The 83,383-nt window shown below is 44.1% G+C and carries 79 protein-coding genes and 1 pseudogene; 16 read left to right on the top strand and 64 right to left on the bottom strand.

Annotated features, from left to right (window positions below; translation table 11 throughout):
• The first annotated feature begins 138 nt into the window (after positions 1–138).
• Positions 139–300, top strand: a complete 162-nt coding sequence (locus EJA10_RS23170; RefSeq protein WP_170169020.1) for a hypothetical protein — start codon at positions 139–141, stop codon at positions 298–300.
• 52 nt (positions 301–352) lie between these two features.
• On the opposite strand, the gene EJA10_RS00005 is transcribed toward EJA10_RS23170, so the two are convergent.
• From EJA10_RS00005 to EJA10_RS00020, 4 genes are all read right to left on the bottom strand, one after another.
• Entirely contained in the window at positions 353–694 is a 342-nt protein-coding gene (locus tag EJA10_RS00005; protein ID WP_125477962.1) for a hypothetical protein, read from the bottom strand.
• A gap of 548 nt (positions 695–1,242) precedes the next feature.
• On the bottom strand, positions 1,243–1,863 hold the full coding sequence (locus EJA10_RS00010) for a DUF4328 domain-containing protein (RefSeq protein WP_125477963.1): 621 nt from the start codon (positions 1,861–1,863) through the stop codon (positions 1,243–1,245).
• 12 nt (positions 1,864–1,875) lie between these two features.
• Complete coding sequence (locus EJA10_RS00015) at positions 1,876–2,640, bottom strand: S16 family serine protease (protein ID WP_125477964.1); 765 nt, start codon at positions 2,638–2,640, stop codon at positions 1,876–1,878.
• 398 nt (positions 2,641–3,038) lie between these two features.
• On the bottom strand, positions 3,039–4,016 hold the full coding sequence (locus EJA10_RS00020) for a PstS family phosphate ABC transporter substrate-binding protein (RefSeq protein ID WP_125477965.1): 978 nt from the start codon (positions 4,014–4,016) through the stop codon (positions 3,039–3,041).
• Between the two features lie 334 nt (positions 4,017–4,350).
• Here EJA10_RS00020 and EJA10_RS00025 point away from each other — a divergent pair.
• Positions 4,351–4,773, top strand: a pseudogene (locus tag EJA10_RS00025) (AhpC/TSA family protein); the annotation flags it as partial.
• 418 nt (positions 4,774–5,191) lie between these two features.
• Here the strand turns inward: EJA10_RS00025 and abc-f are convergent.
• Positions 5,192–7,093 (bottom strand): ribosomal protection-like ABC-F family protein, encoded by a 1,902-nt coding sequence (abc-f, locus tag EJA10_RS00030; protein ID WP_125477967.1) that lies wholly within the window; start codon positions 7,091–7,093, stop codon positions 5,192–5,194.
• Between the two features lie 661 nt (positions 7,094–7,754).
• On the opposite strand from abc-f, the gene EJA10_RS00035 reads away from it, so the two are divergent.
• Together EJA10_RS00035 and EJA10_RS00040 are read left to right on the top strand one after the other, a co-directional pair.
• Complete coding sequence (locus tag EJA10_RS00035; protein WP_125477968.1) at positions 7,755–8,681, top strand: DMT family transporter; 927 nt, start codon at positions 7,755–7,757, stop codon at positions 8,679–8,681.
• A 17-nt stretch (positions 8,682–8,698) separates the two neighbouring features.
• Entirely contained in the window at positions 8,699–9,277 is a 579-nt protein-coding gene (locus EJA10_RS00040) for a cysteine dioxygenase (RefSeq protein ID WP_125477969.1), read from the top strand.
• Positions 9,278–9,296: 19 nt separating this feature from the next.
• Here the strand turns inward: EJA10_RS00040 and EJA10_RS00045 are convergent, their stop codons facing one another.
• Entirely contained in the window at positions 9,297–9,788 is a 492-nt protein-coding gene (locus tag EJA10_RS00045) for a YehS family protein (protein ID WP_125477970.1), read from the bottom strand.
• Between the two features lie 410 nt (positions 9,789–10,198).
• Here EJA10_RS00045 and EJA10_RS00050 point away from each other — a divergent pair, with 410 nt between their 5' ends.
• On the top strand, positions 10,199–11,506 hold the full coding sequence (locus tag EJA10_RS00050) for an MFS transporter (RefSeq protein WP_125477971.1): 1,308 nt from the start codon (positions 10,199–10,201) through the stop codon (positions 11,504–11,506).
• Between the two features lie 172 nt (positions 11,507–11,678).
• Here the strand turns inward: EJA10_RS00050 and EJA10_RS23855 are convergent, their stop codons facing one another.
• From EJA10_RS23855 to EJA10_RS00080, 6 genes are all read right to left on the bottom strand, one after another.
• Complete coding sequence (locus EJA10_RS23855; protein ID WP_281274448.1) at positions 11,679–12,083, bottom strand: YecA family protein; 405 nt, start codon at positions 12,081–12,083, stop codon at positions 11,679–11,681.
• Entirely contained in the window at positions 12,080–12,505 is a 426-nt protein-coding gene (locus tag EJA10_RS00060) for an ASCH domain-containing protein (RefSeq protein ID WP_125477972.1), read from the bottom strand. Before EJA10_RS00060 ends, EJA10_RS23855 begins: the two co-directional genes overlap by 4 nt.
• Positions 12,506–12,591: 86 nt before the next feature.
• The gene (locus tag EJA10_RS00065; protein WP_125477973.1) at positions 12,592–13,083 is read right to left on the bottom strand and encodes a carbonic anhydrase; all 492 of its coding nucleotides are present in this window, start codon (positions 13,081–13,083) and stop codon (positions 12,592–12,594) included.
• A 12-nt stretch (positions 13,084–13,095) separates the two neighbouring features.
• On the bottom strand, positions 13,096–14,103 hold the full coding sequence (locus EJA10_RS00070) for a sodium-dependent bicarbonate transport family permease (protein WP_125477974.1): 1,008 nt from the start codon (positions 14,101–14,103) through the stop codon (positions 13,096–13,098).
• Between the two features lie 115 nt (positions 14,104–14,218).
• Positions 14,219–14,593, bottom strand: coding sequence for a Na-translocating system protein MpsC family protein (locus tag EJA10_RS00075; RefSeq protein WP_125477975.1), 375 nt, complete (start codon positions 14,591–14,593; stop codon positions 14,219–14,221).
• Between the two features lie 376 nt (positions 14,594–14,969).
• On the bottom strand, positions 14,970–15,770 hold the full coding sequence (locus EJA10_RS00080; protein WP_125477976.1) for a DUF2935 domain-containing protein: 801 nt from the start codon (positions 15,768–15,770) through the stop codon (positions 14,970–14,972).
• 283 nt (positions 15,771–16,053) lie between these two features.
• On the opposite strand from EJA10_RS00080, the gene EJA10_RS00085 reads away from it, so the two are divergent.
• The 6 genes from EJA10_RS00085 (at position 16,054) to EJA10_RS00110 (ending at position 20,874) form a co-directional block, all read left to right on the top strand.
• Positions 16,054–16,746 (top strand): response regulator transcription factor, encoded by a 693-nt coding sequence (locus EJA10_RS00085; protein ID WP_125477977.1) that lies wholly within the window; start codon positions 16,054–16,056, stop codon positions 16,744–16,746.
• Complete coding sequence (locus tag EJA10_RS00090) at positions 16,736–18,064, top strand: sensor histidine kinase (RefSeq protein ID WP_170169021.1); 1,329 nt, start codon at positions 16,736–16,738, stop codon at positions 18,062–18,064. The genes EJA10_RS00085 and EJA10_RS00090 overlap by 11 nt, the downstream gene beginning before the upstream one ends.
• A 67-nt stretch (positions 18,065–18,131) precedes the next feature.
• Positions 18,132–18,749: a PepSY domain-containing protein gene (locus EJA10_RS00095; RefSeq protein ID WP_125477979.1), complete on the top strand. Its 618-nt coding sequence runs from the start codon at positions 18,132–18,134 to the stop codon at positions 18,747–18,749.
• A 147-nt stretch (positions 18,750–18,896) separates the two neighbouring features.
• Positions 18,897–19,514 (top strand): PepSY domain-containing protein, encoded by a 618-nt coding sequence (locus EJA10_RS00100; protein ID WP_125477980.1) that lies wholly within the window; start codon positions 18,897–18,899, stop codon positions 19,512–19,514.
• A 247-nt stretch (positions 19,515–19,761) separates the two neighbouring features.
• Positions 19,762–20,292, top strand: coding sequence for a DUF6143 family protein (locus tag EJA10_RS00105; protein WP_125477981.1), 531 nt, complete (start codon positions 19,762–19,764; stop codon positions 20,290–20,292).
• Between the two features lie 51 nt (positions 20,293–20,343).
• Positions 20,344–20,874 (top strand): DUF6143 family protein, encoded by a 531-nt coding sequence (locus EJA10_RS00110; protein ID WP_246017627.1) that lies wholly within the window; start codon positions 20,344–20,346, stop codon positions 20,872–20,874.
• 209 nt (positions 20,875–21,083) lie between these two features.
• On the opposite strand, the gene EJA10_RS00115 is transcribed toward EJA10_RS00110, so the two are convergent.
• From EJA10_RS00115 to EJA10_RS00315, 41 genes are all read right to left on the bottom strand, one after another.
• A complete protein-coding gene (locus EJA10_RS00115) occupies positions 21,084–21,785 on the bottom strand; it encodes a LutC/YkgG family protein (RefSeq protein WP_125477983.1) in 702 nt (233 codons plus the stop codon).
• Positions 21,782–23,206, bottom strand: coding sequence for a LutB/LldF family L-lactate oxidation iron-sulfur protein (locus EJA10_RS00120; protein ID WP_125477984.1), 1,425 nt, complete (start codon positions 23,204–23,206; stop codon positions 21,782–21,784). The genes EJA10_RS00115 and EJA10_RS00120 overlap by 4 nt, the downstream gene beginning before the upstream one ends.
• An 18-nt stretch (positions 23,207–23,224) precedes the next feature.
• Complete coding sequence (locus tag EJA10_RS00125; protein WP_125477985.1) at positions 23,225–23,941, bottom strand: (Fe-S)-binding protein; 717 nt, start codon at positions 23,939–23,941, stop codon at positions 23,225–23,227.
• A 42-nt stretch (positions 23,942–23,983) separates the two neighbouring features.
• Positions 23,984–24,691: a FadR/GntR family transcriptional regulator gene (locus EJA10_RS00130; protein ID WP_125477986.1), complete on the bottom strand. Its 708-nt coding sequence runs from the start codon at positions 24,689–24,691 to the stop codon at positions 23,984–23,986.
• A gap of 73 nt (positions 24,692–24,764) precedes the next feature.
• Complete coding sequence (locus EJA10_RS00135) at positions 24,765–26,345, bottom strand: L-lactate permease (RefSeq protein WP_125477987.1); 1,581 nt, start codon at positions 26,343–26,345, stop codon at positions 24,765–24,767.
• Between the two features lie 268 nt (positions 26,346–26,613).
• The gene (katG, locus tag EJA10_RS00140) at positions 26,614–28,836 is read right to left on the bottom strand and encodes a catalase/peroxidase HPI (RefSeq protein ID WP_125477988.1); all 2,223 of its coding nucleotides are present in this window, start codon (positions 28,834–28,836) and stop codon (positions 26,614–26,616) included.
• Between the two features lie 196 nt (positions 28,837–29,032).
• Positions 29,033–29,362, bottom strand: a complete 330-nt coding sequence (locus EJA10_RS00145) for a hypothetical protein (protein WP_125477989.1) — start codon at positions 29,360–29,362, stop codon at positions 29,033–29,035.
• 481 nt (positions 29,363–29,843) lie between these two features.
• Positions 29,844–30,863, bottom strand: coding sequence for a Gfo/Idh/MocA family oxidoreductase (locus EJA10_RS00150; protein ID WP_125477990.1), 1,020 nt, complete (start codon positions 30,861–30,863; stop codon positions 29,844–29,846).
• Between the two features lie 69 nt (positions 30,864–30,932).
• Positions 30,933–32,003: a D-xylose ABC transporter substrate-binding protein gene (gene xylF / locus EJA10_RS00155; protein WP_125477991.1), complete on the bottom strand. Its 1,071-nt coding sequence runs from the start codon at positions 32,001–32,003 to the stop codon at positions 30,933–30,935.
• Between the two features lie 338 nt (positions 32,004–32,341).
• A complete protein-coding gene (locus tag EJA10_RS00160) occupies positions 32,342–33,880 on the bottom strand; it encodes a response regulator (RefSeq protein ID WP_125477992.1) in 1,539 nt (512 codons plus the stop codon).
• The gene (locus EJA10_RS00165) at positions 33,873–35,312 is read right to left on the bottom strand and encodes a sensor histidine kinase (RefSeq protein WP_125477993.1); all 1,440 of its coding nucleotides are present in this window, start codon (positions 35,310–35,312) and stop codon (positions 33,873–33,875) included. Before EJA10_RS00165 ends, EJA10_RS00160 begins: the two co-directional genes overlap by 8 nt.
• Positions 35,305–36,282 carry a sugar ABC transporter substrate-binding protein gene (locus tag EJA10_RS00170; protein WP_125477994.1) on the bottom strand — a complete coding sequence of 326 codons (978 nt, stop codon included), beginning with the start codon at positions 36,280–36,282 and terminating at the stop codon, positions 35,305–35,307. The genes EJA10_RS00165 and EJA10_RS00170 overlap by 8 nt, the downstream gene beginning before the upstream one ends.
• Before the next feature lie 302 nt (positions 36,283–36,584).
• Entirely contained in the window at positions 36,585–37,760 is a 1,176-nt protein-coding gene (locus tag EJA10_RS00175) for a sugar ABC transporter permease (RefSeq protein WP_125477995.1), read from the bottom strand.
• A 12-nt stretch (positions 37,761–37,772) separates the two neighbouring features.
• Entirely contained in the window at positions 37,773–39,293 is a 1,521-nt protein-coding gene (locus EJA10_RS00180; protein WP_125477996.1) for an ATP-binding cassette domain-containing protein, read from the bottom strand.
• Between the two features lie 78 nt (positions 39,294–39,371).
• Positions 39,372–40,481 (bottom strand): sugar ABC transporter substrate-binding protein, encoded by a 1,110-nt coding sequence (locus EJA10_RS00185; RefSeq protein WP_125477997.1) that lies wholly within the window; start codon positions 40,479–40,481, stop codon positions 39,372–39,374.
• A 378-nt stretch (positions 40,482–40,859) separates the two neighbouring features.
• On the bottom strand, positions 40,860–42,098 hold the full coding sequence (sstT, locus tag EJA10_RS00190) for a serine/threonine transporter SstT (protein WP_125477998.1): 1,239 nt from the start codon (positions 42,096–42,098) through the stop codon (positions 40,860–40,862).
• 433 nt (positions 42,099–42,531) lie between these two features.
• A complete protein-coding gene (locus EJA10_RS00195; RefSeq protein ID WP_125477999.1) occupies positions 42,532–43,515 on the bottom strand; it encodes a tRNA dihydrouridine synthase in 984 nt (327 codons plus the stop codon).
• Between the two features lie 269 nt (positions 43,516–43,784).
• Positions 43,785–44,261, bottom strand: coding sequence for a DUF2975 domain-containing protein (locus tag EJA10_RS00200; RefSeq protein ID WP_125478000.1), 477 nt, complete (start codon positions 44,259–44,261; stop codon positions 43,785–43,787).
• Positions 44,262–44,540: 279 nt separating this feature from the next.
• A complete protein-coding gene (locus EJA10_RS00205; RefSeq protein ID WP_125478001.1) occupies positions 44,541–45,194 on the bottom strand; it encodes an acetate uptake transporter in 654 nt (217 codons plus the stop codon).
• Between the two features lie 302 nt (positions 45,195–45,496).
• A complete protein-coding gene (locus EJA10_RS00210) occupies positions 45,497–46,156 on the bottom strand; it encodes a DUF429 domain-containing protein (protein WP_125478002.1) in 660 nt (219 codons plus the stop codon).
• Positions 46,157–46,286: 130 nt separating this feature from the next.
• Positions 46,287–47,048, bottom strand: coding sequence for a Nif3-like dinuclear metal center hexameric protein (locus EJA10_RS00215; RefSeq protein ID WP_125478003.1), 762 nt, complete (start codon positions 47,046–47,048; stop codon positions 46,287–46,289).
• 191 nt (positions 47,049–47,239) lie between these two features.
• Positions 47,240–48,043, bottom strand: coding sequence for a bifunctional DNA-formamidopyrimidine glycosylase/DNA-(apurinic or apyrimidinic site) lyase (mutM, locus tag EJA10_RS00220; RefSeq protein ID WP_125478037.1), 804 nt, complete (start codon positions 48,041–48,043; stop codon positions 47,240–47,242).
• A gap of 212 nt (positions 48,044–48,255) precedes the next feature.
• Positions 48,256–48,762 (bottom strand): GNAT family N-acetyltransferase, encoded by a 507-nt coding sequence (locus EJA10_RS00225; protein WP_125478004.1) that lies wholly within the window; start codon positions 48,760–48,762, stop codon positions 48,256–48,258.
• 371 nt (positions 48,763–49,133) lie between these two features.
• The gene (locus EJA10_RS00230) at positions 49,134–49,607 is read right to left on the bottom strand and encodes a DUF1203 domain-containing protein (RefSeq protein ID WP_125478005.1); all 474 of its coding nucleotides are present in this window, start codon (positions 49,605–49,607) and stop codon (positions 49,134–49,136) included.
• Positions 49,608–49,673: 66 nt separating this feature from the next.
• Positions 49,674–50,225, bottom strand: a complete 552-nt coding sequence (locus EJA10_RS00235) for a bifunctional transcriptional activator/DNA repair enzyme AdaA (RefSeq protein ID WP_281274449.1) — start codon at positions 50,223–50,225, stop codon at positions 49,674–49,676.
• Positions 50,226–50,490: 265 nt separating this feature from the next.
• A complete protein-coding gene (rlmD, locus tag EJA10_RS00240) occupies positions 50,491–51,861 on the bottom strand; it encodes a 23S rRNA (uracil(1939)-C(5))-methyltransferase RlmD (protein WP_125478006.1) in 1,371 nt (456 codons plus the stop codon).
• 202 nt (positions 51,862–52,063) lie between these two features.
• Positions 52,064–52,486, bottom strand: coding sequence for a hypothetical protein (locus tag EJA10_RS00245; protein ID WP_125478007.1), 423 nt, complete (start codon positions 52,484–52,486; stop codon positions 52,064–52,066).
• A gap of 61 nt (positions 52,487–52,547) precedes the next feature.
• Positions 52,548–52,892 carry a DUF3221 domain-containing protein gene (locus EJA10_RS00250; protein ID WP_170169022.1) on the bottom strand — a complete coding sequence of 115 codons (345 nt, stop codon included), beginning with the start codon at positions 52,890–52,892 and terminating at the stop codon, positions 52,548–52,550.
• 94 nt (positions 52,893–52,986) lie between these two features.
• The gene (locus EJA10_RS00255; protein WP_125478009.1) at positions 52,987–53,436 is read right to left on the bottom strand and encodes a BsuPI-related putative proteinase inhibitor; all 450 of its coding nucleotides are present in this window, start codon (positions 53,434–53,436) and stop codon (positions 52,987–52,989) included.
• Between the two features lie 144 nt (positions 53,437–53,580).
• Complete coding sequence (locus tag EJA10_RS00260) at positions 53,581–54,339, bottom strand: DUF6612 family protein (RefSeq protein ID WP_125478010.1); 759 nt, start codon at positions 54,337–54,339, stop codon at positions 53,581–53,583.
• 27 nt (positions 54,340–54,366) lie between these two features.
• Positions 54,367–55,260 carry an ABC transporter permease subunit gene (locus tag EJA10_RS00265; RefSeq protein ID WP_125478011.1) on the bottom strand — a complete coding sequence of 298 codons (894 nt, stop codon included), beginning with the start codon at positions 55,258–55,260 and terminating at the stop codon, positions 54,367–54,369.
• Positions 55,253–56,206 carry an ABC transporter permease subunit gene (locus EJA10_RS00270; protein WP_125478012.1) on the bottom strand — a complete coding sequence of 318 codons (954 nt, stop codon included), beginning with the start codon at positions 56,204–56,206 and terminating at the stop codon, positions 55,253–55,255. The genes EJA10_RS00265 and EJA10_RS00270 overlap by 8 nt, the downstream gene beginning before the upstream one ends.
• A 76-nt stretch (positions 56,207–56,282) precedes the next feature.
• On the bottom strand, positions 56,283–56,699 hold the full coding sequence (locus tag EJA10_RS00275) for a hypothetical protein (RefSeq protein ID WP_125478013.1): 417 nt from the start codon (positions 56,697–56,699) through the stop codon (positions 56,283–56,285).
• 635 nt (positions 56,700–57,334) lie between these two features.
• The gene (gene recQ / locus EJA10_RS00280; RefSeq protein ID WP_125478014.1) at positions 57,335–59,470 is read right to left on the bottom strand and encodes a DNA helicase RecQ; all 2,136 of its coding nucleotides are present in this window, start codon (positions 59,468–59,470) and stop codon (positions 57,335–57,337) included.
• Positions 59,471–59,583: 113 nt separating this feature from the next.
• Positions 59,584–60,657 carry an ATP-binding protein gene (locus tag EJA10_RS00285; protein ID WP_125478015.1) on the bottom strand — a complete coding sequence of 358 codons (1,074 nt, stop codon included), beginning with the start codon at positions 60,655–60,657 and terminating at the stop codon, positions 59,584–59,586.
• Between the two features lie 131 nt (positions 60,658–60,788).
• A complete protein-coding gene (locus tag EJA10_RS00290; protein WP_170169023.1) occupies positions 60,789–61,619 on the bottom strand; it encodes an STAS domain-containing protein in 831 nt (276 codons plus the stop codon).
• A 55-nt stretch (positions 61,620–61,674) separates the two neighbouring features.
• The gene (locus EJA10_RS00295; protein ID WP_125478017.1) at positions 61,675–62,694 is read right to left on the bottom strand and encodes an STAS domain-containing protein; all 1,020 of its coding nucleotides are present in this window, start codon (positions 62,692–62,694) and stop codon (positions 61,675–61,677) included.
• Between the two features lie 117 nt (positions 62,695–62,811).
• Entirely contained in the window at positions 62,812–63,825 is a 1,014-nt protein-coding gene (locus EJA10_RS00300) for a S66 family peptidase (protein WP_125478018.1), read from the bottom strand.
• 105 nt (positions 63,826–63,930) lie between these two features.
• Complete coding sequence (locus EJA10_RS00305) at positions 63,931–65,403, bottom strand: nicotinate phosphoribosyltransferase (RefSeq protein ID WP_125478019.1); 1,473 nt, start codon at positions 65,401–65,403, stop codon at positions 63,931–63,933.
• A gap of 38 nt (positions 65,404–65,441) precedes the next feature.
• On the bottom strand, positions 65,442–65,993 hold the full coding sequence (locus tag EJA10_RS00310) for a cysteine hydrolase family protein (RefSeq protein ID WP_125478020.1): 552 nt from the start codon (positions 65,991–65,993) through the stop codon (positions 65,442–65,444).
• A gap of 245 nt (positions 65,994–66,238) precedes the next feature.
• Entirely contained in the window at positions 66,239–67,180 is a 942-nt protein-coding gene (locus tag EJA10_RS00315; protein ID WP_125478021.1) for a diacylglycerol kinase, read from the bottom strand.
• Between the two features lie 348 nt (positions 67,181–67,528).
• On the opposite strand from EJA10_RS00315, the gene plsY reads away from it, so the two are divergent.
• The 3 genes from plsY to EJA10_RS00330 all read left to right on the top strand — a co-directional run bounded on the left by plsY (position 67,529) and on the right by EJA10_RS00330 (position 70,855).
• Positions 67,529–68,152: a glycerol-3-phosphate 1-O-acyltransferase PlsY gene (plsY, locus tag EJA10_RS00320; protein ID WP_125478022.1), complete on the top strand. Its 624-nt coding sequence runs from the start codon at positions 67,529–67,531 to the stop codon at positions 68,150–68,152.
• A 193-nt stretch (positions 68,153–68,345) separates the two neighbouring features.
• Complete coding sequence (gene putP / locus EJA10_RS00325; protein ID WP_125478023.1) at positions 68,346–69,821, top strand: sodium/proline symporter PutP; 1,476 nt, start codon at positions 68,346–68,348, stop codon at positions 69,819–69,821.
• Positions 69,822–70,111: 290 nt separating this feature from the next.
• Positions 70,112–70,855, top strand: coding sequence for a hypothetical protein (locus EJA10_RS00330; protein WP_125478024.1), 744 nt, complete (start codon positions 70,112–70,114; stop codon positions 70,853–70,855).
• Between the two features lie 139 nt (positions 70,856–70,994).
• Here EJA10_RS00330 and EJA10_RS00335 read toward each other — a convergent pair whose 3' ends face one another.
• From EJA10_RS00335 to gatC, 7 genes are all read right to left on the bottom strand, one after another.
• Positions 70,995–71,342 (bottom strand): hypothetical protein, encoded by a 348-nt coding sequence (locus tag EJA10_RS00335; protein ID WP_125478025.1) that lies wholly within the window; start codon positions 71,340–71,342, stop codon positions 70,995–70,997.
• A 95-nt stretch (positions 71,343–71,437) separates the two neighbouring features.
• A complete protein-coding gene (locus tag EJA10_RS00340) occupies positions 71,438–72,097 on the bottom strand; it encodes a hypothetical protein (RefSeq protein WP_125478026.1) in 660 nt (219 codons plus the stop codon).
• Positions 72,098–72,116: 19 nt separating this feature from the next.
• The gene (locus EJA10_RS00345; protein WP_125478027.1) at positions 72,117–72,455 is read right to left on the bottom strand and encodes a hypothetical protein; all 339 of its coding nucleotides are present in this window, start codon (positions 72,453–72,455) and stop codon (positions 72,117–72,119) included.
• 149 nt (positions 72,456–72,604) lie between these two features.
• Complete coding sequence (locus EJA10_RS00350; RefSeq protein WP_125478028.1) at positions 72,605–73,300, bottom strand: hypothetical protein; 696 nt, start codon at positions 73,298–73,300, stop codon at positions 72,605–72,607.
• A gap of 161 nt (positions 73,301–73,461) precedes the next feature.
• Complete coding sequence (gene gatB / locus EJA10_RS00355; protein ID WP_125478029.1) at positions 73,462–74,889, bottom strand: Asp-tRNA(Asn)/Glu-tRNA(Gln) amidotransferase subunit GatB; 1,428 nt, start codon at positions 74,887–74,889, stop codon at positions 73,462–73,464.
• A gap of 13 nt (positions 74,890–74,902) precedes the next feature.
• Complete coding sequence (gene gatA / locus EJA10_RS00360; protein ID WP_125478030.1) at positions 74,903–76,360, bottom strand: Asp-tRNA(Asn)/Glu-tRNA(Gln) amidotransferase subunit GatA; 1,458 nt, start codon at positions 76,358–76,360, stop codon at positions 74,903–74,905.
• Between the two features lie 11 nt (positions 76,361–76,371).
• On the bottom strand, positions 76,372–76,662 hold the full coding sequence (gene gatC / locus EJA10_RS00365) for an Asp-tRNA(Asn)/Glu-tRNA(Gln) amidotransferase subunit GatC (protein WP_125478031.1): 291 nt from the start codon (positions 76,660–76,662) through the stop codon (positions 76,372–76,374).
• 190 nt (positions 76,663–76,852) lie between these two features.
• On the opposite strand from gatC, the gene EJA10_RS00370 reads away from it, so the two are divergent.
• On the top strand, positions 76,853–77,152 hold the full coding sequence (locus tag EJA10_RS00370; protein ID WP_125478032.1) for a hypothetical protein: 300 nt from the start codon (positions 76,853–76,855) through the stop codon (positions 77,150–77,152).
• A 12-nt stretch (positions 77,153–77,164) separates the two neighbouring features.
• Positions 77,165–77,557: a hypothetical protein gene (locus EJA10_RS00375; protein WP_125478033.1), complete on the top strand. Its 393-nt coding sequence runs from the start codon at positions 77,165–77,167 to the stop codon at positions 77,555–77,557.
• A gap of 44 nt (positions 77,558–77,601) precedes the next feature.
• Here EJA10_RS00375 and EJA10_RS00380 read toward each other — a convergent pair whose 3' ends face one another.
• The 4 genes from EJA10_RS00380 to pruA all read right to left on the bottom strand — a co-directional run bounded on the left by EJA10_RS00380 (position 77,602) and on the right by pruA (position 83,185).
• Positions 77,602–78,042, bottom strand: a complete 441-nt coding sequence (locus tag EJA10_RS00380) for a YueI family protein (RefSeq protein ID WP_425462057.1) — start codon at positions 78,040–78,042, stop codon at positions 77,602–77,604.
• Positions 78,043–78,391: 349 nt separating this feature from the next.
• Positions 78,392–79,672: an isocitrate lyase gene (gene aceA, locus EJA10_RS00385; protein WP_125478034.1), complete on the bottom strand. Its 1,281-nt coding sequence runs from the start codon at positions 79,670–79,672 to the stop codon at positions 78,392–78,394.
• A 45-nt stretch (positions 79,673–79,717) separates the two neighbouring features.
• Positions 79,718–81,313, bottom strand: a complete 1,596-nt coding sequence (gene aceB, locus EJA10_RS00390; RefSeq protein ID WP_125478035.1) for a malate synthase A — start codon at positions 81,311–81,313, stop codon at positions 79,718–79,720.
• 324 nt (positions 81,314–81,637) lie between these two features.
• On the bottom strand, positions 81,638–83,185 hold the full coding sequence (gene pruA, locus EJA10_RS00395; RefSeq protein ID WP_125478036.1) for an L-glutamate gamma-semialdehyde dehydrogenase: 1,548 nt from the start codon (positions 83,183–83,185) through the stop codon (positions 81,638–81,640).
• Positions 83,186–83,383: the final 198 nt, after the last annotated feature.

Here is an 83,383-nt window from a genome sequence, read left to right on the forward strand (position 1 = left end):
CTAGTGTTTTAAGAAAAACAGGGGGACGGTTCTACTGTTTCGACGCGAAACAGTAGAACCGTCCCTGCGTTTTTTTTACAAAACTCCTAAACTACATTCATATTCGTGGTCTACACTTGTGTTCTAAAGGAGGATGGTATGATGAGAAACAATCTTTCTACAGAAGACAAACTGAAACTGACCGAGCTAAAAAAGCAATTATTGAATGTCCCCACTCCCGACGAACGCCACACCGCCCTAAAAGAAATCGAACACATACTGAAGAAAGCCCGCCAGCGTCACAAATTCATGACCAAGTGAAACAGAGGGACGGTTCTGGTGTTTTTGAAACACCAGAACCGTCCCTGCGTTTTCAAAAGCTGTACACTACCACTTTTTCGGCTATATGTTCATTGTCCTCGTTCGGCTTATACCATACTCTTACCTTTTGGCCGAGTTTTAAATCATCAATATGGTTTACGAAAAGTGATTGAAATCCCATGCCTGTTATTCGTGTATCATCTGAAATTTTAACTTCTGATAATTTATATGAAGCATCTGGCTCGACCTGAATAACAGCTAACATTAAGGTATTACCATCCATTTCAGCGATTCTTTTCTTTTCGTCATAATCACTAAACCGAATAAAATCAATGGCGTACCAGGAAACAAGCATTATTGGGATTAACAGGACTGCCCATTTAATCACTTTCAATATAGCCCCCCCCCTATCCTTATCCCTATTTAAAGAAAATATTGTAAACAATTTACGTAACTCCCACTCCCAAGCAGGTTATCTAAATATTTTTGAACTTCTGCACCCTCAAGTTCAGAGACGACCATTGCTTTCTCCTGGTCACTTGTGAACTCAATCTTTGCCTCTGCCAACCCTTCCTTCTAATACCTGCCTGCTTTTTTAAACCTGTATTGCTGAATCAAGCTTTTCCCTCCAACTAAAGAGTCGAAATTGTCACCGCTTTTCCAGATCATACGAAAAAATTCTACAAAAGAGACGTTTATTCCTTCTAAATATCACAGGTACGGTTCTGTTGTTTCAACATGTTTTTCAAAACACAAGAACCGTCCCTCCTGTTTTGGTTAAAACAGATAAAAGGTCTAATTCATATGCGAATTAGACCTCTTGTACATTGGATGAATGACAACATTCTTTGAAATACTTCTGTTTATGAAACAATAGAACCGTTCCCGTGTTTTCCTTCCGTTTGAAACAGTAGAACCGTCCCCCTGTTTTCCCCGTGTCTTCTATATGACTTCCTCGCTCTGTTGTGTTTCTTCCATTTTTGCAAGAGTTTGGAGTGCGGGTGTTACTGCGCTTGCAATTAAGGTGAAAAAGATTACTAGGGCCAGGTCGACTGCGTATGATACTAACCAGACTTTGTCTAAATTAGCTACCCCTGAAACGGTTCCTCTAGAGATGTATTGGTTTAACCCGTTTGAGATAAAGAATAAGAAATAATAAAAAGGTATGTACCTGCTTAATTTATTGCCAAATTTCTCAGTTGCCTGCTTTTCTTCAAAGTAACCCGCCATCCTCGAATACACATTCCACATTCCATAAAGATTGTAAAAAGGAATGATGACACGCGCCAACGCACCCCCAGGTGTAGTTGGATATTCTGGATTTAACTTTCTTAAATCTTTATGAACTTTGAATAGCCAAACTAAATACAAGATGTATAAGATGATCAAGATCAATGTGAAAAACAGCGAAGTAAATTGTTCAAACGTAACAAAATACTGTACAAAAAACTCCGTATGAAATGCCAAGAAATAACTATTAAATAATCCAATTACATTCAAGCCAATCGCAATGAATAAGAAAATCCTTAACACTTTCCCTACGGATTTTGAAGAAAGATCCAAATTTAATTCCCCCTAATTCAAGTTGAATTCCTGTACATTTTTTAAAAAGGAAATGGCTTCGTCCAAATTCGAAACAGGCACGATCATCATCGAAAGATTCTCTTCATCGCCAACCTTATACGCTTCTTCCTGGTTGCTAAGATAGCCGTCATTCTCATCCACATTCTTAGGAACAAAGAAAAAATCGACCTCATTCTGTTCAGCAGCCAGAAGCTTATACCGAATGCCCCCAACCTCTCCAATGGTCCGGTCACTGTTGATTGTCCCGGTGCCCGCTATTGTGAAGGATTTTTCCTCGGAAAAATTCCATTGGTTGGCTTCCTCCACTAATCCAATTGCCACCATTAGTCCCAGAGAGTCACCATAATATTGAGACGCTTCCGCCATGATTTCATTTATCCGCTTTTCAAATGCATCTAAATCCGCTTCTTCTGGATCTGATTGTACAACGGCATTTGCAATGGTCATCTCTTTAAACACATTCATATCTTCTTGATAACTGGAGTAAGCTTCATACTCATCAGAAGATATCGGATAAAACTGAATGTCCTCTTCCGCAAGTAATAGCAATAGCTTATCAAGCAGTTTCTCCGTCACCCCAGTATTCACATAAGTAAAATGAACAGAGCCATCAATACCGAGCTCCTGCACCGGGACAATATTTCCTGTATATTCAAATTCCTCATGCAGCGGGTAAAATAAGACGACAACCGGCAGCAGCGCAATCAGAATCAACCCAATACTAAACTTAACCTCTGTTGAAATCTTTACTCTCACCCTCCCCCTTTCACATTAAACAGGAAGCAGCACATTCCCTTGCATCTAAATGCCAACCAGACATTGCCAGTTCAGTCATTACCATTACTATCGGCAGTAACTTACTAGTTTTTAGCACAGAGGGACGGTTCTGGTGTTTTTCGAGACACCAGAACCGTCCCATGTTTCTTTCTTTTTATCTATCTCAATGAGTAATCCTTTTTCATTTACAGTCAAAAGTAATGGTGGCCTTATCACCTGTTTGAACGAAAAAAATCATCAATCCTAATAAAAAGGGCCTAATTCAAATATGAATTAGACCTCTAAATATGATAACTTTCGTGTGATGACCTGACGTTCCGTGGTCATTCTTCTGTTTATGAAACAGTAGAACCGTCCCTCTGTTTTTACCTCTGTTTTTATTTCAATGCTTCTAATTCTGCTAGTGTTGCCTGGATGTCTTGGTCTGATAGTGGTGCGAAGCCTGTTTGTTCTGCGACATCTTGTGCGTTTTTCATGGTGAAGATGGCGTAGTCAAGCACTTGTGGCTTGGATTTTGCATTGTTTGCGTTCAGGTATGTGAATACTGGTCTAGTGAATGGGCCGTAATCGCCGTCTTCTTTGATTGTTGTAAGAGAAGGTTCAACTGGTCCCTTGCCGAAGTCGATACTTACTGCAGTCAATTTGTCTTTGTTGTTGGCATAATAGCCGTAGCCAAAGAAGCCGATTGCATTCTTATCTTTTGACACAAGGTCAACCAAAACCGAGTAGTCCTGCTGAAGATTGATGCCTTCTGCTAGATCTTTTTCATCCAGAATATTTTCAAACATGAATTCATATGTTCCGTGGTTCTCGTTCGGGCCGTATGTCTTGATTTCTTCGTCTGGGAATTCAGCGCGGACATCTGACCATTTCTTCTTGCCGCCTTCAGCAAGGAAAATGTCGATGATTTCTTCCTTCGTCAGTTCCTTCGCCCAGTCGTTTTCCTTATTGATCACGATCGTCAGGCCATCAAGTGCCACCTTCATCTCTTTTACATCAATGCCAAGTTCTTCAGCTGTCGCTTTTTCTTCATCTTTGATTTGGCGGGAAGCATCATTGTAGTCTGTTCCCTCTTCAACTAGGAATTTCTTGAAGCCCGCGGAAGTTCCTGAGCGACTGACTTCAACCGACACATCTTCCTGGTTTGCCATATAATCCTCGGCCATCTTTGCCATGAACGGGTAAACCGTGCCAGATCCGTCGATCACGACGCTTCCTTCAAGCTGAGTTTCAGTTTCAGTATCATTCGATCCATTCGCCGACTCCGCACTCTTCTCCCCGCCTGAGCAAGCAGATCCGAACGCCATCACAGAAGCAAGCATAGTAAACATCGCTAACCTTTTAAAACTCTTCATTCCTTAATTCCCCCTAAGAATATGTAAGTTTCCTACAAGAACAAGATTACTAGACAGTTATTAACTAGGTATAAAGGACTTGTAAAGGAATTGAAAAGGATTGTAAATGTTTGAAACAGAGGGACGGTTCTCCTGTTTTTGGAAAAACACGAGAACCGTCCCTCTGTTTTGCCATAGAAGGGAAATTTATATATAGTGAAAAAAAGGAGGAGTGGAGATGAACTATGTATTGGAAACAACCGATCCGGAAAAGAGCATCACACTTGGAGCAGCTATCCAGGGAATGCCGACGATGGTTGTATTTGTTCGCCACCTTGGCTGACCGGTCTGCAGAGCTTATCTTGCGCAGTTGCGCGAGCGAATAAATGAAGTGGAAGAAAAAGGATTTCAGGTGATTGCCATCGCCCCATCCAAGGGGACGTTTATCAAGCAGTTCACCGACCAGTTCGGGCCATTCCCATTCCCAATCCTAGGGGACCCGTCCAGGGCAGCGTATCGTGGCATGGGCCACAAGAAAATGCCGAAGTGGAAACTCCTTGCGAAAGCTGGTTTTGGCTTCATCACCGGCAAGGTTAAAAACTTCATTCCAAAAAATGAAAAACAAAAGCAATTCGTCCTGAAGTCCATGAAAACCCAGGACGTCTACATCCAGGGAGGCACATGGCTTTACTCCGCAGAGGGAAAGCTATTGTGGAAACATATCGATCATTCCCCCGAAGACCACGCAAAAATCGATGATGTCCTAAGACAGATGTAAATGAAACAGGGGGACGGTTCTCCTGTTTTTGGTAAAACACAAGAACCGTCCCCCTGTTTTTGCACAAAAAAAACGCTGATCAGCTTGGGTGTGATCAGCGTTTTTCTTTATCGTCTTTGTCGTTTACTTGTTCGAATAGTTGTGAGATATAGCCTTTCAGCTCGAAACCTTCTTCGTTCATGAATTCTTTGATTTGTTTCATCTTAATCTACCTCCGATTTAATAGGTTGTTGGTTATAGTATTCCCGCTCTAGCAGACTTTTATTCAACCAATTTCTAGAAAGATTGGTAGTCTATTAAATCAGACGTAAGATGATACTAGAAAGTTACAAATTTTTAAATTATTACTCAACTTCCACATGCTATTATTCTGGAGTGCATAAAAAAGGAAGCATGGTTCCCATGCTTCCCATCCACTCTATTCCCCGGCACTCAGCCACATCTCCATCGCCAGCTCCAGTTCGCCGGTCAATTGCTGCTTCCTGCTGTACATGATGTCCAATTCTTCATAATCCTGCTGGATTCCCATCACCAGGTCGAGTTCGTTGATTTCTTTTTCAAGGGCTTCGATTCTCTTTAACAGCTTTGCGGCAGGATCTGGCTGGGCAGGCTGCAACACCTTCTCCTTTTTCTCCCTCACCACCGCAGCCACCACCGGCTCGATTGCCTTCTCCCGCTTATAATCATCGTAATTCCCCGGGTAGCTCTTCAAGCCATGATCCTCAACGGCAATCACGCGCTCGCCGATTTTATTGATAAAATAACGGTCGTGCGAGATGAAGAATATCGTACCTTTGAAGTCCTCGAGCGCGGCTTCCAGGGTTTCAATTGAATCGATATCCAGGTGGTTCGTCGGTTCATCGAGAATCAGCAAATTGATGTCCTGGTACATCAGGATCGCAAGCTTCAGCCGGATTCGCTCCCCGCCTGACAGAAACTTCACCTTCTTGAAGACGCTTTTTTTATAAAACATGAACTTCGACAGGTATTCGCGCGCCTTCCCTTCGACGATGGAAATGTCCTCGCGGAAGCATTCCAGCACCGTCTGCTCCTCATTTGCAAAATCAATCTTCTGGGGCAGATATGCTGCCAACACGTTCGCGCCCAGCTCGATCACACCTGCATCAGGCTGTTCCTCACCCAGCAGCATCTTCAGGAATGTCGTCTTCCCGCTGCCATTCGGTCCGACCATCCCGACCCTTTCGCCGTAATGAATCATCAAATCGGCACCATCAAAAATCACCTTGCCATCATAGCCCTTTGACAAACCAACCGCTTTGATCGTCTCATTCCCCGACCTCACAGCATCGTTAAAATGAAGCCTCATATTCCTGCGCTCAAAAATCGGCTTATCAATCCGGTCGAGTTTATCTAGTTTCTTCTGAATGCTCGCCGCCCGCCTGAAGAACTTGTTATTGTCCGCACGCAGCGCCCAATCGCGCAGGCTCATCACCTGCTTCTCCATGCTGTTTATTTTTTTCTGCTGCTCGCGAAAATGCTCGTATTGTACGCGCATATTCTCTTCCTTTTGGCTGATAAAAGCGGAATAGTTCCCCTTGTAGCTGATCGTTTCCATATCCTCAATCTCGACAATCTTATTGACGACATGATCGAGGAAATAGCGGTCATGCGAGACAATCAGCACAATTCCTCTATAATTTTTCAAAAAGCCCTCAAGCCACTCAATCGAGTCCATATCAAGGTGGTTCGTCGGCTCATCCAGCAGCAGGATATCCGGCTGATGAATCAGGATTTTCCCGAGCCCCACCGTCGTCTTCTCACCGCCGCTCAGCAAATCAAAATCCCTCTGCAAAAAGTCTTCAGTAAACTTTAGCCCGGTGCAAACCTTGCTCAGCTTCTCTTCCTGTTCATATCCGCCCTTTGTTTCATACAAATTCACCAGGTCACTGTACTTATTGAGCGCTTTTTCCAAAGCCACATCCTCGAGGACCTGCATCTGCTCCTCCAGTTCTCGCATTTGTTTTTCAATGGCGTGAACCTCTTCAAATGCCAGATTCAGCACCTCGATCACTTTCAAGCCAGCAGGATACGACGGCATCTGCTCGAGATAGGCGAACGATGCTCCCCTCGGCCTGTGGACCAGCCCTTCATCATACCCAGGGCTTGAGGTCTGCGGGTAGCCCGGATAATAATGCATTGACTCAATCCCAGCGATTACCTTCAGGATCGTGCTCTTGCCGCTTCCGTTCGCGCCGACGATTCCGACCTTATCGCCCTCGAATGCCTCCAATGTAAAACTGTTCACGACCAGCGTCGCTTCCATATATTTTTTAATTCCATGAACTTTTAATTCAAGCATACTCATTCCTTCTTTCATCCATAATGAAGCTACGCTTTTTATGGACAGCACAAAGAAGAACCTATTTACTATTCATTTATTGTAAAAAGACTCTGTTAAACCTGGCTGTTAACCTTCGTTCCAGGCGCTTCGCTTTCCGCGGGCAGTCGGGGAGCCTCCTCGGCGCTTTATGCGCCTGCGGGGTCAACCCATGACTTGCTATCCCGCTGGAGTCTACGCGCCTTCCACTACAACCAACAGGGCTTTGAAACAACATTGGCCTTTAACAGTGCCTATAAAAAAAAGACCGTAAGAATCCCTACAGTCTTGAATCCGCATTTTTGGCAAGCATAAATAAGCCCATGCCAAAACATTTTAATCACGATTCAGTAAAGTAAGTTACCTTCTTCTAATTGCCGCAATTCCATAAAGAGCATAACAAATAAACCTACGTTAAATAGGTGTTTACACTCGTTACAAAATCCTTATTAATTTAAAAAATTAATGATTAGCAATTAGATGTTGGTTCCATAAACTTACTTTCCCTCCTCGGTCATTTGCTTTATTATCTCAGGTTTACATTATTTTGTAAATGAAATTGGATATTTTTTCATCCATTCTTCTTTCACGAGGACAGGCATAGACTAGTAGAAAACTTGTCCGGCAGAAAGGATTCCACGCGATGATTCCGTTTCGCTCGAAGCTTACCGCTTCTTTTTATGCGCTATTATCGATCAGCTTCTGGGGAGTTTCGTTTGTTTCGGCAAAAGCCGTACTTGAAAAACTCGATCCCTATTCAATATTGGTGTTCCGCTTTGGTTTAGGTGCTTTGTTTTTATTGGGGATTTTACTGCTCCATCGTGCGCGGATCTCGATTTCGATTGGCTACATCCCCCATTTGATTGTACTCGGCATACTCGGGATCTTCGTCCATCAAGTGCTGCAGGCAACGGCATTGCTAACGATCACTGCCTCGTCTGCCGGCTGGCTGATTTCGTTTTCCCCGATATTCACCGTCATCCTCTCCATCCTATTTTTGCATGAAAAGATGAATGTGAAAAAAGCCATCGGGATGCTGGTAGCCATAACCGGGGTCTTTATCGTCACCACAACCCGAAGCGGCCATTCTTTCGAGTTATCGATGAATATCGGCTTCATATTGATGATCCTCAGTACACTGAACTGGGCCGTCTATTCCATCCTGTTAAAAAAACTGCGCATACCCTATCCAGCGCTCGTCGTGACATTTTACATGAGTTTAACCGGGTTCGTGCTCACCCTCCCTTTCATCATCCGGAACAGGGGCTGGGAATCACTCTCCCTGCTGTCACAAACAGAGTGGGCACATCTTCTGTTCCTTGCGATCTTCGTGTCCGGGATGGGGTACTGGTATTGGGGAAAAGCACTGGAGGTACTGGATGCTTCAAAGGTCTCCGTTTTCCTCTATCTTGAGCCGCTGGTCACCTTGATTGCTGCCATTTTCCTTTTACATGAAAAATTCATCCTCATAAGTGCCATTGGCGGAATCATAATTATTATAGGAGTCATCATTGTCAACGGTGGTCTTGTTCACATGCTTTTGCGTTTTTTTCGAAAAAAATCACCATGAATCAGGAGGACGGTATAATGACCTTGAATCCTCAAGCCGAGAGAATATTAGATTCGTTAAAATCCCCATCGAAAGCTCAGATGAAGGAGGCACTGGCCAGTCTCAACATGAGCGTTGCAACATTGGAGCCAGTGCTCAAGCCCGCTTCAGGAAAGCCCTATTATCGAAAACTCCTTTACAAAAGCGAGGATGTTGAGCTTCTGGTGATGAACTGGTCGGACCTGGAATGCGCTCCCCATGACCATGGTGATTCCCATGGCTGGATCCAGGTTCTTAATGGGACTTCTGTTAATGCAGTGTACGAGGTCAATGGCAACAGCCTGCCAAAAGAGCTGTTCAAGGAGTACCACCATCAGGGGAAGTTCTTCTATGCTCCGCAGAAAGGGGTCCATAAAATGCAAGCGGACGGTGCTGAAGGACTTGTCACTCTCCACCTCTATTCCCCACCGATAAACGGAATGAAAGTTTATGACCTTGAAAAATGTGCCGCCTGTGTCGTCTCGGATGACTGCGGGGCATGGTGGCCCGTGGAATCACATCAAAAGCTCAAAGAAATTCAACTTTCCAAACAAGAAGACGGTTCTCATGCTTCATGAGAACCGTCTGTTTATCTTTCTAACCTCTGAATTTCAAAGCAAGCCCCTTCAGGAAATTCCGCGCGAATTTATCGCCGCACTCCCGATAGTTCTTGTGCCCTTCTTTTCGTAAAATTGCCCCAAGTTCACCCTTGCTGACGCGGACTCCCGCCAGGTCAAAGATCTCGAGCATATCCTCGCTTGTGAGCGACAGCGCGATCTTCACCTTTTTCAGGAGCTGGTTATTCACGCTCTCCCCCGTAAGCGGCGGATGGCCGGATTCACCCGGACGACTTCCCCTTTTAAAAGTAACAAGACCATTAAAAAACTGCTCCATCATCGCATTGTTGACTCTTACGTAGCCTTCGGGAACAATCTCTTCACCATATTCATCTTCATCTATCCTCTGCAGCATCATTCGGACGTCGTCCTTTGTCACGTTTACCCCGCCAAGGTTGAAGATCTCTACCATATCAGTATCTTTAATATCCAGTCCGTAACGCAGACGGATCATTATATCGTTGTTAAGCATCCATGAACCTCCTGTAGCTTGCTTTTTCGTTAGTATTCCCGTTTAACTATTGCAGTCTACCATTAAATATTGAAAAAGCCCATTCTTTTCACAATTTGGGACAAAGGTGGTTCTTCCTGGACATGAAGTTAGCACCTGAATAAAAATTAGCCAAACACAAGAACAGCCCACCTGTTTCATTGGAAAAAACAGGAGAACCGTCCCTCTGTTTTCAGCAAAACCGCCCTCTATTTTTAGGGTAAAACCCCTATGGGTACTGACTTTTATCACTCTCTGTCAAAAAGTGTTCAAGACTTTTTGACAGAATTGTGTGCACTACTCGAATTGTGAGGTACGTCACACCTGAAGCGTGATATAAATGGTTTATTAATCTTGTAAACACCCACTTAAAAATATTTGGAGGAATTAAAATGGCTCGTATCAATACATGGAATCCTGAAGACGATCGTTTTTGGCAATCCGAGGGTAAAAAACATGCCCAGCGGAATTTATGGATTTCTGTCCCTTCCTTGATGCTCGCGTTCATTGTCTGGCAGATCTGGTCTGTAGTTGCAATTCGCTTAAATGACATAGGCTTTAGTTTTACCGATCAACAGCTTTTCACTCTGGCAGCAATGCCTGGTCTTGTTGGTGCTACTTTACGATTTGCGTATACTTTTGGCGTAGGTATGATGGGCGGCCGTAACTGGACGGTCCTCACAACTGCTGTCCTTGCCATTCCGGCTGTCGGGATTGGCTTCGCTGTCCAGAATCCTGACACACCATATTCTGTAATGCTTCTACTCGCAGCACTTTGCGGCCTGGGTGGCGGTAACTTCTCAAGTTCTTCATCCAATATCAGTTTCTTTTTTCCGAAAAAAGCGCGCGGAACTGCACTTGGCATTAACGGCGGTTTAGGAAACATGGGGGTTTCGGTTGTACAATTCGTGACTCCGTTGATCATTACAACTGGCACTTTCGCTTTCATTGCTGGCAATGGCCAGACATTATCAAACGGCCAGGAAGTATTCCTGCAAAATGCAGCATTTATCTGGCTTGTACCAATTGTGATCGTTACGATCGCTGCCTGGTTCGGCATGGATAACCTGCCTGGAACGAAGCAATCCTTCTCTGATCAGTTCGTTATTGTAAAAAGAAAGCACACTTGGATCATGACATGGCTTTATGTAGCAACATTCGGTTCATTTATCGGCTATTCAGCGGCATTCCCGCTTCTGTTGAAGTCCCAGTTCCCGGAACATATTTCACTTGCGTTCCTTGGCGCATTCCTTGCTGCAGCATCCCGCCCTGTTGGCGGCTGGCTTGCAGATAAAATGGGCGGAGCGAAACTGACATCGATCGTTTTGGTAGTCATGATGGCTGGCGCAGGAAGTGTCATCTACTTCCTTGGCAAAATGCAATTCAGCGGCTTCCTGATCTCATTCCTAATCCTCTTCATTGCGGCAGGAATCGGATCCGGTTCAACCTTCCAGATGATCCCTGGAATCTTCGTACCAAAAGAAGCAGCACCAGTACTCGGATTCACAGCAGCCTTCGCAGCATACGGCTCCTTCCTGATCCCAAAACTATTCGGATGGTCCATCAACCTATCAGGAGGCTACCAACCAGCATTCTTCATCTTCATCGGCTTCTACGTCATCTCAATCGTATTAAACTGGTACTACTACCAGCGCAAAGAAACCGTAGCAGTCCTCGAACCAAAGAAAACAACAGCGTAACAGAAACACAGGCAGAAACACGGGGACGGTTCTCCTGTTTTTACCAATTACCACACTATGAAAAGAGCCTTATCCGCAAGTAGGATAAGGCTCTTTCATTTTGCAGAGGGAACGCACCCTTGCTTCTCATTTTAGATAGAGGCAATTCAAGAAGCCCATTTCCAAATTCCTGTTATTTCCCGCAGCATTTCTTATACTTTTTACCGCTTCCGCAAGGGCAAGGATCATTTCTTCCTGCTCTTTTCCGGGAATTGAGATCAATGACATTCGATACGTTCTGTGGTTGGTTCAAGGGAAAGGCCGGCTCCGAGTTATATTGATAAATCTCCTGAAATGGTGAATTTCCTGCGTTTTTTATCGAATTCCTATGAATTGACTGCTGAAGATAAGGACGAAATTGCTGATACCATCGTCTATCTAAATAATAGGGTTCCAGATCAAAGTACACTATATCAGGGTTGCATTTTTTTGAAGCTGTAAATACAAGAGCCTCATCCTTTTTATCTAAGGATAAGGCAATCAGTTGCAAAAACGTATAGATTTTCATTAAAACACTAGAACCGTCCCTCTGTTTCATATATCATACTCCCACAGCCCAAGCTTTCCTTTGGCGGGGATGAAGGTGTCCAGCATTTTCATGTCTTTTACTTCCCAGACATAGCCTCCGACTTTATAGTCACCGAGGAAATAGTCGTTGCCTGAAACTGTCCTGCCATCTTCCAGCACGGCCCAGGTTTCGTTGTTTTCCATCACCCTTAAACAATTTACAAGCTGGCATACTGCGATAATCTTTCCGGTGGGAAGATCCTCTGTTTTGTACCCATGCTTTAACAGCAGCGACTGAATCGCCACATGGCTGCAGACAGCTTTATCAACTTTTTTGCTGGTGTGGATCGCAAGCGGTCCCCGATACTTCGTACTCCATGACCTCGTTTCATATTGCGCCTCCCTGAGAACAAAAAGACTCGCCCAGGGCTGAATCATTGATAATACCTTCATTCTATAAATCCCCCGCCTTTGAACGTCTATTTCGTTTATAGCGTTTCCCGGCCAGCATTGATTATGAAAAATGAGGAAAGCTTGAATTAAACAGGGTAATATTCCCCTGTCTCTGAATCTGCAATATAAGCATAGACTGGTATGTTTTTTGGGATTAGTGGATTGCCCGTTATTAATTCTTTATTCCTCCTCAAGACATCCCTTATAGCTTCGGGCCCCACTAACCAATTGACTACATCATGTTCAACTACATCTGTATAATTGATGGCGTTGATTGTCGCTTCTGTAGCCCCTGACTCCTTTAGCCTGAGGAGCACTTCCTCTTGATTGAGCCTGGTTTCTTTTCTTTCGACTTCCCCAACCAGATAGATTTCTTCTACATTCTCAGATAATAACGCGAGAATGATATTTCTGATCAGACAACCATATGGTTGGGAAATAACGGCCCCGAAGCTGTTGAGAATCAATAAATCCTCTTCCTTTTTATTAGTAATCGACGGTAAAACATGATAAATCTCCCGATTGAAACCCGTAATGATCATTGTTTTCTTCGTACTTTTACTCATTAATTTTGACATATGATCTCTCCTTTACAGTATCCATTTTGCCATTTCATAATAGGCTGGAATTCCAATGATTAAATTAAATGGGAACGTAACTCCTAAAGATAAACCCAGATAGATCGAGGGATTCGCCTCTGGCACTGAACTTTTCAGCGCGGCTGGTGCAGCAATATATGAGGCACTTCCCGCTAATACCCCCATCAACGTCACTCCGCCTATGGACAAGCCGACAAAACTGCCCACTAGAACGCCTAATCCCCCAAATAAAAGTGGCGTAAATAAGCCAAACATTAGTAATTTAACCCCGTGCTTCTTCACCTCAGGCAAGCGTTGCCCCGCAATCAACCCCATATTCAACAGGAAAAGAATCAATACACTGCTGTATAAATCGATGAATAAAGGTTTTACCATGGGGACGGCATTTTCACCAAGTGCCCAGCCAATCAGCAAACTGCCCACCAGAAGCAAAATACTTTTTCCGAATAGGCTTTCTTTTAAAACATCTTTATCGATTAAGTTTGCGGATGGAGGAATGATGCCCATATTCTGTGAGGAATAAATCGGAAAGTCTTTCTTGCTTTCAACAATCTTAAATAAAAGTAAAGACACTAATATTGCAGGGCTTTCCATTAAAACTACCAGGGCATTCATAAATCCTTCATAGGATGTACCGCTCTCTTCAAGAAAGGCAATTGCTGCACCATACGTAACAATACTTATAGAACCATAAGTAGCAGCTAACCCTATAGAATTTTTCAGGTCCATTTTTATGACTCTCATAATCATCAGCGTAATCAGAGGGATGATGACTCCCAAAAATAATGCCCCCATGATTGGAGCCCATACCGATTCAATTGAATAATGGGATAGCTCAATGCCCCCTTTGATTCCAATTGCGATTAATAAATAAATACTTAACCCCTCACTCAGACCGTTTGGAAACTTTAAATCCGATTTAAATATTGCGGCAATGATGCCTAATACAAAAAACAACACAACTGGTGACAATAAGTTTTGTAGAATGATTTCGTTCATTCAGCACCCTCCTAGTTCCTTTTTCCCATAAAAAAAACCGACAATTACAGAATCCAGGCGGCTTTACCGCTGGCACTCTGAATTGTCGGTTTACCTTTAACTGGCACTTTGGCTATTAAAAATCTCCCGTTATTAATTTTTCAAGATCGTTATATAATTTGAATACCATCACACGTTCTCCCGTTCGGGAACTTATATCCGTATGAAAGCTCTTCACTTTTTCCCCACTGATCGTAAATATGATTTCTTTCAGATTTTCCAATCCTGATTCGACTAACTCTGAACGAGTTTTCTTTATCGTTAACATGCCCTCTTTTGTTTCGCAAACTGAATATTCAGCTGGTGTCAGGACGCCTTGAAGACTTACAATAATCATATCCCGCAATATATCGGACTTAACTGAAACCGATCCGCGTCCTAGATAGTCTTTTTCCCACTGGGTAATCGCTTTGCTAATATCAGACTCAAAAGCACCTTTTGTTTTTCTCATAAAAATCCCCCCTAAACAAAAAATCGATCTATTCCTTAGACTAATCCCTTAGCCCAGAAATACACCGATTTACTTATTTCTAACTTTATTACCATAAATAATGCTTTTTCATGCAGCCAAATCGTCTTTAACCGCATGCTAAAGCTTTCAAAGTAAATAAAGTTAAATAAAATCTCTCGATTAACTTATGAAATTAACGAAATATTACCATATACCATCATCAAAATCAATAGTTGAAAATATGAACAGCCTAACGTTATCTTCCGCAGGGATAAACGATGAACAGAACTGATTTATCCTCAAGTATAAAAAAACCTAATCCACAGAAGGAATAGGTTCTCAATGTGCAAATCAAGATATAATTATATAGCTAACCCTATCCCTGCATCTTTTGCCCTTTCAGGCTGGCTTCGAATAAATCAATGATTTCCAAAAATCTTTCCGCTTCCCTGAAAGTGTGATCAGCTAATAGTGGATGGATATTGCTCTTGATGCGGCAGGCTTCAATCAATTCTCTGGCTGTTTTCTTGAAATCCCTCAAGGAAGCAACGGATACTCTGTTTTGATCCAGGAATTGATCCAGGATCGGTACAGTTTCGGATTGCGGTCGCATTGAATCCAAATCAACTGCCTGAAAAACCAATTGATCAAAATCATGGCTGAATTCCTTCGCCTGTTCGACCAGCTTTCTTTCCGACGGATCTAATAGGTGTCCGATGAATTTAGCATGGTCGGCCATAATCCTCAGGAAGAAGACATTTTCCGCAATGATCGACTCCGGCGCAGGGGCAAGTTTCCCTTCATTCAATTCCTTTAACCGATTAGCGAAATAAGCTGCTTCCCTGCTTATATGATCGATTAACAAAGGGAAGTTATTTGACCTGATTTCGCACCGCAACGTTAAGCCTAATACCTTTCTCTTGTAGGCCCAAATTGATGCTGCGGCTTGATAAACCTCATTGTTAAAAGCTTGGACCTGACGTATATCAGAGTTAACCGAAAACCTTGCCAGCTTCTCTTCAATCCGTTCAAATACAGCAATGAACTGCTGCGCTTCTGCAATCAACTGCTGCTGCTCATAGGTAAAACCCAAGCTTAAGAATAAAGCATGCTCCTTCATAATCCTTGACCAAAATTGAATTTCGTCCAATGACCTCGCAACAATAGGATTTGCCATGTAATCATTCCTCCCCCATTATTCCACCACCAATTATATGATTGATTTTTTTACATATTCTTCTGTTCCCGAAATAAAACACAGGGACGGTTCTTGTGTTTCATCCTCTTTATTTACAAAGCCATATTCAGCGAGCATCTGCACTTCTTTTAGCATAATAAAAATCTAGGAAGCTCCCCATTATAAGAAAGTTTCTTTGATTAAGACCGACAATTGAAATATCCTAAAAGAAAACGAACGAAAAAACTGTAATTGAAAAAAATAGTCAGGATGGTGGCAGACAATGACTAATCGCATTTTAATCGTTGAAGATGAAGAAAAGATTGCGAGGGTTCTCCAGGTTGAGCTTGAGTTTGAGGGATATGAGGTGGCTACGGCTTTTACGGGGATGGATGGGTTGTTGTTATTCAGGCAGGAGCGGTTTGATTGCATTCTTCTTGATGTGATGCTGCCCGAGATGGATGGCTTTGAGGTGTTGAAGCGGATTCGGGCTTCTGACCCGGCTACCCCTGTGCTAATGCTCACTGCGCGTGACTCGGTAAAAGATAAAGTGGAAGGGCTGGATCTCGGTGCGAATGATTACATTACCAAGCCTTTTATGATGGAAGAGGTGTTTGCACGGATCCGAAACGCTTTGCGACACTCAGCTCCCCGTCCGGAAGAACCAGGCATCCGGATTGGCAAGCTGCATTTGAACCCGGATTCCCGTGAAGTAATGAGGAATGGCCAGTTGATCCAATTGACGCCGCGCGAATATGAACTGCTGGAAGTATTGATGAATCACCCTAACCAGGTGCTGTCTCGAGAACAGTTGCTTGATGGAGTCTGGGGATATGATTATTTTGGCGATACGAATGTGGTCGATGTTTATATCCGCTACCTTCGTAAAAAAATCGACCAGGGTCATTCCATCACCTATATCCAGACAGTCCGCGGGGCAGGTTATATGCTCAAGGAGAAGAAAGATGAAGCTTAAGACGAAGATTCATGTCTTCACCACCCTGCTTGCAGTTGTGATTTTTGCTGTCATGAACGGAATCACTTATTTCCTATTTGAGCAAATGTCGTATTCGGGAGCCGCCGCTCCTTTGCGCGCAGATGCACAGCAGGCCGTGGCGAAGCTTTCAACCACTGACAGCCTTCCTGAAATCAAAACCATCCTGCGGGCATACGTTCCTGCCAACGGAGCGATTCAGCTGATCCACCCGGACGGAAAGATGCTTGCCTCGGTCGAAACAACGGAAGGCTTACATAACATCCATGTGGAGATATCGCCTGACGAAAATTACACACTGACTCAACAAAATGGCCAACGGATCATGACGATCCATTCAACTGCCCTCCTGTCCGATGGCAGTGTGGCTGCGCTTCACATCCATCAGGAACTGAAGGAAATCGGCGTAACGCTCAATCTCCTGAAAAAAATCGTCCTCATTGCCACGCTTACCGGTGCAGGACTCATGTTCCTGTCCTCCTTCATACTGGGAAGGCAAGTGACCGCTCCAATCCACAGGCTCATTCAGCAGATGCGTGAAAACAGGATAGCTGGTGCATATGAACGAATCAAGCTTAACGAACATGAAAAAGATGAGACAGCGCAAATGGGTCGGGAATTCAACGAAATGATGAAAGAGCTTGAGGAGCACTTCGGGAAGCAAGAACAATTTGTCTCAAATGCATCCCATGAGCTAAAAACACCTCTTACAATCATTGAAAGCTATGCAAACCTGCTAAAGCGCCGTGGTGTGGAGAATAAAGAGCTGACGGATGAAGCCCTCACTTCCATCTTGAGTGAAACCGAACGGATGAAGGACATGATCCGCCAGTTCCTGGAGCTGGCCAGAAGCCGTCAGCCGATTGAAGTTCCTCTGAAACCAACCGATATCGTGCCGGTGATCAAAAATACCGGGCAGCAGCTGGGAAAAGTATATGCAAGGGAAGTAGTGGTTTCAGCACCTGAATCATTCACGATCGAGACCGATGAAGCCAGACTTCGGGAGCTGCTTGTCCTGCTCGTTGATAATGCCCTGAAATATAGTGAAAAGGCCGTCCGTGTCGATCTTCAGCCTGACCGGATTTCCATCCATGACGAAGGAATTGGCATTCCGGATGAAGCAATCCCCCGCCTTTTCGACCGTTTTTACCGGGTCGCCTCTGACCGTAACCGGAAAACCGGAGGGACAGGGCTGGGGTTATCATTGGCCAAGGAATTAGCGTCACAACTTGACCTGGATATCTCGGTAAAAAGCAAAGTTGGTGAAGGAACTTCGATATTTCTTACATTCAAGCAATGATTTCTCAGCAAATTTTAATCTTTGTTTTTTATAATGAAGGTATCGAAATGGTAAGGAGGATGACCAGATGAAATGGTACCAGAAGCCATGGTTTATTCCGGCAATGCTGGCAATCGCGATAGTACTGATCGGTTTTGGCTGGGAGCAGCTGCGTTCCTCAGGTGAAGAAGCAATGGCACCCGAAGTACTGGCTTCCTCGCTCGAAAATATGTATGGAGGAAAAGTAGAGAGCATCGAAGAAAAAGGCGGACAATATGTCACACTGCTTTCAAGAGGTGACGAGCAGTTTACAATAAAGACCGACTTGGTATATGGGAATGTTCTGCAAATTGAGCCTACTAAGAAATCCGGCGGAAATGCAGATCAAGCAAAAAGTGAAAATGCGGAGACCCCTCCCCAAGATGATTCAAAACCTGATTCAGCCAATGGAAAAGAAACAAGCCCGCCAGACCAGCCGAGCACTCCCCCTGCAGATACGGTAAAGCTTTCTGAGGAACGCGCGGTTGAGATTGCTAAAACACAGCTGAACGGTGTCCTGGAAGGAATCGAATTTGTCTCAGATGCTTCAGGCGGCTATTACCTCGTTGAGATTGAAAAGGACGGCGGAGAAAACGAGGACCAGGAAGCCACGATCCAGGTTCATGCGATTACCGGAAAAATCCTCAGTGTCACATGGGATGATTGATCATGGAACAGGCAGCTATCTCTGATGGCTGCCTGTTTTTTCATGCACTCTGCAATTTCTAATCAAATTTTAATCTTGCTCTCAGAATGCTCTCATTTTACGAGGGTAACATCAGTAGTGTAGAACAAATCAAAGGAGGAACAAAACATGAAAGTGAATAAGTGGATCATCTTACCGGCAATCGCAGGAGTCATCACAGTGGGTTCAGTCGCAATGGCAGATGATGACGTAAAAAAAGCCAAGGTTGAGACGAACGCACAGGTCGAGCATAAGGGAACTGAAGCAACCGGTTACCTGACAAAAGAAAAGGCTATCGAATTGGCCCTCGCCAAGGCGGACGGACAGGTGACTGAAATCTCACTGGATGAAGACGATAACCGTGTTCACTACGACATTGAAATCAAAGATGACAAATACGAATATGAACTTGATCTCGATGCCATCACAGGCGAAATCTTTGAATTTGAAAAAAATCGCGATGATCATGCAAAAGCTGCTTCAGGTGCAACAACTCCATCCGGAAAAGCAAATCCAGACTCATCCAAAGAACAAACAGCCGCAAAAACAAGCAATCTGATTTCCGAAAAAGAAGCGATAGCCATTGCCCTGAAAGCGGCCCCAGGAACACTTACTGAAGTCGAATTAGACGACGACCACAAATACGAAATCGAAATCAAAGACGGAAAAATCAAGTACGAACTATCCATAAACGCCAAAACAGGTGCCATCGATGAGTTTGAGAAAGAAATAGATGACAATGACTAAGAAACACAGGGACGGTTCTTGTGTTTCAATCAAGAAACGAACGACCATCTAGTACAGATTCATACACTAAGAAGCCTTATCCACGAAATGGTAAGGCTTTTTCAAATCTTCCCTATACGCCCCCAAACGCAGATGGCAACAGCATATGATCTTTCTTACTTGAAACTTATTGCTGAAGCGATTTTAACAACTGCCTAAACTGTTTCATAGTATATAGTCATGAGAATGTACAGATGGGAGTAATAGTATGCCAGATGAAATGAACAAAATGCCAATTGAAGTGGTCAATGTAACGAGCCCTGCCTTAAATTCAAAGCTCGGAAGATATTTCATAGGCAAAACCGAGCTGCTGCAATTCGGCGGAGGATCGTATGCCTGGGGTGGAATAGAAAATCCCATTGATTCTGGAGTCAATCTATATATCGATATTTTTACCATTACAAACTTTTCATCTCAAAATTTTATCGGGGAAATATGGTTAAATGCCCGTCCACCTAAGAATGCAGTCGCCTCCTTTAATGTCACTCCAACCAATCAAGCAATTTTACCTCCTCCAAAACCTAAGGCGGTAATGAAAAATGCTGGTTATTCCACTGAACCCATGATGAAAGGTGTGAATATTTTTGATCGAATTGTTCCTCAAAACTCCACCCTTGTAAGCGATTCACACAATGGCTCGATCATTATTGGTCCCGGGGGCTCCTTCTCCATCCTTCTAAGACCGGCGGGATTTCAATACATTACAGGGGCGATTGTATTGACCTGGTGGGAGGAATAAAATGAACCATCGGGCCATGCATGAATTTGAGGAGGCAGATGCTTTGTGTTAATGAATAATGAAAAACAGCTTCATGAGGTCAACGTACTGCCCGAAAATGTCTATCACTCTTATCTTGGGGAGTATTTTCTGGGGCAGACGGAAGTCATTTCCCTAGGCGGGGGCTTCAATGGATGGGGCAGACTAGTCAACCCGGCAGATTCCGGGGTGAATTTGTTTTTGAACGCCTATACCATAAGCAACTATTCCAATGAGCCATTAACAACTGAAGCCTGGATCAGCAGCACTGTTCCCGGGAGGGGCAGAACATCGCCTTATTTTGCTGCCGGAAACCAATCCATCATCCCACCGCCAATGCCCAAAGTGAAAATTGAAAATGCCAGCTTCGTTACTGGAAAACCAAGGGAAGGCACCCATGCCTTCGTCAGAAGAGTTGAACCCATGCTGACCCTGACAAAGCATGATTTTCAGGGTATGTTCATCATCCCTCCAGGAAGCTCCTTTTCCTTATTCTTTTTGTCCAAAGGAAAAAACCAGGCATACGCAAGAGTTGCCTTCGGCTGGTGGGAAGAAAAGGCATGATCAACAGGAATGCGGGGATATCATGGAGTTCACATATGCAAAGGAGCCTTATCCTGTAATGGATAGGCTCCTTTTGCGGCACGATCTATAAAAGATTCTTATCCATGATTAAAACAGGAGACCGTTCCTCTGTTTCACTCTCTTCACCGAAAACACAAGAACCGTCCCCGTGTTTCATCTGGTAAAAACAGGAGAACCGTCCCTCTGTTTCAATCTACTACTATATAAGTAGCCTTCACTGGTCCGTGGACGCCGACGATGAGGTTCATTTCGATGTCGGCGCTGTTGCTTGGGCCGGTGATGAAGCTGACGTAGGATGGGACGTCTTGGCCGCTGGCTTGTGCCTGGTGGATGTGTTTGGCTGCCTGGGTCATCCGCGGCACGAGGGTGCTTTTTGGAATGATGGCGACGAAGGTCCGCGGCAGCAGGCTGATTGAGCGGCCGTTGTCTTTTGTATTGAACAATGTCACGGTGCCAGACTCGGCAAGCGTGATATCGCTGAACACGAGCCCGACATCAGCACGTTCTGCTATTTTTTGATTTTCCTTGCCAATCGCTGCGTCCCACACGTGGACATCCAGCTGGTCGCCCTGCTCTTCAAAGAACTTCGTGATTCCATACTCCTGATGACGAGCATCATTGGATGTGACGATGGACTTCCCTTCGTAGGCCTGGAGTGTTTCGTTCAACACGCTGGCCAAACCAGCCCGATCGGTCCGTTTAAAAGTGGTATGGATGACCTTGCAATGCTTTTCGAGGACAGCGACCAATTCATCCTGGCTCATGCCTTTGAACACTTCCTCCTGCGGGGTAACGCTCCATTGCGGCCGCTCCACGCCTTCTGTCCGCCTCTCGCGCCTAAGTCTGGACGCCAGCTTATCTAAAAAGGCTTCTCGGTTTTGGATGCTCATTTGGATTCACCGTCTTTCTGTCTTTGCTTGAACCACGAACGGAACGACTGTCCCTGTGGCGCGTAAAAATCACGTACTTCCGTCCATGCCTTCAAAGGTCCTGGCCCATTTTCAATCATTCCATCTTTTGTCCATGGCCCAAGGGCCGGTTTGGCCATTTTTGCACTCATATTATAAATTGCCGGATTAGAAGCCCATGCGGCAAAACCTTTCATCATCAGCTTCTCTGCCGTCGGACCCTTTTCCTTTTCGACGATGATCTGGCGATGGCGGATCAAATGCTCATGCAAAGGAATTTTTACAGGGCAGGCTTCGGTACAAGCCGCACACAAGGTTGATGCATAAGGAAGCTCCTTATGATCGTCGTACCCTTCAAGCAGCGGCGTGATCACGGCACCGATTGGCCCTGGATAAATCGAGTTGTACGCATGACCCCCGATATGACGGTAAACCGGACACGCATTAATGCAAGCCGCACAGCGAATGCAATGCAGTGCCGACTGAAACTCTGTTCCAAGGATCTTGGAGCGGCCATTGTCGACAATCACCAAATGGAATTCTTCAGGACTGTCCACTTCCAGTTCAAGGCCTGCCCCGGTAATCGCCGTGATATAGCTTGTCAGTTTTTGACCGACCGCCGCGCGCGTCAATAAGCTGACAAGGACCTCCATTTCCTCCCAGGTCGGCACGATCCGCTCCATGCCCATTACCGTGATCACGGTATCCGGAAGGCTCGTCACCATCTCGGCGTTCCCTTCATTTGTGACAAGCGTGATCGATCCAGACTCCGCAATCGCAAAGTTACAGCCTGTCACACCGACATCAGCCGATAAAAAGTCCTGGCGCAGCTGCTCGCGGGCAAAGGCAGCCAGTTCCTCCGGCGTGTCAGATCCGGTATACCCTTTTTTCTTCGCGAACGTTTCACGGATCTGCTGCTTGTTTTTATGCAGCGCAGGGGTGACGATATGGGATGGCGGATCTTCATCCAGTTGCAGGATCCACTCGCCAAGATCGGATTCAACCACTTCAGCGCCGACTTCCTCAAGTGCCTTATTCAAGCCGATTTCCTCAGTGACCATCGACTTCGCTTTGACGACTTTTTTCGCCTGTTTCTTTTGGATGATGCTTTTCACATACTGGTTCGCTTCTTCCGCTGTCTCGGCAAAAAATACATGGCCGCCGCGCCTCGCTACCTGCTCACTCAATTGATGCAGGTAGTAATCGAGGTTTTCCAGTGTATGGGTACGGATTTCCTCGCCTAAATCACGCCAGTCCTCCCAGTTTCCAAGCTCCGCCGCCTGTGTGAGCCGGCCAGTCCGGAATCTTCCCTGCGCGGAGGAAACAGCCTGCCGCATAAAATCATCCTTAATCCCATTTTGGATTCGCTCTTTATAAGGAATCTCACCAATTTTGATGCTCATGTCTTTTCCCCCCGTTTCTTAGTGAGTATTTAAAATTTCGGTAATATGAATGATTTTTACCTTCTTGCCTTCCCGCTCCATGCGGCCGCCGATATTCATCAGGCAGCCCATATCCGCGCCAACCAAATATTCCGCTTGCGTTTCTGATACATGGCGGGACTTCTCGCTGACCATCTCCTGCGAGATCACCGGATTTTTCACGGCAAACGTTCCGCCGAAGCCACAGCAATCTTCTTCCCACGGCAAGTCCACAAGCTCAACACCTTCGACATTGCGCAACAAGATTTTCGGCTGCTCTTTTACCCCAAGCAGGCGTTTCATATGGCAGGATGAATGGAACGTCACTCTTCCTTTAAAAGTAGAGCCCAGATCGGTAATGCCCATTACATCAACAAGGAACTCCGTAATTTCATAGCATTTAGCGGCAAAGACTTTCGCCTCTTCTTCCCACTCAGGATCGCCTTTAAAAATATGCGGATATTCCTTCAGCATGCTCACGCAGGAGCCTGATGGCCCAACGACATATTCCGAATGGCGGAAGGCCTTCATCATTTGCTTCATCGATGCTTTCGCTTCTTGCAAATACCCGCTGTTATAGGCAGGCTGTCCGCAACAAGTCTGTTCCATCGGATAATCCACTTCACATCCGACTCTCTCAAGGATTTCAAGCGTGTTTTTCGCCACATCCGCAAAGAGAATATCACTTAGACACGTACTGAATAAGGAAACTTTCATGTTCATCCACCTCTGGTAAAAGTCAGCAGACGACTGCGCCAATTATTCGATGCATTTAAAAAGCCGGTCCTGGACATTTTGTAAATGCTCAAACATGGCCTGGCGCGCTTCGTCTGGCTGTCGATTTTTAATTGCTTCAAAAATTCGCCGATGCTCTGATTGCAAGTCTTCGACGATGCTGCCCGAATACAAGAGTACCTTCCGGGTTTCCTTGATGGTTTGTGAATTCAGTGCCGACACACTGCTCATCAAATTAATCAACAATTTGTTGTGCGTCGCATGGGCGATTGCAACGTGGAAATCCAGGTCTGCTGCAGAAGCGAGCTCCTCATTTCCATTGGCATGCTCCATCACAATTAAAGCTTTTTCCATCGCAAGCAAATCTTCCTCTTGATGCACAGCAGCTGCATGGGCCGCAGTACCGCTTTCTAAAATCTTTCGGACTTCATACATTTCCTTCACATCTTCAAGCTTCATCAAAAAGGCGCTGGTGACGGGCAATTGAAATTTCGACGGATCAAAGGTGTTTACAAACGTCCCTTCACCCTGGCGCATTTTCACAAGACCCATTGTCCTCAGGCCACTCAACGCTTCACGAATTGTGGAACTGCCGACATCGAAGCTTTTCGCCAGCTTTTCGACTGAATCTAATTTATCACCTGGTTGTAATTCACCAGTTTTTATCAACTCGATGATCGAGTCAGCAACTTGTTCATACACTTTTTTCACTCGTACTTGTTTATATGGCATGCGGTTCATCTCCCATCTATCCCTTATTATTATACAGAGAATTTAGCTCTCCGAAAGATATTGGGACCTTATACTAAAGAAGGTTCAAGAAGATAAAACCAGATATTCCTGCAAGGATTCCATACAGAATTGCAGGCGCCAATGTTTTGCGGATGATTTCGCCTTCTTTGCCAGACACCCCAACAACTGCGCTTGCCGCAACGACATTGTGCACACAAATCATATTTCCGGCTGCTGCTCCAAGGAGCTGGACGGCCAGGACGATATTCGCCTCTATGCCAACGGAATTGGCGACATTGAATTGAATAGGTGAGAACGTCAGCGTCGAAACCGTCGCACTGCCAGTAATGAACGCTCCCAGCTCACCAAGGAATGGGGCAACGAAAATCCATACCGAGCCTAACGAGCCAGCAAAGGATTCCGCAATATACTGCGGCATGCTGATCAATTCATTCAGGTTCAATCCTGAGTTAACAAATACTTGTACCATAGATAGAGTCGCAATCAAGGAAATCGATGTCATCTTCATTGTGGATAGTGACTCTTTCGACGCCTTTGCAAAGGTTTGGTATGATTTGCGCTGGAATAAAAACGCTAAAATCGCTGCTGCAGTAAGAATGGTCCCTGGTGAATATAAGAATTCCCACGCTGAGGTCACGCCCTCAACCCCCATTATATTGCGCCACGTCAAGTCGATCGCGGTCCTCGTAAACTCTTTCAGCTCTGGAACAATCCGGGTCAGCAGCAATAAAAGAACGACGACAACATATGGCGACCAGGCTGTCACAATGCCCATCTTTGACTTTTCAGTTGAAACAACAAAATCTTTTCGCATTGCAGCTTTCCATTCCGTCTTCGGAAGCAAGAAACCTTTCTTAGCCGTCACAGTCGCCACCGCCAAAGTGATGAGCGAGGCAAGAATCGAAACAAATTCATGCCCAAAAAGACTTGCTACCAGGAACGCACTTCCTGTGTAAATGAACCCTATCAGCAGCGTCCAAGGAAGCATCGGCAGCGCATCTCTGATACCGCTTCCAAAAAACACCGTTAACACCACCATTAAAATGAATGGGATAAACGAACCCGCCAGCAGATCTAGGCTCGTCACTGTAACCGCAATGTCATGGAAAAAAGGAGTATCTGCTCCCGGAATATTGCTCAATCCAACAGCCACAGGCGTACCAACTGCCCCGAACATAACCGCGGTACTATCGGCAATCAAGGCAATCGTCGCCGCCGCGATCGGCTGAAACCCTAAAGCCAGCATTAACGGTCCAGTGACCATTGCCGGTGTTCCAAACCCGGCCGCACCTTCAATAAGTGAACCAAATAAAAAGGCAACGATGATGACCTGCACCCGCATGTCGCCAGAAATACTTTGAAATCCCTGGTTGATCCGCACAACCGCCCCCGTATTTCGAAGCGTGTTCAACAACACCAAGGCACCAAATAAAATCCAAAGAATCGTCAACGTTTTATGTATCCCCTGGAAAATCGATGCCAGCACCACTTGACCTTCCATCCCCCACGCAGTAAGCGCTAACAAAATGACGATTAACGAACTAATCGTCATCCCCTTCGCCGCCGGCATCCGCAAAATCACAAGAAATAAAAACGGAGCAATAATCGCACTTAACGCAATCAGCAATAACATCTGAACATCCCCCTAGTTGCTCGTATTTAATTTTTTTCACAGTTTCATAGACTCATTTGCAAACCATTTGTCATGTGGTCATCAGATGACCTTATTATTTTTTCACACTTTTAAAAAGAATTCAATAATAAAAGTCACAAAAAAAGAGGGTCGGTTCTTGGAAAAACAGAGGGACGGTTCTCCTGTTTTTGGAAACAGGAGAACCGTCCCTCTCAAATAAACATGTTTTTGATCTGAAATCTCAAAGACTATTAATAAACTTCCTTTCCTAACGCCGCAACGCTACTTGAGAAGTCTCACAAGCCTTTTCATTAAGGTCAAAGCGGTCTGCATTCATGACCTTGACCCAAGCCGAAATAAAGTCCCTCACAAACTTTTCTTTGTTATCTTCCTGGGCATAAACTTCTGCAATGGCACGCAGCTGGGAGTTTGAACCGAAAACAAGGTCGACTCTGGTGGCTGTGCGAACCACATCACCAGTCTTGCGGTCGCGCCCTTCATAAACTCCATCCTCAGCAGGCTTCCATTGGATTCCCATATCAAGTAAGTTTACAAAGAAATCATTGGTGAGTGTACCGACGCGATCAGTAAATACGCCGTGCTGTGTTCCTCCATGGTTCGTACCGAGGACACGCATGCCGCCAATCAGGGCCGTCATTTCAGGTGCACTAAGACCTAACAACTGCGCCTTATCCAGCAACAGCTCTTCCGGGCTAACACCACCATACTGCTTTTTCTGATAGTTGCGGAATCCGTCAGCATAAGGCTCCAGCACGGCAAAACCTTCTGCATCGGTCTGTTCCTCTGGTGCATCCCCGCGGCCACAAGCAAAAGGAACGGTTACATCACTTCCAGCATCCCGTGCGGCTTTCTCTACTGCAGCACAGCCACCGAGTACAATCAAGTCAGCAAGACTCACGTTCCTTTCAAGGTGACTTTGAATGTCTTCCAATACATTCAACACCTTTGATAACTGCTCTGGCTGATTCACTTCCCAATCTTTTTGCGGAGCCAGACGAATGCGCGCCCCATTTGCTCCTCCGCGGAAGTCCGAACCACGGAAGGTACTTGCTGAAGCCCAGGCAGTTGTCACCAGCTCGCTGATGGTTAACCGTGAATCAAGGATCATTTCCTTGATCTTCTCTACTTCCTCATCTCTCAATTCATAATCAACAGCCGGAACAGGATCTTGCCAGATAAAATCATCCTCTGGAACCTCCGGACCTTTATATCTTGATTTAGGACCCATATCACGATGCAATAATTTAAACCATGCATGCGCAAATGCATCGGCAAACTCATCTGGATTCTGATGGAAACGGCGGGCGATTTTTTCGTATGCCGGATCATGGCGCAGCGCAATATCGGTCGTAAGCATCATGGTCGGAACTTTTACAGACGGGTCCTCTGCATCTGGTGCAAGGTCCTTCTCGGCCGGATCGACCGCCAGCCACTGATAGGCACCTGCCGGACTCTTGGTCAGCCACCATTCGTAACCGAATAACAAATCGAAGTAGCCATTATCCCACTGTGTTGGATTTGCCGTCCAGGCACCTTCAAGGCCGCTCGTAATCGTATCACGTCCCTTGCCGCTGCCGTAGGCATTGTTCCAGCCTAACCCCATTTCTTCGATAGAAGCAGCTTCTGGTTCAGGACCGACCAGAGCTGCGTCACCTGCTCCATGGGCTTTTCCAAAAGTATGGCCGCCAGCGATCAGCGCTACCGTCTCTTCATCATTCATGCCCATGCGCGCAAAGGTTTCCCGGATGTCCCGGGCTGCTGCGATTGGATCCGGCTTGCCATTCGGGCCTTCAGGGTTCACATAAATCAGACCCATTTGAACGGCAGCAAGCGGGTTTTCCAGCTCCCGATCGCCTGTGTAACGTTTATCGCCAAGCCATTCTGATTCAACACCCCAGTAAGTGTCTTCCTCTGGATGCCATATATCCGGACGTCCTGCGCCAAAGCCGATTGTTTTGCCGCCCATCGACTCAATCGCCACATTCCCGGCCAGCAGCATCAAGTCAGCCCAGGAAATTTTATTGCCATACTTTTGCTTGATCGGCCATAATAAACGGCGGGCTTTATCAAGGTTCCCGTTGTCAGGCCAGCTGTTAAGCGGTGCAAATCGCTGGGACCCCGTACCGCCGCCCCCACGGCCATCCCCTGTACGATACGTACCCGCAGAATGCCAGGCCATACGGATAAATAACGGACCATAATGTCCATAGTCAGCCGGCCACCAGTCCTGGCTGTCTGTCATGAGGTTTTGAAGATCCTGCTTCAGAGCATCATAATCCAGCTTTGTAAATTCTTCATTATAGTTAAAATCCTCTCCCATAGGATTGGATTTTCGATCATGCTGATGGAGGATATTCAATTGTAACTGGTTTGGCCACCAGTCTCTGTTTGTCGTACCACTGGTTTTTTGACTTGTCGCGCCCCCGTGTGAAAACGGGCATTTCCCAACATTCGCAGTATCCTTGTCCATTTTTATTCCCCTTTCCGCCTAAATAAAATTAAAGTTAATGAAACTTGAACATTAATAAATATGAACGGAATAAGAGATTTATTATCTTTAATTCGAATCTTTTATGATCAGGAGCAACTGGGGATGAATGGGGGATTAATATAGGGTGGTTTTAGATGGGAGATTCGCTTATAGCGGTGCAAAACATATTTAAATACTAGCCGAAATAAATTTCTACACTTTCTTCTTTTTGGGCTGTTTCCAAACAGTTTTTGATAAAAATCAAGATTTGTTTTTGGTCCCAGGAAACACAATCACTTTCTGACAGGGATTCACCTGTTTTAAATAATTTCTTATAGCTGTTCAAAGCCTTTTCAAAGTGTTGTACCGAGAAGATTGAACTTTTTCCTGTACCACTTACTCCAGCATAGTAGTGATTCGCCTCAAGCAAGCTGTATAGCAGGACCGCATTATGATTCCCCATGCTAAAACGAGCATAAGCAATTTCTTCCCTAGCTTTATTGTAGCCTGATATATCGTGACCCATTAATGATCCTCCTTCAAATATAAAACTGAAACGCTTTAGATTGGAAAAGCTGATTGGCAGTTTACATGGCAAATCACTCCCTTCGAATTTGCCAATTTGGAATTTTATAAAAATGAGAGTAAGAGATGCTAACGAAAGAAAATCCGATGCTTCGAAGTCGTTCAGAATGGTTTACATCCTATTTAAGGTTATTACTGAGGGTAATGGTGAGGTGTTTTCACTTTTTATCTATCTGCAAAAAATAATACCATATAAGGCATATAATTATTTGAGTATTTTAAAAACTTATCAACAATTCTGTGAATGATTACTGACAATTCTCCCTTAAAAGCTTTCCCCTGCACTCCCACCTGAAATTGACAACGCAGGGGAAACTGTTGATTTACAAAAAAAACGACAGAACCAGTACACCTGATTCCGTCATGTCTTAATGATTCATTAGCTTAAAAAATCTTCAGGTGCTGATAGTTTACTTCTTATTTCACCCATCCAACCACTCTTCTTTTTTTATCAATCTTCCTTCTTCTGAAGATGTTCGGGCCAGTTCGATCAACCTGGTCACTCTAAGTGCTTCTTTCAATGAAACAACTGGCTTCCGGCTTGAGATGCTATCTGCAAGTAATGAAAAGAAATGGTCGTAACCTCCAGTTTCTATCGTGATCTCTGAGGTATCCTCTCTATAGAGTGTACCCTCTTCTTTTTCTTTTCCTTTGTAGAAAGTACCGTCAGCCAATTGAGGCTCCTGTTTGTCCAGGCCGTATTTTACGAAGCTGCCTTTTGATCCATGCAGTTCAAAACGAGGATAGGCTGAATTGATAAATGAACTTGAGCGTAAATATACTCGTTTTTCTCCATAGTGAAGCACGATGAGAAAGCCATCATCACTTTGGCCGTTCTCCCGTTGAGTCATTATTTCTGAATATAGCGCATCTGGTTCGCCGAATAAAACAAGGGCTTGATCAATTAAGTGGGAACCTAAATCATATAAGACGCCCGAGCCTACTCCTGGTTGCTCTCTCCAACGATTACGAATAACAGGTCTGAATCGATCAAACCGTGATTCAAGGACTTTCCAATCCCCCAGCATTTCTTCTTTCAGAAGTTTTTGTATCGTTAAAAAGTCTCCGTCCCATCGCCGGTTTTGATGCACAGAGACAACAGACTCGCTTTTTTGGGTAAGCTGAATGAGTTCTTTTCCTTCTTCCACTGTTAAAAACGCCGGCTTTTCGACAAGCACATCTTTTCCTGCAAGAATACATTGTTTCAGCATGTCATAGTGCATGTCAGATGGTGTGGTAATGATATACAACGTTGCCTCACTTTGTGAAAGTGCCTCTTCTATCGTTGCATATACCGGTACATTGCTTACATCCTTATGTTCTTTTGATGTTCCTGATCTTGAAATAATCCCGACCACTTCATATTTATCAGAATGAACTAAGTGCGGTAGATGGAACACCTTTGCGGCAAATCCAAATCCGGCAATTATTGTTTTTATCACGAAATAACCTCCACTAATTTACTTTTCCGCCCCGACTGCTTAAAAAAAATATACCATCTGGCATATGGATCATTTTCCATATACCTCTTCTCGCAGATGAAATCCATCTGCAATAATTGTATCATCCATATTATTTTTATCTACAGCAATTGGCGCAAGGAGGAGGGATGGTATCTCTAATTTTCCGTTATTCATCTTTCTATTCGTTGTAATGGTCTCTCCCTTTGCCATTTTGATAGCTGCTCTTGCTGCTTCGTATGCTAATGTCTTAATAGGTTTGTAAATAGTCAATGCTTGAGTTCCTTGCACAATGCGCTGAGCTGCTGCTAAGTCTGCATCTTGTCCGGCAACTGGGATTTTTTCCGCAAGCCCTTGCGCTTCAAGAGCTTTTATGACTCCGCCTGCTGTCCCATCGTTTGCAGCAATGACAGCATCTATCTCGTTATGATTAATTGCCAGGGCAGCTTCCATATTGGCATGAGCATTTTCAGGAGTCCAATTTTCAGTCCACTGATCATACACAATTTGTATGTCACCCCTATCTATGAACGGCTGGAGGACATTAAAAACTCCCTTTTTTAATAAATGGGCATTGTTGTCTGTATTTGCCCCGCCGATATATGCATACTTCCCTTTTGGAACTAATTTTGTGATCGCCTGCGCCTGGAGTTCTCCAACTAACTCATTGTCAAAAGAGATGTATAAATCTACAGAAGAATTTTTCACTAAACGGTCATAAGATATAACTTTAATGCCCGCAGAATGGGCTTTGTTGATGATGGTTGCTACAGCCTCCGCGTTATGCGGAACGATTACCAGCAAATCCACTCCCTCGCTAATCAACGTCTCTGCCTGCACAATCTGCAAAGCATCGTCACCCTTTGCTTCGCGTATCACGACTTCCGCCCCTAATGACTCTACCGCTTCTTTAAAAAACTCCCTATCTCTCGGCCACCGTTCCTCTTCTAACGTATCCATCGAAAATCCAATTTTAAGCTTGTCTTCATGATCAATAACTCTTTCATTCTCTGATTCTTTGTTCTCTTTCTGTACTGGAGACACTCCTTCTTCGCAAGCCGCCAATAACATTAGAAGGAAGATAAGATTCAATAAACCAACTTTCCTTAACTTTGTTACCATCGCTTCTCCTCCCTTCCCTGTGGAACTTCTATATAGCTTTGAACTCTTTTCAAAAAGATTGTAGTTTTTATAGGAAGACTCTGTTAAAGTTGGCTGTTGATTTTCGTTCCAGGCGCTTCGCTTTCCGCGGGGCTGGCGGTGAGCCTCCTCGTCGCTATTCGCTCCTGCGGGGTCTCACCTGTCCAGCTGATCCCGCAGGACATTGTTTTAGCTTCTTGAACCTGCCCACGCACGATGGAAATGCGTTAGCATTTTCGGAGGAGTCTGCGCGCCTTCCACTACAATCAACAGGGTTGTAAAAATCACCTTGAGCTTTAACAGAGCCTTCAGGAAAGACACTACTCTTTAATTCCAAGCAGTGTTTTTCGATATTCCCTTGGCGTTACATTGCACATCTTTTTAAATACTTTGCTAAAATAGTTTGGTTCATGATATCCAACTTCTATTGTAATTTCCTTAATGCTTTTCTCCGGTTCTGCTAACATTTTCTTTGCTTTTTCAATCCGGCACTCAGTTAAAAAGTCAATGTAATTAATCCCTAGTTTTTCTTTAAACATTTTACTGATATAAATGGGGCTTAAACCAACTTTATTACTAAGTGTTTCTAACGAAATATTCTGTTGGGAGTTTTCCATGATATATTGTTTAATCCGATAAATTGTATCCGCTTCCAAACTAATGTAATGTCTATCATAAGAATCCTTAATATCCATTAGCAGATTGCCAGTTTCAGAACGTAATTGACGGTAATTTTGCGTCTGGTAATTGTAAATCGGGGTTGCTGTCTCAATCCCCAAATCGTTAATAATCGACCAGATTGACCATAGTGCTTCTAATACGAATTGTTGTGCTTGCTGGATTTCAATTCCTTCCATCTCGTAAGCTTGGATAAGGTGGCTAATGTTTGTTTTAATTTGATCCCACTGCCCAAGACGCACCTGGTCGGAAAGATCTTTTTTTAAGTACTTCGCCTGTTGCCAGCTGCCTGTTTCATTCAATACAGGTATATCTTGATAAATCCGATATTTTACCGGAAGTGTCCTATTGCTCGATGCAATGATTGCCTCTTGATAGGATTGACGAATATTCTCTAATGAACCGCACTCATTCCCTATTCCAATGAACCAACCCGCTTGCTGCTCCCTGTTTACTGCTAATAAAATATCTCTTGCCAGAGAAGTTGCTTGCGATCGATAGGATTGGCCGTTTCTGAAGATAATAATCGGCAGCTGGCCATCGTAAAGAGCACCCATCCATCCACTTCTCGTTTTCCTGACTTTTTCTTTAATCCGTGAGTAAAGATGTTCCATTCCATCTGGTACAATCACATTCATGACGAATACCTGACCTGTGGATTGAATATCGAGCATCTCCATTAGCATATTTAAGTGAACTTCGTGTACATGATCAAATAGCAGCTGCGTTACAACATCTGTTTCAACGAGAGCTAATGTCCTTTGAAGCATTTCCCGTTGCAAGCTGCTTTCTGCTTGTAACTCCCTCTCGTTTTCTATTTCTTTCAATACCTTTCCAACCGTTGCTCTAATTTCACTCACCTTGCTCGGCTTTAAGATATAATCTTTGGCTCCAAGCTTCAAGGCTGACTGCACATAATTAAACGTATCATATGCTGTTACCATGATGAATTTAGTATGAGGAAATTCAGCAAGAATCTGCTCTACGGCTTCCAGGCCGTTCATGCCAGGCATTTGGATATCCATTAATACGAGATCTGGTTTAAAGCTTGCCGCTAATTCTACCGCTCTATTCCCATTATTGGCTTGTTCAACAATCAGGTCCGGGAACGCCCTGTTTAAAATGGCTTCCATCCCTTCCCGTTCTATTTGTTCATCATCCACAATTAAAAGTTTAATCATGCATCTCGCCTCTTTGTTTCGGAATTTTTAATAGAACGGCCGTGCCGCTGCCCAATGAGCTTTCAATATGAATGACGTCATCCCTGTCATAAAAAAGACGCAGACGTTTTACAACATTGCTGAAACCTATTCCTGTTGAATGTCCTGCTGTTTTCACTTGACGTTCCATTAAAATTTGGGTGATGTTCTCTTCAGACATGCCTATTCCGTCATCTTCGATTTGAACTGCCACATATTCATTAAGGTCCTTCACACGAATTGTGATGACACCCCCGTTAATATTAGGCTCTATTGCATGGATGACAGCATTTTCAATAATCGGCTGCAGGGTGAGTGCGGGAATATCAATATCTAAGCATGAGTCATCAATATCCAACTTCAGTTGAAGCCGATCCGTAAAGCGGGCCTTTTGAATCTGCATATATTGATTGACAACCATCAATTCATCCTTCAATGTAACGGACCGGTCAATTTGCTTTAAATTGTAACGCAAAAGATCTGCCACGCTGACGAGCAAATCACTAATTTCTTCAGAACCTTCTAAATACGCTTTTTTCGATAGTGTATTAAGTGTATTAAATAAGAAATGCGGATTCATTTGGCTTTGCAGACTGCGAAAATGGCTTTCCTGCAGCAAAATTTTGTTCTGCTGCAGCTCGTGTTCCAGCTTTGCTTTTTCCTTTATTTGCTGAATTAAATTATTGATGTTCGTACGCATATGATCAAATGTTTTAGCAAGAAAGGCAATTTCATCATTCGATTTGACTGTTATTTCATTATCGAATCTTCCTTTCGCCAATTCACTTGCAGCCTTTGTTAACTGTTGAACTGGTCTTGTGATGCTTAAGGAAAACCAATAAGTAGCCAATAATAGCAATAAGGATGTTAATAAAACCATCCATATGGCAAGCTTCACTAATTCAATTGATTGCTCCATGATGCCGCGATAAAATGGCTCATGTGTTTTGAGTTCCATATCGATCAAGGTGAGTGTCATTTCGGAAATATAGTTACTGATCCGTGTAGTTTCTGCAAGGTCTTTTACCGCTGCCTCGGAATCTCGTTCCAGTCCCATTAATCTGTCTATTGTTTCAATTAAACTGCCCATTAAATGAATGTAATTCGTTAATGTAAAATCATTTACTTCATTTCTCACCTTAAATACTTCATATCTGGAAGTTTCCAGTGCCTTTTTACTGCCCTCTAATTTTTTTAAGTTTTCTGGTGTCGACTGGTTCATATAGTTATTCAAGTCTGTAATTACTTGATTACTAGACCGCGAAACATCACTTAAAATTAAGTATCTGTTTAAAATGTCATTATATTTCACTTGTGTTTTATAGTTGTAGAATGTCAGTGCAATCCAAATGATGGACATAATGACAATGACTATAGTTGTAAATGTTAGTATTTTCCTTCTGATGCTATTCATTTCTTTTGTCCTTCAATATGCGTATGTTTGTGAAGTAACCATTAATATCAAGCGGGACTGTTTCCCCGTTCAGCCATTTAACAAGTTGTTGTACACTGACTTCTCCCATTGTTTCTGGATCTTGCTCGAGGACTCCATCAATCTTGCCTTCTTCAAAGAGCGGTAACGATTCTGGACCATCATCAAAGGTATAGATAAAATACGGTTCAACTTGGGATCGCTTCCCTATTTCCTGTACCATTGGCCCAATCATCTTCGCGTTTACCGCGATAAATCCATTCACATCCGGCATTTGATTTAACTGGTCTCTCATCGTGGTGGTGACTTGATCTTTTGACTCTGCTGTTTCCGCATTATGTATCTTAATATTTGGATACACTCTCAAAGTGTCATAGATGCCCTTTAATCTCTCATTATGGTAATGCTCTTTCTGCTCGTCAGAAAGGAGAACAACCTTCCCTTCCGTTCCCATATCTTTCAACAGCTGCCTTGCTATTAAACCTCCAGCACGATACTGATCGGAACCAACGTATGTTCTTCTTAAACTTTCCTTCATTGGCACATCATTAGCTACTGTGATAATCGGAATTCCATTAAACGCAGCCTTTACTTTTGTGAGCTCTTTAAACTCGTCTGTATCAAGTCCCTGTATGATGATTCCATCCACTTTGGAATGAATAGCCAGTTCTAACTTTTTTAAAAATTGTTCTGAATTATTGCTATAGCTTCCCCAAATTTCCAGGCTGGCTCCTTCTTTCAATGCCTGTCTGGATGCTCCCTTGCCAACCTTATTCCAAAATGTAGTGTCCATGTCTCTCGTGATGAGAACTAAGCGATAGCGTGAGTCTGTTTGCTTTTTTGCTTTAGGTAAAGCGATATCATTACTAAAGACAATGTTGGCTGATATGAAAATGAGATAACAAAGGGAGACAAATACAAGACCCAATAGGACATACATAGACTTTTTCATATTTGCCTCCTCCCCTTTTACTTTAACCGTTTGATGTTATTTAACTTGATTCTATCAGCCTCGCTATTAAACTGCATTATAATTAAAGGTTATTATGCAAGAAAAGCGCAAGCGCCTTGCTTTGCCCCGACAAGCGCTGGAGGGCCGACCGGTGAAGTCGTTCTTTGACTTCATTGGGCGGACTGAAGCGACTCGAGGGGTTAGGCGCTGGAGCTAGACAATTCTCGATGTGAATTTTATTTTCTTATATGTCAAAAAAGGCTTCCCCAATCATCTTGGTGAAAGCCCGCTAAAAGAGGCGGTTAGTGTCCTTTTCTTCTTGTCATAACGTCGAAGATTACAGCTAAGGCTAAAACGCCACCCTTAATCATATATTGATAGGAAATCCCTACACCCAGCAAGTTCATCCCGCTCGTTAAGGACGCCATTACGATCGCTCCGATGATGGCCCCTGTCACTTTACCTACCCCGCCTGCCGCAGATACACCGCCCACGTATGCTGCTGCGATGGCATCAAGTTCGAATAGGGTTCCAGCAGTTGTAGTTGCTGATTGAAGGCGAGAAGTAAATAGAATACCTGATAAAGCTGACAGCAAACCCATTGAACCGAATACAATGAACGTGATCTTGTTAACGTTGATCCCGCTTAAATGTGCGGCTTCCGGATTACTGCCGACTGCATAAATATGTCTTCCCATTACTGTCTTCGTTGTCAAGAAATGATAGACAAGCACAACTAATAAGATAATCATCACTGTCCAGGAGAAGCCATTATAGCCAGCTAAGATCCAGGTGATTGCCGCGATGATAGCCGAAACGAACACAAGCTGCAAGATGAAGATCTGCTTTGAAACCACTTCAAAATTGTACTTAATTTTGTTCCGGCGATTGGATATGGCACTTAGGTTGTAAAATATTATTCCAAGTACACCAATCAATAAAGAAAGCAAGTGTAGCCCGCTAATTTGCATAATAGATGGAATGTACCCATTTCCTATTGCATTAAATGCATCATTTTGAACGATAATCGTTCCAGACTTTTCTGTTACTTGCAGAATCGCACCGCGATAAATCAACCAGCCTGCCAGTGTTGCTACAAAGGCAGGAATCCCTATTTTTGCAACAAGAAAGCCCGTAAACAATCCAGCAATCGTTCCAAGTATCAAAATAACCGGAATCACAATATAAACAGGTAAACCATGCTGCATTAGAAGAATGGCCGCAATGGCTCCAAGAAAGCCTGCTAAAAACCCAATCGATAAGTCAATATGCCGAATGACAATGACCAGCATAACACCGACAGCAAGAACCGCAATATAGCCGGCAGAATCTAGTAAGTTACTAATATTGCGAGAAGAAATAAATAAGCCATCTGTTAAAATTGTAAAGATGAGAAAGATGACAAACAAGGCAATGTACATCCCGTAATCACGAATATTTTTACTGATTAACGTTTTCACGTCATTTATTAAAGTCATTGGTTTAGCCTCCTATTGTGTTGCAAGTTGCATTATTTTTTCCTGGTCGGCTTTTTCTATTGGCAATTCGCCTTTGATTTCTCCTTCGGCCATGACATAAACTCTGTCACTCATTCCCAATACTTCACCAAGCTCAGAAGAAATCATGATGATACTCATTCCCTCTTCAATCAGCTTGTTCATCACCGTATAAATTTCAAATTTAGCGCCCACGTCAATCCCTCGGGTAGGCTCATCTAATATTAGGAGTTTAGGGCCAACAAACAGCCACTTGCCTAGCGAAACTTTTTGCTGGTTACCACCGCTTAATTTGCCAACAAGCTGTTCTAAAGAAGAGGCTTTGATGTGCAATGAAGTTTTATAGCCATCTGCTACTTTAATCTCTTCATTGTCGTTGATGACTCCGTTGGCAGAAATTCCTTGTAAATTCGCGGCAGAAATGTTGCTTTTAATATCCTGCAGTAAAAACAACCCATCCCCTTTACGATCCTCAGTAACATACGCAATTCCAGCTTTAATGGCCTCACTAGTATGTTTCAAAGCTTTTGGCATTCCATCCAGCAGTAAGTCACCTTGCAGCTTATAAGCTTTTGCGTTACCAAAGATACTTAGGGCAAGTTCCGTTCGGCCAGAGCCCATTAAGCCTGCCAAACCAATAATTTCACCTTTTTTAACATATAAATTTGCATTCTTCACTACATGTCTGCCAAGCTTTTGGTCATACGCAGACCAATTCTTTAACTCAAGTACCTTTTCTTCATACGACTTCTTCGCGCGTTTCGGATAAATATCCTGAATTTCACGTCCAACCATATTTTTTATAATCGTATTTTCTGTTATCTCACCTTTGGAAGCATCAAGGGTTCTGATCGTTTGCCCATCGCGAATAACAGTCGCGCTATCTGCTATTGAAATGACTTCCTTCAACTTATGGGAAATCATAATGCAGGTAATCCCTTGTTTTCTGAGTTCGTCCAGTAAGTTTAATAAATTCTCACTGTCGTCCTCATTTAAAGCTGCAGTCGGTTCATCGAGAATGAGAAGCTTTACGTCTTTACTTAACGCTTTGGCAATTTCGATTAACTGACGTTTCCCTACTCCTAAATCTTTCACAAGTGTCTCCGGGTTAACGTCAAGATTAACTTTCTCAAGCAGTTTTTTTGCTTCAACAATCGTCTCATTCCAGTCAATAAAAGCCCCTTGCTTGATTTCATTGCCAGCAAATATATTTTCATAAACTGTGAGATCAGGAAATAACGCTAGCTCCTGGTAAATGATAACGATACCAGCATTTACACTATCGGTAATCTTATTAAATTGCTGTACCTTACCTTCGTAAACAATATCCCCTTCATAAGTCCCGTAAGGATAAACCCCGCTAAGCACTTTCATCAGAGTCGATTTCCCAGCCCCATTTTCTCCGACCAGGCAGTGGATTTCACCCTTCTTCACTTTGAAATTGACATTGTCGAGCGCCTTGACTCCTGTGAATTCCTTCGAAATCTGCTTCATCTCCAGAATATATTCGCTCATCCTCATTCCCTCCAACCAAACAGCTATAATAACTGCGTGATCGCAATCTAATTGAATACGATCACGCAGCTCTACTTTTTACAGTCCTTTAAACTCACTAGCTTCGTAGTATTCTGAATCAATCAGTTCTTTCTTAACGTTCTCTTCGTCTACCACAATCACGTCTGTTTGTTTCGCCTTCACATCGACTTTTCCATTGTTGTAAGAACCAGTTGTAGCTGGTTTTTTATCATCCAGGATGTCGATCGCCATATCAATTGCGTCTGCAACCAGTGTTCTTACATCTTTAAATACCGTCATAGATTGCTTGCCATCGATGATGTATTGAATAGAAGCTTTCTCTGCATCTTGACCTGTTACCACGAAACTAGAAATGTCAGAATCCGTTCCGAATACATCTGCAATCGAACGGGCAGTTCCATCATTCGGAGCTAGTACCGCTACATCACCCTTTAGATTCGCAGCTGCAGCAGTTAAGTGTGTTTGTGCTTTATTTTTCGCTTCGTTTGGATCCCAGTTTGTTGTTACCTGACCAAGGATTTTTCCTAACTCATCGCGAGTAAGTTCTTGCTTATCTTTTAATGCCTCTGCTTCTGAAGAGTTAGCGATTACAAAAGTGCCGTCTGCAATCTTCGGCTGAAGAACTTTCCAAGCACCTTCGAAAAATAAGAACGCATTGTTATCAGAAGAAGCGCCCGCATAAAGGTACAACGGGACATTTTTGCCTTCTGCACTGTCTATTAGGTATTGACCTTGAGCAGCACCTACTGCCAGGCTATCAAACGTTACATAATAATCGATTGCATCTGTTTCTGTAATTAAACGGTCATAAGCTATAACGGTTACTCCTTCTTTTTTTGCAGCTTCTACAGCAGAACCAGCTGCTGCACCATCATGAGGAGCAATAATTAATACTTCAATACCTTTATTAAGCAAAGTTTCTACATTTTCTTTTTCCTTTGCCGAAGAACCCTGGCTGAATAAAATTTCCGTCGTGTAATCAGAATCAGCTAAAGCATCTTTAAAGCGCTGCTCATCTTGCACCCATCTCGGCTCATCCTTCGTCGGAAGAACAATTCCTACACTCACTTTACTGCTTCCGCCAGTTGTTCCGCTGCATGCAGCCAGCATCCCAGTTAACACTGTCATAACAATCAAAACAGAAAATAACTTCCAAACTTTTTTCACTAATATTTCCCCCTTTAAAGGTGAATTTTATTTGCTACAATTCCATCATATAGCGGACTATTCACTTTGAAAGCGTTAACATATAGTAATCTTTTATTATCTTCTATACTTTTTTTGCTTTTCTGAAAAAAGTGCACATCAGTTATTCGCAGTTTCTTAAATCGCTTTGCAAAAAAGCTGTTGTTATTACCACTTGAGTGCACCGACACATATTTTTCATCATGAAACAAGCGTACGCGAAAAAAGCACAATAGCTGTGTTACCAGCTGATCGTGCTTTTGGGTGAGGACATATCAATATAAATGCATCCACTTGCCTAAAATTAAAGCAGGAACCTTTTCGGTTCCTGCTTGCTAGTGAATTTAAATTACGGTCATATTATGAAGCCTTCTTAATTTCAATTGTTTTTCCTTCTTCACGCCATTTCTTGAATTCGACTGCGGCTGTGAACAAGACGTCTGTTGATGAGTTAAGGGCTGTTTCAAAGGAGTCCTGCAGAACACCAATGATGAAGCCTACTGCCACCACTTGCATCGCGACATCATTCGGGATGCCGAACAAGCTGGATGCGAGCGGGATCAGCAACAGGGAACCGCCGGCAACGCCTGAAGCACCAGCAGCACTGATTGCAGCCATGACACTTAGAATGACGGCAGTCGGCAGATCCACTTGAATGCCCAGCGTATGGACAGCAGCCAGTGTCATAACGGAGATGGTCACAGCAGCTCCAGCCATATTGATGGTTGCTCCCAATGGAATGGAAACAGAATAGGAGTCCTTATTCAGTCCTAAGTTTTCGCATATTTTAATATTCACAGGGATATTTGAAGCTGAACTGCGAGTAAAGAATGCGGTAATGCCACTTTCTCTTAAACATTTTAGAACAAGTGGATATGGATTTTGCCTGATCAATGAGAACACGATGATCGGATTGACTACTAGGGCCACAACGAGCATGCAGCCGATCAGGACGGCAAGCAATTTTCCATAGCCCAGCAATGAACTGATTCCGTTTGTCGTAATCGATTCAAATACAAGACCCATGATGCCAAGCGGCGCGAATTTGATCACCCAGGCAACGATTTTCGACATAGCATCGGCTAAATTCCCAATAACCGTTTTTGTTGAATCAGCTGCACCCTTCAGAGCAAAGCCGATCAGGGCCGCCCAGGCTAAAATACCGATATAATTTGCATTTATAATAGCGTTAACTGGATTGTCTACAATGTTGAGCAATAAGGTTCTTAGGACTTCTACCACACTTCCTGGAGGCCTCATGCCCTCGGCGCCAGCTGTAAGCTTCAAGCTCACCGGGAACATGAAACTAGCAATAACCGCAATAAGCCCGGCTGCGAACGTTCCTAAAAGATATAAAGAAATAATCGTTTTCATGTTAGTTTTTTGCCCGCGTTTATGCTGGACAATCGCCGACATAACCAAGAATAATACTAATACAGGAGCAACTGCTTTCAGGGCTCCTACAAACAGAGACCCTAAAATCGCAACCGGCTTTGCAAGCTCAGGAATCGTTAATGCGAGAACCACACCAATTACCAAACCCGCAATAATCTGTTTCACCAGGCTTACTTGATTCCACTTCCTCAGTAAATCTTTCATCGTCATCTCCCCCTCAAATCATCTCTCTGCCATCCACTTTTTAGCATTTGTTTGCAAGAGGCGCTTGTCCTCTGCAAAAATACAATTGTCCTTGTTTCGTGTATTATAGACGCTAAAATGGTATATTACAATATAAAAATATCAATACACGAAAAGTTCTAATTATTCAAATACTCAGTTAATCATACTATAACTAGCTTTGAACTGTTAATAGTTCATTATTCCCATCAAAGCAAAGGGGTGGGGCAAAACAGAGGGACGGTTCTTGTGTTTTTATCTAAAAGCGGGTTTGGACGTAAAAAGGCCTCATCCCAAAAGGATAAGGCTGTTCTACTTAATCTAATTCTATTTTTGCTTCACACTCAATGAATGCGGTTCAATACCACCTTCACAGTCGTTTTTAAAAAAGTCATCCTACGCTTTTGCCTTGGGCTTACTGCCCGCCGACTTCTTCAAAATTCTTTGAAGCAAAGATATCAAGCAATTCACGAACTTCATCTGTTGACTTTGTACTCATTAATTGATTTCTTAATTCACTTGCCCCGCGGAAACCTTTGACATAAATCTTAAAAAAGCGATGCAAAGCCGTGAACGGCCGCAGTTCTAAATGCGAATACTTATCATGAAGATCCATATGCAATCGTAAGAGATCCAACAATTCCTGACTGCTATGTTCTTTCTTCTCTTTTTCAAAGGCGAATGGATTATGGAAAATCCCGCGGCCAATCATAACCCCATCAACCCCATATTGTTCAGCAAGCTTCAAGCCAGTCTGGCGGTCAGTAATATCCCCATTAATTGTCAGAAGGGTATCCGGTGCCACCTCGTCACGGAGTTTCTTAATCTCCGGGATCAACTCCCAATGAGCAGGTACTTTGCTCATTTCATCCCTTGTACGCAAATGAATGGAAAGATTGGCAATGTCTTGTTCCAATACATGTCTCAGCCAGTCCTGCCATTCGTCTATCTCCGAGAAGCCGAGCCTTGTCTTGACACTTACAGGCAACCCGCCTGCCTTTGCCGCCTGGATTAACTCTGCCGCAACATCCGGTCGGCGGATCAGCCCGCTTCCCTTTCCGTTCTGCGTCACATTAGGGACAGGACAGCCCATATTGATATCCAGACCCTTGAAACCCATTTCCGCCATCCCAATACTCATTTTCCGGAAGTTTTCAGGCTTGTCCCCCCAGATATGGGCGACAATTGGCTGTTCATCCTCTGTAAAAGTCAAACGCCCACGCACACTCTTGATTCCAGCAGGATGACAATAACTCTCCGAATTCGTAAACTCAGTAAAAAACACATCCGGTCTCGCTGCTTCACTCACAACATGACGAAAAACAACATCCGTCACTTCTTCCATTGGTGCCAATATAAAAAATGGCCGTGGTAAATCACGCCAAAAATTCTCTTTCATTGCTTGATTCAAATCCTCTCATTAAGGGATACCAGGCAAACCCCTGATCCCAAAATTAAAAAGCAGAATACTCCTGCTCCATTTACACTTATACCATGCCTAAGTACTTTTTATCAAACTGAAAAGCCAGGAAAAACACAGGGACGGTTCTTGTGTTTTCAGTCGCGGAACGAATGAGCAAGAAAAAAACCTTATCCATTTAGAGATAAGGTTGGTTGTTCGGCTTATAATTATTCAATTTTTGCCACTCTCAACTTGGGTATGGTTTTTCAAATTGTCAAATCATTTTCTGACTTCAGATTCAGCACATTATTCAATAGCTGTTGAAGAACAGCCGTAAAGACCATACTAACAATAGAGGTTAATACTATGACTAATCCGAGTATTGCAATACCAGGGTGTAAAGCATCTTGTGTTCCAAGTATGATCATTCCTAATACATATAAGAAACTAATGGTACTTGCACAGTATTTTATTATCCCTAATGAATTTACTGCTACCTCCGAAAAAGCATTATTTTTTTCAATATAGCTTAACAGTTTTAGTGCTTGAGATAGGGCATAGAAAAATGGGATCGCTGTCAGGTACAAACCGATTAGAACTGGATACTGCAGGTAAGCAAGCTCTGGATTCATTTCCGCGGAATCCTTTGCAAGTGACGGCAAAGCAAACACACATAAACTGAGGATCACTACTCCTATAACGCAGACAGCTACCTTTAACAAAGTAATCTTTCCCTGTTCCATAAATACCTCCACTTTTTTCCTTTTATCCATATCCTAATTCATTATTTATTGATTATCAATAAATTTTTATTAATAAGTAATTTATTTTTACTGATTTAAGCTCCCATCACGTTTTTACACTTGTGATTATAATGGTAAGGATCTCGTCTCTCCTTTAATACACAAAAAAACCTTATCCAGCCAAATGGATAAGGTTCTAACTAACTCTATTTTCGCCACACACTCACATGTCCGGTGTGTATGTGTTAACACATTCAATGCAAGTGAAATCAATTTCAATTACGCAGCTATTTTTTCATTTTCTTTTTCATTGTTATTCTTAAACACACGGAACGGCTTGCCTACCGGTAAGACTACTTGTCCAAAATGAATATTTAAAACCGCTGCAGCAGAACCATAGAATGAAAGTAAAGCAATCAATAATTCTGAGATAGCCGCCAGCATATGTGAGAATTCATACATGATATTAAATGAACTTAATGACAACCCGATAAATAGGAAATCAATCAGTACAAAAATGAAGAACAGAACCTTATGAGTCGCCATGGCACCGACTGTCATGAACAAGCTAAAGATCAAATAACCTGCGAATGCAACACCCAACTGTTTAGGATCTGCAGCTGCAAGTAAATTTTCACCAAAAGCCCCGGATTGAATCAGCCATGTTGTCCCCACTCCAAACCAGAATAAGCCAAAGGCACCGAAAGCTGTTGTACCAAATACATTATTATGCTTAGAATCCATAAGGGCTGCGATTAACTGTGCCAGGCCCCCCAGAAAGAATGCCCATGGCAATATTAACGCGGTTCCTTCTGTCAATCCTAATTTTTGTGATGAGGCTACAAGGGTTACCATTGCCAAACCAAACAACCCCAGGGCAGAAGGATCTGCGGTTACTACTTTTACAGAAGTATGATTTTGATGATCATTCATAAGATGTGTATTTCCTCCTTAGTAATATAGCTTACTAAGGTTACATAAAAATACCTCTATTGTCTATATGTGAAATCGTTATCATTTAAAATTTTCCTTATCCCAAATAATGGTTAAATTTTGTTCTTCACGAAATACCATTTAATTTAGGGAATTCTCGGTACTAAACAAGCCCTATCCACCAAAGGGTAAGGCTCTCCTAATTTTAAGATCATTCCACAAAACCAATAGCATCGATGGCATATTTAGAATGGCAATGATTAACATATTTTTCTCATGCTTACGGCTAACTACTGATGGTTTTAACAGCAATAGTCATAAGGGTGTAACGGAGGACAAGCCGGGAATATCCATTTTGGATTGTGCGAAAGGGACTTCCAGTGCCATGCACCTAATGCAGCTGAACAGGCATCGATAGAATGGCTTTCTGCTTCAATGCCAATAGGTATTTGTGTAAGCCCCTGCTCCGCCAGCCAATTGTGAATATAGATTCTAGCTGATTGTTCCTGTTTGTAAGCCAATACATATCCTATATCTTGTTTAGATAGTCTCGATCCAATTACCGCTCCTGGGTGGACTTCCACTAAAGAAATTGGATTCGTGGCGTTTAATTTCTCTATCTCTCTACTGAGCTTTATTCCTCTTAATGTTAGATACACCATTCTATTTAAGGTTGGCGGCATGATTGACCCAGATTTCATTCCTAAAGATACAATAAATTGTCTTAGTTCCCGGTCACTTTTCCGGTCTCCTCCACCGTCTTCATAAGATAATGGTGCATCAATTCCGATTACTACCTCATCCAATTGACTTTGCTCAAAAACCTCTTTCAATATATCCTGATCACTTAAATTATTTACCCACTTAACAAATTGCAGGTGTTCTCCCTTTTGTTTAAAGACCGTAAGAACGGTATCCTTGTGATTTCTTGGTCCTGATAAATCAATTCCGATTACTCTCAAATAAAACCCTCACATTCGTAATGATTACGTCTGAGTTACTCCCCAAAACACACTGACTTATAAAATCGCATTTTTTCAAAAATGCTCCTCCAAAACCAATGCTTCATACGGACTTCACTGTTATTTTGTCTTATTTTATATTCGCTTCATAATGCTCTTCATTAAGTCTCACTACTTCAAGCTCTTTTATATTCTCATTCAATTTCAATGCTAAGCTTTCAACTCCAAAAAATTCTATGAAAGTATGACTCCCAATGATAAGATTGATCCCTTGAAACTGAGCATATTGAATAGTATACAAATTGCATTCACCTGTAATGTAGACATCACACTTATTTTCAACAACTTCCTTGAGGCAGGCTGTTGGCGCACCGTTACCACAGACTAAGCCCACTCGCTTCACCTTTTTTTCATTAAAGCGCAAGGACTTAACTGGTTCTTCAAGTAGACTTTCCATAGTCCCTGCCAATTCATCGAAATCAACTTCTTTATCAAACTCTGCGACTCTGCCAAAATAGAACCCTTCCCATTCGTGGGTCCTTTTTGCCGTTTCCAAATTCAACTTTTTTAATAAAATTTCATTTGTTCCAAAGTTACAGTCATCAAGTGGCAAGTGATTATAGTAGTGGCTTATCCCATATTCCGCCAGTTTTTCTATGCACGCCTCTTTTAATCCATATATTTCATCCCAGGCATCGTGGTGTGTCACCATCATATCAACTCCACGACTTCTTGCTTCCTCTATCGTTTCAAGCGTTAGGTTAACACAGTATCCTAACTTTTTAACCTTTTTATCTGCCCGGTATGTAATCCCAGACTCCCTTGAAAATACTTCCTTATTTGTTATATGAAACACAGCATTAATTCTTTTAACAATATGTGTAACATCCATATACTGACCTCTTTTATTCGTATTCATATTTTCGGTATTAACTCTATGTTACACCCAAATATTTCCTGAGTAAATCGATTAGTAACATTCAAGCTCCAAACCGATATCCATCAAAAACAATAGACCTTTACGCAAAACTACTTAAATTAAAAAATCCCCCAGACATCAGTCCGAGGGAAATATAACGTCATTCATCGCTGGCAATTGGCGCAAAAGAAAGTTATCCGTGAAGAGATTTCTGTTTTTGTAATCGAGGCATTGCAACGAAAACACTCTTTACCTTCTCTGTCATATACATAAAATTGGTAGCCTCCTGTCTTGCCATCCCCTTTATATAGCGGGTTTTCCATATAACCGCCTTGTTCGATTCCTCTTTTAAGGATAAACTGCATCGAATGATAGAGCCGTGTTAATTGTTGAACGTCAAGATCATTAATTTTTTTATCAGGGCGAATCTCTGCATGCCAAAGAATTTCATCTGAATACCCATTCCCTATTCCAGCCAGCACTTCTTGATTGAGTAATGTGGTTTTTATTGTTCCTCTTCTTTTCTGCATTAATTGATGAAAGGCATCCACTGTAAAATTAGGGTCAAGCACTTCAGGTCCCAGTTTTTCGAACTCTTTCTTGACCTCTTCAGGTGATAAAAGATGCAGATAACCCAATCGAAGCCCAATGAAAAATAAATGCTGTTCCCCGAATGACAGCTTTACTTGAATTGTCCTGTTTGGTCGATCTTCCTCTTTGCCAAAAAACATCCATCCGCCAAGCATCAGGTGTAATAATAAGCATTTTTCATCCTGTAGTTGAAAAATTAAATATTTCGCTCTTCTCGTAATCGTTGTGATAGTTTGATTTGAAACTTGCATAGTAAACCCGTCAACTGGTACGTTAATAGACTTTTCCCGCCCAATCTCAACATTCGAAACTTTTTGCCCGCCGATCAACGACCCCAGTAATGTTTTATATGTTTCCATCTCTGGCAATTCAGGCATAATTCTGCCCCCCATTTCCCAGTTTATTTTTACAGTATTTCCTACTGGTGAGTTATTATAAATGGCTGGCACTCATTTAAATCCACCTTTTTTCTGTTGCCTTCTTTTAAAAAGTGTTGTGACACACCTCCTTCGTAAAAACAAAAAAAAACGAATTCCATCATTAGGAATTCGTTCTTCTAATTTCTTACACGTAATTTGAATCGTTCATGCTAACTTGATTCTAATCTTTTTTCTCGTTTATTGCCGATATATGGGCCATCTGCACATTGACCTGCGAAAACATATCCTTTGTTTTCATAATAATGATTCAGCCGAACATTATCGATTGCACAGTCTAATCGTACCCGTGTTTTCTTATTTCGTACGGCCAATTCATGTACAGATTCCAGAATGATCTCCCCGGCTCCTTTTACTCTACTATCTGTCACAAAGTTGTGCAGATAGTATGCGGAAACATCTGAACAATCATTCCACCGACTGTCTTCTTCTAATAGAACAATTGCACCAACAACCTTATTATCCTCGGCCTTTTTTAAGATATACAAGTTACCCAGGTTCATTTGGTGAACATAATACGACTTAGGATATGCATCCCAATAGTTAGTGACATTCCATTGCCGGATCCCAACTTCATCCATCCAGGCAATTCTTTGATCAATTAATGCATATACATCTTCCAACACCGATGCGTCTGCCGACATAAATATATATTCCATAAAATCCCCTATACAAATTCAAATCCATTGAACTTTAATTTCTCTGTTTACGATTAATCTTTCCATTTAGCACAATATAGATAAATACCTATCCACCGTCGGAGAAGGCTTTTTGTTTATATTAATTCAATTTTCGCAACAGCTTCACAGTGCGTTGAGTGTATGTTGCAACGCTAGGGATGCTGCTGTGTTTACAATCAATTCTTTTTACTACTTCGCTTTGTCAAAATCTACTCTCAACTCCAGGGTCATCTCCACCTCACCAGTCGTCTTTTTGCTCCACCGGCATTGCATACTAAGCTCTTATTAGACCCAATTATCATATGGCAATGTATAATTATGCTAATAGGATGTTTGCATTTCCAACTTTTTCACGCTCTATTAACAAGGCAGTTATAGCATCCTGGTTTAGCGTTAAGAATGTGAATATATTCTATTTCTTTATTATCAAAAATTTCATCTATATTTTCTCTCAAATTCACCCCTTCTGTAACCCTTGCTTCTACAATCATTGAGTCAGTATTGTAGCCGCGTACAGAAAGATACCTATGATGTAACATATCGGGAATTTCATTCACTTCTAGCTTAGCGGTAGTTGCTCCCTTTCGTATAAATATAGGCCCACTTGCTTTATAAGGCGAATTAACACAGTGAAATTGGTAATTCAGTAAGATTACCTCTTCTCCTACCTCTGCATCCTTCAAACTTACCCTGCAGGGATATCCGGGCTTTTTATTTGCTATCATTTTGACTGCCCCGATACTTTTTAATACTTCTTCATTCATTAAAAATAGGTTATTAAATTCCTTCTCTTGTAACGCAACGATTTGAAAGTTATTTCTCATATTCTAATCCCTCCTTAATTTTAATGCTTATCTAGTTGTCACGAAGCATTTCTTGAAAAAACTATCTTACAGTCTCTTCATTCTGTATTCTTTTGGGGTTAAACCAGTTCTCTCTTTAAAACTTTTATAAAAGTTAGACATGCTTTTAACCCCTGCTTTAAGTGCAATTTCAGTAATTTCTATGTCTGTATGTGTCAAGAGCCTAGTTGCTTCTTCCATTCTTAACTCAATAATATATTCAGATATGGTCATACCATAATAATGTTTAAATAGTCTAGCTAGATGATTATTGCTCACACCAAGCTTCTGGGCTATTTTTTTTCGGTTGAGCGGCTTATTATAGCTGTTATTAATTATTTCTTTTGCCCTTTCTATTAATTCTTTATTAGGTTCATAAGTTGTTTCATTAAGATCAGGCCTACACATTTTGCATGGCCTAAATCCATCTTTTAGCGCATCCTCTATATTATCAAAGAAAATGGTGTTCTTTTTCAAAGGTGTCTTAGCCTTACAGGATGGTCTGCAAAAAATCCCTGTTGTTATGACTGCATAATAAAACAACCCATCATAATAATTATTACAGGTGCTAACTGCTTTCCATTTTTCTTCACTTGTAATAGACCTTCACCTCTCTACCTTCGCTTCTATAGTTATTATATATCTACTTGTTCTAAAAGTTCTTCCTGTAATTCACCAACATATTCTTTCTCGAGTAACCTTGCTCTTCTAAATGTGCATTTTATTGAAATTCTAACGCAAATATTCTTATTTTTTGCGTAATAGTAAGATTCTCAAAAACAAAAATCCCCCAAACCAACAGTCTGGGGGAACATAAAACACAATTTAATTTTTAATTATTAGCCTTAAAATCTTTGATACCAAGCTATTTTAACTCTACCAGCGCCACACACTCCCCATGCGTCGTCTGAGGAAACATATCAACCGGCTGCACTTCAACCGTCTTGTACCCGCCATCTTCAAGGATCCGCAAATCCCTCGCCAGTGTAGCTGGGTTGCAGGATACGTACACAACCTTCTTCGGTTTCATATCAATGATTGTTTGCAGCAGTGCTTCGTCGCAGCCTTTGCGTGGAGGATCGACGACCAACACGTCGGCGCTGTTGCCTCCTGCGTACCATGCCGGGATTACTTTTTCAGCTTCGCCTACTGCGAATTCTGCGTTGGCGATTTCGTTCAGTTCGGCGTTTCGTTTTGCGTCTTCGATGGCTTCGGGAACGATTTCAACGCCGAATACCTTCTTTGCTTTTTGCGCTAAAAATAATGAAATCGTCCCGATGCCGCAGTATGCGTCAATGACGGATTCTTCTCCGGTCAGCTCTGCATATTCAAGCGCCTTGTCGTAAAGCACCTTTGTTTGCTCGGGGTTCACCTGGTAGAACGAACGCGCCGAAATCGCAAACTTGATGTCACCGATATAGTCATAAATGACTTCGCTTCCCCACAGGACCTCTGTTTTGTCGCCCATGATGACATTCGTTTTCTTCGAGTTAACGTTATGGACGATGGATTTTACCTTAGGCAGCCTTGCGATGATTTCCTCGACGAGTTTATTTTTGTGCGGGATTTCATTCGTCCTGGTTACTACCACAACCATCAGCTCACCTGTTTGGCTGCCATAGCGGGCCATGATATGCCGGAGGACACCTTTGTGGGATTCCTCATTATATGGCTGGATTCCAAGCTCGCTGGCAATTTCTTTTACCGCCTGGATGGCTTCGTTAATCTCGTGAAGGTGCAGCAGGCTTTCATTCGTGTCGACGATTTCGTGGCTGCGCGGCTTGAAGAAGCCCGCAATCAGCTTTCCGTCCTTTTCACCAACCGGCACCTGCGCTTTGTTTCGATAGTGCCATGGATTGTCCATTCCCAAAATCGGGTGTACCACAACATCCTCAAGCTTGCCGATCCGCGTCAGCACCTGGTTCACCTGGTTTTCCTTATACTTCAGCTGCCCCTCATAACTGATATGCTGCAGCTGGCAGCCGCCATATTTATGGGCATCATCAGCCGGGCAATCGACACGGAACGTGCTTCTTTCAAGAATCTCCATCAGGCGGCCAAATCCATATCCCTTGTTCACCTTGGTGACTTTGATTTTCGCTTTTTCGCCAGGAAGCCCCCCCTGGACAAAAATCGGGTAGCCATCGACCTTGGCAACCCCCGCTCCATCATGCGTCAAATCCTCAAATTCCACATCTATAAAATCGTTCTTCTTAACCGGGATTGTTTTGCTCATTGTTTCCGTCCTTTGCTGTGAATTCGCTAAGTCAGATTTTATCATACTGGGGGAAGGATTGTGAAATGGGTGATATCTTATCGCTTCCCCTTTTTAAAGGACCTTACTGTTAGCCATATGCTGAACAATAGAACGCAAGTCAGAAGTCCGCTCGTAAGAATTGTTTCTATTTTAAAAAGGAGATGATTAGATCTCATAACAATCACCTTTCATCTATGGAATAAGGATTGAAAACCAGTTGGTAGACCGCGGGTGTTCCGGGCAAATCTGCAATTATTAAAGGGGCACTACCAGATTTGTTCTTGGCTGATTTGATTACCGTACCAACCGGCAGTTTGGTCGCCATCCCTTCCTCAATATCCTTTCCTTTCTTGTACATTGAAGAAATTTCGAAAAGAGTTTCTTTCGGTTCATATTCAGTGTTTTCGGTCTTTAAATAGATGGAATCATTAAAAATAATCAAATCCGTGGCCTTATCCGCCTGAAGAAGTTCGTGCGCTTTCTTCTTCATTAGTGACTGCGCTTCGCTTAATTGATCAGCGCCCTGGATTTTTGAATCTGCAATGCTGCACCCGATTAGAAGAAAAGAAATAAGAAGGGAAAGTAATAGCTTATATTTCAGCATCTAAACACCGCCTATGTATGAAAAGGAGGGGCCTAGAAATTAATCCAAGGCCCTTCATACCTTACTTTGTTGAAAGACTGACCTTCTTCGCATCAGCCTGGGCCGGATAACTCTCTCTGATGCCGCCATCCGTCCGGAACTCTACGTGATCTCCCTTTTTAAAATCCTCTGCCTTATCATAGGTCAGCCTAATCAGATCAAGGCCGCCCTGATCGATCAATGCTTCAGGTGATACCTCTTGTATTTCTTTGTACTTTTCCGCGTCTATGTTCTGGGCAATCAAAAGCGAATCCTCGTTCACATACAGCACATATCCAGCACCAGACGCACTTTCCTTACTTGCGCATCCGGCAAAGACCATTGACATCAAAACTAGGAACAGGACCATAACTGTCCGTTTTGCCATCTCCATCCCCCATTATCCACTCTGTAAATTGAGTAAAACAGGAGAACCGTCCTTCTGTTTCGAAATTGGAAAAAACAGGAGAACCGTCCCCGTGTTACAGTGAGAATTCTTTCTTGACTTCGAATTTTTTGCCGTCTTTTGGGGTCATCCAGACTGTTAGTGTGTAGTTGCCTGGTTCGAGGTTTAGTTCGTTTAGGTCGATTTCGTATGTTAAGGACTCGCCCTGCTGGACTTTCTCTTCCCCTAGTGCCTGCAGGAAGTTTGCTACGCTGGAGAAGAGGAATATTTCTTCTCCGGCCTTGTTTTTCACCGAGTAGTCGAATCGCTGTGAGCTGGTGAATTCGAGGGTGACTTCTTCTTCTGTCTGGTTTTTGACTTCATATTGAAAAACCAATGGGCTTTTCTCTGCTAAAGATGCAGCCATTTCTCCTGCCACGATGCCTTGACCTCCTCCGCCTTTGCCTTCATTATTCGAAACCTTGTTTCCTGTTCCACAACCAGTGACCAGAAACCCCAGCAATATAATCATGAAAAATTTTCTCATTGTCGTTCCTCCTGTTGGATTTATTCCTTTATCTATTTGTCTGGAAATCCGGTCAAAAGGTTACATTAAATGTTTAACTATTTAACAAGAGTTAAACCCATTTCATAAAAAAGAGCCGCTGGCCACCAGCAACTCTTCTCCATCTTACATTCCCATATCTACAGCGCTATCTTTCACTTCCTGCGGAACGGAAAAAGCTTCAACTGAATTGATCTCTTTGTAGTCCGCCTGCACTTTGATCACGATCTCTCCTGACTCTCCGTCCATGACCAGGTCTAGATCAGCATCCGCTTTCACTTGCTTTAAATAGTAATTCTTATCGAGCTTTAAATAATAAATGAATTTATTTACTTTATTGAGTTCTATGCTCTCGTCCTGCAAGGACTCTTTTAGGACATCCTTGACCAATTCTTTCTCCTTATCGGTGGATGAGCTATCGAGTTCGACGCTAAGCAGGTACCCATCCTTCTCTTCTTTTAATTCAAAGAGGTCGCTGAACTTTTTCAATTTGTCGAGGTCTTCCTTGATGCCGTCCCCGTTGGCCAGCTTTTCAAATTCAGGAACACTGCTGACCGAGGTCTTCAGCCACTCCGTTGTTCCTGGCATTGTCATATAAGCAGACTCTTTATCTATATATAATTCCATATCTCCATCAATCGTACTCAATTTCATCTGAGCCATGAAGGGGTCATCCAGGTATTTCATATGAATGTCCACTGTCTGGTTAACCTTTTGGCCATTGGCATTCATTTCGAATTCGGTTTTCATGTCTGTATCGAAGCTATTGATTGTGTTCCTGAAAGCACCGCTGATGACTTCCTCCTTGGTGACTTTCGTTCCGCAGGCACTGAGTACAAGAACAAGCAAAAGACTGATGGCTGTTAAGAAACTGAACTTTTTCATTACTTCCCCCTAAATGTTTTGTCTTTTCTATTGAGCTCTTTTATATTTCCGATCAAAATACTGCTGCAGGCCATTGCTTGTCAGCGAGAAAGCAAAAATGGTAATTCCGATTGCCACGGTGCCTGTAATCGGCAGCCATGGGTCGGACCAGATGTGCTTGGTGATGTTCGCATAATAAGTCGGCCAAATGTTCGAGGTGTTCATCGCTTTATACGCTCCGCCCAATTGGGAAACGAATTCGACGCTGAAAAAGATTTCGACGATTCCGAGCTGCCCGATCAGGAAGAGGATCCTTCCTAGGTCTGAAAAAAACTGAACGATGAGGAACGGCCTTAATGGCGGCCAATAATAGTTCCGCATCATCGTCAGCGCTGAAGAGCCGGCAACGATTCCCGCCTCGACATACGGTTTCTTCTTGATATCCTGCATCCCCTGGTAAAAAATATCGGCGACCCTGCCTACTTCAAGCAGCGCCAGGACCATCATGAACCACAGAAACCGATTATCCGAAAACACGATAAACGGCGTGCCCACGATTAGAATGATAAAGAAAATCGGCGGCATGAACGAAAATAATCGATTCCATACGATCAGGATTTTATGGAAAAAGCGAGAATAAAAACTCGCCAGTGCCAGCGGGATTGCGAAAACATACCGGATCAGGGCAATTGCCAGAATCGTAAGCAGCGTTTCTTTCGTTCCCAGCAGTACCTTGCTTAATAAATCGACCCCGTTCGCATCCGAACCGAGTGGATATTCCTTTGATGGAGCGAAAGGGGGCAGTTCATAGCCGCCACCTTCCTTCTGCCTCATCACTTGCTCCTTTAAAGAGGAATCGACGAATGGCAGATATGGCGCTGTAAAAGAGATGACCAGCAACAAAGACAGGATTAATAAGCCTATAGTCAGTGATTTATTCATGATCCAACTCCTGTGAAGCTGGGATAACGATACTCCTGAAAATCTGCGCCACGAGATTCGAGACGAGGATGATCAACGTGAAGAAAATCGTATAACCAAACGCCGACACACCATCCACCCCGATATCGAGCCCAATATTGAAGCTTGTCCCGCTAAAGACCGCCTGGAACAGCCCGTTCGCCGCTCCTTTAAAATCCGTCAGTTTTTCAACGATAAATAGATTGGATAATACATAGAGTGTGATGGTATTCGCATGCGCCAGGATTTTCGGCAATGAATTCTTCAAGATATGTATGAATAAAATTTTCATCCCGGAGGTCCCTTTCGATATCGCTGTCCGGATGTAGTCATTCCCCTCCTGCTCACGGAGGCTCACATTGGTGATATTCGCAAGGTAAAAAACAGGATAGATCATGAGAAATAGAATACAAACAACATAGGTTTCGAGTTTATCGCTGCCGAACAGCGCGACATGGAAAAACAGCCCCTTCTCATAAAGGTACATCAGGCCAATTTGCGTAATGATGATGAAAAAGAGGTCCGGCATCGAGATGAACAGCCATGTCGTCCCATTGCCCAAAAAGTTCAGCCTTCGCTTCTGCATCTGGAAATCAAAAATGCCTTTCAATACACCAAAAATAAAAGCAAGAATCAGGGCCGGCACAATTAAAAGCAGGCTCTTCCACGCCTTGGACATTATTTTTTCCGAATATAACTGGCCAGGATGGCTTTCCCCCAATCCTTTATTTTCTTTTACATACGCAAAGAAACCCTTAATATTCGCGATGTGCCTGTCCACTTTATATTCATAGGTGGCCGACTCAAATTGGCCGCCCTGTCCCACCTCATACTTCGTCGTATATGGCAAAAATAAAATCGCGATAAAGAAAAATACGCAGATGAGCCATAACACAAATTGTTCGACTGCTTTCTTAAAATAAACCATTCTTCCTCCTGCTGCACGGATTATACAGAATTTTTTGTCTTTTTAACTTGTAAAAAGTTCTCTAACTCTTGTAAACTCACAAGTCATCATAATGAAGCCCTTCCTCTGGCAGCTCATCATCTGGCACGCCAATCCCAACCTGCTTGATTTTACCGTCATTGACAGAATACGAGTAACTCCAGCCTGGCTCATTTTCGAACCTCACCTCCAGGTGATAAGGGTTGTAATTCCGGCTCGTCCTCCGGCTGATTTCGAACGTTTCACCAGGGTATTTCTCCTCAAGATACTCTTCAAGCTGTTCCGTTTTGATGCCGAGATGGTAATCAATCCACAAAGGACGGATGATAAAAAAACCAATCTCCGCAACGGCAACAAACGCTACCAACACCAGCGCCGCCTTCCGATTTCTTTTAGCCCAAAAATGTCCGAGCACAAGAACCACAACAAAAATACCCAACGCTACTAAAATCTCAATTATCGTAATCGGATGCATCGCAATCCACCATCCTACTTAAGGCATAAATACATATTACCATTTTTTTCTTTTTACTGGAATAAGAAATCCAGCTGTTTGTCTGCTCATTTTGTTCGAGATGATATCAGCTTCGGACATTCTTGCAACACCTGACTTCTTTCACGCGCTTCCTTCTCATTTTGTCCGAAGTGACACCATCTTCGGACATTTTCACCGCACTTCCTTCTCATTTTGTCCGAAGTGAACCCATCTTCGGACATTTTCACCGCCCTTCCTCCTCATTTTGTCCGAAGTGAATCCATCTTCGGACATTTCCACCGCACCTCCTCCTGATTTTGTCCGAAGTGACACCATCTTCGGACATTTTCACCGGGCTTCCTCCTCATTTTGTCCGAAGTGGCCCCATCTTCGGACATTTTCACCGCGCTTCCTCCTCATTTTGTCCGAAGTGACCCCATCTTCGGACATTTTCACCGCGCTTCCTCCTCATTTTGTCCGAAGACATCCCATCTTCGGACATTTTCACGGCGCTTCCTCCTCATTTTGTCCGAAGTCAACCTAACTTCGGACATTTCCCAAAAGCCTCGCTCGATTTTTGTCCGAAGCGCCCAATATTCTCCCACTAAAAAAAGACGGAACCCGCAGGCTCCGTCCTATTCTTTCACTTTTTCTCTAGACCTGTACAAGAACGCCTTGATCATAAAATAGCTCACTTCATCCGGGAGCAGCTCTTTGATCGGCTTCAGCCTGTCTCGGCCGGCTTCAGCCACGGCTCTCTCCAAATCCGCAACATGCTTCTCTGGAATCAACAGGTCATAATCAACTTCCATTCCCTGCTGAATGCACTGGATCAGGTGGTTCTCAACCGTGCTTTCCACCAGCTCGCGCTCAGCGGCAATCTCGGCTACATTCTTATTCTCCTGATGCAGCTTGTACGTTTCGAGATGGGAATCGCCGATTGCTTTTTTTGCCGGCTTTTTCACCGGCTCTGTTACGGCATCCATCACTGGCTGACGCTCAGGATGCTCCTCGCAGAACTCGATGATCCGCTGAATGAATGGCGCACCGTACTTATTGAGCTTGTGTTCGCCCACTCCGCTGACCTTGAGGAAATCCTCCTCTGAGCGCGGCAGCTTCAGGCACATATCTTTCAAAGAGGAATCTGAGAAAATCATAAATGGCGCGACTTTTTCCCCAGAAGCGACATTTCTCCGCAACTCACGCAGCTCTTCGAACAATGGATCATCGTTTGAAACCTGCTTGACCTGGATAGCTTCCTTCCTGAAGACCTGCGTCTTTCCAAGCAGGACCTCCTTCCCTTTTTCAGGGACGAAGATCGTTGGGTACGTGCCATGTTCAACGCCGATCAGCTCCTGGGATATCAGGAACTCGATCAGGTCATTCACCTGCTTGGTGCTCCGCTCCTTCATCAGGCCGTATGTCGGCAATTTATCCAGGCGGAACTCCAGGACTTTTTTGTTCCTCGAACCTGTCAAAACATTGGCAGTCATCGCCTTTCCGTACTTCTGGCCCATCCGGATAATGCATGACAGCACCATCTGCGCATCCTTTGTGACATCCTGGGTCTCCCGGCGATCGGTACAATTGCCGCAGCGGCCGCACGGTTCTGTTTCCGTTTCGCCAAAATAATGCAGGATGTACGATTGCAGGCATTCCTCGGTATGGCAATAGCCTACCATCTGCTGCAATTTTTCCAGTTCAGGTGCAATTCGCTCGCGGTCGGCAGACTGGTCGATCAGGAAGCGCTGCACCTGGACATCCTGCGACGAATAGAGCACGATACATTCACTGTCCAGCCCGTCGCGTCCGGCACGGCCAGCTTCCTGATAATAGCTCTCCATATTCTTAGGCAGCTGAAAATGGAGGACGTAGCGTATGTTACTTTTATCAATGCCCATTCCGAAGGCCGAAGTCGCGACCATAACGGTGGCTTCGTCCTGCAAAAACCGCTCCTGTTCGGTGTTCCGGTCTTCATCATTCATGCCGGCGTGATAACGGGCGGCATTGAAACCTTCCTTCTGGAGCCACTCGTACAGCTGGTCGACAATCTTCCTCGTCGCCGCATAAATGATGCCTGCTTCCTTTTCATTCTTTTTGATAAAATCCTTTAAATAAGACTGGCGATCCTGGCCTTTTACGACAGAAAAACTCAGGTTGCTTCGCTCAAATCCGGTGATGATCGTGTTTTCAGGATTTATTTTTAACGAAGCGCAAATGTCCTCCCTGACCCTGGGTGTCGCGGTTGCTGTCAGGGCGAGCATAATCGGCTTCTTCGGCAGGCGATCGGCGAGACCGGAAATCTGCAGATAACTCGGACGGAAATCATGGCCCCATTGCGAGATACAGTGTGCTTCATCGACGGCGATCAGCGGGATTTCCATGTCCTGCAGATCATGTATGAACTCCCAGGAACCAAGGCGTTCCGGGGCAATATACAAGAGCTTGTACTTTCCGTTCCTGGCATCATCCATCCTTGCGGCAGCTTCACCGGCAGTAAGGGAACTGTTGATGTATGTCGCAGGAATGCCAAGCTGGACGAGCGTGTCGACCTGGTCCTTCATAAGGGAAATCAGCGGCGAGATGACGATTGTGGTCCCAGGCAGCACGAGTGCGGGAACTTGATAGACAATCGACTTGCCGCCGCCAGTCGGCATGACACAAACCGTGTTTTTCCCTTCAAGCACAGAGCTGATGGCCTGTTCCTGTCCATGGCGGAAAGTGGAATATCCAAAATGATTTTGCAACAATTCACGGGCTTTTTGCAGCATAATTGGGTGGCTCCTTTCAGTGAGAAAATGTGAGGGGATTTAAGAGGATCAACTTCTTCATTGTACCAGATGAAAGCAAAAATGCCATGCTTCAAAACGAAGCACAGCATTTGTTATTCTGCGGCCAGCAATGTTTCTACCGGATAGTAACGAGGCAGCAGGATCCTGATCGTCGTGCCTTCCCCAAGTTTACTTTTTACATCAATATGGCCCTGGTGCAGGTCGATGATTCGTTTGCAGGTAATCAGTCCCAACCCTGTTCCTTTTTCCTTCGTTGAATAAAATGGTTCAAACAGACGCTCAAATCGTGCTTCCGATATCCCGCACCCCTTATCGGCGATCGTCACCATAACAGTCTCATTGCTCACTTCGTCCAATCGTACCCCAATACAATGTCCTCTGTATTCTGTTGCCTCAATCGCATTCTGCAGCAGATTGATCAGCACCTGCTTCATCTGGTTCCGGTCGCAGTTCAAGATGATTTCCGCGTCAGAGCTGAACTGAATTTCGATGCCTTTTAACAAGGCCTGCGGTTCCATGAAGTGGATACAATCCCGCAGCAGCTTGGTGTAGTTTGTATATTGAAAATTAACGTTCTCATTTGGTTTGGCGATGAACATGAATTCATTGACGATCTCATTGATCCGGTCCATTTCATCAAGCATAATGTCCAGATACGGCACCAAAGCCGGCTCTGTCACGCTTTCCTTGACGATCTTGGCGAATCCCTTCAGGGAAGTAAGTGGATTCCGGATTTCATGCGCGATGCCGGCTGCCAGCTCGCCGACGACCGAAAGCTTTTCCATCTGCTGGACCTGCTTCTCCCTTGTTTTTTCCTTTGTAATATCGATGGTTGTCCCGATGACCTCAACCGTTTCGCCATTCAAGCGAATCGGACTCAAAATCGCCAGGTATTGAATCTCCGCAAAACTGCCCTCGTAGTTCACATGCTCCCCGTTCCAGGCTTTTTCATAGAATGACTCTTTGCGCATCGCCTGGTCAGCCGGCAGGAATTCAAACAGTGATTTCCCGATGATATATTCAGGGCACAGCCCTACCTTTTCTATGAGTTTGCCTTCGATGAACGTATGGATAAATCGATTGTCTTTTTTGATGAATTTAAAAATGAAGCCTGTTTCCCTTGGAATGAACTGTTCGTAATCCACCTTAACCCTTTGATCTACCACTCGGCAACACCCTCAGCACAAAAGATTCGTTCCCTATTAATTCTGTACTTCCATGGGAAATCCTTTAAAAAAAACAGGAAATTGACAAGAAAAAAACGATGCTTTTGATTATAAGCATCGCCTGTTCATCATTACTGGCGTTCGTTATTTTTCCGATAAGCAGCCATTGCCTGCTTCACTGACGAGTATGTCTTCACCGTTGAAAAATTGATTCCCAGAGAGACCATCGTCTGGGCGATCTCTGGCCTTATTCCGGTTATGACAGCCTCAACCCCCAATAGTTTCAGGGCGTTGATCACCTGGAACAGCTGGCTGGCGACCATCGTGTCGACAATCGGGACACCTGATACATCCAGGATGAAATACGAGATTCCCTGTTTGGCACTTTTGCGGAGCGATTCCTCCATCAGCAATTTCGCGCGATATGTATCGATCGATCCAATTAGCGGCAGGACCGCGACCTTCTTTTCAAGCGGGACGACCGGCACGGATAATTCCGCGATCTCTTCCTTGGCCCGATTGAGGAATTCTTTCTGTTGTTTGACGAAGGCAACACTGAAACTTTGCGCAGCCTGGTCAATGATCATGTTCAACTTCTTCGTGTACGAATGGTAGGATTTCAGGTCGCAACCTTCCTGTTCACAGATCTCATAGATGATATCGCTGAATTTTTCACGGTAATAGTCCAGCTCATCCAGAGCGATATCAATCGTCATCCCGAGCTCTGAGCAGAGTGCACCGGTTGCGTTGCCCCATTGGGTGATCCTGGATAGCGCAGTATCCAGATCATCCATAATCAACTCTTCATACAAGCTGATCATCTTAATCCGTTCAGCCCGGAGTACATCGGATATCGGACCTAATTTGTCAGGGTATTTCGCTGATTGACGATCCGTGATAGTATCAGCCAATTCATTTTTCACATCGTTCACTCTTTTTGCCATCTCGGTCAAATGGTTCATGTGGACCCCTCCCAACATCAACATTTTCCCGATTCTCCGAAAAGTTAAACCTTAGTTAAATAATTTCCCTTCCATTTTGCCCCAGGGCATAATGGATGCCATGCTGCAGGGTTTGGAAGCAGTCGAATTTATTCAAGTTGATGCCTGAATTAGAGATGGTTACCCCAAGTTCTGCAGAGATGCCGACCAATACGGTTTTGATTCCAATCAAAGCTGCAGCAGAGCCCATTTTTTCAATCATACTGACTGAATGATCTCCCATGTTCTCATCCAGGCCGGTCAAGTCGAGCACAAGGTAGTTCGCCTTGTAGGCAGGCAAATTATACAATGTATTCTCAATCAGCTGACGGGCGCGCTCCTCATCGTAAGAACCGATCAACGGCACGACCACGATACCTTCCAGCACAGGAATGATCGGCGAGGAAAGCTGCTCGATCAACTGCTTCAATTCCTTTGTCTTTTCCTCAACCAGGCCCTCAAGCTGGCCGATTTGCTCTGCTTCCTTCTTCCGGGCAAGCTCATGGATATTCTCGGAGACAGACACATCAGCCGGAAAATATTCCACAATGCTGTATTCATGGCCTTCCACCTGATCCTGTACGACCTTATACCAGATATTTGTGCCAAAGAGCCCGCTGAAGACACCGGCAAAGTGGGCAGCAATGAAATTCGTTCCCTGGCTTTTCCCCTGGCTCAGATTGATTTTCGTCTCCCAGCTGTCTTTTAGATGGAGGCTGACCTTTTTATCCTCAAAACATAAGTTATGGACAGTCACCAATCCCCATCCGGCAGTTGCATACAAATTCATCAGCATATCCGCCGCTTCTGCGATTCCGGCTGTCTTGAATTTTTCAAAATAGCCCCCGATCTCAATACCCTGGCGGAAACCTGTCGTCTCAAACACCAATTTCGAAGCTTCTTCCCCGGATATTTCCTCTAGCGTATCGAAGAAATCCTTCATCGCAGTACTAATCCAAAACAAGACAACATCCCCGCCTTCAAACGTGAGCTGTCCCTTATCCATATCCCATAGAAATTCATTTCCTGCTACCTGAATGGATTTATTCTCTGCCATGGTCCGTTCCTCCTAATATTACTGTAGAAACTATTATATGGGGTTCATCTATACAAGTCTAATATTAGCCTTAATGGAAAATGCATGCATCGATGAAGAGATGCATGCATTGAAAGATTAAATGAACGTTTGTAAAACGGTCCCTTTTCCATTTGCTGCTTTTATTTTTCCGTAGGCTCCATTTATAAAAGTGATTTGCGGCGGAACATGGCCACAGTCTATGTCATAAATGACAGGGATTTGCAGTTCAACAGCCAGTTCATGGTAAACATCCTCAATTGCATAATTCCCCACGGTTGTATTGGCTGGGCTCCTGCCAAACAGGATGCCTGAACAATTCACAAACCAGCCGGCATATTTCATTTGCACAAGCGTTCTTCGTAAATCCGTTGTCGACAATTCCGCATTTTCGAAGAACCAAACAACCGGGTCTCCTGGGATATGAGTGTCCCTGAAAGATTGAACATCGCCGTATGGAGTACCGATTAAATGGCGGATGGTATCGATACAGCCGCCAAGCAAACGCCCTTCTACTTCAATTTCGCCCCTGCCGATTATCTTCCATTCCGTCTCTTCAGTTAGGTGAAAAACACAGGGACTAGGCTTGTCATGGCGCCATGCTTTTTGGTATTTTTCTGAGGATTCCTGGAGAATGGATTGACTCTTTTTCGTTGCTAAAACAGCTTCCCACGCAGCGGTTGTCTCGTCCGAATACGCGCCCCTCAGGTCTACCAGGTTTGTTCCATGCGCAGTGGCAATTCCCGTCCTTAATGTGATGGCCAACAACAACAAACTTGTGTCCGAATAACCAAGGATCCACTTTTCCGGGACCTTGTCAAAGTCAACATGCTCGAGGATTTCAAGCAGCAACTCACCACCCCATGGAGGGATCATCAGCTGGATGCGGCCGTCTGCCATCATGTTATTAAACTCGTCTCCCCGTTCCTTTGCAGGTGCGGACTTTGCTTTGTCTTGTGTCCATGGCGTTTCGCCCATGATGACTTTGTATCCTCGCTCTTCCATACGGGAAGAAGCACTTTCTAGCAAATCATGCAATTCAACCGGTACTCCTGATGATGGTGCCGTGACACCAACCGTCATTCCTTTTTCTAAGATTGGATAGCGAATCATCCCGTTCCCCCCTTGCTTTTGCATAATTTTAACAGGAACGCCACTTGAAGAAAACCTCTTTTTTAATATAAAAATGGCTGCTTCTCTGGAAGCAGCCACACTCGTTTATTTCTCTCCGATCATTTCCCTGACTTTTTCTTTTACTTCTTCTATATTGCGCATTTTGTTGTCCCAGCATTTCTGGCTGAGATCGACCGGGTATTCCTCCGGATTGAGCATGCGCGTGTATTCTTCCCAAAGCACGCCAAGGCAGTATTTCGAATGCCTGCGGACTTCCTCGAGACTTGGCTGAGTGTATACGAGCTTACCCTCATCGAAGATGTCATGATGCAGGTCCCTGGCATCGAAATTCGTGACGAACTTGCTGATGAAGGTGTGCACTGGATGGAACATCTTCAGACGCTTTTCTTCCTGGGGATTTTCCTCTTCAAGCGCGATATAGTCACCTTCTGAGCGGTTATTGTCCCGATTGATGATCCGGTACACCTTTTTGATGCCCGGTGTCGTCACCTTCTCTGGATTGGAGGAAATCTTGATCGTGTCCTCCATCGTGCCATCTCCCCGCTCGACGGAGACAATTTTATAGACTGCGCCAAGTGCAGCCTGGTCGTAAGCCGTAATCAGCTTTGTGCCGACTCCCCAAATATCGATCTTTGCTCCCTGAGCCTTCAGGTTCATGATCGTGTATTCATCAAGGTCACTGGACGCGACGATTTTCGCATCCTTGAATCCTGCTTCATCGAGCATTTTCCGCGCTTCCTTCGATAGGTACGCAAGGTCACCGCTATCGAGACGGATGCCGATGAAATTAATCTTGTCGCCGAATTCCTTCGCCACCTTAATTGCATTTGGCACGCCAGATTTTAACGTATCATATGTGTCGACCAGGAACACACAGTCCTTATGCGTCTCTGCGTATTTTTTAAAAGCGGTGTAGTCGTCCTTATAGGCCTGCACCATCGAGTGGGCATGCGTCCCTGAAACCGGAATGCCGAACAGCTTGCCTGCGCGCACATTGCTCGTCGAATCAAATCCGCCGACATAGGCAGCACGGGTCCCCCATAGTGCCGCATCCATTTCATGCGCCCGGCGGGACCCAAATTCCATCGCGACCTCTTCGTTCACGACCTGTTTGATTCGGGACGCCTTTGTCGCAATCAGTGTCTGGTAGTTTACGATATTGAGCAGCGCTGTCTCGATCAGCTGCGCTTCAGCAAGCGGCGCATCAACCCTGATGAGCGGCTCATTGGCAAAAACAATCTCGCCTTCTTGCATCGCGCGGATCGATCCGGTAAAACGAAGCTCTTTTAAGAAGCCAAGGAAATCCTCATCGAACTTCCCTTCTTCTCTTAAATACTGGATATCATCCTCCGTGAAGCCAAAATTCTCGATATAGCTGATGATTTTTTCCAGGCCGGCAAACACTGCATAGCCATTGCCAAAAGGGAGCTTGCGGAAAAACAAATCAAACACGGCGCGGCGATTGTGGACGCCGTCGCGCCAGTACGTTTCCATCATATTTAATTGATATAAGTCCGTGTGCAGCATCAAGCTGTCATCTGTGAATTTAGTGCCCATCAAAAAACCTCCAAGTTTACTGCCATCAATAGATTAGCTTACCTGACCTCCGCTCCGATCGAGCTTTCGAAATGCCGGAGCGACCATTCGTGGCCTGTCTGGTCAAAGGAAGCAACACCATCCTTATACACAATAACCTTAAATCCCTTGTTGTAAGCATCGACCGCCGTGTGAAGGACGCAAATGTCGGTGCAGACACCGACAAGATGTACTTCCGTGATGCCTCGCTCACGCAATTTGATTTCCAGGTCTGTCCCCGCAAAAGCAGAATATCTCGTTTTGTCGAGGTAATGCACATGATCCAAATGCCTGCTCTCCTCATACACCGCCTGAAGGCTGCCGTACAGATCCCTGCCCTTCGTTCCGCGGATATTATGCGGCGGATACAGCTTCGTCTCCGGATGGAACTCATCGCCTTCATCATGGACATCAATCGCGAAAACCACATAGTCACCATTTTTGATGAAATCCTTCGTTAAGCTGACAAGCTTGTCTTCAATCGCCTGTCCCGGCTTGCCGCACGTCAGCCGGCCGTCATCCGCAACGAAATCATACGTATAGTCGATATTGATCAACGCCTTGTTCCCCATTATGTATCCACATCCTTTTATGTTATTATCTTTTATTTTCTTCCAAATATGATGTGCAGGCAAATTTTATGCTATTTAGAAATATATTGAAATATTAAGGAATATATTTTGTTTTTAAGGAATATAACCGAGGATTAAGGAATATATCTGTTGTTTTAAGGAATATAATCAAAAATTAAGGAATATCCTTCTATACCCTTTTACCAAACGTAAAAAAACCACCCCTAATTGGAGTGGTTCCATCATCATTCTGCTTTGAAATTCAATTCGAGGTTCTCCGGCCGGTCTTCTGGTCGGATTTCATCGAGTGGAACGTATACTTCGATGTGCCTGAACAGGTTTTCGAACTCGGCTGGCAGGTTGCCGCCGTATTCTCCGTCGAGATTCAGCTGGACGGTTTCGTTCGAATGGACCTTGATGCGATTGGCCTGTGTGTAGATGACGCCTGGATCATTGATGTGTTCCCCGCGGACAGCGAGTGACGCAATCCGGATGAAATCTGCTAGGTTCGTCTTTTTCAAGATCAATAAAGAGAATAGCCCATCATTGATTGATGAGTTCGGTGCCAGGCGCTCGAAGCCGCCGACGGAGTTCGTCAGCCCAACGAGGAACATCATGACTTCCCCTTCGAACAGTTTTCCATCATACTCGATCTTCACTTCGGAAGCCTTGATGGATGGCAGCATCTCAATGCCCTTCAGATAATAGGCAAGCTGGCCAAGCATCGTCTTCAACTTGCTTGGAACCTCATACGTCAGCTCTGTCAGCCTGCCGCCTCCCGCAATATTTATAAAGTATCTATCGTTGATCCGGCCCACGTCGACCGGAATCGTTTCGCCTTTAACAATGATGTCAACAGCCGCATCGATATCCCGCGGAATATGAAGCGCGCGTGCAAAGTCATTGGTTGTGCCAACCGGAATGACGCCAACTTTCGGGCGGTAATCCTGCTCAGCAATTCCATTGACCACTTCATTGATCGTGCCATCTCCGCCAGCCGCAATCACCAGGTCATAACGCCGCTCAACCGCAATCCTTGCAGCCTGCGTCGCGTCCCCCTCACCTGTCGTTGCATGGCATGATGTCTCATAGCCGGCATTCTCCAGCTTCACCAACACCTCGGCAAGATGCTTTTTGAAAATCTCACGACCCGAAGTCGGATTGTAAATGATTCTTGCTCTTTTCATACCCATCATCCTACTTAATATGGTTTTTGATTCCATCATTTTACATCATAGCTCATATTTCTCATCCAGGCAATTGCCCGGACACTACCGGATATATCATAAACCACTTTACACCCATTTGCCAAAAAGAAACCTAACTTTTAATCAAAGTGTTAACTATTGTATTTTTCGAAAAACTCTTCCATTCATCTGCTTTATTTTTTACAATACATAAAGAGTGGTTACATATATTGGCAATACCACGGATGGTACTTTTAACAGGAGTCTTCGTGCCCTCCACTACAAGCAACAGGTGTTAAATTCACTACGAGCTATTACAGAGTCCAAATAATAAAAGGGTGACAAACTATGACCTGGATAATTCTTTTGGCCGCCTATCTGGTTGGGTCAATCCCTACGGCTTTATTGATCGGCAAATATTTTTTCCATGTGGATATCAGGGACCATGGCAGCAAAAATCCTGGTGCGACAAATACGTTGCGCGTCATGGGCAAGCGGGCAGCCATCATCGTGCTGCTTGTGGATGTCGCGAAAGGGATGCTCGCCGCATCTCTGCCACTGATTTTCAACCTTCCAGTTGAACCGCTCTATGCCGGTTTGATTGCAGTCCTCGGCCACTGTTTCCCGATTTTTGCAGGCTTTCGCGGGGGCAAGGCGATCGCCACGACAGCTGGAGCACTGCTCATAGTGGATATCGGGATGTTCCTGGCGGTTTACGTGACTTTTTTTGCTGTCATATTCGTGACCAAATATGTGTTCATGGGTTCGATTTCGGTTGGAATCGCCATGCTTGTTTATTCATTCCTTTCTCCGGAACTATATGAGCCATATATCTTTACTGCTTTCATTTTATTTTTAGTATTCCTTCATCGTTCAAACCTGCGGAACTTTTTTAGCGGGACAGAACCTAAAATCAATGATAAAAAAGTGAAAGGCGACCGGATTCCGCCAAAAGGGACGTTCAAAGCTTAACCTCAGCCATGGTATTTCCAACCATGGTTTTTCTTTATCTCTATTGATATATTAAAAAAGCAAAATACTATTATTTGAATAGTAGTTTGAGTAAAAAAAGAGATTGTTAATCATGATTATGAGATGATAGAATATTATATGAATTAGCAATATTTTTTTAATACTTTTTCGCAATAACAAAGGGGGAAAGATCATGTCCAACGAAATGTATCAAATCATTGCCATTGGAATTTACATGGCCGCGATGCTTTATATCGGCTGGTATTCCTACAAAAAGACAAGCAACCTGACGGATTATATGCTTGGCGGCAGATCGCTTGGTCCGGCAGTCACTGCCCTTAGCGCTGGCGCTGCTGACATGAGCGGCTGGCTATTGATGGGTCTTCCTGGGGGAATTTATGTAAGCGGTTTAGCGAATGCATGGATTGCCATCGGGCTGACTGTCGGCGCTTATCTGAACTGGCTTTATGTAGCACCTCGACTTCGCTCATACACTCATGTGGCGAATGACTCCATCACAATCCCAAGCTTCCTGGAGAACCGTTTCAAAGACGACACTAAGCTTTTAAGGATTGTATCCGGAATTGTTATTCTGCTCTTTTTTACCTTCTATGTATCTTCCGGAATGGTCGCAGGAGCTGTATTTTTCGAAAACTCATTCGGCCTTGATTACCATACGGGCTTATTGTTAGTCTCCGCAGTCGTCGTGGCTTACACATTATTCGGCGGCTTCCTGGCAGTAAGCTACACAGATTTCATTCAGGGAACGATGATGCTTTTCGCCCTGCTGCTTGTTCCGATCATCGGCTTCGCAAAAACAGGAGGACCAGCAGAAACATTCGATACGATTCGCTCGATCGACCCTGCCTTGCTTGATTTATTCAAAGGGACGACTTTGCTTGGCATCATTTCAACTGCCGCATGGGGACTCGGCTACTTCGGCCAGCCTCATATCATCACCCGCTTCATGGCAATCACCTCAATAAAAGAAACAAAGAGTGCGAGAAGAATCGGCATGGGCTGGATGATTTTCTCCTTGATTGGAGCCATGCTGACAGCGTTGATCGGTCTTGCTTATTTCACACAGAATCCGGATGTTAAGCTGGATAACCCTGAGGCAGTCTTTATCGTACTCGGGCAAATCTTCTTCCATCCATTATTCGCCGGATTCATGCTTGCCGCGGTCCTCGCTGCCATCATGAGCACGATTTCATCTCAGCTGATCGTAACATCCAGTGCATTGACAGAGGACTTATACAAAATCTTATTTAAAAAGGAAAAATCCGATAAGCAATATGTATTTTTCGGACGTATGGCTGTACTAGTTGTCGCAATCATCGCTGCTGCCCTTGCCTGGGTACAGAACGACACAATCCTCGGCCTGGTTGCATACGCATGGGCAGGCTTCGGTGCAGCGTTCGGACCAATCATCATCCTGAGCCTGTACTGGAAGAAGATGACCAACTGGGGCGCAATCCTTGGTATGATTGCCGGTGCCGCGACCGTTGTTATCTGGAGTGAAATCGGATTGAGCAGCGTCATGTATGAAATCGTTCCTGGCTTCCTTATCAACCTGGTCATTTCAGTGGTTGTGAGCCTTGCCACTTACAAACCTAACCCTGAGATTGAAAAAGAATTCGATCTTAGCGTGAAAAATTTAAATTCATAACACCCATACGATGCCACAGAGATTTGTTCTGTGGCATTTCTTTTTATTAGGCTGTTTTCGCATTGATTGTTACTTTTCGTATGGAACCTTTCATCCATATTTCATCTGGATTCGGGGCTCTTTTCTTGCTGCTCCTTCATTAACGGTGCAGAAAAATTCGTAAAATTCCAGAAGCCAAATTTTACTTTTGGTCAGATAGCAACAAAGATTACGAAAAAAGCCTTTTATTAACAGGATTTTACATAATCATTATAGAATTCTAGAATTATCAAGTACCAAGAGGGAAAACAATGAAAAAAAGACTGCTACTCTATGGTTCTGCGGCAATCCTGCTATTAACCGTGCTGATTGCAATGGACCGCTATAAATTGTATAAGGAAGAGAAGCCGCCATTACCAATTGTGACGATTGAAGGAGAAGAAATCCCCGTTGTTATGGGGACATACCACTGGCGTGGAACGAGGAAGACTGCTGAAGAACCTATAAAACTGCTGGCCGGGTTGAATGCAACGAAAGCCCGTGAAAGACAGCGGTTAAAGGTGATTTTTCCTGCCGACAGAAATCCGTCGGCTATCACCATTACCCAGGTCAATTCCGTACCGGGTGGAGAGAAACTGGCAGCTGAGGGGGACACCATCCTTGTTCCAAAAAGCCAAACACTCCAAAACCTTCACTTCCAAATTACAGCGGGGTGGGATAAAGAATACAAATCCTTCAGCACTTATTATGTCAAGTTGATGGTTGAGGATCTGCCACACTTTTATGATTTTCTTTCAAAGGATCCTGAGAAACTTTCCGTCCTGGCGATTGTTCCACGTGGAGAGTCAGAAAAGTATGACATTCCGGAAGAAATAAAGGCCCAGCTTGATTCCTTCCACATGTCTGATGACCTTGAAGGATTGAAGAAGAAATATCCTGAGCTCACGTCTGACACCATTCCTGTTTATATGATTTTTGATACAGGAGAGCTTCAGTCTACCTATTTAGACAAAGAAGGATTGATTCTCCGCTTAACGGATGATGGGCGAGATTAGAGAGAATGGTTAGTTGAATTATTCTGCTGATTAACATAATTCTTATTATAAACTCCATTGGGTACAGCCAAACGCACAGATATAAAATCTGTGCGTTCGTTTTTCCTTATAGCGGAATGCAGCTCCTTACTTGAATCCCTTATTCCCCTTCATAACTATCTTCAATAACTGTGTTTTCACAACAAAATTCAGGATTGTATTTTACCTCGACAAAGATCTCGTCTGTTTCATTGCCTTTTTTCAGATTGGCTTTCATCACACTATTTGTTTTCCCTTTTTTTAAAACCCTTTGATAGGATACTAAAACATCACTGTACCGCTTAGCATAGACATAGATATATTTGTTATCTATGTCCATGCTATGTATCTTCGTATCATCGTTCAACTTTGCGTTCTCTAACCATTTATCAACCTTTTCTTTATTTTCAGGTGCTATCTTGTTCTCCTTGTAATCGAAGAGAAAAGGTTCTTCTTGTTCTCTTTTCACTGCCTGGCACCCGCCAACAAATAAAACAGTAAGAAACAGGAACAATAATTTTTTAATAGGAATTCCCCAATTTCTAATACAGTTACTCCTTTAACTCAATCAACTGTAAGCGATCCAACCCACTGGCTCGATTTCGAGCTGACTTCAAACGTCCGGTCATCCTTCCATGCTGGCTTCCCCAGGAACCTGGCATACACAATTTCATTCGGAACCTCTTCCACGAGAATTCCTTCTTTAATCAGCATCCCATCTTTATCATAAATCTTTGCTTTTAACTGAAATAAGCTTACAGTATGCAATCCATATACAATGGCAGTATGATTTTTATCAGGGCTTTTCTTGGGGGTGCCTTTCAACAGAAACTCAGCCTGATAGTTATGTTCTTTGATTTTCTCCAGTGCCTTGACGACAGGTGCGTAATCCCAATTCCGCTCCCGGAACACCGGTACGATGAACTCTTCAAAAATCCTTACATACTCAGCATACTTCTCTTCCACACTCTCAAGCTTCAAAAACTCGGTCGGATTATAGGGGACCTTCACCGTAAGCCCATTTTCAATCGTGTATGGATCAATTTCAATTTCTTTTACTTTATCCAGGCAATATACGCTCAATGACCGGACATCCTCGGTTTGGATTCCCTTTAGATATTTCCTCAATAATAGCTGGAAAATTCGCGTCTGGTGGTTGAAGCCGACCTCATTCTTCTTCGGCCTGTTGGTCATATCAGAAAAGAGGATTTCATTCAGTTCCATTTACTATCCCTCTGCTTTTCTACCATTCTCTCCACTCCTCGGTAATGTCCCCGTCGGCCTTCAGTCCGGCTTCCCGTGCTTTTTCATCTATGAACTCCCACAGCTCTTCCCGTTCCATCGTTTCAATGAAATCATCGTATTCCTCATTCAATCTATTAAACTCAAGCACAATCTCTTCAACCTTTTCCATGATTTCTTCATTTGTCGGGTTGCCCAAAGACTTCAGCCCGGCAACGAATAGCTGCAGTGCTTTTTCCGAGGCAACAAGAGCCTCTTCAGTGAACAGATCGTCTCCTTCTTCCATTCGTTCTCTCCATAGAGTGGTTGGCAGGGTTTCATTCGCATTTTGGTTCAACATGGTTTCAACCTCCTTTTTCTTAATTGCAGTGTACTCCTTCAACCCATGTGTATAATGCTTCTCGATACTGATACTCTTTCATCCTCTTCTCTTATTCTTACATTGCCAACTTTAAAGAATTTAACCAATTCCCCACCTTCTACTCCCACTTAAATTTCTTCTACCATCCATATCGCTTTATTTTCCCGATATATTCCTACTGTCCGATCAGAAACCCACTTCAGATCGCCAAGATATTGAACGAAAATTAATTCATGAGGCCTTTCCTGCAATACTTTTTTGGTTTTCACGATATTGCCTGATTTTTTCTCTTTGATGGTTAAAGATGCCGTGAAATGGTCGATATCGTGTACACAAAACACTTCAGCTGCTAGCTTTCTGTCTGGTGAGGCTTTTCTTTTCCATACATATTCATTTACATAGTTTCGCGCTTCGATTTCGGCCTTTATCCTATTAAAAGTCTCTTTTCCCCACGCGTATTCATGGGCTGCAAGCAAGACTCCCTCATGGATTTTCTCAAGGATCAGCTTTTTCTTCTCATCGCCGGATAGCAAAAAATACGAATCAATGTCCAACTGCACCCATACCTCGGTAAAGCCGTCACTGGTTGTAAGGATTTTATCTTCTGGATGTTCCACGCAATTGATGATGAGCTTTTTCGTCCCTTCTGTGGGGAACCGTCCGAGCAATTCAGTATATAAACTTGCAATGCATCGTACCTGGTCACGAAACAGGATCCTTTTCGTCTTCCAATTCTCTTCATAATGAGTTCGGGTCGCCTCAACTTCCGAAAAAGAATGCTTGTCCAACAAACCATCGTCTTTCTTGACATAAGGCAAATCCAAATCTATGTCCCTCAGTAAAATAGAAGCCACCGTCCTTTAATGTTCTTAACCATATAATACCACCTGGTCCCTCTATAAAAGAGGATAATTTTCGCGATTATTTTCTCTTTCCCGGGAAATATCGACAAAAAAGCTGGCGATTGGTTCGCCAGCTTTAGGTACTATCTTTTATTCAGTTCTTCGACAAGCAGTTTGTTCACTAATGGCGGGTTCGCCTGCCCTTTTGTTGCCTTCATGATCTGGCCGACAAGGAAGCCTTTTGCCTTATCTTTGCCGCCTTTGAAATCCTCGACAGATTGCGGGTTGGCGTCGATAGTTTCAGTAATGATCTTAAGCAATTCGCCTTCATCGGAGATTTGGACGAGCCCTTTCTCCTTGACGATTGTCTCTGGATCGCCGCCGTTTTCGACCATTTCTTTAAAGACTTGTTTCGCGATCTTCGAGGAAATCGTCCCGTTCTCGATCAGCTTGATCATGCCGGCTAGTCCTTCCGGAGTCAGTGCTGTTTCATGGAGCTCTTTTGATTCAGCTTTCAGGTAGGCAGAGAATTCGCCCATCAGCCAGTTGGACGCCTGCTTCGCATCCGCTCCTGCTGTCACAGCTCCTTCAAAGAAATCAGCCATTTCCTTTGATACAGTCAACACCTCAGCATCATATGCTGGCAATCCCATATCCTCTACATATCGCTTTTTGCGCTGATCTGGAAGCTCTGGGATTTCAGCACGCACTCTTGCTTTCCAGTCTTCATCGATATAAAGATCTGGCAGATCCGGTTCCGGGAAGTAACGGTAGTCATCAGAGCCTTCTTTTACACGCATCAGGATCGTCGTGTTTGTGGCTTCATCAAAGCGCCGTGTTTCCTGCTGGATTTCACGGCCAGCAAGGATTTCCTGCTCCTGGCGCTTTTCTTCATGTTCAAGCCCTTTGCGGACAAAGTTGAATGAGTTCAGGTTCTTCAGCTCTGTCTTCGTGCCAAATTCCTTTTGTCCGACCGGCCTGATTGAAATGTTCGCGTCACAGCGAAGAGACCCTTCTTCCATTTTACAATCCGATACGCCAGTGTACTGAATGATTGACTTCAATTTCTCCAGATAAGCATAAGCCTCATCCGGCGTGCTTATATCGGGTTCCGATACGATCTCCACAAGCGGTGTTCCCTGGCGGTTGTAATCCACCAGTGAATACCCATTTCCGTGGGTCAGCTTTCCGGCATCCTCTTCCATATGGATGCGCGTGATGCCGATCTTCTTTTTATAGCCGTTGACCTCGATTTCAATCCAGCCATTCTCGCCAATCGGCTTATCGAACTGGGAAATCTGGTAGGCTTTCGGATTGTCGGGGTAAAAATAGTTTTTGCGGTCGAACTTTGTATGCTCTGCCACTTCACAGTTCAAAGCCATAGCGGCTTTCATCGCGTACTCAACCGCTTTTTTATTCACGACTGGCAGTACCCCTGGGTAACCAAGGTCGATCACGCTAGTATTTGTATTCGGCTCCGCACCAAAATGGTTCGGGCTCGCCGAAAAGATTTTCGATTCTGTTTTTAGTTCAACATGGACCTCAAGGCCAATTACCGTTTCAAACTTCATCGTTTTCACCCCTTTACAGTTCAGGTTGTTGTTTATGGAATTCTGTTGCCTGTTCGAACGCGTGGGCAACCTTGTATACAGTGCTTTCATCGAAATGGCGTCCGATGATTTGCAGCCCAAGCGGCAAACCTTTATCAAGGCCGCATGGAACGGAGATAGCCGGCACACCTGCCAGGTTGACTGGTATCGTCAGGATATCGTTCGCATACATCGTCATCGGATCCCTGGTGTTCTCGCCAATTTTGAACGCCGGCGTTGGGGCAGTCGGCCCAACGATGACATCATATTGTTCAAATACGTTTTCAAAGTCCTGCTTGATCAGCGTGCGGACCTTCTGCGCTTTTTTATAATAAGCATCATAATAGCCGGAGCTAAGCGCAAATGTACCAAGCATGATACGGCGTTTTACTTCCTCACCGAAACCTTCCTCACGAGTCATTTTGTACATATTGAGCAGGTTCTCAGCGTTCGGTGAACGATAGCCGTAACGGACGCCGTCAAAACGGGCCAGGTTCGCGGAAGCTTCAGATGATGACAGCAAGTAATATGTGGCCAAAGCATACTTCGAGTGCGGCAGAGAAACCTCTTCCCAAGTCGCTCCTAGACGTTCGAGGATCACAAGTGCGTCCATTACCGATTTGCGCACTTCTTCATTAACACCCTCGCCAAGATACTCCTTCGGCACAGCAATTCGCAATCCTTTAATATCACCAGTCAAGGAAGCAGTATAATCAGGAATATCCACGTTTGCGGAAGTCGAATCCATTTTATCGTGACCTGCGATCGCTTTTAACAGGAATGCATTGTCTTCTACATTGCGTGTGATTGGCCCGATTTGGTCCAGAGAAGACGCGAACGCAATCAAACCAAAGCGTGAAACAAGCCCATAAGTTGGCTTCATGCCGACCACTCCGCAGAATGATGCTGGCTGGCGGATCGATCCGCCTGTATCTGAACCAAGCGAGAACAATACTTCACCCGCAGCTACCGACGCAGCCGAACCGCCCGAAGAACCACCAGGCACACGGTCAAGATTCCACGGGTTGAATGTGTTTTTAAAACCAGAATTCTCATTGGATGAGCCCATTGCGAACTCGTCCATGTTCAGCTTGCCGATGGTCACGGTCTCAGCCTGCTTCAGCTTTTGGACCACTGTTGCATCATAGATCGGGTCAAAGTTTTCAAGAATCTTGCTCGCTGCTGTCGTGCGCAGGCCCTTTGTGACGATATTATCCTTAATGCCGATCGGCAGTCCGTATAACTTGCTTGCTGGCTTGTTCTGGATGACTTTTTCGTCCAAAGCCTTTGCCGCTGCCCTTGCATTTTCTTCATCTAATGTTAAAAACGCCTGGACCTTGCCTTCAACCTCGCCAATCCGTTTGAAGGATTCGTCGACCAGGTCGGATACGCTCAAATCCCTTTTATGTAAAAGCTCATGAAGCTCCGAAATCTTGTGATCAAATAAACTCATCGCCGGTCCTCCTACTCCATAATCCCTGGCACTTTGATTTGTCCATCCTGGTGCTCAGGCGCATTCTTCAAAACTTCTTCGCGTGGCAGTCCCTCTTGGGCACGGTCCTCACGCATGACATTCTTTATCTCAAGCACATGTGCAGTTGGTTCGACATTGTCTGTATTCAATTCATTCAACTGCTCCGCGTATGTAATAATTTTATCCAGCTGTTCCGTCAGCATTTGCGCTTCGTTTTCCGTAATCGCCAATCTCGCCAGGTGCGCTGCATGCTTCACCTGTTCTTCAGAAATCCTTGACATAAAAGCACCTCCATCAAAAATCGTCAGACAATAATAATAATGATCATAGCAAAGTTTTCCACGTTAAAGCAATACAAGCCTTGCCATTTGTACCATTTTAACATGAGCAGGTGAAGATCGCAGAAAATAATCCATACAGCTGCTTTTTTGTAATGGTAAAATATAGATATCACTAATCTGGAGGTCGGACATGAGAGTAGTTCTGGAACTGTTGCGAATCATAGTGGTATTTGCCATCCTGGGGAGCCTCTTAGGATCAATCCTCGGAAAAGCGTACTTGCTGTTGGATGTAAACACAGAACCATTCGAATGGATGGGATTCATCGCAATCATGCTGCTCTTGTTTGTATTTTACCGGAACAAGCTGCAATTCAGCGGCTGGTATAAAGGGGAAGGACGGGAGAAACTCTCACCTAAGGTAACGTGCTCGTTCATTGCGATATCGGCCATTTTGGTCGTTATGGCGCCAGTATTTAGCTACCCATTGTAATGGAGGATTTAGATGAAAAAAATTCTTTTGTCAGTGATCTTGCTATTGACCGCCTGCAGCGATCCCTCTCCGCTAAAATCGGATACCGAGGTCAAAATCAATCAGCTGTTCGGTACAAAGTTTGGCCTTGTCGACCAGATCTATATTAAAGCAGGAGATAAGACATTGACCGTTATGAACCCGGTTGAACTGCTAGCTTTTCTCGAGGATGCCGAGCAAGTAAAAGCTGAGGAGAAGCCAGGTGATATCAAAATCATTTTAAAGACCTCCGAAGGGATGAAGGAATATAGCAAAGAACAGACTTCAGAAGAGCTGAGTTTTGACACCGAGCAGGATGTGCTGTGCAATGAAAATCTTTGTTATAAACTGGGGGAAAGTTTTTCCGAGATGATTGAATCGTTCTGAACGAATTAAAAGCAGTGCATTCCTAATGGAAGCACTGCTTCTCCTTATTTTCCAAACCATTTCGAAAAAAGTCCTTTTTTCTGTTTAGCCATGACAGGATTAATAATAGGGTTAGGTTTGTTGGAAAGATAGATATCCTCTTTATCAATCGCATAATCATGCGCTAAGACAAGTCCAAGCTCCGAATCATAATCTTTATTTGTGACAATCGTAAACTCAATTCCTCTTTTTTCAGCCGCTTTGATGTACTCGGATAAGTAAGGATACGAAATATTGCCATTCAGATAAAGGTGAGCCTCCGGGTTCTCATCCATCATCTGCTCAACTTGAGGTTCCACTCCCTTTTTCATCACCTGCCCCTGGGTTAAGGCAATGACAACGCGCTCCCTTAAGGTCGTCAGGAATCTCCTTCTCTCATCAGGCTTTGTCTGCTTAGCCCCATGGATCCCCTGCTGTAAATACTCATCCATTTTGCTGTTGCTCAACCGATCCACCCCCAACTTATTGCAGCGTTCGTTCAGTGGTTACTTTTATAATACCCTTACAATTCTTTAGGAGCTAAAATTCCGCATAGCGCTCGATGACGGACAGTAATCCTGTTTTTAGATGTTCATGTCCCTCCTGGTCTATACAGAATCAATCTTCCAATAATACTATGTATGTTCCCGCCCAATGGACTGTGCTAGTTTAAGGTTAACCTATTTTCAGCAAAAAAAAACCTTCTCTGCAGACTGAAGAGAAGGACACAAATAGGAGAATGCAAGGTGAAAAAATCAAAAACCATTATGGTAAATCCCCGCCGTCACCGAACGGATCAGGCGGAGAGAAAACCCGTTAGGAAGCTGTGAATTGCGCTTCTTCGGTAGAACCTTTCAGTGCAGTAGTGGACGAAGTGCCTCCGGAGATGACCATTGAGACTTCATCGAAGTAGCCTGTTCCAACTTCGCGCTGGTGTCTTGTTGCTGTATAGCCGTACTGCTCGCTATCAAACTCTGCCTGCTGCAGCTCGGAGTAAGCAGCCATGCCGCGCTCCTTGTAGCCGCGTGCCAGCTCGAACATGCTGTGGTTCAAGGCATGGAATCCAGCAAGTGTGACGAATTGGAACTTGTAGCCCATCTTGCCAAGCTCGACCTGGAACTTCGCGATCGTTTCGTCATCCAGCTTCTTTTTCCAGTTGAACGATGGTGAGCAGTTGTACGCCAATAGCTTGCCAGGATACTTCTCATGGATGGCTTCTGCAAAGCGGCGGGCTTCCTCCAGATCCGGCTCGGAAGTTTCGCACCAAACGAGGTCTGCATAAGGAGCATACGCCAAACCTCGGGCAATCGCCTGGTCAAGGCCTGGGTTTGTGCGGAAGAATCCTTCCGGTGTCCTTTCACCTGTAATGAATGGCGCATCATATGGGTCCACATCGCTTGTAATCAAATCCGCCGCGTTCGCGTCCGTACGGGCAACGATCAGTGTTGGCGTCCCCATGACATCAGCTGCAAGACGAGCTGCAATCAGGTTGCGAACTGCTGTCTGTGTAGGAAGGAGTACCTTTCCTCCAAGGTGTCCGCATTTCTTTTCAGAAGATAGCTGGTCCTCGAAGTGAACGCCTGCTGCACCTGCCTCGATCATGCCTTTCATCAATTCGAAAACGTTCAGCTGTCCGCCAAATCCAGCCTCAGCGTCTGCTACGATTGGCGCGAACCAGTCAATCGAGTTGTCTCCCTCCGCATGAGTGATCTGATCAGCTCTCTGCAGTGCCTGGTTGATCCGCTTTACCACGGCCGGAACACTGTTTGCAGGATACAAACTCTGGTCAGGATACATGTTTCCGGAAAGGTTAGCGTCAGCCGCCACTTGCCAGCCGCTCAAGTAAATCGCCTTCAGCCCTGCTTTTACCTGCTGGACAGCCTGGTTGCCGGTAAGCGCACCAAGTGCATTGACGAAATCCTCTTCGTTCACAAGCTTCCAAAGCTTTTCTGCGCCTCTGCGTGCAAGTGTATGTTCAATGTCAACCGAACCGCGAAGCTTGATAACGTCCTCCGCACTGTACGTTCTTTCCACTCCAGCCCATCTGCTATCCAATTCCCAGCTTTCCTGCAATTGCTTTACACGATCTTGAGTCATTTTTCCGTTCCTCCTAATGTATGGTTTTATGAAACTAGTAATCTATTAAGCTAACGCCCTGTATCCAGGCAATGTTAAAAACTCTACAAACTCATCATTTAGTATCAGGTTATCGAACAGCTCTGACGCCTGTTCAAAGCGGCCATTTGCAAACACAGCGTCGCCGACTTCCTGCTTGATTTTCTCAAGCTCCTCTTCCTTCAGTTGCTGGTACATCTCGACATTCACCTTGCGGCCGTCATCGAGGACTCCTTTAGGATGGCGAATCCACTGCCATAATTGGGCTCGGGAGATTTCAGCGGTTGCTGCATCTTCCATCAGGTTATGGATTGGCGCTGCGCCGCGGCCATTCAGCCAGGAAGCCACATATTGGATGCCGACATTGATGTTCATGCGGACGCCCGCTTCTGTTATCGTCCCCTCTGGTACAGCGAGCAGGTCAGCTGCTTTTACCTCAATGTCAATCTGCTTGCCGGAGTTGATTTGGTTTGATTCGGGCATTTCCTTATTGAACGCCTCCAGGGCTACAGGTACCAAGCCTGGATGCGCTACCCACGTGCCATCATGTCCATCGCGTGCTTCACGCTCCTTATCAGCGCGGACCTTTGCGAATGCTTCATCGTTGGCCACCGGATCATTTTTGATCGGAATCTGCGCAGCCATTCCTCCCATTGCCGGTGCCTTGCGGCGGTGGCAAGTCTGGATCGTCAGCAGGGAGTATGACCTCATGAACGGTACCGTCATCGTCACCTGTGAACGATCTGGTAAAATTACATTTTCTTGCGAACGGAGCTTTTTCAGATAGCTGAAAATATAATCCCAGCGGCCGCAGTTCAGGCCTGCAGAATGACCTTTCAGTTCATATAGAATTTCATTCATTTCAAACGAAGCGAGAATCGTTTCAATCAAAACAGTTGCTTTAATCGTTCCCTGTGGAATGCCGAGTTCATCCTGTGCATAGATGAACACATCATTCCATAGGCGCGCTTCCAGGTGACTCTCCATCTTCGGAAGGTAGAAATATGGGCCTGTTCCCTGCTCCACCAGCTTTTTCGCATTATGGTAAAAGTACATCGCGAAATCGAATAAGCCGCCTGAAATGGGGTTGCCATCGAGCAAAATATGTTTTTCTTCTAGATGCCAGCCTCGAGGGCGAACCATTAAAACAGCTGTTTCTTCGTTCAATTGATACTTTTTCCCTTTAGGATTTTCAAAGGAAATCGTACGATTGACACCATCTCTCAGGTTGATTTGCCCCTCAACGATTGCTTCCCATGTAGGTGAAGTTGAATCCTCACAGTCGGCCATGAAAATCTTCGCCCCGGAATTGAGCGCGTTGATGATCATCTTCCTGTCAGTCGGACCAGTGATCTCAACCCTGCGATCCCTCAGGTCCTCCGGCAGCGGTGCAATTGTCCATTCACTTTCGCGGATGTGTTTCGTTTCCGGCAAGAAATCAGGAAGCTTCCCCCCATCGATTTCCTTCTGGCGCTTTTCACGGGCCGCCAGCAATTCCACCCGGCGCTGGCCAAATCGCCTTTCAAGCTGTTCCACAAAACTTAAAGCCTCTGGTGTCAAAATTTCTTCGTATCCGTTTTTCATGCTGCCTATAATTTCAATTCCTGTAGTTTGTGTCGACATTGACTGTCTTCACCCCTTTGTTATAGTACAGTATCAATAACTCTAATATGTATTATATAACAGAGTTTTTAGATTGCAACCAATTTGATAAATTTTTCTGAAAAATTTTTAAGATTGAGGAATTCGTCCTATAAAAATATCTGCAGAAAAAGAGTCTTGAAGATTGATAAATCAGGCTTTCGAGGGAGGCAGCAACATGTGAGTTTTGCAAGTAAGATTATTACGGAGGTCCTGCTTGAAAAAAGCTTCCCGACATGAATAGCCCAGGAATAACGCCACAAAAAAATCCCCCTCTCAAAACGAGAAGGGGATCCCAAGTCTGTATTAGTACATTTCAGAAGTAGTTTTTGCTTGCATGTGAAGAAGCAGATAGTCTGGTCCGCCAGCTTTTGAATCTGTTCCTGACATGTTGAAGCCGCCGAATGGCTGGTATCCTACGATTGCGCCTGTGCAGCCACGGTTGAAGTAAAGGTTTCCGACATGGAAATCTTCACGAGCTTTCTGGATGTTTTCACGGTTGCGCGTGATCACAGCTCCAGTCAGGCCGTATTCTGTGTTGTTTGCAATTTCAAGCGCGTGGTCGAAATCCTTCGCTTTTGCGAATGCAACAACTGGTCCAAAGATTTCTTCCTGCATGATGCGAGCTTGTGGATCAACATCAGCAAAGATTGTTGGCTTGATGAAGAAGCCTTTTGAGCTGTCTCCTTCGCCGCCAGTCATCAAACGGCCTTCCTCTTTACCAATTTCGATGTAGCTCATGATCTTGTCAAACGCACCCTTGTCGTTTACAGGACCCATGAATGTGCTTTGATCTGTAGGATCATCAAGCTTCAATTCGTTTGTCAATTCAACGACGCGGTTAAGAACCTGATCGTATACATCTTCAACGATGACTGCACGTGAACATGCAGAGCACTTTTGTCCTGAGAATCCGAATGCAGAAGCTGTGATCGCTTGTGCAGCTAATTCAAGGTCAGCGTCTTTGTCGACAACCATTGTGTCTTTTCCGCCCATTTCAGCGATGACGCGCTTCAGCCAGATTTGGCCTTCGTTCAGCTTTGATGCGCGCTCGTAAATGCGCAGACCTACGTCACGTGAACCTGTGAAGCTGATGAAACGAGTATCTTTGTGGTCAACAAGGTAGTCGCCCACTTCCGCACCGCTTCCTGGTACGAAGTTAAGGACGCCTGCAGGAAGACCTGCTTCTTCCATTACTTCAACGAACTTCGCAGCAACGACTGGAGTCGTGGAAGCTGGCTTCAATAGAACAGTATTGCCCGTTACGATTGCAGCTACTGTTGTACCAGCCATGATCGCCAATGGGAAGTTCCATGGAGAAATGATGACGCCCACTCCAAGAGGAATGTAGTCATAACGGTTATATTCATTTGGACGGCTGTTTACTGGCATACCGTCTTTGATTTTCAGCATTTGGCGAGCATAGTACTCAAGGAAGTCGATTGCTTCAGCTGTATCAGCATCTGCCTCATTCCATGGCTTACCAGCTTCTTTTGTCAAAAGCGCTGAGAACTCATGCTTGCGGCGGCGAATGATTGCAGCAGCCTTGAATAATACATCTGCACGTGTTTCAGGCTTCACTTTCTTCCAAGTCTTGAACGCTTCAACAGCCGCCTGCATCGCTTTTTCAGCTAGCTCGCGGTTTGCTTTCGATACGCGTCCAATAACCTCTTCTTTATTGGATGGGTTGTAAGATACAATCTTATCTTCAGTTGAGATCCTCTCTCCGCCGATCACCAAGTCGTAATCCTGGCCAAGATAGCCTTCTACAGTCTTCAATCCTGTCAGGTATCCTTCACGGTGTTCCTCATCTTTAAAATTCGTGAAAGGCTCGTGTTTGTATGGCTGAACCATTCCTATCCCCTCCTATGTATTAAAACGTTTACATCCTTACCCATTCTATCATGAGAGTCTCTAAGTGTTCAATGCCCACGTACTAGCAAGTATTGGATTGCGAATTTTCATATATTTTATTATGGCAATATTGTATTTGGGGCTTATTATCGCGTTGGTCGATATAATTCCAAATGTGGTCGATATATTTAAAAATGT

It is taken from the genome of Mesobacillus subterraneus (genome assembly GCF_003937825.1).
In the GTDB taxonomy this organism is placed as follows: Bacteria; Bacillota; Bacilli; order Bacillales; family Cytobacillaceae; genus Mesobacillus; species Mesobacillus subterraneus.

What these genes read in the sequence shown, in the direction of transcription:
- EJA10_RS00315 (WP_125478021.1), bottom strand. Translation starts at nt 67,180, where the DNA reads ATGAAAAGAGCAAGAATCATTTACAATCCGACTTCGGGTCGTGAGATT.
- EJA10_RS00120 (WP_125477984.1), bottom strand. Translation starts at nt 23,206, where the DNA reads ATGAGCATCAAAATTGGTGAGATTCCTTATAAAGAGCGAATCCAAAAT.
- EJA10_RS00040 (WP_125477969.1), top strand. Translation starts at nt 8,699, where the DNA reads ATGACCTTGAATCCTCAAGCCGAGAGAATATTAGATTCGTTAAAATCC.
- EJA10_RS23855 (WP_281274448.1), bottom strand. Translation starts at nt 12,083, where the DNA reads ATGAAACAGAGGGACGGTTCTAGTGTTTTAATGAAAATCTATACGTTT.
- EJA10_RS00260 (WP_125478010.1), bottom strand. Translation starts at nt 54,339, where the DNA reads ATGAAAAAGTTCAGTTTCTTAACAGCCATCAGTCTTTTGCTTGTTCTT.
- EJA10_RS00275 (WP_125478013.1), bottom strand. Translation starts at nt 56,699, where the DNA reads ATGCATCCGATTACGATAATTGAGATTTTAGTAGCGTTGGGTATTTTT.
- EJA10_RS00195 (WP_125477999.1), bottom strand. Translation starts at nt 43,515, where the DNA reads ATGAAAGAGAATTTTTGGCGTGATTTACCACGGCCATTTTTTATATTG.
- EJA10_RS00370 (WP_125478032.1), top strand. Translation starts at nt 76,853, where the DNA reads ATGAGAGTAGTTCTGGAACTGTTGCGAATCATAGTGGTATTTGCCATC.
- katG (WP_125477988.1), bottom strand. Translation starts at nt 28,836, where the DNA reads ATGGACAAGGATACTGCGAATGTTGGGAAATGCCCGTTTTCACACGGG.
- gatA (WP_125478030.1), bottom strand. Translation starts at nt 76,360, where the DNA reads ATGAGTTTATTTGATCACAAGATTTCGGAGCTTCATGAGCTTTTACAT.
- EJA10_RS00330 (WP_125478024.1), top strand. Translation starts at nt 70,112, where the DNA reads ATGAAAAAAAGACTGCTACTCTATGGTTCTGCGGCAATCCTGCTATTA.
- EJA10_RS00065 (WP_125477973.1), bottom strand. Translation starts at nt 13,083, where the DNA reads ATGTCAAAATTAATGAGTAAAAGTACGAAGAAAACAATGATCATTACG.
- EJA10_RS00200 (WP_125478000.1), bottom strand. Translation starts at nt 44,261, where the DNA reads ATGGAACAGGGAAAGATTACTTTGTTAAAGGTAGCTGTCTGCGTTATA.
- gatC (WP_125478031.1), bottom strand. Translation starts at nt 76,662, where the DNA reads ATGTCAAGGATTTCTGAAGAACAGGTGAAGCATGCAGCGCACCTGGCG.
- EJA10_RS00080 (WP_125477976.1), bottom strand. Translation starts at nt 15,770, where the DNA reads ATGGCAAATCCTATTGTTGCGAGGTCATTGGACGAAATTCAATTTTGG.
- EJA10_RS00265 (WP_125478011.1), bottom strand. Translation starts at nt 55,260, where the DNA reads ATGAATAAATCACTGACTATAGGCTTATTAATCCTGTCTTTGTTGCTG.
- EJA10_RS00375 (WP_125478033.1), top strand. Translation starts at nt 77,165, where the DNA reads ATGAAAAAAATTCTTTTGTCAGTGATCTTGCTATTGACCGCCTGCAGC.
- EJA10_RS00160 (WP_125477992.1), bottom strand. Translation starts at nt 33,880, where the DNA reads ATGATTAAACTTTTAATTGTGGATGATGAACAAATAGAACGGGAAGGG.
- EJA10_RS00230 (WP_125478005.1), bottom strand. Translation starts at nt 49,607, where the DNA reads ATGAGAAATAACTTTCAAATCGTTGCGTTACAAGAGAAGGAATTTAAT.
- EJA10_RS00170 (WP_125477994.1), bottom strand. Translation starts at nt 36,282, where the DNA reads ATGAAAAAGTCTATGTATGTCCTATTGGGTCTTGTATTTGTCTCCCTT.
- EJA10_RS00340 (WP_125478026.1), bottom strand. Translation starts at nt 72,097, where the DNA reads ATGGAACTGAATGAAATCCTCTTTTCTGATATGACCAACAGGCCGAAG.
- EJA10_RS00125 (WP_125477985.1), bottom strand. Translation starts at nt 23,941, where the DNA reads ATGAAAGTTTCCTTATTCAGTACGTGTCTAAGTGATATTCTCTTTGCG.
- EJA10_RS00130 (WP_125477986.1), bottom strand. Translation starts at nt 24,691, where the DNA reads ATGCCATATAAACAAGTACGAGTGAAAAAAGTGTATGAACAAGTTGCT.
- mutM (WP_125478037.1), bottom strand. Translation starts at nt 48,043, where the DNA reads ATGCCTGAATTGCCAGAGATGGAAACATATAAAACATTACTGGGGTCG.
- EJA10_RS00085 (WP_125477977.1), top strand. Translation starts at nt 16,054, where the DNA reads ATGACTAATCGCATTTTAATCGTTGAAGATGAAGAAAAGATTGCGAGG.
- EJA10_RS00245 (WP_125478007.1), bottom strand. Translation starts at nt 52,486, where the DNA reads ATGCTGAAATATAAGCTATTACTTTCCCTTCTTATTTCTTTTCTTCTA.
- EJA10_RS00115 (WP_125477983.1), bottom strand. Translation starts at nt 21,785, where the DNA reads ATGAGCATCCAAAACCGAGAAGCCTTTTTAGATAAGCTGGCGTCCAGA.
- aceB (WP_125478035.1), bottom strand. Translation starts at nt 81,313, where the DNA reads ATGTCGACACAAACTACAGGAATTGAAATTATAGGCAGCATGAAAAAC.
- EJA10_RS00165 (WP_125477993.1), bottom strand. Translation starts at nt 35,312, where the DNA reads ATGAATAGCATCAGAAGGAAAATACTAACATTTACAACTATAGTCATT.
- EJA10_RS00045 (WP_125477970.1), bottom strand. Translation starts at nt 9,788, where the DNA reads ATGCTTAACAACGATATAATGATCCGTCTGCGTTACGGACTGGATATT.
- EJA10_RS00205 (WP_125478001.1), bottom strand. Translation starts at nt 45,194, where the DNA reads ATGAATGATCATCAAAATCATACTTCTGTAAAAGTAGTAACCGCAGAT.
- EJA10_RS00180 (WP_125477996.1), bottom strand. Translation starts at nt 39,293, where the DNA reads ATGAGCGAATATATTCTGGAGATGAAGCAGATTTCGAAGGAATTCACA.
- EJA10_RS00110 (WP_246017627.1), top strand. Translation starts at nt 20,344, where the DNA reads ATGAATAATGAAAAACAGCTTCATGAGGTCAACGTACTGCCCGAAAAT.
- EJA10_RS00100 (WP_125477980.1), top strand. Translation starts at nt 18,897, where the DNA reads ATGAAAGTGAATAAGTGGATCATCTTACCGGCAATCGCAGGAGTCATC.
- EJA10_RS00175 (WP_125477995.1), bottom strand. Translation starts at nt 37,760, where the DNA reads ATGACTTTAATAAATGACGTGAAAACGTTAATCAGTAAAAATATTCGT.
- EJA10_RS00135 (WP_125477987.1), bottom strand. Translation starts at nt 26,345, where the DNA reads ATGTTATTGCTGATTGCGTTAAGTGCGATTATTGCTCCGTTTTTATTT.
- EJA10_RS00270 (WP_125478012.1), bottom strand. Translation starts at nt 56,206, where the DNA reads ATGGTTTATTTTAAGAAAGCAGTCGAACAATTTGTGTTATGGCTCATC.
- EJA10_RS00035 (WP_125477968.1), top strand. Translation starts at nt 7,755, where the DNA reads ATGATTCCGTTTCGCTCGAAGCTTACCGCTTCTTTTTATGCGCTATTA.
- pruA (WP_125478036.1), bottom strand. Translation starts at nt 83,185, where the DNA reads ATGGTTCAGCCATACAAACACGAGCCTTTCACGAATTTTAAAGATGAG.
- recQ (WP_125478014.1), bottom strand. Translation starts at nt 59,470, where the DNA reads ATGCTGCAAAAAGCCCGTGAATTGTTGCAAAATCATTTTGGATATTCC.
- EJA10_RS00300 (WP_125478018.1), bottom strand. Translation starts at nt 63,825, where the DNA reads ATGATTCGCTATCCAATCTTAGAAAAAGGAATGACGGTTGGTGTCACG.
- EJA10_RS00345 (WP_125478027.1), bottom strand. Translation starts at nt 72,455, where the DNA reads ATGTTGAACCAAAATGCGAATGAAACCCTGCCAACCACTCTATGGAGA.
- plsY (WP_125478022.1), top strand. Translation starts at nt 67,529, where the DNA reads ATGACCTGGATAATTCTTTTGGCCGCCTATCTGGTTGGGTCAATCCCT.
- xylF (WP_125477991.1), bottom strand. Translation starts at nt 32,003, where the DNA reads ATGGTAACAAAGTTAAGGAAAGTTGGTTTATTGAATCTTATCTTCCTT.
- EJA10_RS00090 (WP_170169021.1), top strand. Translation starts at nt 16,736, where the DNA reads ATGAAGCTTAAGACGAAGATTCATGTCTTCACCACCCTGCTTGCAGTT.
- EJA10_RS00290 (WP_170169023.1), bottom strand. Translation starts at nt 61,619, where the DNA reads ATGAACCATTTGACCGAGATGGCAAAAAGAGTGAACGATGTGAAAAAT.
- EJA10_RS00075 (WP_125477975.1), bottom strand. Translation starts at nt 14,593, where the DNA reads ATGAGAAAAACAAAAGGTGCTTTTGAGTCTGATATTAGCAAAGCGATT.
- EJA10_RS00020 (WP_125477965.1), bottom strand. Translation starts at nt 4,016, where the DNA reads ATGAAGAGTTTTAAAAGGTTAGCGATGTTTACTATGCTTGCTTCTGTG.
- EJA10_RS00215 (WP_125478003.1), bottom strand. Translation starts at nt 47,048, where the DNA reads ATGGATGTTACACATATTGTTAAAAGAATTAATGCTGTGTTTCATATA.
- abc-f (WP_125477967.1), bottom strand. Translation starts at nt 7,093, where the DNA reads ATGCTTGAATTAAAAGTTCATGGAATTAAAAAATATATGGAAGCGACG.
- putP (WP_125478023.1), top strand. Translation starts at nt 68,346, where the DNA reads ATGTCCAACGAAATGTATCAAATCATTGCCATTGGAATTTACATGGCC.
- aceA (WP_125478034.1), bottom strand. Translation starts at nt 79,672, where the DNA reads ATGACTCAAGATCGTGTAAAGCAATTGCAGGAAAGCTGGGAATTGGAT.
- EJA10_RS00095 (WP_125477979.1), top strand. Translation starts at nt 18,132, where the DNA reads ATGAAATGGTACCAGAAGCCATGGTTTATTCCGGCAATGCTGGCAATC.
- gatB (WP_125478029.1), bottom strand. Translation starts at nt 74,889, where the DNA reads ATGAAGTTTGAAACGGTAATTGGCCTTGAGGTCCATGTTGAACTAAAA.
- EJA10_RS00305 (WP_125478019.1), bottom strand. Translation starts at nt 65,403, where the DNA reads ATGGGCACTAAATTCACAGATGACAGCTTGATGCTGCACACGGACTTA.
- rlmD (WP_125478006.1), bottom strand. Translation starts at nt 51,861, where the DNA reads ATGAGCAAAACAATCCCGGTTAAGAAGAACGATTTTATAGATGTGGAA.
- EJA10_RS00145 (WP_125477989.1), bottom strand. Translation starts at nt 29,362, where the DNA reads ATGGGTCACGATATATCAGGCTACAATAAAGCTAGGGAAGAAATTGCT.
- EJA10_RS00105 (WP_125477981.1), top strand. Translation starts at nt 19,762, where the DNA reads ATGCCAGATGAAATGAACAAAATGCCAATTGAAGTGGTCAATGTAACG.
- EJA10_RS00225 (WP_125478004.1), bottom strand. Translation starts at nt 48,762, where the DNA reads ATGGAATATATATTTATGTCGGCAGACGCATCGGTGTTGGAAGATGTA.
- EJA10_RS00250 (WP_170169022.1), bottom strand. Translation starts at nt 52,892, where the DNA reads ATGGCAAAACGGACAGTTATGGTCCTGTTCCTAGTTTTGATGTCAATG.
- EJA10_RS00070 (WP_125477974.1), bottom strand. Translation starts at nt 14,103, where the DNA reads ATGAACGAAATCATTCTACAAAACTTATTGTCACCAGTTGTGTTGTTT.
- EJA10_RS00050 (WP_125477971.1), top strand. Translation starts at nt 10,199, where the DNA reads ATGGCTCGTATCAATACATGGAATCCTGAAGACGATCGTTTTTGGCAA.
- sstT (WP_125477998.1), bottom strand. Translation starts at nt 42,098, where the DNA reads ATGAAAGATTTACTGAGGAAGTGGAATCAAGTAAGCCTGGTGAAACAG.
- EJA10_RS00060 (WP_125477972.1), bottom strand. Translation starts at nt 12,505, where the DNA reads ATGAAGGTATTATCAATGATTCAGCCCTGGGCGAGTCTTTTTGTTCTC.
- EJA10_RS23170 (WP_170169020.1), top strand. Translation starts at nt 139, where the DNA reads ATGATGAGAAACAATCTTTCTACAGAAGACAAACTGAAACTGACCGAG.
- EJA10_RS00255 (WP_125478009.1), bottom strand. Translation starts at nt 53,436, where the DNA reads ATGAGAAAATTTTTCATGATTATATTGCTGGGGTTTCTGGTCACTGGT.
- EJA10_RS00310 (WP_125478020.1), bottom strand. Translation starts at nt 65,993, where the DNA reads ATGGGGAACAAGGCGTTGATCAATATCGACTATACGTATGATTTCGTT.
- EJA10_RS00295 (WP_125478017.1), bottom strand. Translation starts at nt 62,694, where the DNA reads ATGGCAGAGAATAAATCCATTCAGGTAGCAGGAAATGAATTTCTATGG.